This window comes from Ekhidna sp. (genome assembly GCF_965228795.1).
GTDB lineage: Bacteria > Bacteroidota > Bacteroidia > Cytophagales > Cyclobacteriaceae > Ekhidna.
This window is the reverse complement of sequence record NZ_OZ245839.1, coordinates 3227561-3342903: the sequence shown is the minus strand read 5'-3', so window position 1 is coordinate 3342903 and position 115343 is coordinate 3227561. Positions and strand designations below refer to the sequence as shown.

83 protein-coding genes (1 of these 83 cut by a window edge) are annotated in these 115343 nt (G+C 40.8%); 52 read left to right on the top strand and 31 right to left on the bottom strand.

Annotated elements, in window-relative coordinates:
- The first annotated feature begins 19 nt into the window (after positions 1-19).
- The 10 genes from ACQK2H_RS14945 (at position 20) to ACQK2H_RS14900 (ending at position 10435) form a co-directional block, all read left to right on the top strand.
- Positions 20-1408: an anthranilate synthase component I family protein gene (locus ACQK2H_RS14945; protein ID WP_425392179.1), complete on the top strand. Its 1389-nt coding sequence runs from the start codon at positions 20-22 to the stop codon at positions 1406-1408.
- Positions 1405-1974, top strand: a complete 570-nt coding sequence (locus ACQK2H_RS14940; RefSeq protein ID WP_425392178.1) for an anthranilate synthase component II — start codon at positions 1405-1407, stop codon at positions 1972-1974. Before ACQK2H_RS14945 ends, ACQK2H_RS14940 begins: the two co-directional genes overlap by 4 nt.
- Positions 1971-2963: an anthranilate phosphoribosyltransferase gene (trpD, locus tag ACQK2H_RS14935; RefSeq protein ID WP_425392177.1), complete on the top strand. Its 993-nt coding sequence runs from the start codon at positions 1971-1973 to the stop codon at positions 2961-2963. The genes ACQK2H_RS14940 and trpD overlap by 4 nt, the downstream gene beginning before the upstream one ends.
- The gene (gene trpC / locus ACQK2H_RS14930; RefSeq protein ID WP_425392176.1) at positions 2963-3790 is read left to right on the top strand and encodes an indole-3-glycerol phosphate synthase TrpC; all 828 of its coding nucleotides are present in this window, start codon (positions 2963-2965) and stop codon (positions 3788-3790) included. Before trpD ends, trpC begins: the two co-directional genes overlap by 1 nt.
- A gap of 20 nt (positions 3791-3810) precedes the next feature.
- Positions 3811-4839, top strand: a complete 1029-nt coding sequence (locus ACQK2H_RS14925) for a DUF559 domain-containing protein (RefSeq protein ID WP_425392175.1) — start codon at positions 3811-3813, stop codon at positions 4837-4839.
- A complete protein-coding gene (gene trpB, locus ACQK2H_RS14920) occupies positions 4836-6020 on the top strand; it encodes a tryptophan synthase subunit beta (RefSeq protein ID WP_425392174.1) in 1185 nt (394 codons plus the stop codon). Before ACQK2H_RS14925 ends, trpB begins: the two co-directional genes overlap by 4 nt.
- Positions 6021-6806: a tryptophan synthase subunit alpha gene (gene trpA / locus ACQK2H_RS14915; protein ID WP_425392173.1), complete on the top strand. Its 786-nt coding sequence runs from the start codon at positions 6021-6023 to the stop codon at positions 6804-6806.
- Positions 6803-7810, top strand: coding sequence for a 3-deoxy-7-phosphoheptulonate synthase (aroF, locus tag ACQK2H_RS14910; RefSeq protein WP_425392172.1), 1008 nt, complete (start codon positions 6803-6805; stop codon positions 7808-7810). Before trpA ends, aroF begins: the two co-directional genes overlap by 4 nt.
- Before the next feature lies 1 nt (position 7811).
- Positions 7812-8537 (top strand): phenylalanine 4-monooxygenase, encoded by a 726-nt coding sequence (locus ACQK2H_RS14905; protein ID WP_425392171.1) that lies wholly within the window; start codon positions 7812-7814, stop codon positions 8535-8537.
- Between the two features lie 416 nt (positions 8538-8953).
- Positions 8954-10435 carry a dihydrolipoyl dehydrogenase family protein gene (locus ACQK2H_RS14900; protein ID WP_425392170.1) on the top strand — a complete coding sequence of 494 codons (1482 nt, stop codon included), beginning with the start codon at positions 8954-8956 and terminating at the stop codon, positions 10433-10435.
- Between the two features lie 53 nt (positions 10436-10488).
- Here ACQK2H_RS14900 and ACQK2H_RS14895 read toward each other — a convergent pair whose 3' ends face one another.
- Positions 10489-11841 (bottom strand): SPFH domain-containing protein, encoded by a 1353-nt coding sequence (locus tag ACQK2H_RS14895; protein ID WP_425392169.1) that lies wholly within the window; start codon positions 11839-11841, stop codon positions 10489-10491.
- 397 nt (positions 11842-12238) lie between these two features.
- Here ACQK2H_RS14895 and ACQK2H_RS14890 point away from each other — a divergent pair, with 397 nt between their 5' ends.
- From ACQK2H_RS14890 to ACQK2H_RS14880, 3 genes are all read left to right on the top strand, one after another.
- Entirely contained in the window at positions 12239-17578 is a 5340-nt protein-coding gene (locus ACQK2H_RS14890) for a T9SS type A sorting domain-containing protein (protein WP_425392168.1), read from the top strand.
- 143 nt (positions 17579-17721) lie between these two features.
- Complete coding sequence (locus ACQK2H_RS14885) at positions 17722-19155, top strand: NADP-dependent isocitrate dehydrogenase (protein ID WP_425392167.1); 1434 nt, start codon at positions 17722-17724, stop codon at positions 19153-19155.
- A 77-nt stretch (positions 19156-19232) separates the two neighbouring features.
- Complete coding sequence (locus ACQK2H_RS14880; RefSeq protein ID WP_425392166.1) at positions 19233-20060, top strand: ion transporter; 828 nt, start codon at positions 19233-19235, stop codon at positions 20058-20060.
- A 91-nt stretch (positions 20061-20151) separates the two neighbouring features.
- On the opposite strand, the gene ACQK2H_RS14875 is transcribed toward ACQK2H_RS14880, so the two are convergent.
- Together ACQK2H_RS14875 and ACQK2H_RS14870 are read right to left on the bottom strand one after the other, a co-directional pair.
- Positions 20152-20751 carry a hypothetical protein gene (locus tag ACQK2H_RS14875; RefSeq protein WP_425392165.1) on the bottom strand — a complete coding sequence of 200 codons (600 nt, stop codon included), beginning with the start codon at positions 20749-20751 and terminating at the stop codon, positions 20152-20154.
- The gene (locus ACQK2H_RS14870; protein WP_425392164.1) at positions 20739-21086 is read right to left on the bottom strand and encodes a PadR family transcriptional regulator; all 348 of its coding nucleotides are present in this window, start codon (positions 21084-21086) and stop codon (positions 20739-20741) included. The genes ACQK2H_RS14875 and ACQK2H_RS14870 overlap by 13 nt, the downstream gene beginning before the upstream one ends.
- A gap of 257 nt (positions 21087-21343) precedes the next feature.
- Between ACQK2H_RS14870 and mdh the strand changes: the two genes are divergently transcribed.
- Both mdh and ppk1 read left to right on the top strand, forming a co-directional pair.
- Positions 21344-22282, top strand: a complete 939-nt coding sequence (gene mdh / locus ACQK2H_RS14865) for a malate dehydrogenase (protein WP_425392163.1) — start codon at positions 21344-21346, stop codon at positions 22280-22282.
- A 71-nt stretch (positions 22283-22353) separates the two neighbouring features.
- A complete protein-coding gene (gene ppk1 / locus ACQK2H_RS14860) occupies positions 22354-24453 on the top strand; it encodes a polyphosphate kinase 1 (protein ID WP_425392162.1) in 2100 nt (699 codons plus the stop codon).
- A 31-nt stretch (positions 24454-24484) separates the two neighbouring features.
- On the opposite strand, the gene ACQK2H_RS14855 is transcribed toward ppk1, so the two are convergent.
- The 5 genes from ACQK2H_RS14855 to ACQK2H_RS14835 form a co-directional block, all read right to left on the bottom strand.
- The gene (locus ACQK2H_RS14855; protein WP_425392161.1) at positions 24485-25591 is read right to left on the bottom strand and encodes an alkene reductase; all 1107 of its coding nucleotides are present in this window, start codon (positions 25589-25591) and stop codon (positions 24485-24487) included.
- 62 nt (positions 25592-25653) lie between these two features.
- Entirely contained in the window at positions 25654-26052 is a 399-nt protein-coding gene (locus ACQK2H_RS14850; protein ID WP_425392160.1) for a hypothetical protein, read from the bottom strand.
- On the bottom strand, positions 26052-26381 hold the full coding sequence (locus ACQK2H_RS14845; RefSeq protein WP_425392159.1) for a PadR family transcriptional regulator: 330 nt from the start codon (positions 26379-26381) through the stop codon (positions 26052-26054). The genes ACQK2H_RS14850 and ACQK2H_RS14845 overlap by 1 nt, the downstream gene beginning before the upstream one ends.
- Positions 26382-26384: 3 nt before the next feature.
- Complete coding sequence (locus tag ACQK2H_RS14840; protein ID WP_425392158.1) at positions 26385-29009, bottom strand: FtsX-like permease family protein; 2625 nt, start codon at positions 29007-29009, stop codon at positions 26385-26387.
- Between the two features lie 161 nt (positions 29010-29170).
- Positions 29171-29329, bottom strand: coding sequence for a DUF1328 domain-containing protein (locus tag ACQK2H_RS14835; protein WP_425392157.1), 159 nt, complete (start codon positions 29327-29329; stop codon positions 29171-29173).
- Here ACQK2H_RS14835 and ACQK2H_RS14830 point away from each other — a divergent pair.
- Both ACQK2H_RS14830 and ACQK2H_RS14825 read left to right on the top strand, forming a co-directional pair.
- Positions 29328-29978, top strand: a complete 651-nt coding sequence (locus ACQK2H_RS14830) for a hypothetical protein (protein ID WP_425392156.1) — start codon at positions 29328-29330, stop codon at positions 29976-29978. The two genes, ACQK2H_RS14835 and ACQK2H_RS14830, sit on opposite strands and share 2 nt — an antisense overlap.
- 28 nt (positions 29979-30006) lie before the next feature.
- On the top strand, positions 30007-30459 hold the full coding sequence (locus ACQK2H_RS14825; protein WP_425392155.1) for a hypothetical protein: 453 nt from the start codon (positions 30007-30009) through the stop codon (positions 30457-30459).
- 48 nt (positions 30460-30507) lie between these two features.
- On the opposite strand, the gene ACQK2H_RS14820 is transcribed toward ACQK2H_RS14825, so the two are convergent.
- Positions 30508-31344, bottom strand: coding sequence for a M57 family metalloprotease (locus ACQK2H_RS14820; protein WP_425392154.1), 837 nt, complete (start codon positions 31342-31344; stop codon positions 30508-30510).
- Between the two features lie 249 nt (positions 31345-31593).
- Between ACQK2H_RS14820 and ACQK2H_RS14815 the strand changes: the two genes are divergently transcribed.
- From ACQK2H_RS14815 to ACQK2H_RS14800, 4 genes are all read left to right on the top strand, one after another.
- On the top strand, positions 31594-34365 hold the full coding sequence (locus ACQK2H_RS14815; RefSeq protein ID WP_425392153.1) for a S8 family peptidase: 2772 nt from the start codon (positions 31594-31596) through the stop codon (positions 34363-34365).
- Between the two features lie 158 nt (positions 34366-34523).
- Positions 34524-35156, top strand: a complete 633-nt coding sequence (locus ACQK2H_RS14810) for an RNA polymerase sigma factor (RefSeq protein WP_425392152.1) — start codon at positions 34524-34526, stop codon at positions 35154-35156.
- Positions 35146-35934 (top strand): anti-sigma factor family protein, encoded by a 789-nt coding sequence (locus ACQK2H_RS14805; protein WP_425392151.1) that lies wholly within the window; start codon positions 35146-35148, stop codon positions 35932-35934. The genes ACQK2H_RS14810 and ACQK2H_RS14805 overlap by 11 nt, the downstream gene beginning before the upstream one ends.
- A 34-nt stretch (positions 35935-35968) precedes the next feature.
- Complete coding sequence (locus tag ACQK2H_RS14800) at positions 35969-37117, top strand: hypothetical protein (RefSeq protein WP_425392150.1); 1149 nt, start codon at positions 35969-35971, stop codon at positions 37115-37117.
- A 66-nt stretch (positions 37118-37183) separates the two neighbouring features.
- Here ACQK2H_RS14800 and ACQK2H_RS14795 read toward each other — a convergent pair whose 3' ends face one another.
- Complete coding sequence (locus ACQK2H_RS14795; RefSeq protein WP_425392149.1) at positions 37184-37519, bottom strand: single-stranded DNA-binding protein; 336 nt, start codon at positions 37517-37519, stop codon at positions 37184-37186.
- A gap of 180 nt (positions 37520-37699) precedes the next feature.
- Between ACQK2H_RS14795 and ACQK2H_RS14790 the strand changes: the two genes are divergently transcribed.
- Complete coding sequence (locus ACQK2H_RS14790; RefSeq protein ID WP_425392148.1) at positions 37700-38056, top strand: hypothetical protein; 357 nt, start codon at positions 37700-37702, stop codon at positions 38054-38056.
- A gap of 69 nt (positions 38057-38125) precedes the next feature.
- Positions 38126-38365: a CDGSH iron-sulfur domain-containing protein gene (locus tag ACQK2H_RS14785; RefSeq protein WP_425392147.1), complete on the top strand. Its 240-nt coding sequence runs from the start codon at positions 38126-38128 to the stop codon at positions 38363-38365.
- A 3-nt stretch (positions 38366-38368) separates the two neighbouring features.
- Here the strand turns inward: ACQK2H_RS14785 and ACQK2H_RS14780 are convergent, their stop codons facing one another.
- The gene (locus ACQK2H_RS14780) at positions 38369-38782 is read right to left on the bottom strand and encodes a hypothetical protein (RefSeq protein ID WP_425392146.1); all 414 of its coding nucleotides are present in this window, start codon (positions 38780-38782) and stop codon (positions 38369-38371) included.
- A 298-nt stretch (positions 38783-39080) separates the two neighbouring features.
- On the opposite strand from ACQK2H_RS14780, the gene ACQK2H_RS14775 reads away from it, so the two are divergent.
- The 3 genes from ACQK2H_RS14775 (at position 39081) to ACQK2H_RS14765 (ending at position 44716) form a co-directional block, all read left to right on the top strand.
- A complete protein-coding gene (locus ACQK2H_RS14775) occupies positions 39081-42917 on the top strand; it encodes a S8 family serine peptidase (protein ID WP_425392145.1) in 3837 nt (1278 codons plus the stop codon).
- Positions 42918-43016: 99 nt separating this feature from the next.
- Positions 43017-44258, top strand: coding sequence for an amidohydrolase family protein (locus ACQK2H_RS14770; RefSeq protein WP_425392144.1), 1242 nt, complete (start codon positions 43017-43019; stop codon positions 44256-44258).
- A gap of 5 nt (positions 44259-44263) precedes the next feature.
- Entirely contained in the window at positions 44264-44716 is a 453-nt protein-coding gene (locus tag ACQK2H_RS14765; RefSeq protein ID WP_425392143.1) for a methyltransferase family protein, read from the top strand.
- On the opposite strand, the gene ACQK2H_RS14760 is transcribed toward ACQK2H_RS14765, so the two are convergent.
- From ACQK2H_RS14760 to ACQK2H_RS14725, 8 genes are all read right to left on the bottom strand, one after another.
- Positions 44717-45118: a RidA family protein gene (locus tag ACQK2H_RS14760; protein WP_425392142.1), complete on the bottom strand. Its 402-nt coding sequence runs from the start codon at positions 45116-45118 to the stop codon at positions 44717-44719. It abuts the gene before it with no gap.
- Positions 45119-45126: 8 nt separating this feature from the next.
- A complete protein-coding gene (locus tag ACQK2H_RS14755) occupies positions 45127-46578 on the bottom strand; it encodes an amidohydrolase family protein (RefSeq protein ID WP_425392141.1) in 1452 nt (483 codons plus the stop codon).
- A gap of 66 nt (positions 46579-46644) precedes the next feature.
- A complete protein-coding gene (locus tag ACQK2H_RS14750) occupies positions 46645-46968 on the bottom strand; it encodes a hypothetical protein (protein ID WP_425392140.1) in 324 nt (107 codons plus the stop codon).
- Positions 46969-47056: 88 nt separating this feature from the next.
- Positions 47057-48367: a T9SS type A sorting domain-containing protein gene (locus tag ACQK2H_RS14745; protein WP_425392139.1), complete on the bottom strand. Its 1311-nt coding sequence runs from the start codon at positions 48365-48367 to the stop codon at positions 47057-47059.
- 13 nt (positions 48368-48380) lie between these two features.
- Positions 48381-49685, bottom strand: coding sequence for a M20/M25/M40 family metallo-hydrolase (locus ACQK2H_RS14740; protein WP_425392138.1), 1305 nt, complete (start codon positions 49683-49685; stop codon positions 48381-48383).
- 92 nt (positions 49686-49777) lie between these two features.
- Positions 49778-53260, bottom strand: coding sequence for an amidohydrolase family protein (locus tag ACQK2H_RS14735; protein ID WP_425392137.1), 3483 nt, complete (start codon positions 53258-53260; stop codon positions 49778-49780).
- A gap of 138 nt (positions 53261-53398) precedes the next feature.
- Entirely contained in the window at positions 53399-54832 is a 1434-nt protein-coding gene (locus ACQK2H_RS14730; RefSeq protein ID WP_425392136.1) for an alpha-amylase, read from the bottom strand.
- Positions 54833-54992: 160 nt separating this feature from the next.
- Entirely contained in the window at positions 54993-57845 is a 2853-nt protein-coding gene (locus ACQK2H_RS14725) for a triple tyrosine motif-containing protein (protein ID WP_425392135.1), read from the bottom strand.
- Positions 57846-58078: 233 nt separating this feature from the next.
- Between ACQK2H_RS14725 and ACQK2H_RS14720 the strand changes: the two genes are divergently transcribed.
- The 12 genes from ACQK2H_RS14720 (at position 58079) to ACQK2H_RS14665 (ending at position 79014) form a co-directional block, all read left to right on the top strand.
- Positions 58079-59530, top strand: coding sequence for a PKD domain-containing protein (locus ACQK2H_RS14720; protein WP_425392134.1), 1452 nt, complete (start codon positions 58079-58081; stop codon positions 59528-59530).
- A 64-nt stretch (positions 59531-59594) separates the two neighbouring features.
- Positions 59595-60698, top strand: a complete 1104-nt coding sequence (locus tag ACQK2H_RS14715) for a glycoside hydrolase family 16 protein (protein WP_425392133.1) — start codon at positions 59595-59597, stop codon at positions 60696-60698.
- 50 nt (positions 60699-60748) lie between these two features.
- Positions 60749-63844 (top strand): SusC/RagA family TonB-linked outer membrane protein, encoded by a 3096-nt coding sequence (locus tag ACQK2H_RS14710; protein ID WP_425392132.1) that lies wholly within the window; start codon positions 60749-60751, stop codon positions 63842-63844.
- Between the two features lie 20 nt (positions 63845-63864).
- Complete coding sequence (locus tag ACQK2H_RS14705) at positions 63865-65445, top strand: RagB/SusD family nutrient uptake outer membrane protein (RefSeq protein ID WP_425392131.1); 1581 nt, start codon at positions 63865-63867, stop codon at positions 65443-65445.
- 65 nt (positions 65446-65510) lie between these two features.
- Entirely contained in the window at positions 65511-66941 is a 1431-nt protein-coding gene (locus tag ACQK2H_RS14700) for an MFS transporter (RefSeq protein WP_425392130.1), read from the top strand.
- Between the two features lie 5 nt (positions 66942-66946).
- The gene (locus ACQK2H_RS14695; protein ID WP_425392129.1) at positions 66947-68209 is read left to right on the top strand and encodes a glycosyl hydrolase family 17 protein; all 1263 of its coding nucleotides are present in this window, start codon (positions 66947-66949) and stop codon (positions 68207-68209) included.
- The gene (locus tag ACQK2H_RS14690) at positions 68196-69506 is read left to right on the top strand and encodes a glycoside hydrolase family 2 TIM barrel-domain containing protein (RefSeq protein WP_425392128.1); all 1311 of its coding nucleotides are present in this window, start codon (positions 68196-68198) and stop codon (positions 69504-69506) included. Before ACQK2H_RS14695 ends, ACQK2H_RS14690 begins: the two co-directional genes overlap by 14 nt.
- 16 nt (positions 69507-69522) lie before the next feature.
- A complete protein-coding gene (locus tag ACQK2H_RS14685) occupies positions 69523-70995 on the top strand; it encodes a glycoside hydrolase family 30 protein (RefSeq protein WP_425392127.1) in 1473 nt (490 codons plus the stop codon).
- 18 nt (positions 70996-71013) lie between these two features.
- Entirely contained in the window at positions 71014-74457 is a 3444-nt protein-coding gene (locus tag ACQK2H_RS14680; protein WP_425392126.1) for a hypothetical protein, read from the top strand.
- A 6-nt stretch (positions 74458-74463) separates the two neighbouring features.
- Positions 74464-75345 carry a glycosyl hydrolase family 17 protein gene (locus ACQK2H_RS14675; protein WP_425392125.1) on the top strand — a complete coding sequence of 294 codons (882 nt, stop codon included), beginning with the start codon at positions 74464-74466 and terminating at the stop codon, positions 75343-75345.
- A gap of 10 nt (positions 75346-75355) precedes the next feature.
- Positions 75356-77632, top strand: a complete 2277-nt coding sequence (gene bglX, locus ACQK2H_RS14670) for a beta-glucosidase BglX (RefSeq protein WP_425392124.1) — start codon at positions 75356-75358, stop codon at positions 77630-77632.
- A 2-nt stretch (positions 77633-77634) separates the two neighbouring features.
- On the top strand, positions 77635-79014 hold the full coding sequence (locus ACQK2H_RS14665) for a sugar porter family MFS transporter (RefSeq protein WP_425392123.1): 1380 nt from the start codon (positions 77635-77637) through the stop codon (positions 79012-79014).
- 27 nt (positions 79015-79041) lie between these two features.
- Here ACQK2H_RS14665 and ACQK2H_RS14660 read toward each other — a convergent pair whose 3' ends face one another.
- The gene (locus ACQK2H_RS14660; protein WP_425392122.1) at positions 79042-79839 is read right to left on the bottom strand and encodes an energy transducer TonB; all 798 of its coding nucleotides are present in this window, start codon (positions 79837-79839) and stop codon (positions 79042-79044) included.
- A gap of 135 nt (positions 79840-79974) precedes the next feature.
- On the opposite strand from ACQK2H_RS14660, the gene ACQK2H_RS14655 reads away from it, so the two are divergent.
- Positions 79975-80844 carry a winged helix-turn-helix domain-containing protein gene (locus ACQK2H_RS14655; RefSeq protein ID WP_425392121.1) on the top strand — a complete coding sequence of 290 codons (870 nt, stop codon included), beginning with the start codon at positions 79975-79977 and terminating at the stop codon, positions 80842-80844.
- Between the two features lie 42 nt (positions 80845-80886).
- Here ACQK2H_RS14655 and ACQK2H_RS14650 read toward each other — a convergent pair whose 3' ends face one another.
- From ACQK2H_RS14650 to ACQK2H_RS14625, 6 genes are all read right to left on the bottom strand, one after another.
- Positions 80887-82734 carry a glycoside hydrolase family 13 protein gene (locus ACQK2H_RS14650; protein WP_425392120.1) on the bottom strand — a complete coding sequence of 616 codons (1848 nt, stop codon included), beginning with the start codon at positions 82732-82734 and terminating at the stop codon, positions 80887-80889.
- A 4-nt stretch (positions 82735-82738) separates the two neighbouring features.
- The gene (locus ACQK2H_RS14645) at positions 82739-83653 is read right to left on the bottom strand and encodes an alpha/beta hydrolase (protein ID WP_425392119.1); all 915 of its coding nucleotides are present in this window, start codon (positions 83651-83653) and stop codon (positions 82739-82741) included.
- 169 nt (positions 83654-83822) lie between these two features.
- The gene (locus ACQK2H_RS14640; RefSeq protein ID WP_425392118.1) at positions 83823-85439 is read right to left on the bottom strand and encodes a RagB/SusD family nutrient uptake outer membrane protein; all 1617 of its coding nucleotides are present in this window, start codon (positions 85437-85439) and stop codon (positions 83823-83825) included.
- Between the two features lie 10 nt (positions 85440-85449).
- Entirely contained in the window at positions 85450-88485 is a 3036-nt protein-coding gene (locus ACQK2H_RS14635) for a SusC/RagA family TonB-linked outer membrane protein (protein WP_425392117.1), read from the bottom strand.
- 211 nt (positions 88486-88696) lie between these two features.
- Positions 88697-91411: an alpha-amylase family glycosyl hydrolase gene (locus ACQK2H_RS14630; protein WP_425392116.1), complete on the bottom strand. Its 2715-nt coding sequence runs from the start codon at positions 91409-91411 to the stop codon at positions 88697-88699.
- A 68-nt stretch (positions 91412-91479) separates the two neighbouring features.
- Positions 91480-93057 (bottom strand): hypothetical protein, encoded by a 1578-nt coding sequence (locus ACQK2H_RS14625; protein WP_425392115.1) that lies wholly within the window; start codon positions 93055-93057, stop codon positions 91480-91482.
- Positions 93058-93273: 216 nt separating this feature from the next.
- Between ACQK2H_RS14625 and ACQK2H_RS14620 the strand changes: the two genes are divergently transcribed.
- The 10 genes from ACQK2H_RS14620 (at position 93274) to ACQK2H_RS14575 (ending at position 106043) form a co-directional block, all read left to right on the top strand.
- Positions 93274-94296, top strand: coding sequence for a LacI family DNA-binding transcriptional regulator (locus ACQK2H_RS14620; protein ID WP_425392114.1), 1023 nt, complete (start codon positions 93274-93276; stop codon positions 94294-94296).
- Between the two features lie 133 nt (positions 94297-94429).
- Positions 94430-96844: a glycoside hydrolase family 31 protein gene (locus tag ACQK2H_RS14615; protein WP_425392113.1), complete on the top strand. Its 2415-nt coding sequence runs from the start codon at positions 94430-94432 to the stop codon at positions 96842-96844.
- A complete protein-coding gene (locus tag ACQK2H_RS14610; RefSeq protein WP_425392112.1) occupies positions 96822-99143 on the top strand; it encodes an alpha-amylase family glycosyl hydrolase in 2322 nt (773 codons plus the stop codon). Before ACQK2H_RS14615 ends, ACQK2H_RS14610 begins: the two co-directional genes overlap by 23 nt.
- A gap of 2 nt (positions 99144-99145) precedes the next feature.
- Positions 99146-100495, top strand: a complete 1350-nt coding sequence (locus ACQK2H_RS14605; RefSeq protein WP_425392111.1) for an alpha-amylase family glycosyl hydrolase — start codon at positions 99146-99148, stop codon at positions 100493-100495.
- Entirely contained in the window at positions 100488-102017 is a 1530-nt protein-coding gene (locus tag ACQK2H_RS14600; RefSeq protein ID WP_425392110.1) for an MFS transporter, read from the top strand. The genes ACQK2H_RS14605 and ACQK2H_RS14600 overlap by 8 nt, the downstream gene beginning before the upstream one ends.
- A 4-nt stretch (positions 102018-102021) precedes the next feature.
- Positions 102022-102972, top strand: coding sequence for an ROK family protein (locus ACQK2H_RS14595; protein ID WP_425392109.1), 951 nt, complete (start codon positions 102022-102024; stop codon positions 102970-102972).
- Positions 102973-103003: 31 nt separating this feature from the next.
- Positions 103004-103975: a 6-phosphofructokinase gene (pfkA, locus tag ACQK2H_RS14590; protein ID WP_425392108.1), complete on the top strand. Its 972-nt coding sequence runs from the start codon at positions 103004-103006 to the stop codon at positions 103973-103975.
- Between the two features lie 51 nt (positions 103976-104026).
- Positions 104027-104446 carry a DoxX family protein gene (locus ACQK2H_RS14585; protein ID WP_425392107.1) on the top strand — a complete coding sequence of 140 codons (420 nt, stop codon included), beginning with the start codon at positions 104027-104029 and terminating at the stop codon, positions 104444-104446.
- Positions 104446-105312 carry a bile acid:sodium symporter family protein gene (locus tag ACQK2H_RS14580; RefSeq protein WP_425392106.1) on the top strand — a complete coding sequence of 289 codons (867 nt, stop codon included), beginning with the start codon at positions 104446-104448 and terminating at the stop codon, positions 105310-105312. Before ACQK2H_RS14585 ends, ACQK2H_RS14580 begins: the two co-directional genes overlap by 1 nt.
- Positions 105313-105488: 176 nt before the next feature.
- Positions 105489-106043, top strand: coding sequence for a hypothetical protein (locus ACQK2H_RS14575; RefSeq protein WP_425392105.1), 555 nt, complete (start codon positions 105489-105491; stop codon positions 106041-106043).
- A 335-nt stretch (positions 106044-106378) separates the two neighbouring features.
- Here ACQK2H_RS14575 and ACQK2H_RS14570 read toward each other — a convergent pair whose 3' ends face one another.
- Positions 106379-106837 carry a winged helix-turn-helix transcriptional regulator gene (locus ACQK2H_RS14570; RefSeq protein ID WP_425392104.1) on the bottom strand — a complete coding sequence of 153 codons (459 nt, stop codon included), beginning with the start codon at positions 106835-106837 and terminating at the stop codon, positions 106379-106381.
- 107 nt (positions 106838-106944) lie between these two features.
- Here ACQK2H_RS14570 and ACQK2H_RS14565 point away from each other — a divergent pair, with 107 nt between their 5' ends.
- A complete protein-coding gene (locus ACQK2H_RS14565; RefSeq protein ID WP_425392103.1) occupies positions 106945-107838 on the top strand; it encodes a nuclear transport factor 2 family protein in 894 nt (297 codons plus the stop codon).
- 178 nt (positions 107839-108016) lie between these two features.
- Here the strand turns inward: ACQK2H_RS14565 and ACQK2H_RS14560 are convergent, their stop codons facing one another.
- From ACQK2H_RS14560 to ACQK2H_RS14545, 4 genes are all read right to left on the bottom strand, one after another.
- Positions 108017-109348: a hypothetical protein gene (locus ACQK2H_RS14560; protein WP_425392102.1), complete on the bottom strand. Its 1332-nt coding sequence runs from the start codon at positions 109346-109348 to the stop codon at positions 108017-108019.
- Between the two features lie 146 nt (positions 109349-109494).
- Positions 109495-110400: an AAA family ATPase gene (locus ACQK2H_RS14555; protein WP_425392101.1), complete on the bottom strand. Its 906-nt coding sequence runs from the start codon at positions 110398-110400 to the stop codon at positions 109495-109497.
- Positions 110401-110602: 202 nt separating this feature from the next.
- Complete coding sequence (locus ACQK2H_RS14550) at positions 110603-111241, bottom strand: transglutaminase-like domain-containing protein (RefSeq protein WP_425392100.1); 639 nt, start codon at positions 111239-111241, stop codon at positions 110603-110605.
- Between the two features lie 199 nt (positions 111242-111440).
- On the bottom strand, positions 111441-112601 hold the full coding sequence (locus ACQK2H_RS14545) for a methionine aminotransferase (protein WP_425392099.1): 1161 nt from the start codon (positions 112599-112601) through the stop codon (positions 111441-111443).
- Positions 112602-112792: 191 nt separating this feature from the next.
- On the opposite strand from ACQK2H_RS14545, the gene ACQK2H_RS14540 reads away from it, so the two are divergent.
- Positions 112793-113509 (top strand): hypothetical protein, encoded by a 717-nt coding sequence (locus ACQK2H_RS14540; RefSeq protein WP_425392098.1) that lies wholly within the window; start codon positions 112793-112795, stop codon positions 113507-113509.
- 33 nt (positions 113510-113542) lie between these two features.
- Positions 113543-115343 carry the 5' portion of a tail fiber domain-containing protein gene (locus ACQK2H_RS14535; RefSeq protein WP_425392097.1) on the top strand. Its footprint extends 332 nt past the window's final position, so only the first 1801 of its 2133 coding nucleotides appear in the window; its start codon is at positions 113543-113545; its stop codon lies beyond the right edge, outside the window.

Here is a 115343-nt window from a genome sequence, read left to right as displayed (position 1 = left end):
GGTTTTTTTGTTTCTAACCATGAGTAAAATAAGTATAAATACACGAGAACGGACGATTTTGGCCGATACCATAACACCAGTAAGCATCTACTTGAAGCTAAGGGATCGGTTTGCCAACTCTTTTCTTTTGGAAAGTTCGGATTACCACGGAGCAGAGAATAGCTTTTCTTATATCTGCTGCTCACCATTGGCGTATATCCGGGCAGAAGGAGATAAGATTAAACGAAAATTACCCGACCAAAAAGAGGAAACTCTACCTCTGGAAAATTTAAAAAAGGAAATTGAGGGTTTCGCCACCACTTTTGATGCTGTCCAGTCAAATGGTTATATAAAATCAGGGTTATTCGGATACTTTAATTATGATGCCAAGGCTGAATTTGGTGATCTGAATATCAAGCAAAAGGATGACAGCATTCCATTGGCTCAATATCACCTTTTTCAATTCATTATTGCGTTAGATCATTTCAAGAATGAATGCCATATCATCGAAGCTTATGTGGATCAACCGGATGATAGATTATATGAGGAAGTCATTTCGTTAATTCAACAGCGAAATATTCCTGGATATCCTTTCAAAACCACTGCTGAGAAAATATCAAATAAAACCGATGAGCAATATCTGGAGATGGTAAAGAAGGGAATCCATCACTGTCACATAGGTGATGTATTTCAAGTGGTATTGTCAAGGAATTTTCAGGTGCCGTTCCTTGGTGATGATTTTCAAGTGTATCGCGCCCTAAGATCGGTTAACCCTTCACCGTATTTGTTCTATTTTGATTACGGCAGTTTCCGATTATTCGGCTCATCCCCCGAAGCTCAGATCGTACTTAAAAATGGTAAAGCAGAAATTCATCCAATTGCCGGCACTTTCAGGCGCACAGGCAATGATAAGGCTGATTCCGAGTTAGCAGCGAAACTGATAGAAGATCCTAAAGAAGATTCGGAGCATGTGATGTTGGTTGATCTGGCGAGAAATGACCTTAGCAGAAGTTGCGATAATGTAGAAGTAGAGACTTACAAGGAAGTACAGTACTATTCCCACGTCATTCACCTCGTGTCAAAGGTGACAGGTGATATAAAAAGTGACGCATCATTCATGGATATCGTGGCAGAGACATTTCCCGCCGGTACACTTTCAGGTGCACCGAAAATTAGGGCGATGGAAATAATTGAGGAAAACGAACAAACACCTAGGGGATTTTATGGGGGTGCAGTAGGATTTATGGATTTTGAAGGAAACTTCAATCATGCCATCATGATCAGAAGCTTTATGAGTAAGAATAACACCCTGAAATTTCAGGCCGGAGCAGGAGTGGTAGCACAATCCAAACCTGAAAATGAGTTGCAGGAAGTATATAATAAAGTGAGTGCGTTGGAACATGCAATTAAACAGGCAGAGCAGTTATGAAAGTACTGATAATAGATAACTACGACTCATTCACTTACAATCTGGTGCATATCCTAAGAGAACTTGGAGTGGAGAAGTTCATGAAAATTGTTCGAAATGATCAACTTGAACTGAATGAAGTTGAAGCATTTGATCATATTTTACTATCTCCAGGACCAGGTGTACCCAAAGATGCCGGCCTCATGCCGAAAGTAATCGAAAGGTACGCTTCCTCTAAAAACATTCTGGGTGTGTGTTTGGGACATCAGGGGATAGGAGAAGCATTCGGAGCAAAGCTTTTTAACCTTCCTCAGGTATTTCATGGAATGGTTACTCCCGTGGAGCAGGTTGCCGATGATGCACTCTTTAAAGGATTGCCATCATCATTCAATGTGTGCAGGTATCATTCCTGGGTGATCCAAAAAGCCAGTCTTCCAGAATCATTAGAGGTAACAAGCGTAGCAGAAAATGGTAATATCATGTCTATCAGACATAAAGCATTTAATGTTCGAGGTGTACAGTTTCACCCGGAATCGATCATGACAGAGCATGGTAAACAGTTAATGAAAAACTGGTTAGAACTATGAAGGAAATACTAGACAGACTTATAAATAATCAAACACTCTCTCGTGAAGAGGCAAAAGTGGTCTTAACAGGATTGGCTACCGGTCAGTATAATAACAGTCAGGTGGCTGCTTTTCTTACGGTATATTTAATGAGGGCCATTCGTGTCCAGGAGTTAGAAGGCTTTAGAGATGCCATGCTGGAGCTATGCAATCCTGTGAATCTGGAAGGTTATGATGCCATCGATGTATGTGGAACAGGAGGTGACGGAAAGAACACATTCAATATCTCCACAATTTCCTCATTCATTGTAGCAGGGGCAGGAGTGAATGTGGCTAAACACGGAAACTATGGTGTTTCCTCAGTAAGTGGCTCATCAAATGTGCTGGAATATTTAGGCGCAAAGTTTTCGGGAGATGCGGATCGAATGAAGAAGTCTATGGATGCATCTGGTATTTGTTTCATGCATGCACCACTCTTTCATCCGGCAATGAAGAACGTAGCACCTATTCGAAAGGAATTGGGTGTGAAGACCTTTTTTAATATGCTGGGACCGATGGTGAATCCGGCATTCCCACCCAATCAACTGGTGGGTGTCTTTAGTTTAGAGCTGGCACGTTTGTATGGGTATCTCTATCAGAATACCAATAAGAACTTTTCGATTGTACACTCACTGGATGGGTATGACGAAATTTCGCTAACAAGCGACTTTAAATTGATCTCGAACAAAACCGAGGAACTTGTTTCACCCAATGATTTAGGATTTGAATTATTAGAGCAGAAAAAACTTCATGGAGGTGAAACGATCGAAGATGCTGCAGGTATTTTCAATAAGATTTTGAGTAACCAAGGGTCGGAAGCTCAAAATAATGCGGTGCTGGCTAATGCAGGTCTGGCTATTGCAACAGTAAAACAAACATCTTATACAAAAGGTATAGAAGAGGCGAAAGAATCACTTAAAAGCGGTAAAGCCTTGCAATCATTTAAGAACTTTTTAACCATCAATAGTTAATGGATATCCTTTCAGAAATTGTAGCAAACAAACGTAAAGAGGTTGCCTCCAATAAGGAACTTTACCCTACCAAGCTTCTTGAGCAGAGCATCTACTTTGAAGGTCAACCGGTTTCACTAAAGAAATACCTGCAACGTCCTGATAAATCAGGAATAATAGCTGAGATTAAACGTAAATCTCCATCCAAAGGAGTGATCAATAAACACGTCTCTGTTGAACGAACATCCATTGGATACATGCAAGCAGGAGCTTCCGGATTGTCTGTCCTGACTGATAACGTGTATTTTGGTGGATCTTCTGAAGACCTGAAGGTGGCCAGATCGTTCAATTTCTGCCCAATCCTTCGAAAGGATTTCATGATTGATGAATACCAGGTGGTAGAGGCTAAATCATTAGGTGCTGACGTGATCCTGTTAATAGCAGCTGTGTTGGATAAGCAGGAAATCGAGAAGCTGGGTTCGCTAGCTCAAAGTCTAGGTATGGAAGTGTTGCTAGAGGTACACAATGAAGAAGAGCTGAATGGCAGCATTACGGATAAAGTAGATTTAATCGGAGTGAATAACAGGGATTTAAAAACCTTCGAAACGAAGGTCCAGACCTCAAAAGATCTAGCCGAAAAAATCCCCACTGAGTTTATTAAAGTCTCAGAAAGCGGGCTATCAAAACCAGAAACGGTTTTGGAACTTAAAGAATATGGATTTGAAGGTTTTTTGATAGGGGAGACCTTCATGCAAACCGGGCGTCCTGAGAAAGCCGCAAAAGAATTTATTAAGCGTTTATATCAACTCAGCCCTAGCCCCTCTCTTATAAGAGAGGGGAATAATTGAGAATTCTAAACCTGATACTTATGAAATATTCACAGATATTGGATTACGCACGATCTCTACGGAAGAATCAAACTCCGGCTGAAAGAATATTTTGGGCCAATGTTAGAAATAGAAAGTTCAAAGGGTTAAAGTTTAATCGCCAGTTCATAATTGAACATACAGGAGGTGCATATTTCATAGCTGATTTTTTTTGTCATGAGCATAAGCTGATAGTGGAAATTGATGGTGGAATACACGTGCAACAAGTTGATTATGATAAAATAAGAGAGGATGTCTTATTAGATATGGGCTATGATATTATTCGATTTAAGAATGAAGAAATTTTGAATGATTGGATGAGTGTAGATGAAAAACTTGCTTTTAAACTCGCCCACAACCCCTCTCTTGAAAGAGAGGGGAAAGTTCCGATTCATCGGGACAGGGGAGAGTTAAAGAATCTAAAACTAAAAGTCTGTGGCATGCGAGACCCTGAAAATATTCAGGGGTTGGTCGATATTAAGCCGGACTTTATTGGATTTATTTTTTACCCTAAATCTCCAAGGTATGTCGATGAAATGGATGAAGATTTCATCATGCGGATACCTCTGAGTATTCATAAAGTGGGCGTATTTGTCAATGAGTCCATTGGTCGTATAGTCTCACAAGCCGACAAGTATGGATTGGAATATATTCAACTTCATGGAGATGAAGATTTAGACTTTGCCAAAAGCCTTAAGGCAAAAGGTCTGAAGATCATTAAGGTATTCAGAGTAATGGATACAATTCCAGTAGTAGCCAAACAATATCAAGGAATAGCAGATTATTTCCTTTTTGATACTGCTTCTAGCAACTACGGGGGATCGGGACGACATTTCGACTGGAATATCTTAAGAAACTACAACCTAAACATACCATTCCTTCTGAGCGGTGGCGTTCAGTTGGAAGATATTGAAAAGATCAAGGAGATGGAGATTGACCAGTTGGTAGGTATCGATGTGAACAGTCGATTTGAGACTGAACCTGCGATGAAAGATTTAGGAAAATTACGTGAGTTAAAGGCAGTGCTATGAGTAAGTACAATGTGAATGATAAAGGGTATTACGGAAAATTTGGTGGAGCTTACATCCCGGAAATGCTTCATCCTAACGTAGAGGAACTTCGAGAAAACTATTTGAGCATCATTCAATCAGAGGAGTTTAAGAATGAATTTGATCACCTGCTGCAAACGTATGTCGGCCGGCCTACTCCTTTGTATTTTGCTTCCAGGTTATCAGAAAAGTACAATACTAAAATTTATCTAAAGCGAGAAGACCTCTGCCATACAGGAGCACACAAGGTGAATAATACCATAGGTCAAATCATGCTTGCAAAGCGCCTGGGGAAATCAAAGATTATCGCGGAAACAGGAGCAGGTCAGCATGGAGTGGCGACAGCCACTGTTTGTGCTTTGATGGGCATGGAATGTGTGGTGTATATGGGTGAAATAGACATGGCCAGACAAAAACCCAACGTAGAGCGCATGAAGATACTAGGTGCTGAAGTTAAGCCTGCAACTTCAGGGAGCAAAACATTGAAGGATGCTACCAATGAGGCCATGCGTCACTGGATTAATAATCCAACAGACACGCATTATATCATAGGGTCTGTGGTAGGTCCACATCCATACCCGGATATGGTAGCCAGATTCCAATCTGTCATTAGCGAAGAAATGCGGCAGCAACTACAAGAAGTGGAAGGTAGCAATGCTCCGGATCATGTAATTGCCTGTGTGGGGGGTGGAAGCAATGCTGCGGGTGCCTTTTACCATTTTTTGGAAGATGAATCTGTTAATCTCATTGCAGCAGAGGCGGCCGGGCATGGTGTGATGTCAGGTAAGTCAGCAGCTACTACCGTCTTAGGAAAAGCAGGCGTACTTCATGGCAGCAAGACGATTTTAATGCAAACGGATGATGGTCAGGTAGTAGAGCCTTACAGTATCTCTGCTGGGCTGGATTATCCCGGGATTGGTCCCATACACGCACACTTGTTTGATGCAGGTAGAGCTGAATTCTTTGGAATAACCGATGAAGAAGCCATGATTGCCGGAGTAGAGTTAAGCAAGCTGGAAGGAATCATACCCGCTATCGAGACAGCACATGCGTTGGCTGTTTTTGGGAACAGACAGTTTGAAAAAGATGAGGTCGTAGTAGTGAATTTATCCGGTAGAGGGGACAAAGATCTGGAGACGTATATCAAATGGGGAAAATACTAAATGGAAGAGTTAGCAATAATGAACCGAATTGATCAGTCATTTAAAGAAAAGAAAGATATTCTAAATATCTACTTCACTGCCGGTTATCCTCACTTGGATGATACCGTAAGGATCGCTAAGGCACTTGAGGAGGCAGGTGCTGATATGTTAGAGATTGGCATGCCTTTCTCAGATCCGGTGGCAGATGGGCCTACCATTCAAGACAGCTCGCAAAAAGCGCTGGAAAATGGGATGACCATTGCGACACTTTTCGAGCAACTTAAAAACCTTAGGAATCATATATCAATTCCCGTGCTTTTGATGGGCTATGTAAATCCGATCCTCCAATTCGGGATTGAGCGATTCTGTGATCAATGTGCTGAAGTAGGAGTGGATGGGGTGATTATTCCGGACTTACCCATGCAGGAGTACCTGGATTTTTGTCAGGTGTACTTCAAAGAAAAGGACATTCACAATATTTTTCTGATAAGCCCTAATACCTCAGAAGATCGCATCCATCTCATCGATCAGGAATCAGGAGGATTCATTTATGTGGTTTCATCTTCCAGTATCACTGGGGCAAAAAAGGGGGTTCAAGAAGGTCAGTTGGATTACTACCAACGCATTCAATCAATGAATTTGAAAAACCCACAATTGATTGGTTTTGGGATATCAGATAAAGAAACATTTGATACGGCATGTACCTATGCAAATGGTGCAATCATTGGAAGCGCATTCATAAAGCAGCTAAACGAAGATTCGTCTGAAGAAGCAATAAAGAAATTTGTAAAAGGAATCAAAGGATGATCATACAATTAGAAAATGAAGTAAATGGTGAGGTTTTGCTCTCGGTAGAAAAAGAGCTTCAAACGTTGAAGTACAAAACGACTCACGTTAAAACGCAATACGGTAGCTACCTTATAGGAACAGGTAAAAAGCCTTTCGATATTCGAAAAATCGGACACCTTAAAGGCATCAAAGACATCCATGTAGTTTCTGATGATTATAAGCTGGTTTCTGCCAAATGGAAGGTAAATCCTACGGTAATAGATTTGGGTGATGATGTAAAAATTGGTGGCGGTCACTTTTCACTGATGGCAGGCCCTTGCAGCATTGAGGGAGAAGGGAATATCATGGAGACCATCAATTTCCTTAAGGCTAATAATATTAAGATCATGCGCGGTGGTGTCTATAAGCCTCGAAGTTCACCATACTCCTTTAGAGGATTGGGCATTCAGGGTTTAAAGCTATGGCACAAACTAGCCAGGGAAAATGGAATTAAGATTATATCTGAAGTGATGCAGGTTTCACAAATAGAAGCCATGTATGATTACGTAGATATGTTCCAGGTTGGAGCCAGAAATACACAAAATTTCAATCTCCTTGATGAATTAGGTAAGGTGGATAAGCCGGTGCTTTTAAAACGAGGTATATCAGGTACGATAGATGAATTATTGCAAAGTGCGGAGTACATCTTCTCCGGAGGTAATGAACGCTTGCTTTTATGCGAGCGAGGCATTCGAACATACGAAAAAGCTTCGAGAAACACCTTCGACATCAATGCTATTCCAATACTGAAAGAGAAATCTCACCTTCCGGTCATCGCAGATCCATCTCATGGAATAGGAATAAGAGATCATGTTGGTTCGGTAGCTATGGCAGCAACAGTTGCAGGAGCTGATGGAGTAATCTTTGAAACACATTGCAGACCAGAGGAGGCATTTTCTGATGGTCAGCAAACCCTGGATTATAATGAGGCAGCCAGGTTAATTAAGAAATTGAGAACATTAAATGATACAATAGCTTACTAGTATGAGGCAGATATACGAAAACTACACTGAAGAAGACTTTGAAGTCTGGAAGATCTTGTTTGATCGTCAAATGAAACAATTTCCAACTCATGCTTGCCAGGCGTATCGTGAAGGGTTGAAGATTGCTAATTTCGAAACAGGTCTTATACCTGACTTTAAAGAAACCAATAAGATCCTGCAAGAAACAACCGGCTGGCAACTGGCGGTTGTTCCCGGTATTGTGCCTGATTATACCTTTTTTGAGTTGATGGCCAATCGCCGTTTCCCGGCGACCACCTGGTTGAGAAAAATGAAAGAGCTTGATTATCTCGAAGAGCCGGATATGTTTCATGATGTTTTTGCACATGTCCCTTTGCTCACTAATCAGCACTTTGTGAATTTCCTGGAGGAGTTGAGTAAGATTGGACTGGAATATGTAGGTAACGATCATGCGATTCAGCTACTATCTCGCGTGTATTGGTTTACTGTAGAGTTTGGTTTGATTCAAGAACAAGAAGGACTCAGGATTTATGGTGCAGGTATTCTATCATCTGCTGGGGAGACTAAATTCTCATTGAGTGATGAACCACCAAAGCATGAGTTTAGCATTGAGCATATGCTAAATACGCCTTACCGAAAAGATGTATTTCAAACGGAGTATTTCATTACAGAATCGTATGAACAGCTATATAATTCCATCCCGGAGATTAAAAAGCTGCTTGCTGATAAGCTGGAGGCAGTAGCCTGATGAAATGTGGATAACTAGGTGGAAAAAGGGGGTAAAACTTGTTGAAAACTAAGCACTTACATTTTTTGGAGATGTAAAGTTATGGTCTACATTAGTATCATCAAACGAGGGATAGGAAACTGAAACGAAAGTTTCCAGTCGGACAAAGGGAAGTTGATTTTAAGTTTGGCTTGGATCAACGAAGTTTGAAAGACTGACTCAGAAAAGCGGTCGCAGAGGCAACTCTCGAAGGCGCATCTAAAACGGATTCCGAACAGTAGTTTGAAATATTGCAGTTGCTACGGCAGTTGCAGTATTGAAAGGGTGAAAATCGGTCACGATTCTTCACCCTTTTTGTTTTTATTCATACTCCGTATTTCTTCGGATTCATTAAATCATTCAAATCCTTATCTTTAGGGAAACAATCGCCTAGCCAAATGAAGAAATTTGACGTCTGTGTCATAGGTGGTGGGCCTGCAGGATACGCAGCAGCCATGAGAGCCATCGATTTCGGGAAACGTGTTGCATTAATAGAAAAAGATAAATTGGGGGGAGCCGGTATTCACCAGGGAGCACTTTGGAGTAAAACCTGGTGGGAGATATCGCGTGAAGCTCGAATGATCAATTTACACGGGAACACCCTTAATCTCAATAGTACCGAGTTTAGCTTTGAAAAGGTAAAGAGTGAAGTTGCTCAAGCTGTGGATCAGCGTGTTGGTTTGCTTACTCACCATATGGAAAACATCAACCTCGGACTCGGTGATGATCTTTTTGAATATATCCGTGGAGTGGCTAAGGTCACCGGTAAAAATACAGTATCAATAACGGGTAATGGGCAAAATCAAGATCTGGAAGCAGATTATATCATCCTTGCTACTGGCAGTGTGCCGAGAAAACTACCTCACCTTCCTATAGATGAAGAAACCGTATTCACATCTGACGGCTTAATTAATCTCAACCGATTCCCTAAATCAATTGTCATTGTTGGGGCAGGGGTCATCGGCTGTGAGTTTGCTACGATCTTTTCAAATTTTGGTCATACCAAAGTCCACTTGATTGATAAAGGGGATCGTATTTTACCTTTTGAGGATGAGGATGTAGTAAAAGTTATTGAAAAAAACCTTGAGGAAAAAGGAGTGCTTATTCATCGAAACTCAAAACTGATCGAAATGAAAATCGATGAGGATGAGGTGGTGTATATTCTTGAGTACAATGATGGAAGCAAAGAGAGCTTTCGGGTAGAAAAAGGATTGATATCCATAGGAAGGGTACCTCAGTATGATCAGTTAGTAGATGACAAAATAGGTGTAGAATTCGATAATCGAGGCATAAAGGATGATCTTACTCAAACCTCTGTATCTAATATTTATGCCGTCGGTGACATTACTGCAGATATTTCTTTGGTAAACGTGGGAGAGCTTGAGGGTAGGTATGCGGTAGAACGAATTTTCGGAAAGCCGGAACAGCCACTCATTTATAAGAATATATCAACCATTATGTTCCTGGATCCGGAAATTGCCGGAGTAGGGATGAATGAAATTCAGGCAAAAGATGCCGGTCTGGAGTATAAGATGGTGAGCTTGAATTATGACACCATTCCGAGAGCAACTGCTATGCGAAATACTGAAGGTTTTATTAAGGTCTTGGTGACTAATGATGATGATATGAATATCCTTGGGATGCGGGTAGTAGGTGAGCATGCTTCCAGCGCCATACAAGCTGTTGCGCTTTTGATTTCACAAGACAGGAGTATTAAGGAGTTGGCCGAGCTTATACACCCCCATCCATCTATTATTGAAGGAATTCAAGAGTGTGGTAGATTATTGATGGGTAAGCCATTATTTAAACCACGGGTACTTCGCAGTTCTATCAGGTGCCAGGTATGGGATGGTAAAGGATATCAGGATTTAGTAAAGTGACGGTCTTAATAGGTTGAAATAAAGAAAAGGGACTCAAATGAGTCCCTTTTTGTTTAGTTAGAGAAATTTCCCGTTGTTGTAAGCTGTTTAGCCATTGCCGCACCGATTAAGGATTCTAGCGGTGTTCCTCCTTGCTCTTCACCTCCGATAATCATTGTTTGAGGAAATGTAAGCTTACTCAACTCTGCTGCTACACCCACTGCAGTTTTATATTCCCATTCTGCTCTTTCCTGTGGTGTAAGTCCAGCTGTAACAAGCTTTGCATTTTCATAAGCTTTAGCATCTGCAGAAACCTTTTTTTGCTGTGCTTTGAGCCTCTCAGTTTCAAGTGCGATTGCTGCAAGCTCCTTATTGGTTCGCTCTTGCTTCAACTTTGTTTCGATAGCAATAAGCTGCTTTACCTGTTCTTTCTCCTGATTCACACGTTCGGCTGCTTTGTCTCGCTCACCCTCAGCTATGATTCGTGTTTGAGCTGCCTTTGCAGTCTCCACTTTTTGTTGCTCTATCTGGCGTTTTGCAGATTCATCGCGTTGTGCTTCCAGTCGTTGCTTAAATATCGGCTCCAGGATCACATCGTCTACAATAACCTGAGACACGATAATATTATTCTCAGTCAGTTCGTGAGGTATCCGTTTTGGAAGACCATTTTCAAGTACTAACTCCACAGTATAGCGTGTGCGGATCTCTTTAATTGCCCTGGCGGTCTCCGTTTTTTGGATTTCTGCAAATACCGTGTCTTTATGTTCGATTTTAATCACGGCATAAGCTCCGTCCTTCAATTGCTCATCAAGTGTTTGTCGGAAACTCTGAGCTTCTCCTGAGATATAATCCTGAGCAGCGAACATGTATCCGGTATTATTCGTTTGTTCCCGAATCGTCGGAATTAATGTATTTTGAACAAGATTATCCATCGTACGATATTTTATGGCCAGGGTGATGAAGTCTTCCTCGTTGGTAGGCAACTGGAATCTTCCGGAGATTTTCACCTCTGCGGTTACCTGATCAATGAATCGGATTGGGATAGGATCCATTAAGCCTTCAATGTCTTTAATTTCATCTCCGTCTTCCACAACCTTCACATCAATGTATTTTTGCCATGGAACCACTTTGGCAAATCCTCGCCATTTAATTCCCTGATTCATGACAACATCACTGTGTCCGGTTGGATAAACCAAAAAGTATTGATAGCCTGGTTCTGCCCAAAAGAAGAGGTAGGGAAGCATGGCTACCATAAAACCAACTCCTGCTATAAATAATGAGATTTTCTTTGTAAACATTAAAAAGAAGGGAGGTGCCTTTCTTCTAATCAATACACCATCTTCAATGATGTCTTGCTCACTAAGCTGTGGGCGGAAATACAACATAAATAGTCCAAAAAGGATGATAAGAATACCAAGTAAGATCATAGGTTTTCAAATTTTAAAGTGAAACATTTATTTTAAAAACGTGTAGTTGCATTTGCAAATACACAATATATTTTACGTATATATTTTAACTATAGTTACATAAATCAGAAAAATATTTTAATTTATCCAATTAAATAAGTATATAAAATGGTATATAATTAATAATTCAATTTATAATTTCTATTATTTACATATTGTTAATATATCTGATTGTCAGGTAATTAGATATGTGTGAAATATTCATCAAGTGAACACTTCGTATAGTTGCCTTAACAAATACATAAGATTCATTTATTTAAGAAATTTTCTACGCTATGTTATCTCATTATTATAAAGTCTTGGCATTTAGCATTTCTTTCTGTTTTTCAGTAGCTTAACTGGACTAAACCACCCAGTTATGAATACAACCACACACGCTCACCAAGGTGTGTTGTCTTCTTTTGTGACCAATAGAAGCTGCATACTTATTCTCTCACTCCTCTTGGCATTTAATTGTTTTTCTCAAGTAGTAATTAATGAAGTAGTCACCGATCCACAGCAGGATTGGAGTGATGGTAATTTTTCTGATTCTGCACCCGGAGGCAGTGCGGGATCTGATGATGAATGGATTGAGCTTTATATTACTGCTAATGGACTAAACCTGACCAATTGGACAATTACTGTTGATGATGGAACTCCATTTTCTGGAAATCTAACCGAAACTGGAGCTTTTGATGTTGTGAACTACATTGGAAGTGGAACAATAGATAATACTCAAATCGGTGACTATATTATCTTAGGTAACCCTGATGGAAGCGAAGAAATCAACAATGATGGCTTAACAATAACACTTGAGGATGACGCGATGACTCCAAATGTCATCGATCAGGTTATAATAGATGGAAGTTCTGGAACCATGTTTACAGGCAATGCTACAGGAGTAACTGATGAGTCAGTATGTCGAATACCAAATGGTCTGGATACTGGTGATGACGCTGCTGATTTTGTTTTGACACGTGCAACACTTGGTACATCGAATTCACCCTCTGGTATTGTACTAATTAATGAGGTAGTAACATTTCCTCGGCAGGATTGGAGTGGAGGTGGGTTTACTTCAACTCCAGGGATGGGAACTGTTACTCAGGGAACCGATGAATGGATTGAACTTTACATTGGTACCTCAGGATTGAATTTAACAAGATGGACGATTAGTGCGGATGATGGAACACCATTTAGTGGTGATCTCACTGAAGATGGAGCATTTCAAACGGTTCATTATGTAGGGTCAGGAAGTTTCGTGAACACTCAGGTTGGAGATTATCTGGTGTTAGGAAATCCCACTGGAACAGCAGCGATGAATGATGATATCTATATTGAACTCTTTCATCCAGATGGGACACTGGTCGATGATGTGGAAATTGGGAGTGATCCAGAGACGGATGGTACTACTGATGGGGCACCTGATGGGTCTTTGAGTGGTGGAAATTCTTCAGGGGTTGCAGATGAAGCAATTGCAAGAATAGCTAATGCAACCGATACGGATGATGACGTAGCAGACTTTCATCAAACTTCAGCAACTATCGGATCTGAAAACGGCATTATGAACGTATTCGTAGATGATGATGCTACTGATGATAATGGACTTGGTACCGTAGGTGATCCACTGCAAACTATTCAAGCGGGTGTCAATTTAGCCTTATCAGGTGGGACAGTCACGGTAGCAGATGGTTCGTATTCAGAATCAATCACAATCTCAAAGTCTTTGACATTAAATGGTGCAAATCAGGGCATAGCAGCTTCCGGAACAAGAGGTTCGGAATCAATGATTGATGTGGTTGGTGCAGGAATCATCGCTACGGCAAATAATATCACTATTGATGGCTTCCAGCTAGGGACAAATGCAGCTGACTCAGACATAACCAATGGGATCGTAGTAACCGGGGATGATATTTCAGTAATTAACAATATTGTCTATGCAAATAGCCTGGGAATATCTGCCGGAGGGACATCATCAGGTACATTGGATGTTTCAGATAACATGGTTAGCATGATCGCTATTGAAGACGCAACCAACCCCACCAACGGAAGTGTTGGAATCTATTTGAATAATGTATCTGGGACTGCTGACACCAATATTATGGATAATGATGTAGCTAATGCAGCAGTTGGAATCACCGCATATGCACTTACTTCATCCACTGAGGCAGTAATTGACGGAGGTAGTATAACGGGATGTACCACTGGTATTTTGCCTACCAATGCAGACGGTTCCGGAGGATTTAGTCCAAATACGGTGACCTTACAAAATATCACCATGTCTGCATTTGCAACAGATGCGGATGTGGGAGGGACTGAAACAGGCGTTTATGCTTTTGTCACGGGGAGCGCTACAGCATCCGATGACTTGATAATCACCATGGACAACCTGGATATTTCAGGGACTGGTAATACAGCATCTAATTATTCAGGGATAGTTATTGGTGATTTTCCTTCTTCTACGGATGGGATAAGTATTGATGCTACTATCAATAACTGCAATATCCATGACAATGAAAATCGAGGAATCTATACAAGAGGGGCAGATGCCACTACCTCTATTACTCAATCGACCATAACAGGTAATGGGTTTAATCCTACAGCATCCGGCGGAAATCCGGGATTTAGTGTGATCGCTAGAGATGGGTCTGTAACTACAGTTTCAAACTGTGTCATCACCAATCCGGCTTCTCTAACAGGAGCTGAAGATATTCCTGGTAATTACTATACTGCTGGTTTGCATATATCAACAGGGGGTAGTCTAACTGTCTCTGACTGCAGTCTGGACAATAATGGTAATGGAACCATCGCTGAAACGTCTGGAATAAACTTGTCCGGCAATTACTTTGGCACAACAGATGAAGCCACCATTTTAGCCAGAGTTGGTGCATCCAATGATTTTAATCCATGGCTCATGTCAAGCACAGATACGGATGGTGGAACTCCCGGCTTTCAGGGGGATTTCAGTAGTCTGATGGTTGGTTTGTCAGGATCACAAACAGGTTCATCAGGGAGAATAGAAGAAGGTATCAGTTTAGTGGATGCTGGAGGGACTCTTGCTGTCAACCCAGGTACTTATGCAGAAAGTCTGACAATTAGTAAATCATTAACCCTAAATGGAGCTAACCAGGGACTAGCCGGAAATGATGGAGGCAGGAGTGCAGAATCAATTTTAAATCCATCTTCCAGTGCTGTGGGCATTACCATAGGCACATCTGATATCACTATAGATGGCTTTCAATTTGGGATAGATAATACCACATCAAACAACACCACCGCAATTTCTAATACCGGTTTTAGTGGTTTTACTGCAGCTAATAATCGAATCCATGCAAACGCTACTGGCATTCTTATAAATGGCATATCATCAGGTTCGGTGAATCTCTCCGATAATTACATTGAAATGCTTGGACTAGCAAATCCTTTAGCTACCACATCACCTAGTATCGGTGCAGCAGTTGTTAATATTTCAGGAACAGCAGATGTTGATTTGATTGATAATGATATACTCACTGCAACGTATGGGGTGGCTACTTTTGGGTTAACCTCAAGTACCACCTCTCAAATAACAGGTGGTTCATTTACAGGGTGTACCATTGGTATTAGCTCAAGTAATTTTGATGGTTCTGCATCCTTTAGCGCCTCTACTCTGGGTATTACTGATGTAACTATGTCCGGCTTTTCAGGGCCAGATGGAGGATTAACGGGAGCTTCTGATATACCACAAGCCGGCGTTTATGCATTTACTACTCAGGCTGCCCCATCAACAGATCACGATTTGACTGTTACTGTGGATAATGCCGATATATCGGGTGTGGGTAATGGAGCTACAGACTACTCCGGAATTCTGGCAGCAGATTTTTTTGATACAGATCCTGACCTGGAAGTTTCAGATGATAAAGGAGTTACTTTGACTGTGACCAACTCGAACATCCACGATAATTTAAATAGGGGGGTCCACTCGCGAGGTGCTGATGCAAATGTAACTGTCAATACCTCTACAATCTCCAATAACACGAATGCCGGAGGTGTGGTATTTGCTAAAGGGACATTGAACATCAATAATTCCTTTATTGTACTACCTGCTACTGGTGCCACTTCAGGGCTGCTCGCTCAGACGGATGGAACCATTACGGCTAGCAGTTCCAGCCTTGATTTAAATGGAAATGTTAATGGGTCTACACTACTGGCTAATATTCAGGACCCCTCCGGTGATGAAACAATCAACCTGTCTGCATGCTGGCTTTCATCTACAGACGAATCAACCATTCTATCGGTTATTGATGAGTCAGATACCGATTTTTCTCCATGGTTAGGCTCTGACACGGATACAGACGGAGCTACTGGGTTTCAGCCGGATTTAGGGGATTTGCATGTCGGAACTTCCGGGTCTCAGTCTGCTGATTTTATATCAGAAGCGCATGACCTATTAGCTGATGGAGGTACTATCACAATCAATGCTGATGACTACAATGAAACATTAACAGTAACGAAAAATGTTTCCATTGATGCCGGATCAGGAACTACCATTGACGATATAGAACTAAATGGAGGTGACCTTACTGTCCTAAACAATACCTTCATTATCAATAATTCATTGACCATGACAAGTGGAGTCTTTGATATCGATCAGGATGATGGAGATAAATCGGACGATCCTGTATTTGTATTGCCAGGTACAGTAACCGGTTCCTCTTATGGAGCTGATACTCATTTTGAAGGCAAAATTGAAACCTCTATAACAGGAACAACATCATTTACTTTTGAAGTAGGAGATGAAGGAGCCTACAGGCCAGTAATATTAACCCCAACAAACACCACTACTTTTCAGGTTGCACACGTTTCAGGTTCTACACCTTCAGGTGCAGGTGTTAACGATCCGGATATAACGAACCTGATTGGCGACTCAAGTACTGATCCAGTAGGCACAATTCAAAGTGTGATGAATTTTAGGTATTGGGATATTAATACCGGTGGTACTCCCGGTTTAACTGAAGTAGCCATGCAAATCACAGCTGCTGACAATGCAACAGACCCATCATTTTTAGGTGCAACAAAGTTTGATGGTGCTAATTGGACTGAAATCGAACGCATTGGAGGAACAGGAACAGGCCCCTTTGTTGTGACAGGTAGAACAAGCACATTTAGCCAGTTCTCTGTCTACTCCACTAGTTCCAGCGCCAATCCTTTACCTGTCGAACTAATAGCGTTTAAAGGAATAAAAAGTGGAAATGACGTGCAGTTGAGTTGGATAACACTAACGGAAATCAATTCAGATTTCTTTCAGGTGGAACGAATGCATCTTGATGAGCAAGTATTTAGGTCGGTAGGGAAAGTAAATGCGGCAGGAAACACAAATGAACAAAGAGCATATCATTTTACAGACAGAGGAATAGGTAATCAGTCGTATTACTATCGATTAAAAATGGTTGATTTTGATAATACATTCGAATATTCAAATACGATTCTGGTTACTCCGGACTTTCAGGAAGATCAACTTCTATTATTCCCCACCCCAACCAAAACGCATTTACAAATCAAGGGTATTGATCCACTCTTAGTTGATAGAATTCTCATTTTTGACCTTTCTGGGAAATTAAAATTGACTAGTAATGAATACATCCATGCAATCGATGTATCAAGTATAGCGCAGGGGCATTATGCGGTTCGGATTGAGTTAAAAAGTGGCTATACATACGAAGGAAAGCTGATTAAGGAATGATTGAGTTATAATCAAACTTGAATCAAACGCCTCCTAGAAAATGAATGCATAAATATTAGTTATTTAAATCATAAAAAACATAAATAAAAATTTATAAACTCTTCTTCGTTCATTTGCGTGTGTAAAACGAAATAAACAACATTATGCAAAAAGTAACTTTCGCTAAAGGAGATGGGATCGGTCCTGAAATTATGGATGCGACCATGAAAATCCTAAAAGCTGCAAACGCAAGAATTGAGTGGGAGGAAATACAAGTTGGTGAGCAGGTTTACCTATCAGGAAATACCAGTGGAATTGATAAGTCAGCCTGGGAGAGCATCCGCAAGAATAAAATATTTTTAAAAGCGCCGATCACAACTCCACAGGGCGGAGGTTATAAGAGTTTAAATGTGACGATGAGAAAGTCACTTGGTCTGTATGCGAATGTTCGGCCGTGCAATAGCTTCCATCCGTTTGTTCGCACCAAACACCCCGAAATGGATGTGGTAGTCATCCGTGAAAATGAAGAAGACCTTTACGCAGGTATCGAACATCAGCAAACCGATGAGGTGGTACAATGCCTTAAACTAATCACACGTCCAGGATGCGAGAAGATTATTCGCTATGCTTTTGAATATGCAAAGCTTTATAAGCGAAAGAAAGTTAGCTGCTTCACTAAAGACAACATCATGAAGCATACAGATGGCCTTTTCCATCGAATATTTAAAGAAATCGCTTCTGAATATCCAGATATAGCGTCTGACAATTGGATCATAGACATAGGAGCCGCACGATTGGCAGATACACCGGAGATGTTTGATGTTGTGGTAATGCCTAACCTGTATGGTGATGTTGTTTCAGATATTACTGCACAGATTTCAGGTTCTGTAGGGTTGGCCGGTTCATCCAATATTGGTGCTAGCTGTGCAATGTTTGAAGCCATTCATGGATCCGCACCGGATATTGCGGGTAAAAATATCGCAAACCCTTCAGGTTTACTTAGAGGCGCAGTTATGATGTTAAATCATATTGGACAACAGGATGTTGCAGAAAAAATCACAAATGCATGGGCATGTACCATCGAAGAAGGTATCCATACAGCTGACATATACAAAGAGGAAATTAGCAAGCAACTGGTAGGAACGGTTGAATTTGCCGATGCTGTGATTGAAAGACTTGGTAAGCTACCGGAGCATATTAAAGCTGCTTCATTTGCAAAAGATGTCAAGTTGAACCTTCCAACTTATAAGCGTAGACCTAAAGCAGAAAAAGTACTTAAGGGAGTGGATGTGTTTGTAGATTGGGACGGTGGAAGAGTGGATGATTTGGCAATGAAGCTTAAGAGTCTTGAAAGCGATATCAAGTTGAGTATGATCACAAATCGTGGCGTGAAAGTATGGCCGGAGGGATTTGAAGAGACTTTTTGTACAGATCACTGGAGGTGCCGATTTGAAGTAGAAAATGGTCATCCAGCTCACAAATTAAGTATTCCGCAAGCCTTAGCTAAGGCCCTTGAGGTAGGAATTGATGTAATCAAAACAGAGAATTTATACGAATTTGATGGAGTACGAGGGTACTCACTTGGACAAGGACAGTAAATAGTAGTCAATAGTAGTAGTAGAGTAGGGGGTGTCCGAGAGGGCACTTCCTTTCTTTCAATTTGCAACACTTACTCATGCATTTTCTTACATTATCTTATACAGGCACGTTACGAGATCGGCTTAAGCTATTTTTCGAATCCCGTCAGTTTCACTCCATTATTACTGCGATCATAATTGTCAACTCTTTACTCATTGGGCTGGAAACCTCCAATGTGGTAATGTTTAATTATGGATACCTAATTGATCTTTTTGATTTGGTGATTTTGGTATTGTTTAGTCTGGAGATCATGCTCAAGATCTTTGTCTATAAAACCGGTTTTTTTAAAGACGGATGGAATCTTTTCGATTTTTTGGTAATAGCTGTATCACTCGTCCCGGCAGCTGGGTCATTTTCCATATTCCGTGCCTTAAGAATTGTCAGAACCTTAAGATTGCTAAAAAGCATTCCCAAACTACGATTGATCATTGAGTCGCTTGTCAAATCACTGCCAAGTATTGGGTGGATTGTTGTTTTATTATCAATCGTTTTTTATGTCTATTCAGTTATAGGAGTAAATCTTTTTGGTGAAATGTACCCGAGGTATTTCGGAGATATGGGCAGGGCTTTTTATACCCTTTTTCAGATCATGACCCTGGAGAGCTGGTCTTCAGCTATTGCACGACCGATCATGGATGGCGTGCCATTTACAGGTATTTATTTTATCACATTCATTCTAATAGCTACATACACCACACTTAACATTTTCATCGCTATTGTAGTCAATACAATGAATGAAGTGTCTCTTGAAAACCTGCAAGAGGAGGAGCAGCATATTAAGGATTTTGTTTCAGAAGAAAACCGGAAACTTCAAAAACAACTACATGCTATTCAGAGGAAATTGGATGAAATGAGTAGGAGTTGATGTCTAAGTATTGATGTGGTTCACAACTGTTTATTTTCATTAAAAAACCCGTCTTTTTGAGACGGGTTCATAAGGGATTGAAATTTGATGATCAGATAGTAACATTATTTCTCGAGGAGTAAATACTGTCAAGGACGAAATACCCGAAAAATATAATCCCTCCGGTAATTATAAGTGCAGGTCCGAAAGGCCATGCAGTGAAATGAAAAGCAATTCCTGCTAAGAAAAATCCTGTTCCAATGAATCCCAAGATTGTTTTTAATCTCGACTCTTTCGATTTGGTGTACGAGAATCGGTCAATGATAATCATTGTACCAAATCCGAAAATACCAACAAAGGCACCAACAAATATCAGTAGCGGTCCTCCTTTTAAACCGGTATATTCAAGAACGATGGCTGCTAAAATGATCAGAAGTGAAATTACTCCTGTAATTAACGTGCGTTTTTTCATGACAATTTTATTTTGAGTTAAAAATTCTGTTTCGAGAGCTATCTCTTTTAGTTGCTGCGTGTTGATTGATTCGAGCACTTCTTTCTCAGCCTCATCAAATGTGGTATCATCATCCAGTTTTTCTTCTATCATGCAACAGATGTGATCCAAAAGATCGATGGATAGGGATGGGTTAGCTAATTCAGCTTCTCTGATTTTATCCTCAACCTTCCTTAACTGATCTTTCTCTAATGCATGCATTGTACAGAAGTTTTTGGGTTCATAAATGCACTTAGCGTTTCCATAAAGTCAAAGAGTTCATTTCGCTTGACCTTTGAGCTATTCTTCCCGCTTTCTGTAAGAGCGTAATACTTTCTCGTACGATTGCCTACCGTATCAAAGGTGACAGTGACAAGCTTATCTTTTTCCAGTTTATGTAGGATAGGGTATAAGGCACCCTCAGTTAGAACGATCTTGTCTTTGGTTCTTTCTTTCACAACTTTACTTAATTCATATCCATACATCTTATCGTTTTCACTCAATAATTGCAGGATGATCGTTTTAAGTGTTCCTCGAATTAATTCATTAGAATACATACCTAAGATATTTATGTATATAACAATGTTAGGTATATTATCTTTGAAAATCAAAAATTCATATTAAAAAGTTGATAGACATTAAATCAAATGGAGGTTCATATCGATGAATGACGCTGTAGATTTTTTCTGCAAGATTGGTACGCATTAACTGAGTTTAAACCTGATAAACAATCGTTTTAAACCCGTATTTCTCCCCCTTAATCACTACTTTTGCGCTTGAATTTTTCAATGAAACTTTAAAAAATAAATACATCATGAAGGTAACCGTAGTAGGCGCTGGAGCAGTAGGTGCAAGCTGTGCCGAATACATCGCAATCAAAGATTTTGCATCAGAAGTAGTATTGATCGATATCAAAGAAGGGTTTGCTGAAGGAAAAGCCATGGACTTGATGCAAACGGCATCTCTGAACAGCTTCGATACCAAAATAACTGGTTCTACAAACGATTATTCAAAAACTGCCGACAGTGATGTAGCGGTTATCACTTCAGGTATTCCGCGTAAGCCGGGAATGACCAGAGAAGAACTAATTTCAACCAATGCCGGAATTGTAAAGTCAGTAGCAGAGAACTTGATCAAGCATTCTCCAAATGTTATCATCATTGTGGTTTCCAATCCGATGGATACCATGACCTACCTTTCTCACAAAGCACTGGACCTTCCGAAACACCGAATTATCGGTATGGGGGGTGCGCTTGATTCTGCTCGGTTCAAGTACAGACTTGCAGAAGCATTGGATTGCCCTGCATCTGATGTAGATGGAATGGTGATCGGTGGTCACAGCGATACTGGCATGATTCCATTGACCAGATTGGCTACAAGAAACAGTGTGCCGGTTTCTAAGTTTTTGAATGATGATAAGCTGAACTACGTGTTGGAAGAAACGAAAGTAGGTGGAGCAACTTTGACTAAGCTGCTAGGAACTTCTGCATGGTACGCTCCTGGGGCAGCTGTTTCAGCTATGGTTCAGGCAATCGCTTGCGATACCAAGAAAATGTTCCCTTGCTCATGCATGCTGGAAGGTGAGTACGGCCTGGAAGATATTTGCATTGGCGTTCCTGCTATCATTGGAGCAAATGGAGTTGAAAAGATCGTTGATATCGATCTTGATGATGCTGAGCAAGCTAAACTTCAGGAAAGTGCAGATGCAGTAAGAAAAACCAATGGAGTGCTTACTGAGATGAACATCATCTAAAAATATTTCGAAACCTTAATGTAAGCCTGTTTCACGTCTGGTGGGACAGGCTTATTTTTGTTAAATACCTCATGGAAACTGCTCAAACACTCATAAGAAAAAGCGATCTAATCAGTCGTGACCTTAGCTGGCTACAATTCAATCATCGTGTATTGGATCAGGCCAGAAAGGAGAAGCGAAACTTATTTGAGAAATTGAAGTTTCTGGCGATCACTTCCAGTAATGCGGATGAGTTCTTCATGATTCGTGTAGGAAGTCTTTACAACTACCTGGATTATGGAAACGACCGGGTGGATTATTCAGGTCTACAGGCCATACCGTTTAAAAATGAATTATTGTCGGGTCTCAAAGATTTTGGGAAACAACAAAATCAGCTTTTTCTTGATCTAAAGCCTTCATTCAAGCAACATAATTTTGAAATAAAGGATTATCATGAATTAACTGAGAAGCAAAGGAAATCAGCCAGTAGGTATTTTGAGAAGACCATCTTCCCAATGCTTACGCCGATGGTGTTTGACCCATACCATTCATTTCCGATTTTGGTGAATAACATCCTGATTTTTGGAGTGGTCACTAAAGCGTTGAAGTCTCGGGAGAAGAAGAAGATGTCTTTCATTCAGTTACCCCAGAACCTTCCTCGTTTTTTTGAAGTAAATGAGAAAGACAAAGTCATCTTTGTGCCGATTGAAAAGATCGTAGAGCAGCACCTGGATCACATTTTCAAAAATGTGGATATCATTTCCAGCTCGCTTTTTCGAGTAACCAGGAATGGTGACTTCACACTTGAGGAATCAGAGGACATTGAAGCCAATTTCCTTGAGGAGATGAAGAAGAAGCTGAAAACGCGTAAAACCGGTCGTGTGGTTAGAATGGAGGTAGAAGAGGAGGCAGACCCGTGGCTAATTAAGCAGCTCAAAAAGCGATATGAGATAGGTAGTGAGAATATTAAGGTTACACCAGAGGGTTCTTTGATTGACTTTACTTGCCTCTGGCAAATTGTTAATCACGAAGATTTTAGCTCTTTCTTGCCTGTAAGACCAAAGCCCGTTCCACCGGTAAGTATGTCAGATCTGGAACATCAGGACATGTTCAAAATCTTAAAGGATCGGGACATACTTTTGCACCATCCCTACAACACCATTGAGCCCTTGCTTGATTTATTGGAGCAAGCAGCTGAGGATCCACATGTGTTGTCAATAAAGCTTACGATTTATCGGTTAGCGAAGAATAGTAGAGTGGTGGATGCACTATTGCAGGCTGCTGAAAACGGTAAGCACGTTTCAGTTCTGTTTGAAGTGAAGGCACGATTTGATGAGGAGAATAACATGAAGCAAGCGCTTAAGCTGCAAAAAGCCGGTTGCTTTGTAATCTATGGTGTAGGCTCCCTTAAGACACATACCAAGCTATTGCTTATTGTCAGAAAAGAAAAAGAGAAAGTGAATCGCTTCGTTCACATGAGTAGTGGTAACTACAATGAAGTGACTTCTAAATTATATACAGATATCAGCCTTTTAACCTCTGATGAATCGTATGCGAATGATGTACAGGAATTCTTCAATGTAATAACCGGACATAGCATGCCGGAGGAGTACGATAACCTCATCACTGCACCAACACACATGCGTCAGGGTTTAATTGCATTAATCAACAAGGAACGTGAAAATGCAGTTGAGGGAAAGCCGAGCGGCATTGTGATCAAGCTAAATTCACTGCAGGACAAAGATGTCATCCAATCACTTTATGAGGCTTCCAAAGCTGGTGTTCGTATCAAGCTAATCGTGAGGGGAATCTGTAGCTTGAGACCCGGTCGTGAGGGGCTAAGTGAAAATATTTCAGTCAGATCCATCGTAGGAGAGTACCTGGAGCACTCCCGGATTTTCTACTTTCATAATGATGGCGATCCAAAGGTGTATTGTGGAAGTGCGGATATGATGGTACGATCGTTTGACCGTAGGTTAGAGTCCTTATTTATTATATCTGATCCGCTTTTGAAGCAACAGGCGATCAATATTCTAGCTTATAATCTTAAAGACAATGTAAATACATATGAGATGAAGGAAGATGGAACCTATTTTCACTTAGAACCCAATGGAAAACCTCCATTTGATATTCATCAGGAATTTTACAAGGTCAAGCGTGAGACGATAATGAAAGCTAAGCTTTTGGAATAAAAAAGCCCGCTTTTCAGCGGGCCTCACACCACTAACCAACACTACTACTCGTTTCTAATTCCGGATAATCGGTATACCCCTTTTCACCCGGTGTATAGAAAGTATCAAAATCAGGATCATTCAATTCCGCATTTTGCTTCATTCGTTCTACTAAATCCGGATTAGCCAGGAATGGCCTTCCAAATGCTACTAAGTGACCCAATCCATCTTCCAGATCGCTCGCTGCAGTATTTCGATCATATCCTCCGGAAATGATAACAGTACCTTCAAATCGATCTCTAATCCCTTCTTTTAGCTCTTTTGGTACTACAGGTGTTCCCATGGAAGAATGATCCACCAAATGGATATAGACCAAACCAAGTTCTTTAAGTTTTTTAGCCAGAAAATAGTAGGTTTCCTCTTGTCCATCGAATGGATTAATGTCATTGAATGCACCACCCGGTGATAGTCTGATTCCTACTTTATCTGCACCAATTGCGTTGACTGTTTTGGCGGCAACTTCCAAAGCAAACTTTGAACGACCTTCTACGGCTCCACCATACTCATCCGTTCTTCTGTTACTTCCCGGATTAATGAATTGCTCTATTAAGTAACCATTTGCCCCATGAAGCTCTACCCCATCAAAGCCAGCTTCGATGGCATTTTTAGCTGCTTGCACGTATTCTTCAATCGCCTGATCAATGTCTTTCTTTGTCATTTCCTTTGCTACAGGAATTTTCTGACTTCCTTCCTGATCTGTATACATCTCCGTTGATGCAGGAGCTATAGGGGAAGGTGCAACCACTTCAGCTCCTTCAGGTAGATTCAAAGGGTGGGCAATCCGACCAGTATGCATCAGCTGAATAAATATTTTTCCGCCCTTATCATGCACAGCTTTAGTAACTGGTTTCCACGCCTCTATTTGATCTTGATTATAGATTCCGGGAATTCGTGGATAGCCTGCACCATTTGGTGATGGTGCGGTTCCTTCCGTGATGATTAACCCTGCACCAGCTCGCTGTTCATAATATTTCGCCATGATGGAAGTAGGTACATGATTTTGATCTGCTCTACTTCTGGTCATTGGTGCCATTATCACTTTATTCTTAAGCTCAAGACCACCAAGTTGGTATGTTTCAAATAGGATTGACTTATTCATAATTATTAACGTATTTACATTTAATGTATATACATATAATAAGTAATGAAAGTTCTAATTGATTATGAAATATTGGAAATCTTCTGAGCATCAATCATCCGACGAATGAATTTTTCATTTCCTGGATCATTGAACTTTATAAATTGGTCTGAACTCTCAAGTTTCAAATATTCATTGAAATCAATGGTCAACGCTTCGTAAGGCATGATCCAGGAATAGACCTGTAGTTTATGCCGAAAATGAAGAATAATCCCTTTTGGTCTTAACTCAATACTAGCAGTTGATATATAGTGATCAGCATTTAAATACTTTTTGTAATCTTCACTAATTGCATGAATGGTCATCCGTCTGGAGCCTATACCCCCCATTTTCCAGCGTTCCTTCCATGAGTATGGCAAGCCAACTGCTTTATTAATTTTTCTTGTAGTTTCTTTATCCGGATATGAAGTGTCGAAAATCATCAGGTATTGAACGCAATAGAAGGAATTTCATTCCAGATTGCATTTCGCTGTTTTTTCACTTGTTCTAACACTTTTTGACCTGACTTTGTTACTCGGAAAAGATGTTTTCTGCGGCCACCACGCTCGGGTGTAGCTCCATCATATCTTGAATCTACATATCCTTTGGATTGTAACCGAGCCAACGCAGCATGTACCGTGCTAATAGTAATTGAGCGATTGCATCGCTTTTTTATTTCTTTTTGAATTGCTACACCATAAGCTTCATCGTATAGTACTGCTACGGTTAGCATGATCAATTCTTCCAGTTCGCCCAGGTTCGTTCCTTTCATAGGTTATTCATTACTTAAAGTTTTAGATGGATTGGTATTAGCCGTTTTGAGAGACAGTCCACTTATAATCAGTCCGCTGATAATAAAAGTAAACCCGCCCGCCAAAATAAATGCAAAAGCATCGACTGTGATGCCATACTCGAAATTTTCAAGCCACTCTGAAACCAGGTAATAAGAGATAGGAGCAGCTATAACAAAGCTGATTAATATTATTCCGGAGAATTGTGAGTTTACCAATTTTATCAGTGACCCTACGGATGCACCTAGTACTTTTCTTATACTTAGTTCTTTTTTTCGTTGCTGAAGCGCCAGAGAGGTAAGACCAAAAAGTCCCAGTCCGCACAAGATGATGCTTATAACAGCATAAATGGAAGCCATTTTCAACAGCTTGGTTTCTTTTAGGTATAAATCATTGTACCATGAGTCTAGAAAATAAAAGCTGAGTGGAGTTCGGTCGGCAAGTTTGTCCCAGCTAGTTTGAATGTGATTAATGGTGTTCATTACATCACCATCTCCAATTTTGATGGATGTATTTTGATGGGAAACAGGGTTAAAGAAAAGTATCATCGGTTCTATTTTACTAGTGGCCAATGAAAAAATATGAAAGTCTTTAACCACTCCAATAATTGGAAATGGATGACCTTCTGGGGTCATTCTGATGTGTTTTCCGATTGGGTCATTCCAGCCCATAAATTCAACCATTGCTTCATTTACTATTATGTTCATGGAGTCGGCCATTGATCCTTTTCGAAATGTTCTGCCAAATTTTGTTTCTATTTCATAAGTCTCAAAAAACTCTTGGTCTACTTCATAAATGCGGGTTCCAAGCTCATCAGTATATCCTTCCGGTATAACCGTAGTAGAATAGCTACCGGCACCAATAGCAGACCTGGAAGTTGATACTTGCAGTATGTTGGGATGTTTCCTTAACTCCTCTTCAAAAACAGCTCCCTTATCACTCATCTCATTATTCAATTCAACCACCAAAACTTTTTCTTTGGTAAATCCAAGCGGTCTGTTTTTGAGGTAATGATTCTGCTTCATTACGACAATAGTGCATATCAATAAAAAAATGGATATCATGTATTGAACCGCTAGTAAAGATTTTCTAAACCATCCTATTGAGCCCATTTGAGCTGATTTTTGAAGAATTGAAGATATTGGTGGAGCCGAAAGGACAGTTGAAGGGTAAAGCCCTACTATTAGGCTAACTCCTAATATAAATGCGATAAGACTGATTAGCGTAAGTGGTTGAAAAATGATTTCGACGTTTAATGATTTGCCTGTCAGTTCATTGAGGAATGGTAGAAGAAGAGCCAAAATTATTATGCTGATCACACTGGCAAAAAGAGTAGTGATTAGTGTTTCGGAAATAAATCGAGCGACAAGCTGAGGCCTGGACGAGCCCATCACTTTTCTAATTCCAACTTCTGTTTGAGTCTGAGTGGCTCTGGAAAGCATCATGTTAATGTAATTGACACTTGCGATGACTAAAATGAGTATGGCTGATAGCCCAAGCGTTAGAATGAATGTGTAGTTTCCTCTTTTTGTTTTTGCTGAGCCCGCCGGTCGTATTTCCTTGTTGGTCAAGTACATTTCATCCAATGGCATGAACTTAAGAAAATAGTGATCTGCTCGCTCAGCGAAGTGACGCCTCATCATTTCTGGAAGTTTGTCTGCCAGAAGTTCCGGGTTAGTTTCAGGAGCTATCTTCACAAAAGTTGAAATGCCTTGAGCAAGCCAGTTATTCATCCAATTGAAGCTAAGTGGTCCTACCGCAGGAATGGTGGTTTTCCATGATATCACTGCATGATATTGAAGCGATGAACGTCTTGGAGGGGCTTTGAAAATACCTGTAACAGTGTAGGGTAAATCGCCTAAACCAATCAATTTTTTTCCAATTGGACTAGAATCTCCAAAAAGTGACTTTGCCAGAGGTTCACTAAGTGCTATTGATGATGGAGCTCTTAAGATTTCATTTGGATCTCCCTGGACAATTTCAATGTCGAAAAACTTGAAGAAATTAGAATCTGCGAAAAAGAGATATGGTGTTGCAATGTTGGTTTTTTCATAACTCAATACCTCTTCATTCCACCAAGGAAGAACCCTCACATAATTTGTAATTTCAGGATACTCATCATACATGGTGGGTCCCATCATCCCAGAAGTTTCATAGGTAAAGTGATCAACACCTTCAGATACATTGATGTGATGCTTGTATAGTCTGTATATAGATTTATTCTCTTTAATATGATCATCAAACTTTGATTCATCATGGATAAAGATCATCGCATAGAGACTACATGTAATTGCAAGCACTAGTCCAAGCAAGTTGATAAATAATGGTGCCTTTTGCCTTTTTAAGGATCGAAAGGAGGTAAGTAGGTAATTAGTCCAAATAGCTTTCATATTGGATACTCTTTTTGATCGTTTTTTAAATCCCATCCTGAAAAAGCCGAGCGCTTGTAGTAAATAGATTATTCTGGCTTTTGCTGGACCTTTTTGTTCTACATTTTCAAAAAAGAGTTCCTCTAAATCTCCTGAAATACCCTCGAAAAGATATGGTTCACAGTATCGTTCAACGAGTCTTTGAATCCATCCTGGTGGCTTTACTTTTCTATGCTTCATTGAAGGCACTACTTCCGTTAATTTGCAAGGTTACTAAATCTTTCGTGTTTGTAGAAATTGATAATTGAAATACGTTAACGAGACACTTAAAAAATATGTTTCTTATATGTAGAAAATGAATTAAAAAAAAGAACCCAGCCACTGTGACTGAGTCCCAATATCTATGAGAAGAGGTCTGTGACTAATGAAAGAATCAATAAGATCACGAAAATAAGGAACAGGAATCGAGCGATTCCGGCGGCTCCTCTTGAAATTTTAGTGAACCCAAAAAGTCCGGCTACTAATGCAACGATAAGAAATATTACTGTCCATGTAAGCATGTCAATTTATTGTTTAGGTGTAAATGCCTTCATTAGTACCGAAAACTATGCCGATTACCGATTTGGAGATGTTGTAAAACATTTCATTGATTATTTGTCTCAAGCTGATTATAAAATTCCCAATTTGAGAATTCTCACGGTAATTAACCTGCTATTATTTGTTGTAGACAGCCTTTTATTTATTGGTACAATTTTTCTATCTGTTACATCAATGAACATTAAAAACTATATGACTATGAAAACTATTATTCAATACTCTAAAATCACATTAAAATCATTGTCAATTCTAGCATTGATTTTCATGTTTGCTTGTAGCTCCGGTGAAAGCAAGGACAGTAATTTCGAAGAACAGAGAGAAGAGGTAGTCGAGGACCTTGAGAAAATGAAATCAAGCGTTAATGATGCCATTGACGACATTGAAGATAAGCTAAATATTAATGAAGGTCCGGTAGAGCGTACTCTTGAAGAAGCAAAGGCTGATCTTGAAATGAGAAGAGAAAAGCTGGAGGATGCGATTAAGCAAACCAAAAACGCAACAAAGGAGAACTGGAATAATGTGAAGACTGAAGTAAACGACGCTATGTCTGAGGTTAAAGAAGGATACCAAAAGATAAAGAATGATGTAGAGAAATTATTTACGGAATCATAATCGTCCGATAGCGGTTATGTTTGTTGATATGGCAGTTTCAAAATCAGAAGTACACAAAACATGCAAAGATTACCTCGAGAAGAAAATTGAGGATTTGCAAGCAGAATTAGACGCGGTAAGGGAATCGGCAATTGCTGAAACCAAAAGTAGCATGGGAGATAAGTATGAGACTGGGCGAGAGATGATGATGCAAGAGCGGAATCGTCTGGGTAAACAGCTGGACTTACTGACTGATCAACGCATGACATTGGATGCTATTGATGCTGAGAAGCATTGTAGTGAAGTAGCGCATGGGTGCTTGGTTTTTACGGATAAGTCGGTGTTCTTTCTTGGTGCGGCGCTTGGCCAAATCCAGGTAGGAGAGAAGCAGGTTTTTGTTATTTCAGGAAACGCGCCAATCAGCAAAGAAATGGAAGGGAAGAAAGAGGGAGACTCTTTCACTTTTAATGGTGTAATTCACTCCATAGAAAAAATTGAATAAAAAAAGCCGACTCGTTCGAGTCGGCTTTTCTTTGGTGAGGGCCTTTTTTTAGTAAAGGTACTCTAGTGCAGTAATGTCATAGCTTCCGAATTCTCCGTCCTCATTTGCGCTGAAGCAAGCTAGCATAATTGAATTCATGTCTGCTCCTGTAGGAGTTCCAGGAATGTGGATTGCTCCAACACCAGCGCTTCCTTCGTTTCCTCCGGATCCGCAAGAAATTGATCTGTTGAAGTAGTCAGTGTGACGGAATCCAACAGAGTGACCAATTTCATGAGTGATTACGTGCTCAACTACATTGGTTCCGTAATTACTAGTTCCAGACTGAATTTGAACCCACTTGTAAGGCTTGCCACCAGAAGGGAATCCGGCAGAACCTCCACCACCACCACTTACTCTGTAAACAACTATGTCTTTATTACCATAGTTTGTTCCGTAAGAAAGGTTGAAGTTCAGACCGATGTTTAGTCTGTTGTAATTGTTCACAGCCCACTGAAGTGCAGTTCTCATTGTGTTGTCCAGCGCATAAGAACCACCAGTGTAACCGATGATGTCAATGTTGTAATTGCTGGAAGAAACCAATGCACTTGTTCTGTACTGCTCTAGTTGTCCAAAAAAGTCACTGTTTACCATTTCCTGAAGTTGCTCTACAGGCACGAACATATCTTGCTCTAGCAAGTATCCCCTGGTGACTTCACCAGTTAGTTCGTTTTTCTTGTTGATAAGTTCAATGTCACTTACATCGAATCCTATATCAGTAAACTGTGCAAGGACTTCATCTGAAATTTCATTAGCCAAAGGGGCTTCTTCTTCAGATGAACAAGAGGTGAAACCAACTGCCAGGAACATGATTAACACACTCCATAGCGATAAATTTAATCTTCTCATAATAATATTAGGTTAAACATTTTAATGCCAATATAAAAACTATGTTTTAATTTTTAAAAGTAATATTCTATTTTTTTATCAACATTATCACTTGATAAAACAAATATTATTTTGAATAACAAGTTGAAAGTCCAATATTCAATTAAAAAAATTACATTATTGCCAATGTATAACTGAATAAGTTTATTAATCGACGAATATTATTTGCTAGTCGATAATATCTGGTGTTTTATCTAATTTGGCAAACCTATGAGAGGTGTTTTTATAAGCGTATTCCTAATTATTTGGTTTAGTAATATTTCTGCACAAAATCTTAATGGGTGGGATAAGGTTATTCAAAATCAGATGGATGATACAGCCGAACTCAGCGAAGGTTTTTATTTGATTGAGGGGGATGTAAATGAGATAAAGCGAAACCATCGAAACATTCAGATTTTTAAATCCTTTGATGCTCAACATCATGTCGTTCGAATTACAAACTTTTCCAAAACAAGTAGTAAGGTATGGTCACTAAGTGATGTCTGGAAATTAGATGTTGATGAAGCGTCATCCACAAGGTTTTTAGTAGTGGCAGATGGTGAAACAAATACATTGTTTGACTCTTTTGATGTTATTGCTGCTTATCCTTCAAGCAACACCTACTTAATTACAGGGACACTAAGGGATATTAAGGAAAAGCTATTGCCGCGACTTGAAGTATTGCACGTTACAGATAAGACGGTAACGCCAGAATTGGAAAGCAGGGTGATTGATTTGAATCTGAATCCTAATCGGGTCAATAAAATTCATCACTTTTTTCCGGAGCTTGATGGATCATCAGAATTGGTCTCACTAAAAGAAAATAGATTTCAGGAAGATGATATTGACCTAATCAACCGATCTCAGTTCTATGGCTTGGAAAGTGAGTTTATTGACAACCATGCCACCGAAATGGCCACCATTGTTGCTGGTGCCGGCAATTCATTTATTACAGGACGTGGTGTTGCAAATAATGCAACCATTACATCTTCTGATTTTGCGGATGTGATGCCCGATGCTGATCAAACCTATATGGATTTAGGAATTAATGTGCAGAATCATTCCTATGGGATTGAAAGAGTCAATGAATATGGCGTACAGGCACGAGCATATGACTTAAGTGCTTTTAATAATAAATATCTGCTGCATGTCTTTTCAAGTGGGAACGCCGGATTAGAGGTTGCCTCCGATGGGAAATATCAGGGAATAGAAGGGTATGCCAACTTAACCGGGAATATTAAGATGGCAAAAAACACGCTTGTGGTAGGTTCAGTTGATACAGTGGGCAACATGCCTGCATTTGTTTCAAAAGGACCAGCCTACGATGGTAGAGTAAAACCTGATGTGGTGTCATACAGTGTTGTTGGGAGTTCTAATTCTGCTGCACTTGTTTCCGGTATTACTGTATTGTTACAACAGCAATACCGATTGGATAATGGTGGTCAGGATATGCCATCTGCATTGGTAAAAGCATTATTAATAAATGGGGCTGATGATGTTGGTCCTGAAGGAGTAGATTTTTTGACAGGTTATGGTAGTGTGAATGCATGGAATAGTTTGCAATCTCTAAAAAACGCACAATACACCTCAGGGTCTATTTCAAATGGTGATACGGATACATTCGTTATCAATATCCCAGAGGATGCCAAAAACCTAAAGGTCACATTAGCTTGGGTTGACCCGGCAGCAAATATCGGTGATTTTAAAGCGTTAGTGAACGATCTTGATATGAGATTGGATGATGGTACAACTAAAACTTTGCCATGGATTTTAGATCCTAGTCCTAATATATCCTCCTTATCTAGTCAAGCGATACGTGGAATAGATACCTTAAATAATGTAGAGCAGGTCACCATTGATGATCCTGCAATTACCTATACTATTGAAATTGAAGCTTCATCAATCATGTCAAATCAGGAATATTTTCTGGTCTGGCAATATGATATCAATAATCAGTTCGAATGGGATTATCCAACGGGTAGTGATAACATGCCTTATAATGGAGAGACAGGTTCTTATTTTAGATGGTCGACTACCATAGAAGGAACGGGGGAGTTAAGCTATACAACTGATGGAATTAACTGGACAGAACTTGCAGATGACATTGATCTTACAAAAGGATACTGGAGGTGGAATAGCCCACCTGAAATTAATGATGCAGTTAAAGCCCGAATGGTCGTAGGTGAGGAAACGTATGAGACAGATACATTCACTGTTTCAGTCCCATTCAAGGCATTTGTGGGGTTTAACTGCGCGGATTCGTTAATGCTTAGGTGGAATCCTTCAGAAAATGCTACCAATTATATTGTTTCTTTTCTTGGAGATAAAAACCTGGAGGAGCTAACCAGTACCACAGATACTTTATTAATTGTGTCTCAAGCATCACTTCTGAGAGATACTCGTATTTCTATTCAGCCGGTTTTGGATGGGGGCAAACAGCTTTTACGAACACCAACTTTTGATTTTACACGACAAGGGGTCGAGTGTTATGTTATGTCTTTTTTTCAAACGGTTGCCTTAGACACAGGCATATTTCTGAATTTATCTTTAGGAACAACATACGGAGTAAAAGAAGTAGCTCTGGAACGTTTTAATTCAAGCGGCTATACATTGCTTGAAACTATAACAGACCTTACCGATGAGGTTAAATACCTTGATGACGAGCCCGTTCAGGGATATAATGAACATCGGGCCATCATTCGATTTATAAATGGAGAAGAATTGGTGTTGAATTCCGGTTCTCTATTTTACTTAACAGAAATTCCGTTAAGAATTTTCCCAAATCCAGTTCAGGAAGGAGAGCCACTGTTTATTATAACTAAGCCCTTCGAAGACCGAACACCACTCCTTGAAATTATTGATAGTCATGGCGCTCTTGTTCATAAACAAGAGGTATTTGGTTCGCAGGGTGTTATCCCTACAGGAGGCATTCAGCCAGGAATCTATTACTATCGGTTAAAAGCAGATGGTAAAGAATATACCGGAAGAATTCTTGTGCGTTAGATTTAAACGGATCACTTAATTTTAAGTGTTTGATTATCAATTAGTTTGGATGAAACTTATTTTTTTTAATGCTTTCCAAAACTTTTTTTGGGGTAGCTTCATCTTAAAGGAAACCAAGCCAAGATGAAGAAAACCTATCCACAAAATAGCTGGTACCAATGCAAGTCAATCAGGTAGCTTATAATATGATAAATGCAGATGATCTGATTGAGCGCGCCAGGGCCGGGGATGAGCATTCATTCAATCAGCTTGTTGGATTATGGTATAAGCGTATATATAACTATGCTTATAAGCAGTGTTCGGTGGAAGAGATTGCTTCGGATATTACTCAAAGGACATTTATTGCAGTTTTTAGGAATCTCAAGAAGCTCAAAGATGTCGGAAGCTTTAAGCCGTGGATATACAGAATTGCAACAAACTACTGCCACGAAGAGGGACGGAAAATGTCTAGAGCAAGAACAGTTCCTTTCACTATGTCAACAAGTGAAGATGGTCACACTTCGATAAAAGAAGAAGGGTATGCAGAAGGAAGGTTCTTTAACCCGGAGCAACACTATCGTCAGAAAGAGTTGGAGGTGGTGCTGCTTCAATGTTTAGAGCAACTCACTAAAGATCAGCGTACTGTCATCATTATGAAAGAATATGAAGGTATGAAGTTCAGGGAAATAGCCGAGGTGCTGGATACTTCTGAGAATACTGTAAAGACGTGGCTGTATCGAGGATTGAAGCAATTGAAGAGTCATTTAGAAGAAAATAGAATTACAAAAGAAACACTAGGTTATGAGCAATAAACCGGAAGAATCAAAACTGATAGCTTACTTATATGGCGAGCTAAATGAAGTAGAAAGAAGGGAGGTTGAGGATTATCTTTCAGGTAATAAAGATGCTCAATCTGAACTGCATGAATTGAGGTCCACACTTGGTATCATAAGAAATCTTGAAGATAAAGAAGTCGAGGTTCCCGCTTTCACCTTTCAAAATGCTAAGAATGTAATTGCTGTAGGTCATGAGGGTAAGTGGTGGAGAATACCTTTATCCATAGCGGCAAGTATTGCTTTGATAATGACCGCTGCATACTTCACAGATTTCAGATTCTCTTCCGGAGAAAGTGGTATCCAGATAGCGTTTGGTAAGATTGAAGAAGCTAAGGATGAAAGGTTTACAAAATCCGAAGTGGATCAAATGATCACTATAGCTCTAGAAAATAATAATCAACTAATTAATCAAAAATTAGAACAAACTAAGAGTGATTTAATAGCAGAGGCAGGCACCTATGAACCTGCTGTTGATCAAAGACTACTAAATGATTACATCGATCGATTGCGAAGGTATAATGCAGAAACAATTGGTGGGCTTTTGGAAGAATCCGAAACTGAACAGCGAAGGTATACCGATCAGGTAATTCAGGACCTTGCCATTTTTATGGATCTTCAGAGGCAAGATGATATGGAAATCATTCAGGCAAGAATTGAAAATCTTTCTGAAGATACTGAAAGATTTAACAGACAAACGGGTCAGATCCTGACCAGTCTGTTATCAGATGAAACTCAAAATGACAATCAGTATTAAAATAAAAAGGACTATAATGAATATTAAGATGAATATGATAAACAGAGTTATGATGCTTTGCTGCTTTATTGCAGTGACATTTCTGAGCAGCGCCCAAGAGATTGATGTAGAACGAATGACAAGGGACCTCAAGATTGCGGAAGATATACTCGGTACCCTGTCCGAGCAAGATAGCCGGGTGTTTTACCACGATAATATTGAAAGCAATTATGTGCCTGATTATGGTGTAGTTTTTACCATTCCAATGAAGCCATTTGTGTTTAAATCCACAGGAAGTGGGAGAGTCGCTTATTCAACAAGTGGCAGTGGCGTAACCATTATTGATTCACGAGTAAGAAGGGACGATAGAGAGCGCAGGGATAAAGAAGATGGTGCCAGTGTGACTGTAGATGTGGTGCCTGATGATGAGGAGGATGTGAATGTCGATAAGTCCAAAATAATGGAGGAGATGGAAGCAGAGACTCGTGAACAGATCACAACCTTCCTGGCCGATTATGCCGATTTGATTGGACAATTGAAGCCAAGTGATCGGATCGTGGTGCAAACCAAGAATAGGAATGACGTTTACATTTTTAAATCAAGTGGCAGCAATAAGACCTCAGGCGGCATGTCAGCTCAGGTATTAAAAAGTGATATTTCAGCCTATAAGCAAGGAAAAATCAACAGAGACTCCTTTATCGGCAAAATCGAATTTTCCGACGGAGGCGAAGAAGTGGCCAAAGATGTTGAGCTTTTTGCCACCATATTTTCAAGGCTTTACGAACCGGATCTTTCTTCTACCTACTATCTATCGTCTCGTCGTATTGCATATAATAGATTGAAGAATATGGGAGTTACTTTCAGTCTGAAATTTTACTCTTCTACTAGTGATGGAGGCATTCACACAATACGAACTACGGGCGAGACAGGACTGACTCAGGAAGAAAGAGACGAAAAAGTCAATGCGATGTATCCGGAGTTTGAGAAATCTTTTAAAGAAAACCTCCTGGACTATGGACGCACCATCAGGAGTCTTGACTCTGATGAGATGTTGATTTTTAAAGTAAGATTAACAGAATGCAGAGGGTGTGAGATGCCGAAAGAAATAAAGGTTTCAGTTAAGATGAAAACATTGGAAGATTTTGATAAAGGTTCATTGTCAAGGAGCAAGGCCCTTGATCAAATCAAAATCACAAAGAGTTAAAATTTGATTTAAAAAAGCAAAGCCCGGTCATTTCGATGATCGGGCTTTTGTTTGTGATGGTTTTTCTTAATCTTTTTTACCCATCATTAGGAGCTCATTCATGTTGATCTCTGTGATGTATTTTTTAATACCATCTTTTTCATATGAGCGATTGATAAGCTTACCCTCAAGTGCAATCTCACTTCCTTTGTTGAGGTAGTTTTCAACCACGTCAGCTTTTTTACCCCATACCACTATGTTGTGCCACTGTGTGTCGGTTACCTTCTCGCCCTTGTTATTGTAATACGTTTCGTTGGTTGCAAGGGAGAAGGTTGCCATCTTTTTTCCGCTTTCAAAAGTTCTTACTTCTGGTTCGTTACCTAATCTACCAATTAGTTGTACGCTGTTTTTTAAACTTGTCATGATAATAAAATTTTAAATTGTTAATGATTCACCTGTTGGTAGATGAATTTGTCGTTTGACGATGGCAAAGGTTGGATAGGGGTGTATTTCGATTCGGTTTTTAAATATTTGTAGTCATTTATTATCCGTTTGTAGTCGTTTGTAATTGGATTTATTGCTGTAAATCAATACTTTAGAAATATGGAAAATAGAGAATGTCCCGAATGCGGAAGACCTGTTCACGGTCGGATTGATAAAAAATTTTGCTCGGATGCATGTAGGAATGCCTATAATAATAAGGCAAATTCAGCGGTGACTAACTACATGCGAAATGTGAATAATGTTCTGGCTAAAAACCGGAGAATCTTATCGGAATTGAACCCGGATGGTAAGAAGAAAACACATAGGGATAAGTTGTTAAAAAAGGGGTTTGACTTTGATTTTTATACCAACAGCTATACCACTAAGGCAGGAGATACTTATAGGTTTTGCTATGAGCAGGGTTACCTGCTGCTGGATGAGGGGTTCGTATTACTTGTGGAAAGAAGAGAAGAATAAATCCACTGTACAAATGAACAAAATCGGTACGTTCTTTCTTATATATAAGAACCAACCAAAAGAACCTATATGTCTCAATCAGTAATCGCCGCTAAGGAACCAATGGCTTTTGATGTAGAGGAAGGTAAGACCTATGCGTGGTGCGCATGTGGTAAGTCTTCCAATCAGCCGCTATGTGATGGCTCCCATGCAGGCACCTCACTCTCACCAAAAGTATTTAAAGCAGAAGAATCCAAGACGCTATACCTCTGCATGTGCAAGCAGACGAGTAATCCGGCACTTTGTGATGGTAGTCATAAATCGCTGTGATACTTACCAAGTTGCATGATCAATATTAGCGTCAATGACAGTCGTGGAATCCTGTACGATTTCAAAAGGGTTGCAGTAGCACTGATCGGGACACTGAATCACATCACAAATTACACGTTCTTCATCGCGCAGGAATAAGCTGTAGGTTCCCGGATCGAGCTTGATTTTATATTCACCCAGCTCATTCGATTTGACACTATCTATAATCAATGCATTTTCAAACTTCTCACTTAAAGAGGTTATATATATAGTTGTGGAATGAGGTTTTGGCTCACAGGGTGGAGTACCCGGTGATGGCATACAGTTTCCTTCATAAATACCAATAAACCCTTTTAATAAACCCTTCCCATCAGGCGTGTTTTGAGCAGCGCATGAGTAGGAAATAAGAAGTAGCAAAAGCAGGGTTTTGTATGTCATTTTTATCATTGGATTCCGCTGATTATTTTTCAATTTATAGAAATTCATCTACACTATTCGTTCATTCGTCGACAGAACGAAACATTTATTATCATTTGATAATCCATTTTAATCTTATGTATGTACAACTATTTTTTAGATATGTAATAAAAATATAATTTTAAAATATATAATTCTATAAAATTGTAAAATACAGAATATAATACCGATTCTATATTTTAAGGACAAAGCTTGTTGGAAGTCCGGGAAAAATCCCGTTATATTCGTCGGATTAATTAGTAACCTAGATCGTTTTATTATGAGAAGAAACAAGCGACAGGTTAAGGCATTGTTGCTAGCCTTTACCTTGTCCACTACTATGTCTTTTGCCCAGACACTACAGCAGCGGCAAGAGATCAGCAACAAGTATGACCTAACCAAACTTTCACAACTCAAACAAGATTTCCGAGCTAAAGAGGAGCAGCGCAAAGCGCAAGCTATCAACATGGCTTCTTTGAGAGGCTGGGAGATTTTAAAGCCTAATTCTGATGGATCCGTTGATGAATTAGTAGCTGTATCGGCAGACGGTAACCCTATTTATTACTCTATCTATAATGAAGATGCTGCACGCTCTACAAGAGCCGACCATCTGAATATCGGTGGGTCCCTTGGGTTGAGTCTGGATGGTCAAAACATGACAGCCCATGTATGGGATGGCGGACCAACACGTAATACACACCAGGAATTTGATGGTCCGGGTGGTAACAATCGAGTGACTACCAATGATGGTGTTACAGGTTTGAATGGAAATAGCTTCCACGCTCAGCACGTAACCGGAACAATTGTAGCTTCGGGAGTACAGCCAGCTGCAAAGGGTATGGCTCCTCAGGCGAGAGCATTAACCCATGATTGGAACAATGACCTTTCGGAGGCTACATCTGAAGCCGCAAGCGGAATGCTTCTTTCTAACCATTCCTATGGTTACAGAGCAAGTCTTGTACCTGATTGGTATTTTGGAGCATATCTTGATGAGTCCAGAGACTGGGACAACCTGATGTACAATTCGCCTTACTACCTAATGGTGGTAGCAGCTGGTAACGATGGTAACGACAATTCTTCAAACGGCAACCCGCTAGCGGGTCAATCTTCGTTTGATAAGCTTACCGGCCATTCAACTGCTAAAAACAACATGGTGGTTGCCAATGGACAGGATGCCAATGTAAACAATGATGGTTCTTTCAATTCTGTTGTGATCAATAGCAGTAGTAGTGAAGGACCTACCGACGATTACCGTATTAAACCGGATATAACCGGAAATGGAACAGGCGTGTATTCTACGTATGACAATAGTGATGTAGCGTACAATTCTATTTCAGGTACGTCTATGGCGTCTCCTAACGTAACTGGTACGCTTTTGCTTTTACAGCAACATTACAACAATCTTAATGGTTCTTTCATGAGAGCTGCTACGCTTAAAGGCTTAGCCCTACACACAGCTGATGATGCCGGTATTTCTGGTCCTGACGTTGTTTATGGCTGGGGACTTTTAAATGCTAAAGCTGCTGCAGAGGCCATTTCTGATAATGGAAGCGGAGCAATCATTGATGAGCTTTCGCTCTCTAATGGCGGTTCTTATACTTTGAATGTAGATTCTGATGGAAGCAGCCCGCTGATTGCATCCATTTCATGGACAGACCCAGCAGGAACAGCTAATACTGGAACTGCAAACCAAACTACTCCGGTATTGGTAAATGACCTTGATATCCGCGTGACTAAAGGTGGTACCACTTATAACCCTTACAGACTTACCGGAATAAATTCAAATGGAACCGGAGACAATAATGTAGATCCTTATGAGCGAGTAGATGTATCAGGGGCTTCCGGGTCTTATACAATTACTGTTACGCACAAAGGGTCTCTTTCAGGTGGAAGCCAAAACTTTTCACTTGTAGTTACAGGTGTAACAGGTACTCCTCCTGTTTGTAATGCAACTACTCCTACTGGTTTAACTCCTTCCGGAGTTGGTCAGACTTCAGCTAACTTAAGCTGGAACTCCGTGGCTGGTGCATCATATGATGTGCGATACAGACCTATCGGAGGAAGCTGGACAACTGTAAGTGTTGGTGGTACGTCTACTACATTAACAGGTCTATCATCTGATACGAATTATGAGGCTCAGGTTAGAAGTGAGTGTCCTGACAACTCTACTTCATCATACTCAAGCTCAGTAAACTTTACTACAAGTTCAAGCAACTGTACAGGTGGAGTTTCATCTTATCCTTACAGTGAAAGCTTTGAGAATACATTAGGAGCATGGAGTCAGTCTAGTGCTGATGATATAAACTGGACAGTAGATGCCAATGGAACACCTTCCAGCGGAACGGGTCCTTCTAGTGCTACGGATGGTTCTTACTATATCTACATGGAAGTTTCCGGAAACGGAACTGGTTATCCTAATAAGCGTGCGATCTTAAACTCACCTTGTTTTGATCTGACCGGTGAATCCGGAGCGAACATCACATTTGATTACCACATGACAGGTAATGCTGTTGGCACAATTGACCTTGAAGCAAGTGCTGATAATGGTGCTAGCTGGAGCTCAATCTGGTCTAGATCAGGTGATCAGGGAAGTGCATGGAATGCAGCTGATGTAGACCTTGGAGCTTATGCAGGTGGTACTGTTCTATTGAGATTCAATGGTGTTTCCGGGTCATCGTGGCAGGGAGATATTGCCATTGATAATTTAGAAATCACTGGTGGATCCGGAGCAGATACGCAAGCACCTACTGCTCCTACAGGACTGGCAGCTTCTAACGTAACGCAGACATCTTTAACACTAAGCTGGAATGCTTCTTCTGATAATGTGGGAGTAACCGGCTATGATGTATACCAAGGATCGTCTAACATCGGAACTGTAACTGCAACTTCTGCTAATGTTACCGGGCTTTCAGCAGGCACTTCATATACATTCACTGTGCGAGCAAAAGATGCTGCCGGAAATGTATCCGCTGCTAGCAACGCTGTAAATGTTACTACACAAAGTGCAGGAATGAGTTGTCCGGTTACGGAAACACTTCCATATTCAGAAGGATTTGAGAGTAATGATGGATGGACTCAGGTTACTGGTGATGATGGAAACTGGGTAAGAGATGCTAATGGAACCCCTTCATCAGGAACAGGACCAAGCTCAGCTGTGGAAGGCTCTTACTATATGTTCCTTGAAGCTTCAACAAATGGAAGTCCTGGTCAAATAGGAAGTAATGCTACTGCAATCCTTGAAAGTAACTGCTTTGATCTTTCAGGTGAAAGTGCAGCTACGTTCTCATTCCAGTATCATATGAATGGAAACAATATTGGGTCACTAACTGCACAGGCGTCTACTGATGGCACTAGCTGGTCTAATATCTGGACGATTTCTGGATCACAAGGAAACTCTTGGCAGTCTGCCAATATTGATCTGGCAGCATACCTTGGTGGATCAGTTAAACTTAGAATGGTAGGAACCACTGGTAATGGATGGTCAAGTGATATCGCTATTGATGATCTTTCTGTAACAGCAGGAAGCACCGGTGGCAACACAGATGTTACATTGACTATCGTGCTAGATAACTACCCTGAGGAAACAAGCTGGTCTATCAGAGATGGTGGTACTGTAATCGCTTCAGGTGGTACTTATGGATCTCAGCCTGATGGGTCAACCGTTCAGGAAGTTATTTCCCTGGCTGCCGGCTGCTATGATTTTGTAATCAATGATTCTTACGGTGACGGTATCTGCTGTTCATACGGAAGTGGATCTTATAGCTTAACTGATGGAAGTACTACACTTGCTTCTGGTGGAGCATTTGGATCTAGTGAGACTACTAACTTCTGTGTGGGTGGAGCTACATCCTCTTATGCGGTTCAGTCCTCTTTCTCAGAAGGCGAAGCAGTTAGCGTAAGCATGTATCCTAACTACAGAGTGTCTGATAAACTGACCATTGCTTCTACAAGAGATGAGACTTCTTATGCAATCACTAACCTAAACGGACAGGTGATTAGAAGAGGTGAAATCACTGGTGATAAAGTAGATGTTAGCGATCTGAACTCAGGAATGTATATGATCAATCTTGTTGATGCGGGTGGTAAAACCATCATCAAGAAATTTGTAAAAGAATAACTTAAACCTAACCTAATCGAAAGCCCTGTCTGCCATGCGGATGGGGCTTTTTGTTTGTGGTAAGCACTAATAGGACGTATCTTGAAAAAAAATTGAGTCATGCGATCAATACTATACCTCACGCTAGTGCTAGCTGTTGTAATTAGCAGTGCTCAGCGAATTAAAATTACCGCTGAACGACTGTTTGATGGAAAGGCAATGAAATCCGATTGGGGTGTGATTGTCGAGCAAAATGTGATTGTAGAAATAGGTCCCGCAGATAAATTAGGAGCGGCTGATCAAGCGTTCAATTATCCGGATGGAACCATCATGCCGGGCATGATTGAGGGGCATTCGCATGTATTGCTTTATCCTTATAATCAAATGGACTGGAATGATCAGGTACTGAAAGAATCGAGGAGTTTACGTGCGATCAGAGGCGGTCAAGCCGCAACTAAAAACCTCTACGCAGGATTTACAAGCATCAGAGATTTGGGTTCCGAGGGTGCAGGATATGCAGATGTAGCCATTAAGCAAAGCATTGAATTGGGCATTATTGAAGGTCCTAGAATGCTAGTAGCAGGCAGAGCCATTGTAGCAACCGGAAGTTACGGGCCTAAAGGATTTCATCCTGATTTTGATGTTCCATTGGGAGCAGAGCCTGCCGATGGTCAAAACCTGATCACGGTCACCAGAGATCAGATAGGGAAGGGGGTAGATTTCATCAAAGTATATGCTGACTATCGATGGGGGCCGAATGAAGAAGCCATGCCGACCTTTTCATTGGAAGAGCTCAAAATGATTGTAGAAACTGCAGCAAGCAGCGGCAGGGTGGTAGTTGCTCACGCAGCAACTGAAGAAGGAATGCGAAGAGCAACCTTAGCCGGCGTACAAACCATCGAGCATGGAACAGGTGCTACAGATGAGGTACTTCAGTTGATGAAAGAAAACAATGTGGCTTTATGCCCTACACTTGCTGCTACCCATGCGGTGACCCAATACTTTGACGGGTGGGATACTAGGGACCCGGAACCTGATCGATTAATACAGAAACGGAAAATGTTTGAACGAGCATTGAAGAGTGGGGTAACCATCGTGGCTGGTGGCGATGTGGGTGTGTTTCCACATGGTGAGAACGTTCGTGAACTCGAACTCATGGTTGATTATGGCATGGAAGAGATGGAAGTGCTACAATCTGTGACGTCCGTCAATGCAAATGTATTTGGCTTAGAAAAATTGGGTGAGTTGAAGAAAGATTACCTGGCTGATATTATTGTAGTCAATGGTGATCCATCCAAAACGATCTCAAACCTTTACAATATTCAGCTTGTGATGAAAGACGGCAAGCTTTATAAAAATTGATTTACATGAAACTTAAGATACCTCCTGTTGTCATTTTCTTTTTAGCTATTGGAATCATTTTTGGAGCTCATTATCTGTGGCCAGAATATTCCTATCAGTTTAGCTATCAAACCCTTGTGTCCAGACTATTTCTAGCGGTGGGAGTCCTTGTTGCATTTTCGGGAATCATCACTTTTCGGATGAAGGGAACAACGGTCGATCCACTGCATCCTGACAAAGCAAGCGCCTTGGTTACTTCAGGCGTTTATCGATATACAAGAAACCCCATGTATTTAGGGATGGCTCTTGTTGTTTTAGGTGGGATTATAAGAATTGGAAATCCGATAGGTGTTTTAGGAGTCATCTTCTTCATTTGGTACATTGATCGCTTTCAGATCCGCCCCGAGGAAGAGTCACTTACCAAGTTATTCGGTGAAGAATATCTGCGGTTTTGTGGGCAGGTGAGGAGGTGGATATAACTAAATAACCGCCTGAGCCTCTATTTCAATCATAAATTCTTTATTAGCCAATCCCTGAACATTCAACCACGTGCTTGCAGGAGGATTTTCAGTTCCGAAATATTCTTTGAGAATGTTACTAATGATCGGACTCTCCTTTTCCTGATAGTTGACAATGTATATTCTCAGCATCGTAACATTTTCAAGGGTTCCGCCAGCTGCTTCGATTGCTGTTTGTAAATTTTTGATCGATTGACGTGTTTGAGATTCCAGATCGTTCTTACCTACTATATTCCCATCTTCATCCCACGCTACTTGTCCGGATAGAAACACAAATTTCCCAGGACGAGCAACCACTATTTGAGAAAATCCAAAGTCGCGTGTATCAACCAGTGAATCTGGATTTAGGCATTCTTTTTTCATGTCAGGTCTTATTCTAAACTTAGTTGATTTAGTTTCTCATTCAAGTCGCTTCTATCAAGATAATTCCCTTGCTTTATCACAGCATGGATCTGACGCGTGTTGTTAATGTCTTCCAGTGGATTTGCATCTAGAATGACCAGGTCAGCCCACATGTTTTCTTTGATTGATCCAAGCACATCTTCCATATTGAAATACTTTGCCGGATTTATTGTTGCAGTTTTGATTGCGTCTAAGGGTGAAAGACCTGCTTGCACCAATACATTCAATTCTTCATGCAAACTCAATCCGGGAGTCAAAAACAAGATTGGACAGTCTGTACCAGCCATGATGGTAATACTTGATTCGTGAACCTTCCCTGCCATATTAATCATCCAGACAGTGTAGGTACTTCTGAAATCAGAAATTGGCATTTCAAGAATTCTTTCGATGCTTTCGTTCCAATTCTGTTCAATGTGATCCGGTAGATATTCAAAACTCTTTTGCCACGAACTGTCTGCAAAATACCTTCTGGTCATAGCGGTATTCAATGTCAGGGTAGGGATTTGCCACGTTTCGTTTTTAGCCAGTACTTCTAATACTTTATTCGCTTGATTTTCGTCGTAATTTTCTATGGCTACCTGGCGCTGAGCCTGATGAATCCGAGATCGCAGTATTCCCCCAGGATCATTTTTTCCTTCGGCTAGTAATCTTTTACGCTGTTGCAATAATTCTTCAGCGTTGGATGCGCAAGATAACTCCAGGTTACGCATGTGCTCCATGCTATTCAGTCCGGCATTTGACGCACTGATTACATCCATGCTCAAGGGTACATGACCGGTTACTTTTAACCCCTTTTCTCTACCGAGACTAGTTACTGTTGCAAATTGCTCTGGAGTAAGCATCTCATAGGCCTTAAGTAAGTCTACTCCCATGCTGTCCATTTCATTGACTTTTTTCCTTACATCTTCAACTGTATTAAGACCAACAGAAAGTGGCGGTCTGCTCGGATCACTGCCATCGTACACATTGGGAATACCATCCAGCAGGGGCCCGGCAATCATTACTCGTGGAGTGGTGGTGGGGTTAGCCATTGATTTTTGTTTCCATTGATTGACAAATGCGATTTCCCCACCGGTATCTCTAACGCTGGTTATCCCATGGGTCAGAAATAAGTCAAACATATCAGGGGCAAGTTCTTCGATGAAGGAGAAATGAACATGCGCATCCCACAATCCGGGTATCATGTATTTTCCTGTACCGTCTATGATACTGTTTTCATCCGATAGATTGAGTGAGTTGGTTGGTGAGATTTTGAAGATTTTACCGTTCTTCAGGATGACTGTTTGATTCTCTTTAGCTCCATCCACAGGATCGATAGTAGTGATGTTTTCAATGCATAGTGCGTCATAGTACCGCACAGTGGATTGACACGATGTAATGAGGATAATGGCTAAATAGAATAGAGGGGTAATTCTGTTCATGGTGTAGATTAGGTTTATCTGTTATTCAGACAAACAAGATAATAAATAACTTAGCCATCACAGCTTCTAATACCTTGGAGCATCCATTGATAGTTCTTTTCTAAGCTCAGGGAACTTCTTAAAAAAGTCTTTGGCTTGTTGATCCGTTTTGAAAGTAGTCTGAAACTCACCTTGACTATGTACTAAATGCAGTCTCATGAAAATGGATTTCAAACTTCTCACCTGAACTTTGAGTAGTACTTCTTCATAGGTGAAGTTGTTGTTGTACATCTCATGCATTTCATGTCTTTCTGGTAGCGGTAGTTCATGCTCATCCAGCAATTCTTTTACCCGCTCTGCCCACGGTCTGTAAGAAACCCCTCCTTGTCTGTTTGAATTGATGTACTTCACATGGCGAAGATAGGGTAATACTAAAAATATTAGTAAATATGTCTCATTAAGTTATCAACATCTAGACAGAAGAATTAGCTGCTATTTTTCAATTTTTCAGAAAGCTAATTTGTATGACGTTATTTTTTTCATCAGTCAGCAAAAGGTGATAAATGCCTGTGGGCAGGTGCCTGACTTTAATGTCAATTTTCTTATCAAATTTTCCTTGTTGATGCGCTACTATCTTCCCGGTTAAGTCAACTATTTGAACCGAATGAAATGTAGCAGTTGATTTTCCGAAAGCGATGTTTAAGACGTCATCAACAGGATTAGGGAATACCTGAATATGTGTCTGATTTTGATGAGTACCTAATGGTCCACAAGTTGGGAAAGTGCCATCTTCTTCATGAAAAATGCCTTTATCTACATACCAGTCATGCCATGTTCCACCTTTGCCGGACAGCCAGTCATTCAGATTAAAATAGCTAGAGCCATTGGCAGTACCTTTTACTGCATACACTTTAAGCGCTGAGCCATTTTTGTTCCAATCAAGTGGTGTGGAGGATTTAATTACTTCGGGTGAAGGGTTTTCAAGCCGACAATTAACCTGAATGAAATAGGCAATATCATCGTGATCCGGGTCACCAAAAACGCTTGCAATACCTTCGGTATTGATACATACGGCTGTATGCTCTTCACAGGCAATTCCTTTCGCATCCACTCCGTAATCCTCAATCATACGAGCCATGAAGACTACATGTCGTCCTTTCCTAATTGGGTTGTCGTAATGGGTGTCGGTCACGACATCTTGTAGGTAATCCAGATTGATGAAAGCAGTTGAATCCACTGTAACAAATTCATTATATGGATCTGCAAGAGCGAGGGGAGAGGTAATGGTCCCCTTTTCAGCAGAGAAGTAATGACCTCCTAGAATGGCCATGCCGGCACTAGTACCGCCAATAACAATATTTCGGTTTGTAATAGCGATATTGATTAAACTATCGATCTTAGTGTCTCTCCAATAGGAGACGTATTTCCACTGATCACCGCCCGCAAACCAGATAGCTTCTGCTTGTTCGATACGATCATGGATATAAGTTTCGTTATTGGCTGCAGCTTCGTGAAATACGATTGTTTCAACTGAATTTACCTCCATGCCAAGTTCCGAAAAAAGATAATTGTTGTAACCATCACTTCCGGAAGCTCTTAAAACCAGAATGTCTCCACCACTAGCACGCTTCAAAAACCATTTCATGGCTTCATCATTTTCAGATGCACCCCCCATCAAGCATATACCACCAAGTGGAGAGGTAACACGATCTTCCACATTTCCAGTGAAATAGGATGTGTACGATTGAGCCAGAACATGAATGTGTACAAAGCAAATCAGGATGAGGATGGATATGCTATTTCGAAGCATGCTTAAGCTTTTTCTAATCTCTGGTTAATCGATAAATCAAAAGTGCTGCTCGTTGAGTGAGCTCTTCAACCGTCCTTAAGTCTAAATACTCTTCTGGAGTATGTGCACCACGCCCCATCGTACCTAATCCATCGATTCCACTGACGAATTCAGCTACAAATGAAATGTCTGCTGCGCCTCTTCTTCCGGGATCCCATGCTTCCACAGGCCCATGACCCATATCCTGACTTACTTCGCTCAATACTTCGAGAACTTCTTTATTGCCTTCAGTTGGTGGCATGGCAGGGTAGCTATCGATGAAGGATATTTCTGCACTGGTTTGTGGTAGGTTGTTCGCTACTATATCACGCATTTTAGCACGTGCATTTTCTTTTTGCTCTTCGGTGATGAATCGTAAGCCACCGGTGACGATTACTTCCTGGGCAACCACATTGGATTTACCAAAAGCAGTTCCTCTTTCAAGGAGCTTATCAAAGTCAACTTTGGTGCCTCCCAATATAACACCCGGATTGAAGGTTAAGTATTCTTCTCCTTTAACATCTGTGTAGAATTGATGTAGGATTCGTGACGTTTCAAAGATTGCTCCTGCACCCACACGTTCGTTGAAGATACCTGATGAATGGGCACGTTTTCCTTTCACTTTTAACTCCCAACCGCTGGAACCTCTTCGAGCGACTGTAGCATAATTAAATCCGGTGGATGTCTCGAATCCCAAGGCAATATCACTTCGCTGAGCAGCTTCACGAATGTGTTTTCTGCTTTCGCTGATAGGCTTACCTGAAGCTTCCTCGTCACCATGTAATGCTACAATGATCTGGCGGTCATTCAACGCTCCGGCCTCATGCAGTGCTTTTAGGGCATAAAGTATAATCACATTACCACCTTTCATATCATTGGCACCAGGCCCCCAGGCAATGCTGTCTCCTTGCTCTTTCCAAGTTTGGAAGGGACTGTCCTTTGGAAATACCGTATCGAGATGACCTATCAAAAGCAATCGCTTGCCTTTTGATCCTTTATTTTCTACGAAGAGGTGGCCGGCTCTATTCACTTCTTCGGGCATATCGTACCAGGTGGGAGTCATGCCTATTTCTTCAAATTTCTCTTCAAAAGGAACAGCGGCGGCTCTTACCCCTTCAAAGTTCATAGTGCCACTATTGATGTTTACATTTTCTTCCAGGAATTGCATGGCTTCTTCATGATTATCCGAAACGATTTTCATGATCTTTTTTTCTGTTTTGCTAAGCTGGGCGGTGCTTATAAAACAAATACTAAATAACAAGACTGTTAATGTGGAAATGAATAGTGATCGATTCTTCATGTTTATTAGGTTTTGGGTTTCATTAAAAATAACAAACCCGAACCAACTGGTCCGGGCTTGATTCTTACTATTTAAGAATAAAAGTTTTAAGATTACTTCTCCCCCGGTAAGCTCATACCATCAGGTCCTTCTTTCACCCAATAGAAATTAGGTGCCTTTTTCTGTCTTGGATACACCTCGTCAAGCGTGTTTCCATCGTATAAGCGCCCATTCTTCATTACATGCGTAATGGTGTTTGAGTTGCGAATGTTGTCTAATGGATTTTTATCCATAATTACCAGATCCGCAAGCTTACCTGCTTCAATGGATCCTAAATCCTGACTAAGCCCAATAGCTTTTGCACCCAGAATGGTTGCTACTTTTAATGCATCAAGCTCTGGCATACCTCCAGACTGGGTAGCCCAAAGTTCCCAGTGATAGCCAAGTCCCTGAAGCTGACCGTGGGATCCAACACCTGCGATACCACCAGCTTTCACCAGGTCACCAACGAACTCACTATGGCGTGGGAAAATATGCTCCTCCTCAATGAACCATGCTCGTCTTCGTCGGGACTTACCGTCCAACTCACGCTTCGGTGTGAAGAAGTTGATCTTTGCGTCTCCCTGAACATCCTCAGTTGAGTAGTAAAATTCTTCTGCCCAAGGTCCACCATAGGATACCAAAAGGGTAGGAGTGTAGGCCATTTGAGCTTCAGCGGTCAATGAAAGTACGTCGTTGTAGATCGGGTAGATTGGGAACGAGTGCTCATGCCCCGGATATCCATCAATCAACTGTGTCATATTTAGCTTCATATCTAGTGCTCCTTCTGTGGTCGGCATTAGCTTTTGCTCTTTGGCCGCCTGGATGATCCACTGTCTGTGCTGCCTGTTACCAGTGATGTACATCTTTATTGTTTTGGTATTGAAGTATTCAGAATATTGCTTCAATACATTCTGAGCATGTTCTAAGCTTTTGATTTTGTAATACCAGAAGCCCACACCCGGACCGGTAGAGTATACTCTTGGTCCAAGGATATCACCAGTCTCCACCATATCTGAGTAGGTAAGTACATCAGTTGTTGCTGTTTGTGGATCACGCGTCGTTGTAACACCATACGCAAGGTTTGCTGCATACACCCACACCTGATTTTTATGGAGTCCCCAATTTGGCCACATATGCGCATGAGTATCTACAAATCCAGGAGTGATGGTTTTGCCACTCATATCCATTACCTGAGCATTACCTGAATCAATAGTGCCAGAGGCTCCCACAGCTTTTATTCGAGCATCTTCAATTAAGATGTCTCCATTTTCGATGACCTCATCGCCATTCATCGTGATGATACGAGCTCCTTTGAGTAAAACAGTACCATTAGGAATATCCTTCTTCAATTCGACTTTGATTCGAATTTCGTTTGGCTTGTATCCTTCGTCTTCTTCCTCTTCTTCCTCTTCAGCATCACCGTCGGTTGCTTCCTTATCGTCTTCTTCTTCACCGTCATCATCTTCGTCTTCCTCATCATCTTCACCTTCATCCTCTCCACCATCATTGCCTTCTTCTTCTTTTTCTTCCTCCTCTTTCTTCTTTTCCTCTTCTTCTTTTTTCTTTTTCTCCTCCAATTCTTTTGCTACTCGCTTAGCTTCTTCCAGATCATAAGCGAAATAGGCATTGCCTAAGGTGAAATTCACTGTATTACCATCCTTATTCCAATGTGCGAACTCACCGCCGAATGTGGTAAGCTTCCAGCTTGGGAAGGCTGCATTGTCCGGATTGGAAACAGATATTTTCACCGTCTCAGCGCCAACAGGAGGTACAGTCACCACATACACATTGTTATTAATTTTAGCCAACGCTTTATCACCACGAGGTGCCATGAGTACGTACTCCGCATTGCTTGGCTTTCGTTGCGGCTCAGTTGGGCCTCCATTCATCAGCATGCTGTGGTCGTGATCATGATCATGAATGAGAGCGGGATAGGTCATGATACCCGATACTTTCAAGTGTTCTTTTTCATCGGTACCATCCCAACGCATGGAGATCAAACCTTTGCCTCCATGATACATGTACACACGATCGTCTTTTTCAACAAAATGCGGAAGGTCTCTGCCGCTCGCTGCTTTGATTTTATTCACATTTCCACCATCAGCACTAATCCATCCAATGTTTTCCTGCGCTCGGAAAGCGAAAGGACCAATGGCATCTTCGTATGCTTTTGCGGTTCCATAAAGGAATGCGATTCTGTTTGTTTTCTTATCCCATGCCATGCTGGTGTAAACCCCTCCTTGATTGGTAAGCTTCGTTTGTCTCCCTCCGGAAGCTCTTACTTTGTATATGTGTCCTTCGTTTCCTTCCCATGAAGAGAAAGCGATCATGCTTCCATCCGGAGACCATGCAGGCATGGCTTCTGTAAAGTCATTATTGGTGACACGTTTAGGAGTACCGTTCGGGTAATCCATCACATATAATCGATTAAGCACAGTAAAAGCAATCTTGGATCCATCCGGAGATCGTTTGGCATCTCTAATCTGATTAGCGATCATTTTGGTACTATCATAGATCGGATAATCAAACTGAACCATAGGTCCGAAATCCAATTCCTCATCTACCTCAAATGGAATTTCTGTTGCATCACCACCATTGATTGGTATTCTCCAGATTTTCCCTCCATAGGAAGCAATCACGGATTGACTGTCCGGAGTGAATGACATGGCAGGGTATACACCTAGTCTTGCTCTTGATTCCTGATCATCTCTTCTTACCGGATAGGCCAACCAGCTTTCTTCACCGGTTTGCAAGTTTCTTTTTCTAAGTCCGGTTTCAGTATTGTATCTAGACGCATAGACTAACCACTTGCCATCAGGCGAAAGAGTAGGCGCAAATGCGGATCCGTACTGATTGGTTTGTGTCGCAATCTCACCAGTCTCACGATCGTACGTGGCAATTTGGTATTGTGGCATTTGTGCATTGTAGTTCCATGCGCCATTTCTGCGTGAGAACCATAAGTATCTATCATCTGTACCAAATGCAGGTTCGATGGTTTGTAATCCATCCGGTTTTTTGATCAACTGGATGCCGCCACCACCGTCTTTATGGTACATGTGCATTTTAAGTGTTCGGATGCCTTTTGCAGCAAAAATGTAGTTGCCATCATTGGACCATTCTGCTGCCTGGTAGTATTTGTCACTGTCTTTGGTGATTTGATTAGGCTCTGCTTCCTCGTCTGTCAGATCAAGGGTCCAGATATTTTCAGATCCACTTCTATCAGAAGCAAATACAATCGAATTACCGTCCGGGCTGTAGCGTGGGTGATCATCAAAGGCCATTCCTTCAGTGATACGAGTTGCTTTTCCTCCAGTGATTGGAAGGGTATACAGGTCTCCCATCATATCGAAAATGATTTCCTGACCATTCGGATGCACATCAAGTGAAATCCAGGTTCCTTCTGTTGTTTTGAGCTGGATAGACCTTTCCGGTTCCAGGGGAAGTTCTTTTGTGGCTTTCTTTTCTTTGGTTGTATCCGATTCGGATGCTTTTTCATCCTGTGCGAATGCAATCATGCTGAAAAGTGTCAGCATAGTGGTTAGATAAATTCTCATGTCTTGATTGTTAGTATTACAATCCACAAGATATTTTAAAATTTGATCGTTTAAATGAAAAGTTACATGAGTGGGCTTTATAAAAGTAAAGCCGAACCCCAAAGAGTCCGGCTATAGAGGAGATTAAAACTTATTCTTTTAAATATTTGGAGACCAAATACTATAGCTGTTTGGCGGACATTGGATCTGAACCCAACCGCCACCTTGTGTGGTAGGGTACCAGGAAGAATGCCCAGTGAAATCTTTGATTTGAGTATTATTCCAATTGGTTGGAACCCATCTCGTCTTCCATGAACTGGAATTGTTGATGTAAACAATCAGACCAGGATTACCATTATAGCCGTTTCTTCTTGCTACATACTCGTCATTGTCTACATGAAGAATACTGGTAGTACCTGTTGCCTTATTGTTGTGAATCCAAATCAGGTTATTTAGCCTTTCCTTATCCAACCACTCTTCATAATCTCTATAGAAAATCGTTGGATAGCCTTCATGAGTAAGGATGTAAGCATATGCCAACATCTTATTCCAAATTTCATCTGTATCGTGGTTGGTCACAAATGTGACAGCCTTGTATGGGTTGCGTTTCCACATCATGTCATCATTCAGGATGTTTAGGTTGTTCCCGTCAAACGCATCATTCATTTTATAGTAGCAGGCAAAATCAAACACGCTACTGTTAGCAGCATTGGCCCAGGATTCCAGCCAGTTTACGTCAGAATCCCAAAGCTCTCCCACAGAAAAGCCGCCTACTGCATTGTTCCAAGCCGCTACAACCCATGGATCGAATCCTTTAACATAGTCGAATCTCCAACCGTCAAAACCCATGGTATTTTTATAATACTTGGCTACACCATCTGATCGATTCCACAGCCAGTCTTGTACATATGGAACATCGTGGCATAGATCGGGGAATCCTCCAAAGTATCCTGCATCTCCACCATGTACCCAGTTTGGATGAAAATCATGTTGTGAGCGCAAGAATTTACCAGACGCCACTCCTGTGAAGTCAGTCCAGGTATTTGTGCCAGTGTATTGATTTGCTTCTAGCTGTCCACCACTGTTGTGATTCAGGACGATATCGGCATACACCTCCATGTTTTCTGCATGAGCTTTATTTATCAGCGATTGAAGTTCGGTTTTAGATCCGAAACGTGTCTCGACAGTACCATTCTGATTATAATTCCCAAAATCAAAATAGTCAGTAGGATCATATCCCATGGAGTAGGCACCATTTTGGGCTTTTGAAACAGGAGGGAGCCATACGGATTGAATACCGGCACTTGACCAGGAATCAAGCTTACCTTCAACTGTTTCCCACCAGGTGCCGCCTGCTGGTACATCCCAATAAAACCCCTGCATCATGACACCTCCTCCAGGACCTGAGGTAAACCTGCCTTGTTTATTCTGATCCATTCCGGTATCAAAAGGTTTGCCGTCATGTTCTGTTACATGAATGATTGATGCGTTTTCCTGAGCCTTGTCCAACTCAGTTACTGCGTGATCTTCATCGCAGCTAAATAGGAACAACATAAGTCCCGTTCCCAATAGGACTTTGGTGAGTCTTCTCATAATACTATTAAATTGTTTACAGTATTAAGATACGAAGAGGTGTGTATGTTTTTGTGAAAAAGACAATGTAAATGTCTGTGAATCAGCGATTTTTACATTTCATCTAATACGAAAACGTTTGCGTGTTGTGAGATTTTCAATGGGAAAATGGAATGGCGACTTAGAAATTATCTAGATATGCCACAAGATTGGTTTCTCGGGTTATCCCAAGTTTTTTTCTTAGTCTATACCTTGCCAGTTCTACGCCGCGAATGGTGATATTCATTAGGTTGGCAATGTCTTTCGTGCTCATGTTCATTTTCAAGTAAGCACATAGCTTAGTTTCCTGTGGGGTAAGGTTTACTTCTTCTTTGATTTTGTGTAAAAAGTTACCATGCACCTGGTCAAAGTGATGAGCGAATGTTTCCCATGCCTCATCTTCGTCAATGTTGCGATCGATGGATTTGACTATCTTATTTAAGGAATCTTTATTGTCTTTGTCATTTAATGCATCCTTTAACTTTTTTTGGAGTGACATTACAAATTCATTCTTACTGAGGAGGTGCATGGTCACAGAGGCAAGCTGACTGTTTTTATGGTCGATTTCTTTCTTTAAACTCTCATTCTTAAGTGCCTGAATTTGCTGATTGGTTTTTTCTGAGAACTCAGAAATTTCCCGCTCTTTGGATCGTATTACCTCTTCTTTGCTTTTATTGATATAATGCTTCTCAACTTTGTGCTTGCGCTCACGGACTAGCAGAACTGAACTAAAAATGAAAATTATAATTGATGCGTAAGCTGCATAGGCTATGTTGGTTTCATACCATTCAGGCTCTATTGTGAAGGTATATTCGCTTATGGAGCTTTCTGTACCGTAGATGTTTAGCGATTTCACTTCAAAGGTGTAATTGTCTGCAGGAAGGTTGGTGTATTCTTTCCAGTTCACCTCAGTCCATTCAGACCAGTTTTCATCATATGGATGCAGTCGATAGGCATATCTGACTTTGTTAATGCCGTCGAAATACGGTGCTGAATATTCAAAACGAATACGTTTTGGTTGATTAATCTGACTGGAACTGAAAAATGGCCCAGATATTATTGATGTTTCATCTGACTCATCTGTTATCGATACTTTTTTTAGATACGTATTGAATGCTTCCTTTATAGAAATATTGTGTCTTGGGTTGTATCGAATGAATCCTTCTTTAGCACCTATAAGCAAGTCTCCATTGCTTGCTAGGTTGATGTTTTCAAGATCATCACTAATAAATTCATTGATCTTTTTGAAAGGTTGCTCTTCAGCTTCGTAAACCCCAATAGCCTGCTTATTTAAAACACCCAATTGACCTCCTGCTATGTAAAATATCTGGTTATTATTTATCTGTTTGATTTTGCTCACATGTCTGTTTTCAAACCATTTATTTAAAAATGGATGTGGTTCAAAAAGGTCAGTTTCTTTGTTATATCGATAAATACCAGTCTCAGCGGTAAAGATTAACTCATCATCGATTTTATAAGCGCTTATTAGGATATCCGAAGGGAAGCCTTCATCTTCTCCGTAGTGTTCTATTTGAAATATGGTGTCAGATTTAAGATGAATTTTAAATACGCCTTTGTATCCATGAGTCATCCATAATGTGCTGTCATTAATAAATTCGAAAACCCGGGAAGATTCATTTAAATTGGTGAGCGCTTTTTTTTCTGTTATAATGTTGCCTCTTTTATCAAAAAGGTGAAAGCCTTCATAGGTGCCTCCAATTAGTTTATCCTCAGCGAGTTTAGTAAAAGCCCAAACCCCAGTTCCTTGAAAGAAAGGTATAAATCCATCTGAATTAAGACGAAATGCTCCTTCATGATGGCTCAGGATTATATTATTGTCAATTGCCTGTACATTATTAACTAGCCCGTTACTTCCTGAAATCAGTTTGTAACCGGCGGATTCATCTACTTTTGCTATTGTTCCGCTAGATTCAAAGAGACCACTACTTGTTCCCAGAAAATTTCTACCACCAACAAATGTGGCAGCATAGCCGGTTCCTTCCAGCCCTATATCCTCATTTATTAATGAAAAAGGAGACCCTAACTCAACCACACAGACCCCATTATTCAAACCAACCCAGAGGTTGTTGAAGTTATCCTCATAGAGCGCTATCACTGTTCGGTGGTTGAGTCCTTTGTTTTTGGTGAGGTGAAGAAGTGCATCCAGATTTTCATTCACTATCAGCAGGCCGTTGTTTTGTGTGCCTATTACAATATTGCCATTTCTAAGTTTCAGTACTTTATTTATTTTCGATTCCCGCAAAAACTGATCAAATCGAGGTTTTAATAGCGTCAATGTATTATTGTCATAAGAAAGAATTTCTCCATCATAGGTAAAGAGTAGATGCATTTTATGACTACTGGCAATTCCTCTATAATTATAGCCTTCACTATTTTTTAATAATTTGAATGAGTCATTGACTAGCCTAAATAGCCCATTAGTTGAGCCAACAAATAATGAAGTATCTAAAATTGTGAGAAATTCAGCTAATTGGGTTCCCGGAATAGGTTTGATAAGATCTTTTGTCAATTCTGCAATCGTACCATCTATATTGGCATAGACTTTATTATTGAATTCAACGATATCCCAAACCTCATCCTTGGTGACAGAGTCTGGAATTTGCGTCACTAAATTATGATAGCGTAATCCTGTTTGAGTTCTTTCAAAGAATCCTAACTGTTTTTGCCCTCCAACATAAATTTTATTGGTTGATTGCTCAATTAAAACGGATCTTGTTTTGGTGGCTCCAATGATAGGATAATTATTCCATGAGGCTCCATCAAACTCTAGCAAGCCATAGTTGTTAGCTATATAGACATAGCCTGAAGTATCCTGATCTATGTCCCAATTTTGAATACCACCATCATAATCAGAGGGAGTATAGGTGGTGATTAGTGGGAGAGATAGTAGTTGAAGGTCGGGGTTATTGGGCTCTTGAGCATAAGAAGATATTACGTTCAAGAATGTAAAAAACAATAGATTAATCAATCTCATCGTAGAGTTGCTTATTTTCTATTAAGAAATTTTTGAGAAAGTAAAAATACTGTTAATTAATTCAAAATACAGAATTTAAGTGTAATTGATGTAGTGTAAAATAATGATTGATGAGTTTTTGATGTAGTGTATTATTGGGTTTAGACCATGTTTGATCTATACATTCACTTCTCAAATCAGCACAAAATAAAGACGAGATCGCTGATTGAATCAAAATTTAAATATTAGCCAAAATGAAAAACTCTAAAATTTTTAAAAGTCTGTTTACCTGGACAGCCTTAGGTTGCATGGTAGCGTTGACGTCATGTTTTGATGAGGATGACGTACCAGCAATAGAAGATCCTATTGCTAGCTTTCAATTTGAAGTAAGTGAAGAAAACTTTGATGAGGTCTCTTTCACTAACTTTTCAGTAAATGCCGATTCATATTCATGGACATTCGGTGATGGTGCAACAAGCACTGAAGAAAACCCAACTCATACTTATAGCGAAACAGGAACATTTACTGTAACGTTGGTTGCTTCAAATGAAGCTGGAGCAACTTCAGAATTTTCTGATGATGTAACTATAACTGATCCATTAGAAGCGCAAAGAGCTTTAATAGGATCTGATGGTAAAACATGGTTATTACTTGGTGATAATTCAACTGGAATTAATCCAATTCAGGTAGGTCCTCAGGATAGGTCTCAGGTTTGGTTTGCAATTGCAGATTTATGTGTAAGAGAATGTATTTTCGATGATACCTGGACATTCAATACAGATGGTACTTACACATTCGATAACAACGGTGATTTCTGGGGAGAAGAAGGAGTATGGGCAGAAGGTATTGCAGGAACATGCTTTGATGCTACAAATTCAGCAAACTTTGTAGGTCTTGATGGTCAAGATCTTTCAGGATGGAATTCTGGAACACATGAATTTGTATACGATCCTTCATCAGAAACTTTAACAATTAATGGAGGTTTTATTGGCTTAACAAAAGCAGGAACAGATGCTGAAATAACTGAGCCTGCTGCTAGCGTTACTTATTCAGTAGTGAAGCTTGTAGACGTTGAGAACGGAGTTGATACACTTGTTCTTGAAACAAACCTTGCCGAGGCAAATGGCTACTGGGGATTTACTTTAGTGAGCTATGATAATGAAGCTGATAAGGTGGTAGTTGGAGAATGCGAGGAAACTGAAAAAACGATAATTGACGTAGTAGATATCGATTTTGAGGCAAGTGCCCCAGATTTTGGAGCCTTTGGTGGTAATGATGATGCTGGCGGAGGAATGGTAGTTGAGCGAATTGCAAACCCTGATGCGTCCGGAATCAATACAAGTGACTTTGTGGGGTCTGTTGCAGAGCCTGAAGGTTCTAGATTCTATTCTGGTATCTCCACAACCCTGGATGGATATATTGATTTCAGTACAAAGCAGACATTTAAAGTGAAGGTATGGTCTCCGGTAGCAGGTGCAACTATTAAGTTCAAGCTTGAGGATAGCACAGATCCTAATATTAATAAGGAGATTGATGCAACTATAACGAATGCAGATACTTGGGAAGAGCTTACTTATACTTTCGAAGCTGCAGACTCAGAGAAATTTGATGTTGTTGTTCTATTCTTTGATTTTGATCCAAATGGTGATCAGTCAAATAAAGCAGATGCAAGAACTCACTATTTCGATGATATAATACTTGAGTAATATTTTAGGTTAATTAAGTCGCGGCTTGAGAGATTAAGTCGCGACTTTTTAAAACTCCACCGAAATGAACAACAAGATTGCCCTATTATTTTTCCTTTTGTTTACAATCACAATCTCTTGTGATGAATCCACTCCATCTGTCTCTACTGATGACCCCTCTAACCTTGAGGTAGAGATTACACTTTCAGATGATTCGAGAGAAGTTTCAATTTTAGCGACTGCTTTAAATACGGTTGAATATCAATTCGATCTTGGAGATGGAAGTGATGTTATTATCAACACAACAGGGCAGGTAGATTACACCTACGAAGATGATGGAACTTATTCTGTTGAGGTTAAAGCATTAGGTGTTTCAGGTAGATTTCTAAGAGAGACAAAATCAGTTTCTATTGAATTGGATAATAGCCTGGGATCAATAGATGATACCGGCTATACAACACCTACTTCATATGAAGGATTGACAATGATCTGGAATGATGAATTTGAAGGATCTACGCTAAATACATCCGATTGGAATTATGAAATCGGGACAGGAAGCAATGGATGGGGAAATAATGAATTGCAATATTATCGGGAAGATAATACCACTTTGACTGAGGGGTATCTTGTAATCGAAGCACGTCGAGAGTCTTTCAGTGGTAGTCAATATACTTCATCTCGGTTGACCACTGAGAATAAAGTCGAATTTCAATATGGTAGAATAGATATACGAGCTAAGCTTCCTAAAGGGCAGGGATTATGGCCTGCATTGTGGATGCTTGGAGCAAATTTCAGACAAGTAGGGTGGCCCTCATGTGGTGAGATTGATATCATGGAAATGATAGGTGGTGAAAATAACGAAGATGTTGTTCATGGCACTGCGCATTGGGATAACAATGGAACTAAAGCTGATTTTGGTGGGAGCACTCGATTATCAGATGGCATTTTTAACGATGAATTTCATGTATTTACCATTATTTGGGATGAAACTCAGATACGATGGTTTTTAGATGACCGTCAGTATCACTCAATGAGCATCACACCCGCAGAGCTTTCAGAGTTTAGGGCCGAGTTTTTTCTCATATTCAATGTGGCTGTTGGAGGTAATTGGCCGGGGAGCCCTAATTCATCAACTGTATTTCCTCAACGAATGATCGTAGACTATGTTCGGGTGTTTCAAAACGACTGAAGTCGGTAACAATCACTGAAAAAAATTAAAGCATTTAAAACCTTTCCAAAATGACCCAAAGTTTAAAGACATTTCTAACAATCGGGCTGGTGTTCTTGCTCACTTTAGCAGCACAGGCCCAAGTGACGGTATCAGGGACTGTATCGGATACCAACGGCGAAACTTTGCCGGGAGTTACTGTTTTAGAAGTTGGAACTTCTAATGGAGTAAGTACAAATATTGATGGTAGCTATACATTACGGGTATCGTCAAAAGAATCGGTTCTTTCATTCACCTATATTGGTTTTGAAGGACAGGAAATTTTAGTTGGTGATCGCACAGTTATAGATGTAACACTATCCGAAGATTTTGGTGAGTTGGAAGAGGTTGTAGTTATTGGATATGGTACTAGAAAAAAGAAAGTATTAACAGGAGCTGTAAGCAGTGTAACTTCAGAGGAGCTTAATAAGCAGCCGGTAGCACGTATTGATCAAGCCATTCAGGGTAGGGTCGCTGGTGTACAAATATTAAACCAGTCAGGACAGCCCGGAGAAGCACCACAGATTCGAATTAGAGGGATTGGAACAAATGGGGATAATAGTCCACTAATTCTTGTTGACGGGATAGCTGTTGCGAGTATTGATAACCTCAATGCAGGAGATATTCAATCAGTGGAAGTCCTGAAAGATGCTGCCTCTTCATCAATCTACGGAGCACGAGCAGCTAATGGAGTGATCTTAATAACCACAAAATCTGGTTCTGCAGGGGAATCTTCAATTACCTATTCCGGATATGTTGGGGTACAAAACGTGGTTAAGACGGTAGATGTGTTGAACGCATCTCAGTACCAACAATTGATGGCTGATGGGGGAGCTTCAAATCTAAATGGAGATCCTTTTGATGAAAATGAAATACCCCAAAATAATACCAACTGGCAGAATGAACTATACAGTGAAAATGTCCCAATTGAATCACATGAAATATCAATGTCGGGTGGTACTGAAAAGTCAACTTTTAGTGCAAGTATTTCATATTTTAATCAAGAAGGGATCATTGGTGGAGATAAGTCCAAGCTGGAACGATACATAGGAAGAATCAAAGGCTCTTCCAAAATAAATGACTACCTAAAAGTAGGATCTAGTGTGAACTATACCCATTTGAAAGCGCGAGGAGTAACCAGCAATGGTTCATTCAACAGTGAGCTGGGTAGTGCACTAAATATTGATCCACTAACAGCTGTTTATGAAACAGATTCAGATGTTTTAAATGATCCTACCAGGTTTTACCTCAACAACCCAGTTGTAACAGATCCAAATGGAAATGTGTATGCGATCTCTAACAATGTAGGACAAGAGGTAGTCAACCCGTTAGCACAATTAGAAATTCAAAATGGTGCATTTAGTAAAGATCAGATACTTGGGAGGTTTTATGCAGAAGCATATCCAACGGAAGGGTTAACATTCAAAACAGATGCGGGTATTGACTTAAGTTTCCTTGAAAACAACAATTACAATGAGGCATACTTCCTGTCTGCAACAAACAATCGGGAGTTTACAGGACTGTTTAAAAGCTTTGCTAGAAATGTAACGCTGCAGTGGGAGAATACATTAATGTATGAAAAAGAGGTTGGTGATCATAGATTCAATGGACTTATTGGAACCACAGCTGTAGAAAGAAAATTTGAAGATTTATTTGGAACCGTTCAAGGAGCACCTGTTGAGGATCCAAACCTTAGATATTTAGGTCTTGGGGTTGATTCAACTATGGTAACAGGCAGTGGCGCTTTTAATAGCTCTTTGCTGTCGTATTTTGGACGAATTTTGTACGACTATAAAGATCGTATTTCTTTCTCTGCTACCTACAGAAGAGATGGATCATCAAATTTTGGATCTAACAATCAATTTGGAAATTTTATGTCATTCGGTGCAAGCTGGGTGATTAATGAAGAACCATTCTTCCCGGATATAAGGAACTTAAGCTTTTTGAAAGTAAGAGCTTCCTGGGGGCAAAATGGAAACGACCGAATTCCGGGATTCGCATTCGAATCGCCGGTAGATTTTAATATCGCTTACAATTTACAAGGTGCACCATATCAGGGAGCAACTCCTGCATTTTTTGCAAACCAGGATATTCGATGGGAGTCTTCCAATCAGTTAGATATAGCCATTGAAACCGGATTATTTGATAACCGACTGACCGCTACACTTGATTACTACAAGCGAGTTACTGAAGGTCTATTGCAGTTCGAGCGATTACCGGGTACACTAGGAATTCCAGGTACCTTTAATAATGTTGGAGAAATGCAAAATGAGGGGTTCGAAATTGAGTTAGGATGGAGAAATACTACAGGAGATTTCAGCTATTCAATTTCAGCCAATGCCACTTACAATAAGAATACGATGACTAAGATAGCAGATGAGTCTGGATTTATTCCAGGTGCTTCCTGGGCACTTGCCGGGGAAGTTACAAGAATCATTGAAGGCCAGCCTGTAACTAGTTTCTTTGGATACAAAGCCTATGGCATTTTTAGATCACAATCAGAGGTATTCTCCTATATTGGCAGTGATGGAACCCCGATTCAGCCAAATGCTCAACCGGGAGATATCCGATTTGTGGATGTCAATGGAGATGGTCAGATTACCGATGATGATCGGACAGTGATCGGTAGTCCACTACCTGACTGGGTTTTGGGATCCAATTTATCGGCTTCTTACAAGAATTTTGACTTCAGTGCTTTATTTTCTGGTTCATTTGGATTGGAGGTCTTCAATGGAATGGGCCGTCCGGATATTCCGACTTCTAATCGTCAAGTGGCCATATTGGATCGATGGACATTAGAGAATCCTACCGGAAGCTATCCGAGGTTCGCTGTGAATGATCCAAACAGAAATTATACCCGGGTTTCAGATATGATTAATATCAGGAATGGGTCATTTGTTAGAGTCAGAAATATTCAGGTCGGATATACCTTCTCACCTGATTTAGTTAACAGAGTTGGCGCAACCAATTGGAGAGTATATTTCTCTGTAGAAAACCTTCACACATTTACTGGTTATGAAGGTTCTGATCCTGAGGTAGGCGGTCCTACCGTAGTTGATACAGGTATTGATAGGGGGATATACCCTCAGCCACGAACCTTTAGAGTTGGAACCAGTATTTCATTTTAAGAATCTTAATCAAAGAAATTATGAATATCCTCAAAGTTTTTTCAGGTAAAATGTTAGCTCCAATGCTGCTAGCATTCATCGCCGCTGGATGTAGCAGCGATATTTTGGACGTGGAACCACAAGGTTCAGTATTCGCAAGTAATTACTTTGTAACAGCAGACAGAGTGGAAGAGTCGTTGATCTCAACTTACGATGTATTGGGACATCAGAAAGGAAGAGATTTAGCATGGTCTCCTTACCTGGTTATTTCAGAAGTATTATCTGATGATGCTTATGCCGGGGGACAGGACGCAGGAGATGGAGCAGATGAAGATGAATTCAATCGATTCCAAATTGGAACAGCTAATGAAATTGTTCATTCCATTTGGACGAGAAATTATACAGGAATTTATCGGGCTAATTTCACCATAGAAAAGGCTCAAGAGTTAGATAATGTAACAGATGAGCAAAGGAGCCAATTAATTGCTGAAGCTCGATTTTTAAGAGCGTATTTCAATTTTGAATTAGTGCGTTTCTTTGAAAATATTGTACTATTAGATTTCACACCAACTAGTGCAGATGATGTGAAAATTCCTCAGTCGCCACCGGCAGATGTATATAATTTCATTGCTGCGGATCTTGTTTATGCTATCAATAATCTTCCTGAATCATTTCCATCAGGAGAAATTGGACGTGCTACCCGATGGGCTGCAAAAGCATTGCTTGGAAGGGTGCATTTGTTTGAGCAAGGCGTATACGGAAATGGAATGAGTGCCGATGGTACAACTATCGATGATGCCTATGTATTGGCTCAGTTAGAAGATGTAATCAATAGTAGTGGACATGATTTAGAGCCTAATTTTGACGATCTATTTCTCTCATCTACAGAGTTTGGAATAGAGAGTGTGTTTGAAATTTCGTACGCAGGTCTTCCGGTCGGTGGTGATTGGGGTTCAGAGCAGTACGTAGAAGGGAATTTGGCTGCCCAAATGATGGGACCAAGAATTTCTAATTCTTCCGTTTACTACAGAGGTTGGGCTTTCGCAATTCCAACTTTTAAACTATTTGCCGATATGGCAGGAGACCCAAGACTTTCTGCCACCATCTTCCAGGAATCTGATCTATTGAGCGAGACTGGCACCACCCTAAATACAGGAGCGTATCAGCATACCGGGTATTACAATGCCAAATACACCACGCGATTAAGTGACAGAGGAACAGTAGGTACTCCCGAACTTCATAATATGAGCAATTATCGGGCAATCAGATTTGCAGATGTATTGTTGATGGCGGCTGAACTTGGAAATAATGTTTCTTATATCAACAGAGTAAGGCAGAGAGTAGGATTAACGGATCTTCCCACATACTCAGATGAGGCCTTGTTTAACGAAAGAAGGATGGAGCTAGCTGGTGAAGGTATCAGATATTGGGATCTGCTTCGAAGAGGACAATCGGTAGCTGCGCAGGAACTTACACTTTCCGGAGTTATCGGCCCGAATTATACCGGCCCAAATGAAGTCTACGATCATTCGTTTAATTCAGCGACCAGAGGCTTCATTCCAATACCGCAAACAGAAATTGATCTTTCTAACGGTGTTTTAGTACAGAACGACGGTTACTAAGCGTAATCGGAAATAGCAATTTATTTATACGAACTCAACAAGAGGATTCATTTAATAAAACCATTGTGAGCGAAATAGCAATTAAAGATATTGTACCCTTCGGGCAAAAGATGGCCTACGGAACAGGAAACCTGGTGCTTAACCTATTGCCTGCGGCACTCAATATCTTTATGTTTTTTTTGGTTACGGCCTTTGGAATGGATCCATTGATGGCTGGTTTGTTAGGTGGTCTTCCTCGATTATTTGATGCCGTTACCGACCCTATTATGGGCTTCATTTCTGATAATACGAAATCAAAATGGGGCAGAAGAAGACCATATATCGTCATTGGGGCAATTTTGAGTGGTGTGATTTTCGCTTTGCTTTGGCAATTAAATGCTGGTAACTCTCAGGACTATAATTTCTGGTACTTCTTGATTTTTTCATTGATTTTCACACTTGGAAACACCATGTATGCCACACCGTTTGTTGGCTTAGGTTATGAGATGACCACCGATTATAATGAGCGTACACGCCTGATGGCCTTTGCTCAAACGATGGGACAAATCGCGTGGATGGTTGTGCCTTGGTTTTGGGTGTTGGTTGCAGACCCTGATCTTTTCGCAACCCAGGATGAAGGTGTAAGGAAAATGGCAATCATCGTTGGTGGTGCCTGCATTTTGCTTGGCATTCTACCAGGCCTGTTTTGTAAAGGTCTTGACGCAAGTGAGATGAAGAACCGGGCAGAACTGAATTTTGCCAACATTTTCAAGAATTTAGCTAAGCTCTGGAAAAGCATCAAAGAGATATCGAATAATGGACCATTTTTAAGACTATGTGGAGCCACTTTTTTGGTATTTAATGGTTTTCAACTCATAGCAGGATTTGCCTACTTCATTATAGTCTTCCATATGTTTAATGGTGATTATGGACTTACAGGTACATGGCCAGCCTGGTTTGCAACTATGAGTGCAGTTGCTACTGCTTTTCTGGTGATTCCGATCATTTCTTATATGTCTGATAAGTTCGGAAAACGAAATGCATTCATCATTGCCACACTCATTTCAATAGTTGGCTATACCCTCAAATGGTGGGGGTTTGATCCGACCAATCCTTGGCTCATTTTTATGCCTATCCCTTTGATGTCCTTTGGTATTGGAGGATTATTTACGCTCATGATGAGTATGACCGCAGATGTGTGTGACTTAGATGAATTGAGAAATGGAATGCCTCGCAAAGAAGGGACGTTTGGTGCCATTTATTGGCTGATGGTCAAAGTGGGACAGGCACTCGCCTTGATCCTGGCAGGACTAGTACTTAAAATCGTAGGATTTGAGTCCGGTGCGGCTACTCAGACAGCTGATGCCATGACCAATTTAAGAATCGCAGACATAATCATTCCCGCCTCTACAGCTGCGCTTGCTATATGGGTGATGTGGGGGTATGATCTCACGGAAGATCGCGTGGAGGAAATCAAATCACAATTGATAGCAAGAAGAGGTGATATACATGAATAATGCGAATGAATGGAATCATCAACTATATCAAAGTTTGGATCGCAGTATGTGTAATTATTGGTTGCTCAAAACAGGAGACAATGAATGTGAATAAATCAGCAGCAGAAATATTAGGAAATCCGGATTATCAAGCCATGTGTTTTGGGGGATTTCGAGAATTGACCCGGGATTCAGTGCCTTCGGTTGCTGACCTGAAGGAAGACCTGGATATACTCTCAGCAATGGGAGTGAAGATACTACGTACATATAATACCACGGGAGATGAGCAGGTTGCTAATCTGTTACAGGCTATCAGGGAGAAGAAAAATGAAGATGCTGATTTTGAGATGTATGTGATGCTTGGCGCATGGGTGGCATGCGATATCGTTGACGACACAGCTGTTCATAATCAAGGAAACCTTAAGTGGATTAAGTCAGAGATTGATGAAGCAATAAGGCTAACCAATGAATATCCTGATATTGTGAAAATCATTGCAGTTGGAAACGAGGCAATGGTGCATTGGCAAGGCTATCATGTAGCACCCAATGTTATTCTCAGATGGGTGAACCTGCTTCAGGAATTAAAGAAAGAGGGCAAGCTGCCAAAAGATCTTTGGATTACCAGCTCAGATAATTTCGCCTCATGGGGTGGAGGTGATCCAATCTATCACAAAAGAAATCTTGAAAAGCTTATTAAAGCTGTTGATTTCATCGCCATGCATACTTATCCATTTCACGATACGCATTACAACCCACACTTTTGGTTACAGCCTGAAACAGATACACTTTCAGATGTTGAAAAAAGCAAAATTGCTATGCAACGTTCTGTTGACTATGCGATGAGCCAATACGAGCTAGTAAGAAATTATGTAACCAACATTGGATTTCCGGATAAACCCATCCATATCACCGAAACGGGCTGGTCAAGTAAAACTAATGATTGGTACGGCCCTAAGGGCTCAAAGGCTGCAGATGAATACAAACAAAAGCTATACTACGAAGGCATTCTAAAAAGGTGCGAAGAGCAAAACATCACCTGCTTTTATTTTGAAATTTTTGATGAGTCATGGAAAGATGATAGAAACCCCATGGGGTCTGAAAATCATTTTGGATTGATAACACTCAAGGGCAAGGCTAAATATGCCTTGTGGGATTTGGTTGATCAGGGTGCCTTCGATGGCATTACAAGAAATGGATATCCAGTCACTAAATCCTTCAATGGAGACAAGGAAGCTTTAATGAAAACGGTGTTACCACCCCAGACTTTAGAGATAATTGAAAGCGAGTAATATGCGAGTGAGCAAACATATCGTTCCATTTTTTTTACTATTCATGATGATTGCTTGCAATCAAAATACGAATGATGATTTGGTAAATGCAGGTCCTGTGAAAGTAGAGATAAAAAAAGAAAATGATGGGTATGTGTTATATCGTGGTGGTCAACCTTATGAGTTTAATGGTGCTGGGCTAAGTGGGGATATCGCATCACTTGCTGCTCATGGAGGCACATCCATCAGAACATGGGCGGAAGATGCAGAGATCCTTGATCTGGCGCATCAATATGGCATGACGGTATTTATGTGTTTTTGGATTCACCCCGAGCGTCAAGGGATGGATTATTCGGACAAATCTGCTTTAAACGAGCAGTTTGATCGTGTTAAAAAATTTGTTTTAGAGAATAAAGATCACCCGGCATTATTGGCCTGGTGCATAGGAAATGAGCTCAATCTGAATTACACAGACCCGAGTGTTTATGATGAGGTTGAACGTATTTCAAAATGGATTCAAGAGGTGGATCCCAATCATCCTACTACCACCACAATATCGTCTGTAAACCCTGAAGTGGTAAAACACATCAAGGAAAGAGCCTCAAGTTTGGACTTTTTAAGTGTTCAGGTGTATGGAGATTTATTCGTTTTACAAGACTTGATCAAAGAGTCCAATTGGACTAAACCCTATATGGTTACGGAATGGGGTGCAATCGGACATTGGGAAATGCCATCGACTACCTGGGGAGCGCCTATTGAGCAGAACAGTACACAAAAAGCGGCGAATTACCTGAAAGGATATCGTCAGTCAATTGAACCATTCGGTGACCAGTGCATTGGCAACTATGTTTTTCTCTGGGGCCAAAAACAAGAAAGAACTCCTACCTGGTACGGTCTATTTTTAGAAGAGGGTGAAGAAACAGAGGCAATTGACGTCATGCACTACATATGGAATGCAGAATGGCCGAAAAACAGAACTCCTCAATTGGAATCAGTACTGCTCGATGGTAAAAAATCCAATGAAGATATATATCTGGTAGCAGGCCAAGATTATATAGCTAGTGTAACTACCAAAGATCTAGATAACGATTCATTGACATACAAGTGGGTGATTATGAAAGAGAGTACTGAGACTAAAGAAGGAGGAGATCATGAAGAAGTTCCTGAAAAACTAGGTGTGATTGAAAGTGCTAAGGAGTCCTCCGTGGAGATTAAAGCCCCACTGGAGAAGGGACCCTACCGACTCTTTGCTTATGTGTATGATGGCAATGGACATGCTGCACATGCCAATATTCCTTTTTATGTAACGGAAGAGTAAGATGAATACTAATATTTTGAAATTCACAATCCTATTTGTAGCACTATTTATAGGATGCATGGACGATGAAAAAGATATGAAAATTGAGGTATTTGAAACGTCTGCTAGTGGAAATAAGCATACGAAGTTGGAACAGTATGAGGCTGTGAATCCAAGTTCAAGCATTGTGATAAATCCTGAAGAATCGTTTCAAGTGATTACCGGAATTGGTGGATCCTTCACAGAGTCTTCCGCTTACCTTTTGAATCAATTAAGTCAGGAAAACAGACAAAAAATATTAGATGCCTATTTCGGAGATGAAGGGGCAAAGTATTCGCTTACACGAACTCATATCAATTCATGTGATTTTTCTTTAAGCAATTATGCCTATGTGGAAGAGGGAGATACTTCATTAAGGACGTTTTCCATAGATGAGGATCGCGATGATATCATTCCGATGATAAAAGATGCTCAGTCCATTTCTACAGATGGATTCAAGATCATTTCATCACCGTGGACCGCACCCCCCTGGATGAAAGACAACAACAGTTGGGTGGGTGGTAAGCTACTGGAAGAGCACTATCCAACCTGGGCCAGTTATTTTTCAATGTACATTGAAGCTTATAATGAAGAAGGCATTGATATCTGGGGTGTCACATTCGAGAATGAGCCACTTGGAAATGGTAGCAATTGGGAAAGTATGCATTATACACCTGAAGAAATGGTGGATTTCGTACAGAATCATCTTGGACCTCAGCTGGAAAAAGATGGTCATGAAACAAAAATATTCGGGTACGACCAAAATAGAGGAGAAGAACTCATCGACTGGGCTGAAAAAATGTATGAAAATGAGGCTTCTTCCAGATACTTTGATGGCACAGCAGTTCATTGGTATGCAAGTACCTTCAAATGGTACGGTGAAACACTCCAAAAAGTGCATCAAATGGCACCTGATAAGTACTTAATAGAGACTGAGGGATGTGTGGATGCAGAAGTGCCAAAGTGGAAAGATGACGACTGGTACTGGTCTAAGGAAGCTACCGATTGGGGCTGGGATTGGGCTCCTGAAGATCAAAAGGAGGATCACCCCAAATACGTTCCGGTTTATCGCTATGCCAGAGATATGATTGGTTGCTTCAATAATTGGGTTGATGGTTGGATTGATTGGAATATGGTTCTGAATCGGCAGGGAGGACCAAACTGGTTCAAGAACTGGTGTGTTGCACCTGTCATTGTTGATCCTGATCAGGATGAAATTTATTTCACGCCGCTTTACTATGTGATGAAACATTTTAGCAGGCACATAAGACCAGGTGCAAAGAGAATCGGCTTAGAGATTACAGATGATGAACTGATGGCAACAGCCGTGAAAAATCCTGACGGATCTATAGCAGTGGTAATTCTTAACATGAGTGAATCGGAAAAAGGATTTACCATCTTTTTGAATGATGAATCAACAAGTATCAATATTCAGGATAAGGCTTTACAAACAATTTTAATTAACAAATAGAAATCCTAATATCAGCTAATGGAACAACCCTCAGTTTTTATAAAAGAATTGGCATTTGCTAAATCAACCTCAGATATAGTTGGTGAATTTGTGCGTATTGGAGAATCGGAGTTTTATAAAATAGAGAATTATGATCAGATGAGACCATTTTTTCTGAGCCTGGTTAGCCATTCAGATCACTGGCTATTTATATCCACTACAGGTGGACTGACTGCAGGTAGAAAGAACTCGGAATCTGCACTTTTCCCTTACTACACTGATGACCGTATTCGTGATGCTTTTGAAGCGACAGGGAGCAAAACAATTTTAAGGGTTGAAAGACATGACAAACAGCTACTATGGGAGCCTTTCTCAAATAGATATGAAGGCGTATACAATAAACAACGTAATCTTTATAAAAACAGAACTGGTAGTAAACTCATTTTTGAGGAAGTAAACAAAGACTTACAATTAACCTTTCAGTACTCCTGGTCTTTCTCTGAAAAGTTTGGATTTGTTAAAAAGTCAAAGCTAATAAACTGGAGCTATGAAGAGCAGGTAGTGGAGGTCTTAGATGGTATTCAAAATATCCTTCCCTACGGAGTGAGTTCAGCTCTACAGGCCAGTGCAAGTAACCTGGTCAATGCGTATAAAAAGAATGAACTACATGAAGAAACTGGTCTGGGGTTGTTCATGCTGAGCGCCATCATTGTAGATAAAGCAGAGCCAAGTGAAGCCCTAAAAACAACCACTGTCTGGAGTACCGGACTTTCAAGAGACCGTGTGCTATTGTCCAGTTTACAATTGGATAAGTTTAGAAGAGGAGAGGAGCTGACAAATGAAGTGGATGTACGTGCCGAAAGAGGTGCATACTTTATTAATACGTCCGTTTCACTAAATCCCAATTCCGACCATAGTTGGATGATCATAGCCGAGGTAAATCAGGATCATTCGGATGTTTTCCGACTCATACATCAGCTAGGTGATGAAAAGAGTATGTCTGAAGCAGTAGTTGCGGATCGTAAGCGAAACAGAGCCAAGCTGCTGCAACTAGTAGGCAAAGCGGATGGGCTTCAGTTGACCAATGATACACTTAGCGTGGCTCGTCATTATTCCAATGTCCTTTTTAACATTATGCGAGGAGGGATTTTTGATGAAGACTATAATGTTGAGAAGAGTGATTTTAATCGGTTTGTTAAAATCGTCAATAAGAAGGTCTTTCATTCAAATAAAGGTTTTCTAGAAGCGCTATCACCTGTCTTCAACTATCATCATTTGCTGCTTGAGGCAGAAAAATCAGGAGATAGCGATCTTTTAAGAATTTGCAAAGAGTACTTACCACTTACATTCAGTCGCAGGCATGGAGACCCGAGTCGACCGTGGAACAAATTTACTATTGCTACTAAAGATGAAGACGGAAATAAATTAAGGGAGTATGAAGGCAACTGGCGCGATATTTTTCAAAACTGGGAGGCTTTAGCCGTTTCATTTCCAGGCTACACCTTGTCCATGATCACCAAGTTTGTCAACGCCTCAACAATTGATGGGTACAACCCTTATCGAATAACTAAGGAGGGAATAGATTGGGAGACAATTGAACCTGATAATCCATGGTCATATATTGGCTATTGGGGAGATCATCAGATTATTTATTTACAAAAGCTCCTTGAAATTGCCATTTCTCATCAATCGGAAGATTTAGTTAGACTATTATCAAATAAGCAGTTTGTTTACGCGGATGTGCCTTATCGAATCAAAGGGTTCGATGATATTGTAAGTGACCCTCAAAATACCATCGACTATGATCACGAGGCTGAGGCAAAATCTGAAGAGAGAGTTGAAGAAATTGGATCCGATGGTAAACTGGTTCATAGAAACGATGAGCTTCTCAAGGCCAACTTGACTGAAAAGCTACTTGTCACATTTCTCACAAAGATGTCCAACTATGTTCCGGAAGGAGGGATATGGCTCAATACACAAAGACCAGAGTGGAATGATGCTAATAATGCCCTAGTAGGTAATGGTGTCAGCATGGTTACTCTATGCTACATGCGGCGCTTTGCGTCTGCTATGATCAATCTTTATGTGGGCGAAGGAAAATTCGAAGTGAATCAATCCATTTATGATTTTTTCAGTGGGATTAATGAAGCATTGGTAGCGAACAAGCATTTGTTAGATCAATCCATTTCCAATGAAGATCGAATGCAGATGATTGATAAACTCGGAAGACTTGGAGAGGCATACCGAAAAAGTGCATACAATGGCTTGGCTAAGCAGTCTGTTACATTGTCTGCGAATGAGATTCGGTCCTTCTTTCAAATCACTGTAGCTCATATAGATCATTCCATAAGGGCCAATAAGCGGGAGGATGGACTGTATCATGCATACAACTTACTCACGATAAAAGAAGGCCAAGCGTCTATCGATTATCTATATGAGATGTTGGAAGGTCAGGTGGCCGTATTATCAGCCGGGCTACTGGATCATCGTGAAGCACTGGAAGTATTAGATGCGCTAAAAGCAAGTGATATTTTCAGGGAAGATCAATACAGTTATATGCTGTATCCAAATAGGACACTTCCTAAGTTTTTAGAGAAAAATATCGTTCCTGATGATTTCATAAAGTCATCAAAACTTGCTCAACAACTTCTTGAAGAGGGTGATAGATCCATTATTTTTTCCGATGTTAAAGGCAATTATCATTTCAACGGGTCATTTAATAATGCAAACAGCCTCAAGGAAGCATTAAATAAGTTAAAGAAGACCAGGTATCAAGAGCTTGTAGAGGAAGAGTACGAACAGTTTCTTGAAGTATTTGAAAAAGTATTTAATCATAAGGCATTTACCGGACGATCGGGTACATTCTATGGATACGAAGGACTTGGAAGTATCTATTGGCACATGGTATCTAAGCTTCTATTGGCCGTTCAGGAGAACATAAACTGGTACTGGAATAAACATAAAGATACTGCTGAAATGGGCCGAATGATCGACCATTACTATGAGATCAGAGCTGGTATTGGTATAAATAAAGATCCGGAATTGTATGGTTCGATTCCGACAGATCCGTATTCACATACTCCTGGAGGGAGGGGAGCACAGCAGCCGGGTATGACCGGTCAGGTGAAAGAAGATGTCTTGAATAGATGGGCAGAGCTGGGTGTGTCTGTCGTGAATTCAAGGATCCATTTTGAACCTAGATTTTTAAGTCAGGAAGAATACCTGTCTGAGCAATCAACCTTTGAGTATTTCGATCTGAAAGGTGAAAAGCAGTCAATAAACCTGGAAGCGGGCCAATTGGCCTTTACATATTGCCAGGTGCTTATTGTTTATGAAAAAGGGGATGCTCCAGAGATGATTGTGACGGCATCAAATGGTGATATTGAACGCATTGAAGGAAGTATGCTCAATGAAACACTCTCAAAAGAGCTTTTTGATCGCACTGGATCGATAAATAAAATCAACGTGACTATTTCAAAATAATTCTATATGGCTGCACGCTACGAAATACTATCACTTGCAGGGCAAGACCTCTCCGGCAAATCGAAAGAGGAGCTTTCTGAATTGTACAATGAACTGTTAAATGAAGGAATGCATGGACTTTGTTTTAGTCCATATCAAGAGGGTCAAGCTCCTGGTGATCAGCTTACTGCTGAACAAATTAAAAGACGAATAGACATCATTAAACCTCATACTCAATGGATCAGATCTTTTTCATGCACCGAAGGAAACGAATTGATTCCTGTTATAGCTAAAGCTAATGGATTGAAGACTCTGGTAGGTGCCTGGTTGGGGACAGATGATGAGATCAACCAAAAAGAGATAGCCGGAGTGATAGAGGTCGCTAAAGCCGGACATGCAGATATTGTCGCCGTTGGTAATGAGGTCTTATATAGAAAGGATTTAACGGAAGATGAATTGCTTGCCTTTATCTATCAAGTAAAAGAAGCACTTCCTGGCATCCCTGTTGGGTATGTAGATGCTTACTACGAGTTTGGTTTTAAGCCACGAATTACTGAGGCATGTGATGTGATTTTAGCTAATTGCTATCCATATTGGGAAGGTTGTGCATTGGAGTATTCACTTCTCTACATGAAGGATATGTTTCGAAGAGCCATGATGGCAGGAGAAGGAAAGAGGGTCATCATTACAGAGACCGGATGGCCGGATCAGGGGCAAGTATTCCATGGGGCTATTCCATCACATGAGAACGCGATGAAATACTTCATCAACACACAGTTGTGGTCCAAACAAGAAGACATTGAAATTTTCTATTTCTCATCTTTTGATGAATCCTGGAAAACAGGAGACGAAGGAGATGTCGGAGCATTCTGGGGTATATGGGATAAGCACGAACAACCAAAATTTTAACCAGTATACCATGAAAAAGTCACTACAACTACAGATTATAAACATGGTGCTCTTTGCATCCTTTGTAATGAGTGCCTGTTCAGAGCGAAAGCCAACAAGTAATTCAAATGATATAGAATCAAAGGTTGATAGTGTACTGGCATTGATGACACTAGATGAAAAAATCGGCCAGACGATTATGTACAATGGCACCTGGGAGTTTACCGGACCTGTGTCAGGGAATAATCAATGGAAAGCTGAAAAAATCATGAATGGCCAGGTAGGAGCAATGTTGAACGTGCTTACTGCTGAAGAAACTAGAAGAACACAAGCATTAGCTGTTGAAAATAGCAGATTGGGGATTCCCATGTTATTCGCTTACGATGTGATTCATGGATATAAGACCATGTTTCCGGTACCACTTGCTCAGGCAGCATCCTGGGATCCGGAAGTGGCACGATTAGGGTCAGATGTAGCTGCAAGGGAAGCCTCTGCAGCAGGACTGCATTGGACCTTTGCTCCGATGATTGACATTAGCAGGGATGCACGATGGGGAAGAATCATGGAGAGCCCTGGTGAAGATCCCTATCTTGGATCAGAGATGGCAAAAGCCTGGGTTGAAGGATACCAGGGAGATGACTTATCAGATCCTAAGACGATCGTTGCATGTGCCAAGCATTTTGCAGGTTACGGATTTGCTGAAGCTGGGAGGGATTACAACACCGTGGAGGTTTCTATGCAGACCCTTTACAATGTGATTCTACCACCTTTTAAAGCTGCCAGTGATGCAGGCGTAGCAACCTTTATGAATGGTTTTAATGATCTGAATGGTATTCCAGCCACAGGAAATGAATTTCTTCAACGTGATATCCTAAAGGGCCGATGGAATTACGACGGGATGATGGTTTCAGACTGGGGCTCTATCCCGGAGATGATTTTTCATGGATATGCAAAAGATACGGCTCAGGCAGCAGCTATGGCCATGAATGCAGGGAGTGATATGGATATGGAGGGTCGTGTGTATGAAAAAGGATTGAAAGAGAAAATTGAACAGGGAGAGGTAAGCGTGGATCTTCTGGATGATGCAGTCAGAAGAATACTAAGATTAAAGTTTAAGCTGGGTCTTTTTGATGATCCATATCGGTACTCTGATGTTCAGCGTGAAAAGGAAGAGCTGCTTTCTGCTGAGAACTTGGCAGCTGCCAGAGACGCTGCTCGTAAGTCAATCGTCCTTTTAAAAAATGAATCAGATATTCTTCCAATCTCTAAAGGGGTATCTTCGATAGCTGTAATCGGTCAGCTTGCCGCTGATAGGGATATTCCATTAGGAAGCTGGAGGGCACAGGCCGTTCCAAACTCTGCCGTCTCACTACTTGAAGGCATTAAAGGTGCAGTGTCAGAAAAAACAAGTGTTGAATTTGCAAAAGGATATACACTCACCGTTGGAAATAGAAGCTTTGGGAAAGAGCTAACAATTGTTGATGAAGATAAAAGTGGATTTGCAGAAGCCATCAATCTTGCCAAAAGCAGTGAGGTAGTAGTGATTGCCCTTGGAGAGGATTGCTACCAGTCAGGAGAAGGCAGAAGCCAAATGGATGTGGGATTGAAAGGCAGTCAGATAGATTTATTTAATGAACTTAAGAAAGTGAATGATAACATCGTGGTTGTATTGATGACCGGTCGTCCGGTCGCTATTCCGGAAATTGAAGCGGATGCCAGTGCCATTCTTGAAACATGGTTTGCAGGGTCTGAATCCGGTAATGCTATCGCTGATATATTGTTTGGAGACTACAATCCATCAGGTAAACTGCCGGTCTCGTTTCCGTACCATACTGGACAAGAGCCACTCTATTACAGTCAGAAAAGCACCGGCCGTCCAATTAATCGAGCAGAAAATGTTTTTTGGACGCATTACACAGATGGACCGAATGATGCATTGTTTCCATTTGGATACGGTCTAAGCTATACGACGTTTAATTACGAAAACTTCAACGTATCAAAAGAGGAAGAATCGATCGGCATTTCTGTAGATGTGACCAATAGTGGAGATATGGATGGTGAAGAAGTTGTTCAACTATACATACAAGATGTAGCTGCATCACTGGTTAGACCAATCAAAGAATTGAAAGGTTTTGAAAAAGTATGGTTCGCTGCAGGAGAAACCAAGACAGTTGAATTCACGCTATCAAAAGATGACCTATCATTTTACAATGAAATGGGAGAACTCATATTTGAACTAGGCGAGTTCCGTATTTCAGTGGGTTCAAATTCCAGAGACCTGACCACCCAATCAATCACAATCAACTAACTATGAAAAAGCACAACCTACTTCTCATTACTGTGGTTTCTTCTCTTGGAGGGTTACTGTTTGGGTACGATACCGGAGTAATCAACGGTACCCAGTTTTACTTCAGTAAATACTTTGAGTTAGATGCTGTGATGAAAGGATGGGTTGTGAGTAGTGCTTTGGTGGGTTGTTTTGTTGGAGCCCTATTCTCAGGATTGATTAGCAAAGCCTATGGACGAAAAAACTCGTTGATTTTATCCGCCGTTCTGTTTACCATCTCAGCCTGGGGATCCGGGTTGCCTTCATTTTTGCCTCAATCAATTTCATTGCTGGTCTTTTTTAGGATAATTGGTGGACTGGGAATTGGAATTGCTTCCATGAATGCACCTACTTACATCGCGGAGCTTTCCCCTGCTGCCATTAGAGGCAAAATGGTGACTTACTATCAGCTTGCCATTGTGGTAGGGTTTTTCGTGGTGTTTCTGTCTACTTATGCTATAGGTAATTCCGGAAATCTTGAATACAACCTGAATCAAGGTTGGCGATTGATGTTCTGGTCAGAACTACTGCCATGCTTGATATTCCTTTTTTTATTATTTGTAGTGCCAAAGAGTCCGCGATGGTTGATTCTTAAGGGGAGAGATGACGAGGCAAAACGTATCCTTGCTCAACTGCATGGAGAATCAATGGCCGAGAAAGAGTTTAGTGAAATATGTCTCTCAATAGATAAAACAAATAAGCCTAGTATCTCAGAGCTGTTTAAGAAGAGCATTTTTCCAATTGTATTGATTGGTACTGCATTATCTGCCCTACAGCAGCTTACAGGAATCAATGCGGTGCTATACTATGGAGCGGACATCTTCGAAAAGGCACTAGGATTTGGACAGGAAGATGTTTTAAAACAGCAGCTATTGCTTGCCGGAGTAAACCTTCTTTGTACCTTCATTGCCATGGGATCGGTGGATAAATTTGGCAGAAAACCACTTATTTACTTGGGGTGTTTTGGTATGACAGTAGGATTTCTAATGCTTGGAATTACACTGATGAATGATCAAGTAGGAGTACTTTCATTAATCGGCATTCTGGTTTTCATTGGTTCTTTTGCTCTATCCATGGGCCCGGTGGTATGGGTTTTACTTTCGGAGATGTTCCCCAATAATATCAGAAGTTTGGCCATGTCGGTAGCAGTGGCCGCCCAGTGGGGAATGAACTACGTGGTTTCACAGTCTTTTCCTGTAATCGTCGAGAGTGAAGCGAATCAGGGTCCTTTCTGGAATCAGTCATTACCCTATTTCATCTTCATAGGGTTCATTCTGGTCACAGTAGTGCTTACCTATAAATACATTCCAGAGACCAAAGGAAAGTCCTTGGAAGAGGTGGAAGATTTTTGGGTAAGGAAATAACTATCCCAATGTGAGAGGGAGGAGATGCTAGCACCCAATCATCCCAAAGGAAAACATCAATGTTTGTGCTACTTTTTTTCCATCACCATTTTCAGCAGGCGTCCAGTCACCCGGAATGCTATCAAACAGATCAATCATGTGCTTATCTATGAAAGGATATCCTGAAGTCTCTGTGAGCTTGACATCCGTTAGATTTCCATCTGAATTGATCGTAAACATGAGCTTACCTGCACCTATCTGATCACCTTCTATGGTGGTAATGATTAATGCACTTTCTTCTTTTAAGTAGTTAATCAATTCCTCTTTTCCACCAGTATATGCTGCTTCTTTTTCAGGAACCACAGTGATGAAATAATTGAGTTGCTGCTGATTTATAGCACTTGGAAGCGGCATTGATTCACCATAGCTGGCAATAAGCTGTATATCATCCGAGTATTGGGCAGTTTTTAGCAGATCAATTTGTTCTTCTGTTAAGGTGAGATTGTTACTTGTCTTAATCAACTCAGTACCATTAGCGATCAGTTTGACGTCTAATTTTTGAATGGGGTAAGGTGCCCAGTTGGCTTCTTTCGGAATGATGTCATTGATTGATGATGCTGTACTTAAATCTTCTTTAGAGATAGTAGCCCAATACCGTGATCCAATATCATAAGAAAAATTTGGTGGAGTAGATGATCGGATTTTTCTGGCCACTTCCTCAGTTTCTTCAATGGTCGAAGATTCAATTTCATCTTTCGCGTCATAGTTTGGCTTGCTAATGATCCCAATAGCCATCAATCCAAGTGTTCCCAAAATCATAGAGCTAATTACGATACTCTTTTTCATGCTTTTTATCATTTAATTCATACTGATGATCAATGTTACGTTTATTAACTGTTTACATGCATTAATGAAATGTAAAATGATGTAAATCTTCTGTAAAACAGTTTTGGCTGCATCAGATATAAATAGTTTTGTACCATGCGCTTCAGATTTATTTTTTGTGTGGGTATCTACCTCTCTTCCTTTGTGTTAATTGGTCAAGGTGTATTTGCTGAAAAACACATTGAAGTATCTCTTCGGATGGTTGGACACAAAGTACTACTGAATGCAGGTGACAGCACTTCACGCGTCATGCCTATTGTCAAATACGGAAATCAGTACCGAATTGAATTTGAATCCGAGTTTGGATTTATTCCGGAAGATTTGGTTAGTACTATCAGTGATGTCATGCTCCAATCGAATATAGATGATCGTTACATTGTGGAAGTAGAAGAATGCACTTTCAAACAGATAGTATACAGCTTTGAAAAGAGTAAACGTGCTTCGCATAATGATCTGGTGGCGTGTAGTGTTAGATATATGCAACGAGGCTGCTACAGCTTGGTCTTTACATTTTTAGATCGTTCAGAATCACCTACCAAACTCACAAGTGAAGTCGAATCAAAAGCGGATAATGATTTATTGCTCCCTGTTAGTATTGGAGTAATTATCCTATTTGGAATAGGAATTATTGGATTTGTGAATCTAAAGAAATCATCTAAAGCGGATCATCTCATTGAGTTAGGAAAATACCGATTTGATTTAAGGAATGCAGTCTTGATTTTGAAGGAACAAAAAACAGAATTAACCGGTAAGGAAGCAGATCTGCTTCAACTGTTATACTCATCAGTGAATGCGCCAGTAAAGCGAGAGACGATTCTTAATCAGGTGTGGGGAGATGAAGGAAACTATATCGGAAGAACCCTGGATGTGTACATCTCTAAGCTTCGCAATAAACTTCAAGCGGATCCCACTATTAAAATTGTGAATATCCGAGGGGTAGGGTATAAGTTGGTGATTGATAGTTGAGTTGAATCAATTTCCGCTACTGTTTTACCAAGTATTAACAAGCTACCTCTTCAATTCAAAAATAGCGGTCTGCTTTGGACCAACTTTAAAGTTGGAAGTCACATCGATTGTTGAATTATCCAGCACATTTACTCCTTTAGAATAGCCATCTAAGATTTCAGCAAAACGATCCCGATTCATTTCCACTTCATTTTCATTTCGATTCATCACTACCATAACGGCTTCATCTTCGGTATGACGGAAATACACATACGTATTGTTCTCCGGAATGAAATGAGTCAATTTACCATTGTGAATGACCGCCGAAGATTTTCTCCAATTGGTGAGTCGTTTCACATATTCAAATGCTTCGTTTTCTTGTCTAGTCCTTCCTTCTTGTGTAAATACTGATCGCTTATCCTCCGGCCAGCCACCAATCATATCGGCACGTTTTCTTCCGTCTCCGTTTACAGGATCATTGGCCAGCATCAACTCTATGCCATAATAGACTTGCGGGATACCACGGATTGTCATCAGGTAGGCATATCCCATTTTAAAAAGATCAGGATCTTCGCCCATTTTAGTGAAAAATCTCTCCGTATCATGGTTGTCGATGAAAACCACATTTTTCATCGGACCTGAATACAACCGATCCTGAGAAATCGCATAATAAAGCTTAGACAAGCCATTCTTCCATCCAAAATCTTCAGTTAACGCCTGATCCAGAGCAAACATGATTTGAAAATCAGTCACACTTGGTAACTTCGAATCATAACCATCATTTTCTCCTTCCTTATCTTCTTGCCAGTATGCTTCATGACCGACCTTTTCTACCCAGGCTTCACCTACAATGTTGAAGTTGGGGTAGGAGGTCATTACCTCTGATACCCAATCCGCCAGGTAGTCCTTATAGGGATACACATACGTATCCATTCGAATGCCATCCACGCCGGAATATTCAATCCACCAGATAGAGTTTTGAATGAGGTATTTAGCAAGGATGGGGTTACGTTGATTGAGGTCTGGCATTTCGGCTACAAACCAGCCTTTCTGCAGCTTGTCCAAATCGTATTGGGAAGCATAGGGATCAGACTGTACTTCACCTCTGAAATTAGTGGTGCCATATTCTTCTCTATCATGAAACCAGTCATCAGATGGTAGATCCTTCATCCACCAATGTTGATCGCCCACATGGTTGTGGATCATGTCCATGATCACTTTCATGTCCATGCTGTGACACTTTTCTACAAAAGACTTAAACTCCTCATTCGATCCAAACCGACGATCCACTTTGTACAAGTCTGTAGCAGCATAGCCATGATAAGCCCCATAAGATGGCATCATGTCATTTTCGAAAGTAGGAGTGAGCCAAACAGCCGTCATTCCCAGGTCTTTGATATAGTCAAGATTATCTGAAACCCCTTTGATATCTCCGCCATGTCTGCCATTTGGATTGCTTCGATCTGCTGCCTCCAGCATGCCTTTCACGGTATCATTCGATGGATCACCGTTAGCGAATCTATCAGGCATTAAAAGGTAGATGACGTCACTGGCATCAAACCCAAGATTTCTGTTTGTATCATTGGTTCTAGCCTTTAATTCATAAGTGATTTGTTTTCTCGTTTTCTTTCCTTCTTTGAGTTCGATTTGAAAGGAGCCTGGCGCTACACTCTCATCTATCGTAAGGTTTAATACCAGGTAGTTTGTATTGGGTAGTTTACTCACCGATTTAAGCACTACGCCTTCATAATCAATGACGGGATCGTGGGCCCCAATATTTTCACCATGAAGCATGATTTGGAGTTCTTTGGTAGGCATCTCTGTCCACCAGAAGGGAGGATCGATGTGTTCAATCTCTTGAGAGAATAGGTGAAATGAAATGAAAAGTAGAATGAAGGAAAGCTTTTTCATGATCTTATTCTTTCGATAGTAAAAATATTAAGGGGACATGCAGTCGATTCTTCCAGGCATTTTCATCATGTGCATCGCCTTCGAATTTCATTGTTTTAAAGGTATTGGAATCATACCCTGCTTGCAATATTATAGAGTCAGCGACTGGTTGCAATGATGCGTACAAGGCATCTAAAGTCGCTGTTCCATAATCAAAGTATAATTTATGCTTCCTAGGATCCGGTAAGTTTTCTTTTAGATAGGTGAAGAAGGCATCCGGGATGGGATTGTTTTCAATCGTAAAAACACCCGGCCAGTGGGTGCTTAGACATGCCGCACCTCCAAATACCTGAGGATATTCGCAAATCGCATACATGGAAATGAGACCACCCATGCTGGATCCGGCGATAAATGTATTCGACCGATCCGGTAACGTTCGATAGGTCGAGTCAACAAATGGTTTAAGTTCTTCGGTAATAAACTTCAAATAGTTGTCAGACTGGACGTCTGTTGCAAACAGAAGTATTCCATCCCCACGATCCAGTTGATAAAGTGAATCCTGAATATGTTTGGGAAGACTTTCAAATGGTTTTTGTGGGAAGTATTCAGGGTGTCTCAGCAACGTTCCTCCGTTGGGTATAGCTACGATAATGGCCTCTCTGATCTTGTTTTCTTTTGACAGCTTAGCCATTGTTTCATCTACGCCCCATTCCTGGCCGTTCCAGGTAGAGGTAGAATCAAATAACATTTGACCGTCATGCATATACAGGACCGGATAGTGCTTTTCTGAATTGAAATAACTCTCAGGAATAAGCACTTGTATTTCACGGTCTTCAACTAGATCACTCTTGAAATGATGTGCTTTGAGTGTCGCCTCATTTTCGTTGTTGCAAGAGATGAGTGTGCTGATAAGAGATATGATGATTAAGAACTTATGCATAAATAAAAAAGCTGTCTCAAAAGGTCTTATTAATTTTAGAATGTCATTCTGACGAAAGGAAGAATCTTCTTATAACTTGTGCTGGCAGGCTTTAAGAACAAGAGATCCTTCATAAATTCAGGATGACAGACCTTTTGGGACAGCTTTTTTTTGTAATTCAAATAATTAATTAATATCCGTCATTTTGAACCAGTTTTGGATTGGCAATCAGGTCTGAAGAAGGAATAGGAAAAATGTCTAAATGTGCCGGAGTAGTAGTTCCGTCCTGTACCCCGCCTTTCCATGGCCAGATGTATGAGCCTCCTGAAAACCTTCCAAAACGTATAAGATCTGTCCTTCTGGTCGCCTCCAGGTATAGCTCTCTTGCTCGTTCGTCAAGAACCCAATCAAGGTCTACATCACCCAAAGCAACATTCCCACTGTTATCACCATATGCACGTGTCCTAAGTTCATTTAAATAGCCAAGCGTTGTTGCACTAATTGATCCACCACTTCTCAGCTCTGCTTCTGCAAGCATCAGGTATGCTTCTGCTAGCCTAAATACAGGATAGTCAGTACTTACCTGATCTACACCCGGTGCTCGCTGACCGGTAGAAGCTTCAATATTGTTGTACTTTGGTACAGCCCATCCGTCAGTAAACTCCCCAACGTCATCTATTTCCAGTGATTGACCTTCGGTGAAGAAAATTGCTCTACCATCCGGACTATCACCATCTGGATCTGTAGCTGCACCCGGGAATAAATTAACTAATGAGCTGGTAGTTCTATAACCAGCCCATCCACTTGGCACTCCATAGTCAGCAACTGCTTCATTAGGGAAGGGGGTATCATTTTTCTCATCGTCAGACATGGCGCCACCAATCGCACCTCTTATAATTGTAGTAGTGCCACCCCAGGTTTGAGATACAAGTCCATCATGCACTATAGGCCAGATGATTTCTTCTGTTCTCAGGTGATTGTCACCCATGAAAAGTTCCTGATAATTTGGCGTCAATGAATAAGCACCCGAGTTAATTACTTTATTGACCTCTGTGATACAATCAGCATACCTGTTGTTTCCGGTATATACCTCTGCATTTAAATACAGCTTTGCTTTTAGCATCCAGGCAGCTGCTTGATCAATTCTTCCATATTGATGATTGGCCTGACCGGCAGGTAATAGCGTATTTTCAATGTCATTCAGTTCTGATTCAATGAAATCAAATGTTACTTGAGGATCTACCTGAGTAGGCAATGCAGATGTAATGGATGTAATTAACGCAACGTTCCTAAAATGATCCAATGCATGCCAATAGGAGAAGGCTCTAATGAATCGTGCCTCTGCAATGTACTCATCGATGGTATCAATTTCTTCCTGAGACAATCCTGACGGAAGATCCTGGGCTGTTCTGATAAAATCGTTGGCCAGTGAAATAGTAAAGAATATTCGGTAGTAGAGCACGCGTACAAATTGATTATCTGCACCCCATGCATGATTATGCAAGTCTCTGATACCTGAATCATTCCAGGCTATGATTGCCTCATCTGTAGTAAGTTCTTGGGCTTTCCACCAGACCCTCAAATAACTGGAAAAACCTTCGTCATTGATGATTGTGAGGTCAGGCTGACCTGCAGCCCCTTGCTGTCCGGTTAGTGAGAGCGATGCATATACTTTAGCTATGTAAGACTTATATCCATCAAAGTCATCAAATGCAACAGATTCTACTAACCCATTCTTTGGCTCTAAATCCAAATCTGTACAGGCAGCTATGGAAATAATCAGTATTAATGATAGTATCTTTTTCATGTTGTTCTAATTAAAATATAAGATTTAATCCAACTATGACTGTTGTTGATCTTGGATATAAATTGTTATCAATTCCTCCTATCCCAGCTTCAGGATCTACACCGGAATATCCTGTTATCGTCATCAAATTAGTGGCTGTTAAATATGCACGTGCATTTACGTTCTTAATCTGATCGATTCTATAACCGACGGTTACGTTATCGAGTTTAAGGAACGAGGCATTTTCAACATAAATATCAGAAAGAAGTTGCCTTTCAGTGAAATCATTTTCATATGCTGAAATATGGATATTGTTTGGAGCAAACGGATTATCTGCACCTTGATAAGATCCATACTGAGAGAAAACATTATTGTAAGTGTAGTTTCCAATCTGTCCTCTGAAGGTAAATGCGACATCAAATTTCTTGTAAGAAAGATTACCAGTTAAACCCATAATTAAATCTGGTGCTGGGTTTTTATATGGTCTCAGATCATCTTCGTTAATTACACCATCTTCGTTTTGATCTACATACATATCAAGATCGTTCCTTAGGCCATCGCCATTTACGTCTTCACCATCTGGAATCGGTTTTCCATTAGCACCCGTTTTATGCTCATATACAAAAAATGAATTTGCAGGATATCCAACTCTAAGAATTTGTATTGATTGACCTACATCTCCCGAGATACCTCCGGTTGTATATCCCTGGAAGTCAGGGAGATTGGAGTTATCTAATTTTAGAATTTCGTTTTTGTTATGGGAGATATTAAATCCTAAATCTAGTTTTAGATCAGGCTTATCAATCACCACAGAGTTCACCATCAATTCAATTCCTTTATTCTCCATCTCTCCGATGTTTGTTACCGCACGGTCACCGGTTAATGTTCCGATTGGGAAAGCGATGTTAAAAAGCAGGTCGGTAGTGAGCTTTCGGTAGATGTCAATGGATCCATAGATTCGACCTTCTAAAAATCCATAATCAATACCGAAGTTTAGTGACTTAGTCTCTTCCCACTTAATATCAGGATCCACTGCATTAGGGCGGAATGTGTTGATTGTGTCTTGTCCGAAAATATATGAAACCCGATCATCACCTGGCTGGTATAAGTTGACGTATAAGTAGTCTCCAATCTCCTCGTTACCTGTTACACCATAGCTCATTCTCACTTTAAGGTTTGACATAACATTTTCAAGTCCTTCAGCAAACGGCTCGTCAATTACCCTCCAAGCAAGAGCGACTGAAGGGAACAATCCCCATCGATTCCTATCTCCAAATCGAGTACTGCCATCTCTTCTAATTGTCGCAGTGATCAAGTACTTATCCTGGATGGACAAGTTCGCTCTTCCCCAAAATGAAATCAATCGATTTTCGAGTTCGAAAATCAAAGGCTCGTCCAGGTATTGTCTGATTTCGTTAAGCTTACCGCCGCTAATGAAGTCTGTAGGGCTTGAGATGTCCAACAGATTCAATGATACAGTATCTCTTTTGAATAATGATCTATCTACATTTCTGCTAAAATCCTGGTATGAATAACCGGCGATCATGTCCAATTTACCAAACGATAGCTCGGTGTTGTAATTCAGATAAGTTTCAAGAAGATTGCTCGTTCTTGAGTCTTCAAATGAGGTGAATGAACCATTTTCTACACCTGCTTTTGAATTGATAAGCCGTGTTACCTGGCTTTTGCCTTTTGAGTTATCATAAGCATAATTCACCTTTACTGAAAGGCCCTCTAAAGGGAGTTTATAGTTTAGGTTTGCACCTATCAGGTTTCTTGTTGTTCTACCGATATTAAATGTCTGCGCTAGTTGCGCAACAGGGTTGCCCGGAGCAAGTGGGCTAGACCATTCGAAGAATCCTCCAGTTGCGGTATCCTGAGCAAAAACCGCCTGCGTCGGATCGAATACGAGAGCAGACCCCACCACATTGGGAGCAAAACGGTTGCTAATAACACTATGCTTGGTATTGATTCCGATTTTTAAGTCATCGTTCAGAAGCTTTTGTGTGAAATTGACGTTTCCTGAAATACGCTCTATGTTGTCGGTTTTTAGCAGACCATCAATGTTTTGATAGTTCAAAGAAACCCTTCCATTGTTGGATTTACCTCCAAAAGAAACACCTAGGTTGTGATTTGTACCTTGAGCTACTTGAGTTACTTCATCAAACCAATCAGTATTGGAAGTCCCTAAATCCTCTAAATTTCTTGGTCCTTTTCTTTCGACTGTAAATGCAAACTCTTGCGCATTCAGCATATCTACTCCTCGGCCATTAAATCCCATTGTGTACGATCCGTCATAAGTAAATTCAGGCTTACCCGCCTTCCCGGCTTTTGTAGTAATGATTACAACACCGTTTGCTCCTCTTGACCCATAGATGGCTGCTGATGATGCATCTTTTAGTACGGTGATATCGGCAATATCTGCCGGGTTAATAAAGTTAAGTGGGTTTCTTACCCCTGCCACACCATCATTTTCCAACGGCACTCCATCTACAACGTAAAGTGGTTCATTACCGGCTGTTAGAGAAGTACCTCCCCGTATTCTGATTGAAATGCCGGAACCCGGCGCTCCATCATTTGAAACAACCTGAACACCGGCAACTTTACCTGCAATAAGACTGGAAGGAGAGGTCAATACCCCTGTATTAAAGTCTTTTTCACTGATCTTATTTACTACTCCGGTTACATCACCTTTTTCAACCTGACCATATCCCACTACCACAATTTCAGATAGTTCCTGAATATCAGTCCTTAAACTCACATCAATTACAGATCGACCACCGACAGTTTGCTCTATTGGCTGATATCCGATGTAGGAAAAAACAAGGACAGCATTGCCAGGAACCTCCAATGTATACTTACCATCAATATCAGTTGCTGTTCCCGATGTTGTGCCTTTTACCTGAACGGTTACTCCTGGGAGTGTAGTCCCATCTTGCGAATCAACCACTGTGCCGCTTACTGTTTTCGTTTGTCCGTGCACAAGAAATGAGCTGGCAGAAACCATTAGGACAAGCAGACACTTAATCGTGTGTTGCAGTCCGCTAACTTTACTTATAACATTCATTGATTTACTTTAGAATTTGATGGATGAATCACTCCTTAATTCGTCCGAAATAAATAATTAATCCACATTCAATTTTACCAATTTCGAAACGTAAAACCATGATTTTCAGGGCTTTTTAGTGGTTTTTTCTACGCAAACGTTTGCGAATTATGAAGCTTTTAAAAGACTGGAATTTGCCATTCAAAGGCTCGCAAACGTTTACGTCAAGCTTCTATTGAATCAAAATTTTGATTTCCATCAATTTACTGTTTCCGACTATTCGCAAGTAGTAAATACCCGGCTTAATCGTTTGGACATCAATTGAGTGATTAGCTTGAACCTCACCTGTCTGAACTTTTCTTCCAAGTAGGTCTATGATTTCATAATTACTGGATTGAAAAGCAGGGGCTACCCGAATAAATTCTGATGCTGGATTTGGATATGCCACAAGGGTTTCTGAATTCGAATGAGTATTTAAAGTGATTTGTTCGTCCTCGATGTAGTTATCTATCAATTCAGAAGTATAGATGTGCCACTCTCCACCCCCTAAAATAATTTCCGCATTGACCTCAGTTACTTCAATTGGCTCGCCGGTAAAGTAGTTGTACCAGGTTCCTGTTTTTGTGAATTTATGATTGGTTTCCTGAGCCTCATCGTCAAAGTTTCCAATCACGTAAATCTCTACATCCGGATGATTGATGTTGATTGTTTTTACAAATCCGGCAGGACTCCATTCAAAATAGTCCTTATTGATATAATTGGTTTGCGTTCTCAAATGAATGAGTGACTTGTAAAGCTTGAATAACTTTTGTCGGTTAATGTCTTCGAGATATTCCCATCGGGTGGGTTTGATGCCAAGGCGATCATTGTTCAACTCTTCATCATATCCAAACTCTCCAAATTGCCAGATCATTTTTGGACCGGGTACTGTAAGGAAAAAAGCAGCTGCCAATTTTGCACGCTCAATGGACTGATTTAAATCTTTGTTTTTTAGCACTTCCCACATCAATCGTTCTTCATCATGGCTTTCCATGTAGGAAATCAAGTGAGGTTCATTCCAGCCTCTGTTTTCATGATATGCGCTCCCAATGGAAGATGAATTTCCCCTTGCGGCATTGATATATGCTCCATTCATGTTGCCCCAAAGCATCATGCCATAGTCTGCCAGTTCTTCTTCTTCCCGGTTGTCAGCAAAATGCTCTAATATGATATATGCATTTGGATCCTGATCCCAAATAACATCTGCAATTCGTTTCCAAATAGCCACTCTGGAGGCATCATAGTTGCCCCAAAGCCCGACGTTACCTAATGAATTTCTTTGAGTAAAACCCTTAGAGAGGTCAAATCGATATCCGTCAATGTTATATTCTTCCAGCCAATAAGTGACTACTCTGTCAGTATAATCTTTCGTATACTGACTTTCATGATTCATGTCATAGCCGACATTGAAATCATGTTTAGGCGTTACATTGAACCAAGGGTTGTCTGCGGTTGGATTACCGTAAAGATCTTGATTGTATAATCTTACAAGGGAGTTTCGTCCAAAATGGTGGTTCAAAACAATATCCAGGATGACAGCCATTCCTCGCTTATGTGCTTCATCAATAAGCGTTTTGAGGTCAAGCTCTGTTCCGTAGTACTTATCTACAGCAAACATGAAAGCCGGGTTATAACCCCAGCTTAGATTGCCTTCAAATTCCTGAATGGGCATCAATTCAATGGCATTGATACCTAAATCCTCCAGATAATCCAATCGTTGAGTAACAGCTTCGTATGTTCTTTCTTCAGTGAAGTCGCGTATTAGCAATTCATAAATGACCAAATCTTCCTTTGCAGGCCTTGTAAATGGAGACCATGAAAAGTCTGAAGCATCCGTTTGAAGATAAGAAGCTGCCTCCGAAGTTTCATCGCTAGGGTAGGGAAGTAGTCCGGGATATCTATTTTCTTCTATGATCTCTCCATCATCAAACTGAGAAGAGATTTTTTCTGCATAAGGATCCGCAATGCGAATGGCTCCATCTACCAGGTATTGAAATCGGTATTCCTGACCGGCTGTTAATTTATTTAGAGTGATCCAAAACTGCTCACCATCTTTATTCATCAGGTAATCATTGTCAATGGTCCAGTCATTAAAATCACCAATAACAAAGACATGTTCTTTTTCGGGAGCTGTTAGTACAAGAGTAGCACTTGTCGGATCTGAACTGTAATTGATGCCATCTTTTACATCTGATGGTAGTGTTGTTACCGGAGATGTAGGCGTTTGGGTGTATGCATAGGTAGTCGATACGGTTTCTGTTCCGTTAGTAGCTTCAGCTTTGATCGTATGCACATTTCCATCATCAATGATTGTATGAGTTGTATTTAGTTCCAGTACGTCAGTGCCTGTAGCAATGGAGTTATTATCAACAAAAACCGCTATACTGGCAGATTCAGATACTCGTACATTTATATCTATGGAGGTGGCTTCTGAGTAAAAACCATATTTCCCTTGTGGATTATCCATTATGATGGTGAATCCATCGCTGATGGTAGCAATAAAATCTGAAGTTTGTCCATTGCTCCAGTCATTGCCCTTTAAGAGTATGCCAAGGCTCTCAATATTTTCTTTGGAGGTGTTTAAAAAATCTGTGGGTGTAAGTGTGATGGAGTAGTATACTTCACCATTGTTGCCTGTTGAACGTGTAAATTTTGCCGGATCGGTAGCGCTACTATTTGAATTTGCCGGGTTGATATTCGAAGGAGCATCAATTCCTTTACCGGGCACCCACATCCAGATCCATGCCTCTTCCAGGCTTTGAAGTGCCGTTCCTGTTACTTCATAAGTAATTGTGATTTCCTCATCAGCCGCAAAAAAATCCGGTTCAATTACGGGATTAATTGCTACTTGTCCGAGTAGACTAAATGTTACTAAAAGGGAATAAAGAATGGTGAGTATTAGTTTCATGGTATTGTGTTTAGCAAAAAAAAGCTGCCCTGAATTTGGGCAGCTTTAATCGATTTATATAAGAAGTATTAATTAGCAGTTGCTGATGCATTGTAAGTAACCCCACCATCAGAAGTACTGATAGTAACTGAATAGTCTCCTGCATCACTCATGTTAAAAGTGCTATTGTTAAATTCTAAAGCAGTTGTTCCATCAAGCGATCCACCAAGGTTGTAATCAAAGCTTTGGTTTACAAAGATTTTCCAACCAGCTGTTGTGTATGCTCCTGAAGCTAGTGTGGCAGACGCAAGATCATCATTGTAAGTCATTGCGATACCATTTCCTGCATCCCAGTTGCCTACAGGGCTTCCCTCTCCAATTACCTGGAATTCAGCGTCATCAATTGTCAGGTTCCAGGTATCACCGTTATCATCTGTAGTGATCACGATGTAGTAGAAACCGGAAGCTCCATCTGCTACGAACCAGCTACCATCTCCGTTAGAATCAGCATTGTCGGTGATATTACCAGAGTTGTCTGTGTATTCAATAGCATTTGGGATCAATTTAGTAGCCCAGGTTTCGTCAGTTCTGAATTTGAACTCATTATCAGCTGTGCCACCTGCGATTGGGAATACCCCTCTCCACGTGTGAGTTGTGCCGCTTTGTCCAGTATAGATTAGGTCTTTATCATCTTCCCATCCAGCAGTGGCCTCAGTTCCCTGTGTTCCAGAACCAATAATACCCCAAGTGTAGTTTTCAGGATCAAATGCACACTCAGGAGCATCACCTGTTTTTTCCAGAGACATTTCCACTACACCAGAATCATCGATAGAAACAGTGATGTCATAAATACCATTTTCAATAGAATTATCAGAAAGGCCAATATTGGATCCACCTTCCACTAATGCGTCAGGAGTTCCTCCAAGGTTAGTAAGGGCAACATACCCGTTAGCATCATCAAAGCTTGACTTGTCTGTTCTTCTGTCAATCTTCCAGCTATCATTATATCTGAATTTGAACTCAGCATCTTTAAGGATTATACCCTCTCCTTCATATGTAGAACCTTCTGCAGAAGTAGATACAGCAGCATCTAAATCTACGTCAGCGTTAAACCCATCACTAGTACATGCGTCAGAGAATACTGCTCCTCCGATCACACCCCATGAATCAATCTTCACTAAAAGAGCTTCGTCAGTTTGTGCATCAAAAATCACATTGTATACTCCTGTTTCGCTAACACTAAAAGTAGAAGCATCTCCTGAAAGATCTACCACAGTGTATGCACCGTTGTAGTCATCCGTATTATCAGCTTCATCATCATTGTAAGTAGAAGTAGCTCCACCATAAACATCAGTTGCTTGTTGGTCTGCCACATCGATAAAAATGTAGCTACCAGCTTCTAGATAAGCGTAAGCACTAAAATGACCTGAACGCTCCTTAGTTGCGAATCCATCATCTTCTACCATCGTTGCGTTTAACTTATTTCCAGATACAGCCGTTGTGTCACCGTTTGCCACTCCCGCAATGTAAAGACCATCGGCTACTGTGAACGATCCTTCATCGCCTCCACCAATGTCAATTCCACCATCATCATCGCTACATGATGAGATGAAAATTAGGCCCCCTAAAACCATCAATAAACTCAGGGATTTTAATGCATTTTTCATCTTAATTTGTCGTTAAATTTTAAGTTAATTTTTACGAGTTTTTATGCTAAAAAATTGACTATTTCTTAACACTCACTTTCCGAATTTTATGAATTCAGAAATTACAGACAACACTTTTACAAAGTTTTTACGGACTTTTTTTTCTGCAAACGTTTGCGTTTCAGACTTTTACAAAACCTCTGAACAAGAATTGCATCATTTAGCTATATTTCTTCCATGAAAAGGCAGACAACAACCATCAAAGACATAGCACGTGAACTAGGTATATCACCATCAACGGTATCGCGTGCTTTGAAGGATCATTTTGAGATCAGTGAAGAAACCAAGAAAGCCGTTAGGCGTGTTGCTGAAGAATTGAACTATCAACCAAACTCGTTAGCACTGAGTTTGAGATATAGTAAATCCAATACCATCGGCGTGATTGTGCCGGAGATCGTGCACTTCTTTTTTTCCACAGTAATTAGCGGTATTGAAGACATTGCACAGAGCAAGGGATATAATGTAATCATCACACAATCCAATGAGTCTGTAGCTCGGGAGATGATGAATATTCAGACACTCTTTAATAATCGAGTGGATGGTGTGTTGGTATCCCTGTCCAAAGAGTCTTTTGATTATTCACATTTCGAAGTGATGATGCAAAAAGGTTTGCCAATTGTATTTTTCGATCGGGTGGCTGATACATTGAAAACGAGTAAGGTCACAGTAGACGATTTTCAAGGGGGGTACCAGGCAACAGAACATTTAATCAAACAAGGCTATAAGAAAATTGCTCATTTAGCAGGTCCTCAGAATTTAGACATTACCAATGAAAGGTTAAATGGCTACAAACAAGCCCATATTGATGGAGGACTGAAAATAGATGAAGAGTTGATCGTGTATAATCAAGCTTCTAATGAGAGCGATGCGTATGCTGCTACATATGAGCTTTTAAAGAAGAACAAGCCGGATGCACTTTTTGCATCGAATGACCTGGCTGCTATGGGAGCCATAAAAGCCGCACAGAAATATGGTAAGAATGTGCCTCAGGATTTTGGGGTGGTCGGTTTTAGTAATTGGCAGTTTACTGCATTGACTAATCCTTCTATTTCTACCATTGAGCAACCGGGTTTTGAAATGGGGCAACATGCAGCGGAATTGCTCATCAAACAAATCGAATCCGAAGAGGAGGAAATTGCATACGAGTCGATGAAGCTTGGAACCACCTTATTAGCCAGAGATTCATCAAAAAAAGTATAGACATTTACAAAATCTTCATTATCAGCACCTTTCGCAACCGTTTGCGTTATTTTTTTTGAAATAAAGGTGCGTTTCGCTCTAATAATATTCATTAATTTGAGCTCATCACATGACCTAAAGATGGGTAAAGTATATGTTGGATATTGCTAGAAGAGAGCGTAATAACCGGATAAAACAAGGGGGCGATTTCAAGTCATTTAGTACAAATGAACATGGGCTGGAAATTGTGACTGAACACTTTAGTTATCAGTTGTCCTTCTTTAATAATAAGACTATTAGAGTTCATCAGACTTCAAGTTTTGAGGATGTCAATCCATACTCGGTAGTTCAAAATCCTCAAAACGTATCTTTTGAGGTAGAGGATAATGAAGGATCACTTGTCATCACCTCACCTGAAATGGATATCGTTGTGAATAAGTCACCGATTCTATTCACGTTCTTAAACAAGGAAGGAAAGGTTATCAATCAAGATGAGCCCGGTCTTGGCATCCAGTCTCAGGGTGACCAAAAAACCGTTTACAAAAAGCTCCAAAACAACGAGCGATTCGTTGGTTTAGGTGAGAAGACAGGACCATTGGATCGCAGTGGAAAAGGCTATCAAAACTGGAATACCGATCATTTTGCGTATGATATAGAAGCCGATCCACTATATGCGTCTATCCCGTTTTATATAGGCATTCATAATGGACTTAGCTATGGAATCTTCGTAGATAATTCTTATAAAAGTCATTTCAATTTTGGTGCATCGAATAATCGATTCTCAAGTTTTTCTGTAGATGCCGGCGACATGGATTATTATTTCTTTGCCGGTTCTGTTTCAGAGATTATTGAATCATACACTTGGCTTACAGGTAGGATGTCTTTGCCACCAATGTGGAGTATTGGCTATCAGCAGTGCCGGTACAGCTATTACCCTGACACAGAGGTTTTGGATGTTGCGAAGAAGTTCAGAGAAAAAGATATTCCTGCAGATGTGATGGTTCTTGATATCCATTACATGGATGAATACAAGATTTTTAGTTGGGATAAGCAGCGATTCCCTCATCCGGATCAAATGATAGCACAGCTCAAAGAAATGGGTTTTGAGGTAGTTGTTATTTGTGATCCGGGAATAAAAACAGAAGACAATTACGGTCCCTATGAGTCAGGGAAAAAGAAAGATGTATTCCTGAAGTATCCTGATGGAAAGTACTACGAAGGAGAGGTGTGGCCCGGTTGGTGTCACTTCCCTGATTTCACAAAGGCTGATACTCGAAAGTGGTGGCAGGAAATGATGAAATCCTACACCGATATCGGCATAAAAGGATTTTGGAATGACATGAATGAAATTGCCACTTGGGGTCAGATGCTACCGGAAAACATCGAGTTTGAGTTTGAAGGAGAAGGAGCAACAACACGTAAAGGACGCAACATTTACGGAATGCAAATGTCCCGCAGTGCATTTGAGGGGGCGAATGAAAATCTGGATGGTAAAAGACCATTTATTTTAACCAGGGCCGGTTTTGCAGGTGTTCAGCGATACAGTGCACTGTGGACCGGTGATAATGTGGCCAATGATGAGCACATGTTGCTTGGGGTTCGGATGGTTAACAGTCTGGGCTTATCGGGTGTGCCTTTTAGTGGCTATGACGTGGGTGGATTTGCCGGTAATGGTCAGAGTAACCTCTTCGCCAGATGGATTCAAATTGGAGCGTTTTCACCATTCTTCAGAGGTCACTCGATGATCAATTCGCATGATTCTGAGCCTTGGTCATATGGTGAGGAAGTAGAGGAGATCTCAAACAATTATATTCGATTAAGATACAAGCTACTACCATATATCTACCATGCATTTGTGCAGGCCTCTGAAAAAGGAACGCCGATCACACGGAGCTTGTGTATAGATTATTCGAATGATGAAAAGATCTATGAGGGCGATTTCGAAAATCAATACCTATTTGGAGATAGCATTTTAGTAGCACCTATAGCAAGCGATCAGCGATTCGGGAAAGTGTATTTACCGGAAGGAGACTGGTATGAATTCTTTACCGACGAGTCTTTGCAAGGAGGAACTGAAATGATTCGAGAGTACGCGCTGGAGCATTTGCCGCTGTTTATCAAAGCATCTTCAATTATCCCGGTTTATGGAGATGCCAACCAAAATTCAAAAAATGTTGGTGAATGCCTTGAGTTGCATATCTATAATGGAAAAGAAGCTTGTGTGACCGAATACTATGAGGATGATGGGGTTTCCTACGAAAACAGAGAGGGTCAATTTCATAGAAGGAGCATCACATTCGATCCAAAAGCAAAGTGTATTTCAGTTGGTGAAGCATCTGGTAAGTACAAATCAACGATCAAAAGAATGAAGCTGATCCTTCATGGCTTTAATCAAGATGAATTGAGTAGCTGGAGTAAAGGAGAGCTTAAAAAAGGATGCAATGCGTACGTGCAGCCAATCTCAAACTTTGACCCTTTCGAAAAAGAACGTCGCGATAAATTAAAATCTGAAAATGTCCTTTCACTTGAAATAGCATACTCAAATGATGAAATGGTTTTTAATTGGTAGTGTAATAACTCTCTTTGGTTGTACTCCTGAAAAGAAAGTAGAGACCCTGGAAGAGCCACTCATCGTTGGTTTAGCCACTCCGATACAACTGGATCTTCAAATGACTAAGGTGGTCTTGGAAGATTATGTGCTAGACCCTACACGATTGGACTCAGTGACTACCGATGGCCCGTTTAATCTTGAAATTGATAATTCTGTACTAACCATTACCGGAAGACCTAAAAAGGCCCTCTACAACCTGACATTCTGGTCAAAAGGAGTAGGGGAAAGCATTCTGTTAAAACGCACCAAAAAAACATTGTATTCTTTTCTATACCAGCCTTCAGGAGGTGAGAAAAAAGTAAAAATCAAAGGTGAGTTTAATGCATGGAACCCTAATAACACCGTGCTTGATAAAACAGGAAACTCCTTTTCTACATACGTAATGTTATCTCCGGGGACTTACCAGTATCTGTATGTGGTAGACGGAAAAGAAATGCTGGATGCGCAAAACCCGGATTCCATATCCAATGGCATGGGAGGGTGGAATTCTGTAATTCGAATAGCAGGTCCAGATCCCGATGAGATTCCAACCATTTCAACAGATCGATTCACCACTAATTCCATCTTTTTTAAGACAAATAATCCGGTTACAGACATCTATGCGTACTGGGAAAACACGTTGATACCCGATGAATTTGTCCGATTTAATGACAATGAATTTCTTGTTGTTTTACCGGATAATGCGAAGAGCGTTAAACGATCTAAGCTTAGACTTTGGGCGTATAATGAGGAAGGAGTGAGTAACGATGTGCTTGTGCCGCTCGACTTTGGTAAGGTAGTAACTTCACCGGATCAGCTGGATCGAAATGACTATGAAGCAATGGTCATGTACTTCCTCATGGTTGATCGGTTTAATAATGGGAATCCTGCTAACGATAAACCACTTAATATTCCGGAAGTACATCCAAAAGCAGACTATTTTGGAGGAGATCTGGCCGGAATCACCCAAAAAATCCAGGATGGCTATTTTAAGGATTTAGGTACGAATACAATCTGGTTATCTCCAATCACTCAAAATCCGGAAGGAGCATTTGGCAAGTACCCTGAACCTGAGACCAGTTTTTCAGCCTATCACGGCTACTGGCCGATATCCAATGTACGAGTAGACTATCGTTTTGGCACAAGTGACGAGTTTCAGTCACTGGTAAACACCGCGCATGAAGCTAACATGAACGTACTCCTCGATTATGTGGCCAACCATGTGCATGAGCAGCATCCGATTTATCAGGAAAACCCGGACTGGGCGACTAATCTTTACCTGCCGGATGGATCATTAAATACAGAACGATGGGACGATCACCGGTTGACCACCTGGTTCGACACGTTTATGCCTACGCTGGATCTTTCCAGAATGGAAACGGTCGACCCGATGACCGATTCAGCGATTTTCTGGCTCAAGGAATATGGAATCGACGGATTCAGGCATGATGCCACCAAACACATTCCTGAGATTTTCTGGAGAGTGCTGACTAAAAAGATCAAACAGCAGGTGGTCGCTGAGACCGGCCAGCCGGTTTTTCAAATTGGAGAAACGTATGGTAGCCATGAACTAATAAAAAGCTACATTTCCACAGGTATGCTGGATGCCCAGTTTGACTTCAATATGTATGATCGGGCGGTTTCCGCTTTTGCAGGAGCAGGCTCTTTGCAGGATCTGTCTAACTCTCTAAGAGAAAGCATCAAATACTACGGCGATCATAACCTGATGGGATACATCACCGGCAATCAAGATCGTCCACGCTTCATTTCATATGCGGATGGTTCATTGGAATTTGGTGAGGATACCAAGTATGCAGGCTGGAACCGTGAAATAACCATGCAGGATACGCTGGCCTACGGAAAACTTTCTGCATTGACAGCATACATGATGAGCATACCGGGGATTCCATGTATTTACTACGGAGATGAATACGGCTCGGTGGGAGGTAACGATCCGGACAACAGGCGTCAGATGCAGTTTGATAATCTGGATAAACATCAGCTGGCAACACGGAACAGAGCGAAGAAAATGATCGCGATTAGAAAGAATAACCTGGCATTGCTTTATGGAGATACAGAGATTGTGGAAGCAGGAGCTGACTATCTGGTTCTGTCCAGGAAGTATTTTGATAATCAGGTTATATCTGTATTCAACACAAGCGATCGACTCCTTGAAATTGAAGTGCCAATGAATGGAAGAACCAATTTCTTCGGCACACTAGACGGAGAAATGCTAAGTCTACCTCCGAACTCATTTGAAATGATTACTTATAACTAATTATGAAGATCATAACCAACCTAACTTTTTTGTTATTACTCATCGGATCCTGCTCACAACCCAAAAGTAAGGAGAAGCAAGCGGAGGCCACTAAAGGCTTTCCTGAGCAAGCCAAAGACATGGTGATCTATGAGGTGAACGTACGTCAGTATACGCCTGAAGGTACATTTAATGCGTTTGCTGCGCACCTTCCACGGCTGGAAGAATTAGGTGTTGACATTCTTTGGATCATGCCGATACAGCCAATCGGTGAGAAACACAGAAAAGGAGGATTGGGGAGCTACTACTCCATTCAGGATTATACAGCAGTAAATCCGGAGTTTGGCACCATGGAAGACTTTAAAAAGATTGTCGATGAAGCTCATGAAAGGGGTATGCTGGTCATTCTTGACTGGGTAGCCAATCATACAGCATTTGATCATGCCTGGACGGAGATAGAGGGGTATCACAATACGGATTCATTGGGTAATGTGACCTGGCCGGAAGGGACAGACTGGACAGATGTAGCTGATCTGAATTATGAGAATATGGACATGCAAGACGACATGATCGGAGCACTTCGGTTTTGGGTCAAAGAAGCCGATATCGATGGGTATAGATGTGATGTGGCCGGTTTTGTCCCAATGGAATTTTGGAATAGAGCCAAGGATTCTCTGGATGTAGACAAAGACCTCTTCATGCTTGCAGAATGGGATGAACCAAAAATGCATGAAGATGCATTCCACATGACTTACGGATGGGGCCTTCATCATTACATGAATGAAGTAGCGAAAGGAGAGAAGAATGCAGATTCGCTAGTTTTATTTATCAAAAAAGACCTTGAGCGGTACCCCTCAAATGCTATTCGAATGAACTTTACCACCAACCATGATGAAAACTCTTGGAACGGGACTGTGTTTGAACGATTCGGCGATGGGCATAAAGCGTTTGCTGTTTTTGCTTTTACTGTGCAGGGTATGCCATTGATCTACAGCGGCCAGGAAGCCGGGCTGGATGAGCGATTGGCATTTTTTGAAAAGGACACGATTGAATGGGATGATATGAAATATCAGGATTTCTATGCATCTCTTATTGACTTGAAGAAGAGTAACCCTGCACTCTACAATGGCGAATATGGTGGCCAACCTGAGTTTGTTGATGTTGGAAACCCAATGGTGATTGCCTACACACGAGAAAAAGAGGGTAATCGTGTGGATGTGATTATCAATTTGTCAGATGATGTTCAGTCGGTAGCTATCCCTGAGTCATGGAATTTTTCAGATGTTTTCAGCGGAGCACAGGTAAGTGCATCAATCACGGAATTACAGCCCTATCAGTATTTTGTAGGATCTAAAACAGCAGGAAATGAGTGATATTTCATTGAACTCCGATAAGCCGAAACTCAGCTTCTGGCAGATCTGGAATATGAGCTTTGGATTCCTGGGTATCCAGTTTGGCTTTGCATTGCAGAATGCTAACACCAGCAGAATCTTTGAAACGCTTGGAGCTGACACAAAAAACCTGGCTTTTTACTGGCTGGCTGCACCTGTTACAGGGCTCATTGTCCAGCCGATCATCGGGTATCTGAGTGATAGAACCTGGCATCCACGATGGGGGAGAAGACGACCATTTTTTGCAATAGGTGCTATTTTGGCCACCATTGCACTCTTTGTGATGCCAAACTCTCCAACGCTTTGGATCGCGATTGGAATGCTTTGGATCATGGATGGTTCCATCAATATCAGCATGGAACCTTTCAGGGCTTTTGTTGGGGACATGCTTCCTCCTGAGCAACGAACGAAAGGATTTGCAATGCAAAGCTTCTTCATTGGTGTAGGAGCAGTTGTAGCTTCAGCACTTCCCTGGATTTTTACCAATTTGATTGGAGTAAGCAATACTGCTCCTGAAGGGCAGATTCCTGATTCAGTTAAATGGTCTTTTTACGTTGGTGGTATCGCTTTTTTGGTTGCGGTCATGTGGACGGTATTTACAACCAAAGAATATCCTCCATCTGAAGAAGACATTAAAGAATCAAAAACTCCGGGCCCATTAAATATCAAGTTTAGTCCCAGGCAATACATGGCCAGAGGTCTGGCACTTCTGTTTGTTGGAGCAGCTCTTGCTTCCTGGTTTACCATCCAGGCATTTGACCCACAGCTTTATGTGCTTTGTGGTATTTTCGGGTTGTTCGGACTCTCTTATGTGATTGGTGCCATTTTTATGGGACGAAATAAGTATCATAATGGATTTGTCCAGATCGTTCGTGATTTTCAAAACATGCCTAAAACCATGGTTCAACTGGCATATGTACAGTTTTTCTCATGGTTTGCACTTTTTGCCATGTGGATTTACAGTACGTCCGCGGTAACCTCACATATTTACAAAGCAACCGATACAACCTCTGTAGCTTATAATGACGGGGCAGACTGGGTATCGCTTTTATTCGCAGGATACAACGGTATAGCAGCATTAGCTGCACTCGCATTGCCCTTGCTAGCCAAAGTGGTTAGTCGAAAGGTTACTCACATGATTGCACTGATATGTGGCGGTGTGGGATTGATTTCATTTTACTTCATTCAGGACCCAATGTGGCTAGTCCTATCGATGGTTGGGGTAGGTATCGCCTGGGCGAGTATTCTGTCTATTCCTTATGCCATGCTATCCGGATCACTCCCTCCAAAAAAGATGGGCTATTACATGGGGATATTCAACTTCTTTATTGTAATACCTCAGATAGTAGCCGCAAGTATCCTGGGATTCCTTGTAGCTACATTTTTCGATAGCGAATTTATTTATGCAATTATATTGGGAGGGGCTTCCATGATCATCGCTGGTTTACTATGTTTAAAAGTAGATGACCAAGATGAAGTAGTCATGAAAGAAGGAGAAGCATAATCGAATGGAAAGAAAATTAGCTATAGGTGTAGACATTGGAGGTACTAATTCCAAGTTTGGAATTGCAGATCGTGATGGGAATATCATTACCCAATCACGGATTAAAACGCAGCAATTCAGTGACTATATTTCCTTTATTGCATCTTTAAAAAAAGAGATTGAAAAACTTCACTCCCTGGATGAAGTGATTGGTATAGGGGTAGGAGCTCCTAATGCGAATTATTATGAAGGTACTATAGTAGACCCACCCAACCTACCCTGGAAAGGTGTTTCAAAGTTTGCTGAAGAAGTAGAAAAAGTATTTGGTCTGAAATGTGTGCTGACGAACGATGCAAACGCTGCAGCACTAGGCGAGATGGTATATGGGAAGGCCAAAAGCATGAAGGATTTCGTGGTTCTTACTGTTGGAACAGGTCTAGGCAGTGGGATTGTAATCAATGGCGAACTGGTGTATGGTAAACACGGATTTGCAGGTGAACTGGGGCACACCCTGGTGAATGCAAATGGCAGACATTGTGGATGTGGTAAAAGAGGGTGTCTGGAAACCTATGTAAGCGCTACAGGTATTCGAAGAACGGTCTATAAGCTATTGGCTGATTATACGGATCCAAGCTTATTGCGGTCCATCAGCTTTGATGATTTAAGCACCAAAACCATCACTGAGGCCGCTGCAAAAGGAGATAAGATTGCCATCGAAGCATTTAAATACACTGGAAGAGTTTTAGGAATGAAATTATCGGACTTTGTAGTGCATACCGATCCTGAAGCCATATTTTTGTTGGGAGGATTGTCTAAAGCAGGCGATCACATCTTTACCCCGGCCCAGGAGAATATGGAGAAATACCTTATGCCACTTTTTCTGGACAAAAAGATACAATTGCAACCCTCAGGTCTGAAAGACGATGATGCACCTATTTTAGGGGCATCCAGTCTCGTTTGGAAATATTTAGCCTAACAAGCACTATAGATTTTAAGTTAAACTAAGAATGAAAAATATTGGAGTTTTTACTTCCGGAGGAGATGCACCAGGTATGAATGCCTGTGTCAGAGCTGTAGTTCGTTCAGGTTTAAGCCTGGGACTAAACGTATATGGTATTCGATATGGATACAATGGGATTATCAATGGTGATATGTACCTGATGAAATCGTATTCTGTAAGTAATATCCTGCAGAAGGGTGGAACCATTTTGAAGTCTGCCAGGAGCGACGATTTTCGTACAAAGGAAGGCAGGAAGAAGGCGTATGAACAACTGAAAGCGAAAGGCATAGAAGGACTTGTAGCAATTGGTGGTGACGGTACCTTTACCGGAGCGAATATCTTTTATGAAGAATACGGAATACCTACTGTAGGAGCACCTGGAACCATAGATAATGATCTCTTTGGTTCAGATTATACAATCGGATTTGATACCGCGGTAAATACGGCGCTTGAAGCCATTGATAAAATTCGTGATACAGCCAACTCACATGATCGAGTGTTTTTCATCGAGGTGATGGGAAGGCACTCAGGATACATTGCTATCCATTGCGGAATAGGTGGTGGAGCAGAGTTGGTGATGGTTCCTGAAACTTCTACAACTATCCAGGACGTAATAGATACCTTAAATCAAGGTAGAGATAAAGAAAAGACCTCTGCAATTGTGATCGTAGCAGAAGGTGATGAACAAGGAAACGCCCATGAGATAGCCAATAAAGTCATGAAAAAGCTTCCTAAATTGGATATTCGGGTATCCACATTAGGGCACTTGCAGCGTGGAGGTTCTCCTACTTCACTGGATCGAATTTTAGCCTCCAGACTTGGACTTGCAGCAGTAGAAGGCCTTATCGATGGGAAATCAAATGTAATGGCGGGGATTATTGATGATAAGGTCGTCTATACAAGTTTTAAGCTGGCAATAAGTAAAACCAAGCCCATCAATAGTGAGTTAATGCGCTTGGTTGAAGTAATGAATAATTAATTAGCTATTTAGCCTGCAGAAATCATTAAATTGGCTTAAAAAATCAGCCAAATGCAAACGATCCTCTTAACCGCACCCGTACTTTGTCTCGCATTTTTGACCATATTGTTTTTGCAATCCGGTCTCGATAAAGTTTTTAACTACAGGGGAAATAAAGAATGGCTTTCCGGTCACTTTGAGAATAGTCCTTTAGAGAAAATGGTAGCAATCATGGTTCCTGTAATCACCATTTTGGAGGTGTTTTCAGGTGTTTTTTGTGGTCTTGGTATCATTCAGATCATTTTTGATGGTAGTACGCAACTAGGCTTGATTGGTGCTCAATTATCTACGGTATCTATTCTTGCATTATTTTTCGGTCAGCGCATTGCACAGGATTATGCAGGTGCTGCTACACTCACCACCTACTTTATCATCTGCATCATAACCATCTACTTACTTGAGGAGCAAAACGGGTTTTCAGGGTTGTTTTAATGGATCGATTCATTGAGGCTTTAGTTCCGATCTCTGTGGCTATTATTATGTGGGGGATAGGCATTAACCTAACCTTCAGCGATTTTAAAAGAGTATTTGTTGAGCCTAAAGCAATTCTGACTGGATTAACACTGCAGCTATTTATGTTACCAGCAGTTGGATTTCTGATTGCCTGGATGTCTAATCTGAATCCAGCCTATCAGGTTGGGATTGTTCTGATAGCCGCCTGCCCCGGAGGAACAGCTTCAAATCTGGTAACTCATATGCTGAAGGGGAGGGTAGCACTTTCGATATCGTTGACTGCTTTCAATAGTTTCTTGATCCTATTTACCATTCCTATTATCATCAGTGGAAGTATTGAGTTCTTCATGAGCAGTAGCCAAAGGGTGTCGCTTTCATTTTGGCTGACCTTTCGGAATATAGGGGTGACGGTAATTATCCCGGTGTTAGCAGGTTTATTGGTAAGAAACTATGCACCTGGATTTACTTATAGGCTCAAGCCGTATTTACGGTATGCTCTCCCAACAATACTGTTGGTTGTATTTCTGGTTGTTGGTATTCATTCATTGGATGGGGAGAGCTCACAGTCTCTAAGTGATAAGCTGGCAATAGCCATTCCGTTACTGATCCTCAACCTTTCTATGATCTTTTTTGGTTTCCTGATCCCAGGATTTTTACGTATCAATCACGACGGAAAATACACCATTGCGATCGAAATGGGATTGCAGAACAGCGCCTTAGCGATCTTTATAGGTTCTCAAATCATCCAAAACCCGGATGTGGTAATCGTGGCACTTATCTACAGCAGCTTTTCGTTTTTCACTACTCTGGGAGTGGGGTATAGGCTGGCAAGGAGAGGTGAATAATAGTAGAAAGTTATTTCAAGTCGTAAGTTGAATTCAAAGTAATTCCCATTAGGAAATTTTCAAACTTTCCTAAAGCTCGGAATCCGATACTGAATTACATTATGAAAAACACCACATATAATTCAAATAAATATTTAAATATTTATATTTTTATGGAGTTCTAGTATAAATCATTTATGAAAAATTCACTCCGACCCTTCTCATATTCCATTTGTTTTGTATTAATGGCATTCATCAGTGTCAGTTGCAAGGACGATGGAGATACGATCAATGTCCTAACCTCAGAAGATAGTATTGAAATGGCATTGGACAGTATCGCGAATACTTTAACGGGCTCATACCCTGTTCAATTGAAAAGAACACCAATCAATCCGTCGCTTAATACCTTAGGAGATGAGATTTACACGTATGATTTAACGATCGATTACTTGCTTGGAAACAAGATTCGATTGACAAGTGGTTATGATGATATAGGGGATGATTTTAATGAACACGAACTGGGCGTAAGTGTGGCAGCAGTAGTGGGCAATACGGCTTTTTTAAAGGTAGATCCGGTATGGAATTACCTCCAGCCTATTGATCGCACCTATGAGGCCATTGGCACAGGTTCATTCTCCTACCTTGATCAGTCCTATGATGGCGTTTTTGATTTGACGGACAATAGGTTTGAGCTAAAATTTGAAGGGACCATTTCCACAGCCACCCGGTTATATATTATAACTTCTAATTGAAATAATTTCTTAAAGAGAGTTCGAAAAAAGGAGAGTGGCAGTCATAAGACTTAACATACCAGAACGCTATTCCGGCCCTGCCTGCGGCAGACAGGCTTGTGCCGGAACCTTCAAGTATTGTTGAAACGACTTTTTGGAAAGTTTCAAACTTTCCAAAAGATTTAAAGTGTGGGATGAATGGGCTTCTCTCGCTGGTGCGAGCTTATAGCTCGTACCTCATTGTTCTAATAAAATCAATCTCTAATCCACCTTTCCCACCAGCATAGTCAAGCGCGAGCATATCCTTTCAAATTGATTCTAAAGTATAAAGTATAAAGTTTTGCATTGAAGTTTAATCAATGCTCAGTTTGCTCATTGAGCTTATCGTTTGTGGCATCCAGTTTTTGCTGATAAGATTCGATTAATGCTTTCGCAAAAGCCTCTTTATCATTTCGCAATAAATCAATTCCGTCTCCCTTTAATAGACTTGGATGTACTTCCCGAAGGTTGTTGTCACTCCACAACGCCAATTCTACCAATATAGGAGTCAATTCTAACCCCTTGGATGTAAGTCTGTATATGTTCGTCTTTTTATTAGTAGGGAGTTTGATTTTGTCAATGATTCCAAGCTTTTCAAGGAGTTTGAGTTTCATTGAAAGAATATTAGTTGCAATTGCTTCTTCACTCTCAACAAATTCTTTGAAAGTTTCTTTTCCATCTACAAGTATTTGCTTCACAATGACAAGCATCCACCTGTCACCTAAAATATCAATGGCAGAGGTAAAAGGGCAATTGCATCTGAATTTATAGTCCATTTTTTAGCTCGTTAAAAATTACTTTCAAAATAAAAGTAATTAATACTTGTAATTTGAAAGTAATAATATAATATTGCTTGTAATTTACAAGTAATAAATAAGAAATCATGAAAAAAATGTTCGTACTGAATCTCCTCCTAGGTATAATGGCTTCCTGTACTGCACAGACAAGTTCAAATCAGGTAGAAGAAATCAAAAAATCACAATCAAATAATCAAACGATGAATAAAAAAGAAATAGTTGGAACTTTCTTGGGTGCTGTGTTACAAAATGATCCTGTAACGATGCGGGAATTAGCCAATGCTGATTACATTCAGCACAATCCATTTATCCCAACAGGATTGGAACCATTCATTCAAATGCTGCCAATTCTGAAAGAGAATGGCACTACTGCTGAAAATATTCGGATGTTTCAGGATGGTAATTTTGTGTTTATGCATAACATATGGCGAAATGCTAAACCATTTGGTGCGGAAGAAATGGTATCATTTGATATTATTCGATTAGATGATAATGGCAAAGTTGCTGAGCATTGGGATGCGATGACCCCATTAGTAAAAGAGACTGCCAGTGGTAGGACACAAACAGATGGACCAGTTGCAGCTACAGAATTGGATAAAACTGAATCAAATAAAGCACTCGCAAAATCGATGGTGGAAGATATTTTGATGGGTAAAAATCCCGGAAAGATTGCCGATTACATAAGTTCGGAAAAGTATCATCAACATAATCCCGGTATCAAGGATGGCTTATCGGGTATTATAGGAGCTGTTGAATACCTCACAACTCAGAACAACATGTTCAGATATACTAAAATTCATAAAGTATTGGGTGAGGGTAATTTTGTCCTTACAGTAAGTGAGGGAGAATGGAATGGTACTACCAACGTTTTTTACGATTTACTTCGTTTTGAAGATGGTAAGGCAGTGGAACATTGGGATGTTATTCAAGAGATTCCTACTGAGGGCTTAGCTAATGATAATGGTATGTTTGGATTTTAATTCGAGCCACTCAATATCTAATGAAATCCAGAGGCTTGAAACGGCTTCTGGATTTTCCATGAAATTGGATGTAGCTTAATGTAACACACACAAACTCCTGCAATTCGCAGATTCATGAGCGTTCATTTGATTACTGTTCAAATACACCGTTTCCTAGAAAAAAGGCCACTTGGAGAAATTACCCCTCCGTACTCTTCGAATTCATCTCGCGTACTGCTCGCTCTATGCCATGTGGGGTAAGCGGGAACATTGGAACGAGCTCCTTCATCACCTGAATGGTGTAGGTGCCGGGCCAGTATTTTAAAGGCTCAGGATTTAGCCAAACCGATTTTTTAAACTTCTTAGTTATGGCTTGAATGTTGTGAATGCTCAAGGAACTAAGCTCATAGGGTGCCATCGCAGAATCGCCAATGAAAAACACCCGGTAGTCCTTGTTGTACTTCAGTAGCTTCTCTACAGAAATATAAGTTGACCTACGCTCGTCGATCCACACCCGATCATAGATGGTGTTGTGGAAATAGAAGACCTCCAGATCGTGTGCAAAGCGGGTTTTCATCTTCCTGAATAGCTGCTGTACGGTTCGCACATAAGGTGCCATAGAGTACCCACCATTATCGATCAGTACGATGATCTTAAGTTCTTCATTTTTTTCACTGGTTAGTTCCGGAATAAAGAGTCCCCCTCGTTTCAGTCCGGATTTGATTGTGTTGGGCACATCCAGTTTTTCTATGGCACTTTCTTCTACGACTCCTTTAATGGAAGCCAGAGCCGCATCTACATTGTTATCATTCAGGATCGCATCGCGATCGATCGGGAAGTAGTTTTTATCGCCCATGACCTTTCGAGCCATACGTCCGCCACCTTGACCGCCGACCCGGATTCCATTTTTAGCTGCACCACCATGCCCATAAGGAGAGATGCCTCCGGTTCCAATCCAGTGGCTGCCGCCGCTGTGCTTGGTTCGCTGCTGATCTTTGACTTTCTCCATTCGTTCCAATAGCTCCTCCAGGGATAGATCAGAGTAGTCAGCCATTTTATCCAACATTCGCTCTGCAGGTTCATCATCTATTTCCTGTGGGTCTTCATCCTCCAAATCGGGGTTGTCCTTGTCCCAGAGTTCCTTTCCATTGATCACCTCTTTGATGTCGTAGGAGGTGAGGTGCACTTGGTCAAGGAAGGAGTTCACCAGTTCCTCTTCTGTCAGGTCAATGTCTTTATCTGCCTCATCGATGTATTGAGTCTTCCATTTCTGAAAGGTCTCCGATCGCAGGATGGCATCCTCCAGCGTTTGGCCGGGAGCGATGGGGACATGGAGGAAATATTCGTAATACGCTTTGGTAAACGGTCCAATATCAGCCGGCTCTTTTACCACAATGCCTTTCAGTACGTTATGCAGATCGCCCAGGGTTTTTACCAGTCCCTTCTGCATCGCCTTTCTCAAGGTGAGCAATGTGCGCACATCGGCCTGAAGTCCGTGTTGTCGAAATGCATGTGGTAGTGAGCTTAGCATATCAGTTCAATAAATCCCCTCCTGGGAGGGGTTGGGGTGGGTTTAAGGTAAATTCTTTATTTGAAACAATATTCAAAAATGACCATTTCCTTTACCCACCTCTATCTCCTCCCAAGAGGAGAATAATGGTGTCATTTTTGAATATATTAATTCCACGAAGGACCGCCAAAGTTGTTGTCTGCCCCAATCATCCGATTCACACGTTCCATATCTGTTTGCGTTTTGATGAGGGCACCAATTCCCTCTAACCCTTCAATTTTTTTGACGGCCTCCTTCGGCGCAACATCACTCATGTATTTCAGCCAATTCAGGATTTCCCGAGTCGTCGGAGAGCGTTCTAATCCAAGTCTTCTCAGATGATAGAATACATCTAAAGCGACCTTCACCACTTGTTCATCTAGTCCGGGATGGTGTTTCCCCACAATCTTTTCCATCACTTCCTTGTCCGGAAAATCGATGTAGTGGTAAATACATCTTCCTTTAAAGGCAGTTGGCAGCTCTTGCTCCCGATTTGAGGTGATCACAATGGCTGGCATGTCTTCCTCAGACACCTCAATCACCTCTCCGGATTCCGGCATGATGAATTTCCGGTGACTCAGGGCATAAAGCAAGTCATTGGGAAACTCTCGTGGCGCTTTGTCAATCTCATCAATTAAAAGGACAGAATTAGGCTTGCTGTAGGCAATAGCAGCAGGTCCTTTTACTACATAGTCTCCCAGATTTTCCGGATTTCGGTCGCTGGTCATGCGTGCCTCCAGACCTTTCTCTTCTCGCTGAGCATTCAGTATCTCGATTTGAGAATCTCTCAGATACTTCACATGATCAAAGCGGGCAACAAACTGCTCTACGTTGCTTTTGGAACCAACAGGATATACTTCAATATCCAAACCTCTATCTTTTGCATAGTGGATCGGTAGTTCGGTTTTTCCGGTACCAGGTTCTCCTTCTATGAGCAAGGGCATCCCTAATGTTCGGGCCATGTGGAATGCCTGAGCCAACTCCGGGTCACATAAATACTTGTCTGATCCTTTCCAATGTGTGGTTTCTGCCATGTTTATTTTTTAATACCTCTAATCAACTATTAGATCCTTCACTTCGTTCAGGATGACACGATAGTTATAACACACCAATTTAAAATTTATCTGTTGTGCTGAATTTATTTCAGCATCTTTATCAAACAGACCCTGAAACAAGTTCAGGATGACTATCATAATAATATTCAGTGCTGTCATGCTGAGGAACGAAGCATCTTTTCTAAATTTTAAGATCACCTGCCTCATTCAAAAGACTTTCCAGTTTTGGATAGTTCTCTTTCATGTTTTGCTCTATAAAATCCAGTGGAACATCCGAGAACGATCCGTAATCATCCAGATACTCCATGAACTCCTGACCGTCATTTCCATATTCCTGGAAGATGGAGTCATTCGTGCCATCAAATTCCAATGGAGCCACCCCAGTCTTATCGCATAGTTCTTTGTTGAAAGCAGGTGTGGCCTTCACCCACTTCCCATTTAAATAAACATCTACCATTCCATGAGGAGTGAGCTCATTGGTGCCAAACCTCTCTGTGAGTCGCTCTACTGCAATATGGTTTTTAACTTTCGCCAGATGCAGTTTTGTCGGAATACCCAATGCTCTTAGTCCTGAAATGTACAGGATCGACTTATCGATGCAATGACCATAATCTTTTTGTGCAATGTTGCTGGATTTCAGCGCTTCTTTCCGGAAACTAATATCATAGGGGTTATAGCGCCATCCATCCCTGACTTTCAGGTACAGTTGTTTTGCTTTTTCATGTTCCGATAATGAATCATCCTTAAACTCATCTACGAGCTCCTGAATACTTGGATTCTCATAATCAAAGAAGTATGTGCTTTCTAAATTTTCAGTCATTAATTCTTTAAAGTAATATTACTGGCAATCATAAAAGGATTTTTTGAGTTCGGAGAAAATTCATATTTCTACCCTTTTATTCCCTAAAGGGCATTTTTCATTATTCCCTTTAGGGTTTGGGGTAATTGATGGCTAGATAGAAAATCCTTTTATGATTATTTCTAAATTCTCAATCATTCTGAACTTGTTTCAGAATCTATCAACCCTTCAATTTCAATAATCGTTCTGCAGCCGCTTGAATGGTATCCTCCTTTTTAGCAAAGCAGAGTCTAATCACTTTGTCATTAGGAGGATTGGTATAAAAGGGCGACATGGGGATCGCCGCTACACCTATTTCAGAAGTCAGGTATTTGGCAAATGCCAAATCGTCCATATCACTCACTTCGGAATAGTCGTATGCCTGAAAATAGGTACCTTTTGCCACTTTAGGTGTGAGTGGTACATCCTTAAACAGCTCATTCATTTTGTCGCGCTTCTCCTGAAAGAATGCGGCTAGGTATTCATAATTTTCCGGATCATCCAGATAGTCAGCAATTCCAAACTGAACAAAGGAGTTTGTGCAAAACACGTTCCATTGATGAACGCTTTTATATTCTTTAATCAGGTACTCCGGACCCACAATATATCCCAGTTTCCATCCGGTAGCATGCAGCGTTTTCCCAAAAGAAAAGACAGCCATCGACTGTTCGAAAAGTCTTGGAAACCGCATAATACTTTGATGATCTTCATCATCGTAGGTCAGATGCTCATACACTTCATCACTAAGCACAATAATGTTATTATCCTTCACAATTGCTTCCAAAGCTTCCATGTCTTGCTTCGAAAGTATCGTTCCACTTGGATTATGAGGGGTGTTTATGATGATCATGCGTGTCTTGTCGTTCACCATGTCTCTGACTTTATTCCAGTCAATCCCGTAATCCGGATACGTCATGTTATAGGGTTTTACAACACCCCCTGCCAGCTGAATTTGTGGTTTATAGCAGTCATAAGCCGGTTCAAAAATGATCACTTCATCACCCGGATTTACAAAAGCCATAATTGCTGTGTACAACGCCTGGGTAGCTCCAGCTGTTACGCAGATTTGTGTGCTGGGATCAATGGGCATATCGTAGACATGCTCCATTTTCTTACTCAAAGTCTCATTTAGTTTGGGTAAGCCAGCCAAAGGAACGTATTGATTTTTTCCTTCTTTCAGGTGTTTAGCAACTAAATCCTTAAGCTTCTCATCGCATTCAAAATCGGGGAATCCCTGACCCAGATTGATGGCCTTATGCTCAGTGGCCAGTTTGGACATGATGGTAAAGATGTTTGTGCCTCCTGACAGAAGTTTGGGTGTAATTTGTATTCTATTGGGCATCCTTCAAATTTAGTGGAGATTTTACTTGACCGCTATTTTCATGGAAATCTCTTTTTAAAAGGATATTTTACTCATTAGGCTTAGGTTATAATGTTTTGATCGATAAAGGTATATTTAGCTATAATTATTTCGATTAACTTTATAAATTGAAAATACTGTTTGTATTTTACCTACATGCCTAATTCGTCACCATGATCACTGTATTACGATTTCTTTGCCTATTTGGCATCCTTCCGCTTTTCGCCCAGACCATCACTACATCTAATTTTGAGATAAACGATCAGCAGGTTCAATTTGATTTTACCATTGAGCAAAAGCACTCCGAACGTGAGCGCTACCAACTGAAAATTTATCATTCAGCGAATAATTACACAGAAGCCATACCCTATCAGTTGAATGAACTGGTTCCAAACAAATCGTACACGGCTTCTTTTGATGGAGGTAATCAAATTGGTTCGTTTGATGGTCAGTTGATGTTTCGGTTTGAGATAGAAGCAACCCGCTTTCCGGTAGAGCTAAGCGATGCACCAAAAAGCTTGAAGATTGGTAAGAATACGAATATCTCCTGGTTTGATTACCATGAGGAGGGCCCGTACGACGTAAAGTTGTATCAGGGGCAAATCGAAAAAACTACGTTAGCCGAAGGATTAGAATCCACAAGCTATTCCGGGAAAATTCCCAAATCTTTAGAAAAAGGCAATTACTCGATTCAGGTGATCCCGAGGGGAAGATCAGAACTCATTTCCGATAAAATACCGGTTTTATTGAAGAAGGGATTAAACCCATTACTGATTGGTGGTGGAGTTTTACTTACAGGAGGAATAGTAGGACTAGCCGCCAGTGGTGGTGGAGGTGAAGGAGGTTCTGAAGTATTTGCCGATCCACCCAATCCACCAGATGGGAATTGATAAATGAATTAAGAAATTTTGAAATATAAAATCATGAAAAAAATAGCTTCAATTGTTTTGATTTTTTACGCTGCATGTGGGTTGGCGCAGGTGCCTGAAACCATGCATTTTCAAGGATTTTTGGCTGATCCGGGAACAGGTAATGCTATTGCAGATGGTAACTACTCGTTGACCTTTACCATATTTGACGCTGCTACAGCTGGTTCTTCACTTTGGACAGAAACCCATACCACGGTATCGGTGGCTGATGGATACTTTTCGGCGATCCTTGGTTCGGAAGGGACCCCACTCACGATTGCTTTTGATGCGCAGTATTATTTAGAAGTAGAAGTAGGAGGAGAAACGCTTAGCCCACGTTATACGCTGGCATCTTCAGCTTATGCTTTAAATGCGAGAAGGTTGATGAGTACTGATGATAATGTTTTCATCGGTGTTGATGCAGGACTAAATACGACAGGTATTAAAAACACATTCGTGGGAGCGAGAGCCGGTCAAGCTCACACGACAGGTATCCATAATGTGTTTGTTGGAACCGATGCTGGGTTAAATGCAACCGCTGGTAATAGTAACACCTTTATTGGGACAGGCACTGGTTTAAATCAAGTTGACGCAGCTAATAATGTGTTTATTGGAATAGATGCGGGTAATAGAAATGTTTCCGGTTCGTCTAATGTTTATTTAGGCCAACAAGCTGGAAACTTCTCAACCGGAAGTTCGAATGTATTCATTGGAGCAAATGCAGGGGTATTTGATTTAGGCTTAGAAACAGGTGAAACTGGAAACAATAAACTATACATTGAAAATAGTGTCAACTCATCACCACTGATATACGGAGAATTTGATAATGATATTGTTGGAATAAATGGTAAACTAGGATTGGGAACCACCTCACCCACGGCAGAACTTGACATAGTGGGTACTGATGTAGGTGGGGGCATCCAAGGGAGGAGCCAGAATCTGGACGCGACCGGATGGTCTTCCTATACCCTTCGAAATGATTTGGGCAATGCGTACAGTATTTCGATGGGGGGTAGTGCAGCCACTGTTGCTCCAGGCAAGTTTTATATATTCAACGGTTATACTTCTAGTTCGTCTTTGGCTATTGACGAGAGTGGGAATGTAGGGATAGGGACAGAAAGTCCTAGTACACTATTGCATATTAACCAAACCAATAGCTCAATAGAATTAGGCGACATAAATCCTGAAGGACTTGGTACTACAACAGGTACTTTAATCCACAAATCAGATAATTCAAGTTTCCCAAAACTTAATTTGCGAAGAACTACAGGAACATTGGCTTCTCGAACCAATCTAGCAGTTGGCGATGCTTTAGGACATTTACAATTCACAGGCTATACCGAAAGTAGTTCAAATTATAGAGTTTCAGCGTTGATTGCAGGAGAGAGAGCATTTGGGAGCGATTCTCATGCTGGTAGGTTACGGTTTGCAACAAGAGCTGACGGAAGTGGTTTCGTTACAACCAGAATGTTGATTGACGATAATGGTGATATAGCGATTGGTGTTGCTACCCCATCATACAGGTTACACGTTGAGAAGGATAATCCAGGAGGTTTTGTATCCGGCTTCTACAACTTAGACGATGCAGGATCGGCTGGTGGTATTCTTATTGGTTTACAAACTGCTAACCCATCAACTTCTGAAGATTATATAAGGTTTGTCAATGGTTCAGGCAGTGAAATGGGTGTAATTTCTGGTGACGGGTCAAGTGGCGTAAGTTTCAGCAGCACATCAGACAGGCGTCTAAAAAAAGATATAAAGGATTTGGATAATAGTCTTGAAATAATTGAACGCATAAAAGCAAGAACATTTATTT

Excerpts from the sequence above, each read along its gene's own strand:
- ACQK2H_RS14945 (WP_425392179.1), top strand. The coding sequence starts at position 20 with ATGAGTAAAATAAGTATAAATACACGAGAACGGACGATTTTGGCCGAT.
- ACQK2H_RS14940 (WP_425392178.1), top strand. The coding sequence starts at position 1,405 with ATGAAAGTACTGATAATAGATAACTACGACTCATTCACTTACAATCTG.
- trpD (WP_425392177.1), top strand. The coding sequence starts at position 1,971 with ATGAAGGAAATACTAGACAGACTTATAAATAATCAAACACTCTCTCGT.
- trpC (WP_425392176.1), top strand. The coding sequence starts at position 2,963 with ATGGATATCCTTTCAGAAATTGTAGCAAACAAACGTAAAGAGGTTGCC.
- ACQK2H_RS14925 (WP_425392175.1), top strand. The coding sequence starts at position 3,811 with ATGAAATATTCACAGATATTGGATTACGCACGATCTCTACGGAAGAAT.
- trpB (WP_425392174.1), top strand. The coding sequence starts at position 4,836 with ATGAGTAAGTACAATGTGAATGATAAAGGGTATTACGGAAAATTTGGT.
- trpA (WP_425392173.1), top strand. The coding sequence starts at position 6,021 with ATGGAAGAGTTAGCAATAATGAACCGAATTGATCAGTCATTTAAAGAA.
- aroF (WP_425392172.1), top strand. The coding sequence starts at position 6,803 with ATGATCATACAATTAGAAAATGAAGTAAATGGTGAGGTTTTGCTCTCG.
- ACQK2H_RS14905 (WP_425392171.1), top strand. The coding sequence starts at position 7,812 with ATGAGGCAGATATACGAAAACTACACTGAAGAAGACTTTGAAGTCTGG.
- ACQK2H_RS14900 (WP_425392170.1), top strand. The coding sequence starts at position 8,954 with ATGAAGAAATTTGACGTCTGTGTCATAGGTGGTGGGCCTGCAGGATAC.
- ACQK2H_RS14895 (WP_425392169.1), bottom strand. The coding sequence starts at position 11,841 with ATGATCTTACTTGGTATTCTTATCATCCTTTTTGGACTATTTATGTTG.
- ACQK2H_RS14890 (WP_425392168.1), top strand. The coding sequence starts at position 12,239 with ATGAATACAACCACACACGCTCACCAAGGTGTGTTGTCTTCTTTTGTG.
- ACQK2H_RS14885 (WP_425392167.1), top strand. The coding sequence starts at position 17,722 with ATGCAAAAAGTAACTTTCGCTAAAGGAGATGGGATCGGTCCTGAAATT.
- ACQK2H_RS14880 (WP_425392166.1), top strand. The coding sequence starts at position 19,233 with ATGCATTTTCTTACATTATCTTATACAGGCACGTTACGAGATCGGCTT.
- ACQK2H_RS14875 (WP_425392165.1), bottom strand. The coding sequence starts at position 20,751 with ATGCATGCATTAGAGAAAGATCAGTTAAGGAAGGTTGAGGATAAAATC.
- ACQK2H_RS14870 (WP_425392164.1), bottom strand. The coding sequence starts at position 21,086 with ATGTATTCTAATGAATTAATTCGAGGAACACTTAAAACGATCATCCTG.
- mdh (WP_425392163.1), top strand. The coding sequence starts at position 21,344 with ATGAAGGTAACCGTAGTAGGCGCTGGAGCAGTAGGTGCAAGCTGTGCC.
- ppk1 (WP_425392162.1), top strand. The coding sequence starts at position 22,354 with ATGGAAACTGCTCAAACACTCATAAGAAAAAGCGATCTAATCAGTCGT.
- ACQK2H_RS14855 (WP_425392161.1), bottom strand. The coding sequence starts at position 25,591 with ATGAATAAGTCAATCCTATTTGAAACATACCAACTTGGTGGTCTTGAG.
- ACQK2H_RS14850 (WP_425392160.1), bottom strand. The coding sequence starts at position 26,052 with ATGATTTTCGACACTTCATATCCGGATAAAGAAACTACAAGAAAAATT.
- ACQK2H_RS14845 (WP_425392159.1), bottom strand. The coding sequence starts at position 26,381 with ATGAAAGGAACGAACCTGGGCGAACTGGAAGAATTGATCATGCTAACC.
- ACQK2H_RS14840 (WP_425392158.1), bottom strand. The coding sequence starts at position 29,009 with ATGAAGCATAGAAAAGTAAAGCCACCAGGATGGATTCAAAGACTCGTT.
- ACQK2H_RS14830 (WP_425392156.1), top strand. The coding sequence starts at position 29,328 with ATGTCAATTTATTGTTTAGGTGTAAATGCCTTCATTAGTACCGAAAAC.
- ACQK2H_RS14835 (WP_425392157.1), bottom strand. The coding sequence starts at position 29,329 with ATGCTTACATGGACAGTAATATTTCTTATCGTTGCATTAGTAGCCGGA.
- ACQK2H_RS14825 (WP_425392155.1), top strand. The coding sequence starts at position 30,007 with ATGGCAGTTTCAAAATCAGAAGTACACAAAACATGCAAAGATTACCTC.
- ACQK2H_RS14820 (WP_425392154.1), bottom strand. The coding sequence starts at position 31,344 with ATGAGAAGATTAAATTTATCGCTATGGAGTGTGTTAATCATGTTCCTG.
- ACQK2H_RS14815 (WP_425392153.1), top strand. The coding sequence starts at position 31,594 with ATGAGAGGTGTTTTTATAAGCGTATTCCTAATTATTTGGTTTAGTAAT.
- ACQK2H_RS14810 (WP_425392152.1), top strand. The coding sequence starts at position 34,524 with ATGCAAGTCAATCAGGTAGCTTATAATATGATAAATGCAGATGATCTG.
- ACQK2H_RS14805 (WP_425392151.1), top strand. The coding sequence starts at position 35,146 with ATGAGCAATAAACCGGAAGAATCAAAACTGATAGCTTACTTATATGGC.
- ACQK2H_RS14800 (WP_425392150.1), top strand. The coding sequence starts at position 35,969 with ATGATAAACAGAGTTATGATGCTTTGCTGCTTTATTGCAGTGACATTT.
- ACQK2H_RS14795 (WP_425392149.1), bottom strand. The coding sequence starts at position 37,519 with ATGACAAGTTTAAAAAACAGCGTACAACTAATTGGTAGATTAGGTAAC.
- ACQK2H_RS14790 (WP_425392148.1), top strand. The coding sequence starts at position 37,700 with ATGGAAAATAGAGAATGTCCCGAATGCGGAAGACCTGTTCACGGTCGG.
- ACQK2H_RS14785 (WP_425392147.1), top strand. The coding sequence starts at position 38,126 with ATGTCTCAATCAGTAATCGCCGCTAAGGAACCAATGGCTTTTGATGTA.
- ACQK2H_RS14780 (WP_425392146.1), bottom strand. The coding sequence starts at position 38,782 with ATGACATACAAAACCCTGCTTTTGCTACTTCTTATTTCCTACTCATGC.
- ACQK2H_RS14775 (WP_425392145.1), top strand. The coding sequence starts at position 39,081 with ATGAGAAGAAACAAGCGACAGGTTAAGGCATTGTTGCTAGCCTTTACC.
- ACQK2H_RS14770 (WP_425392144.1), top strand. The coding sequence starts at position 43,017 with ATGCGATCAATACTATACCTCACGCTAGTGCTAGCTGTTGTAATTAGC.
- ACQK2H_RS14765 (WP_425392143.1), top strand. The coding sequence starts at position 44,264 with ATGAAACTTAAGATACCTCCTGTTGTCATTTTCTTTTTAGCTATTGGA.
- ACQK2H_RS14760 (WP_425392142.1), bottom strand. The coding sequence starts at position 45,118 with ATGAAAAAAGAATGCCTAAATCCAGATTCACTGGTTGATACACGCGAC.
- ACQK2H_RS14755 (WP_425392141.1), bottom strand. The coding sequence starts at position 46,578 with ATGAACAGAATTACCCCTCTATTCTATTTAGCCATTATCCTCATTACA.
- ACQK2H_RS14745 (WP_425392139.1), bottom strand. The coding sequence starts at position 48,367 with ATGCTTCGAAATAGCATATCCATCCTCATCCTGATTTGCTTTGTACAC.
- ACQK2H_RS14740 (WP_425392138.1), bottom strand. The coding sequence starts at position 49,685 with ATGAAGAATCGATCACTATTCATTTCCACATTAACAGTCTTGTTATTT.
- ACQK2H_RS14735 (WP_425392137.1), bottom strand. The coding sequence starts at position 53,260 with ATGAGAATTTATCTAACCACTATGCTGACACTTTTCAGCATGATTGCA.
- ACQK2H_RS14730 (WP_425392136.1), bottom strand. The coding sequence starts at position 54,832 with ATGAGAAGACTCACCAAAGTCCTATTGGGAACGGGACTTATGTTGTTC.
- ACQK2H_RS14725 (WP_425392135.1), bottom strand. The coding sequence starts at position 57,845 with ATGAGATTGATTAATCTATTGTTTTTTACATTCTTGAACGTAATATCT.
- ACQK2H_RS14720 (WP_425392134.1), top strand. The coding sequence starts at position 58,079 with ATGAAAAACTCTAAAATTTTTAAAAGTCTGTTTACCTGGACAGCCTTA.
- ACQK2H_RS14715 (WP_425392133.1), top strand. The coding sequence starts at position 59,595 with ATGAACAACAAGATTGCCCTATTATTTTTCCTTTTGTTTACAATCACA.
- ACQK2H_RS14710 (WP_425392132.1), top strand. The coding sequence starts at position 60,749 with ATGACCCAAAGTTTAAAGACATTTCTAACAATCGGGCTGGTGTTCTTG.
- ACQK2H_RS14705 (WP_425392131.1), top strand. The coding sequence starts at position 63,865 with ATGAATATCCTCAAAGTTTTTTCAGGTAAAATGTTAGCTCCAATGCTG.
- ACQK2H_RS14695 (WP_425392129.1), top strand. The coding sequence starts at position 66,947 with ATGAATGGAATCATCAACTATATCAAAGTTTGGATCGCAGTATGTGTA.
- ACQK2H_RS14680 (WP_425392126.1), top strand. The coding sequence starts at position 71,014 with ATGGAACAACCCTCAGTTTTTATAAAAGAATTGGCATTTGCTAAATCA.
- ACQK2H_RS14675 (WP_425392125.1), top strand. The coding sequence starts at position 74,464 with ATGGCTGCACGCTACGAAATACTATCACTTGCAGGGCAAGACCTCTCC.
- bglX (WP_425392124.1), top strand. The coding sequence starts at position 75,356 with ATGAAAAAGTCACTACAACTACAGATTATAAACATGGTGCTCTTTGCA.
- ACQK2H_RS14665 (WP_425392123.1), top strand. The coding sequence starts at position 77,635 with ATGAAAAAGCACAACCTACTTCTCATTACTGTGGTTTCTTCTCTTGGA.
- ACQK2H_RS14660 (WP_425392122.1), bottom strand. The coding sequence starts at position 79,839 with ATGAAAAAGAGTATCGTAATTAGCTCTATGATTTTGGGAACACTTGGA.
- ACQK2H_RS14655 (WP_425392121.1), top strand. The coding sequence starts at position 79,975 with ATGCGCTTCAGATTTATTTTTTGTGTGGGTATCTACCTCTCTTCCTTT.
- ACQK2H_RS14650 (WP_425392120.1), bottom strand. The coding sequence starts at position 82,734 with ATGAAAAAGCTTTCCTTCATTCTACTTTTCATTTCATTTCACCTATTC.
- ACQK2H_RS14645 (WP_425392119.1), bottom strand. The coding sequence starts at position 83,653 with ATGCATAAGTTCTTAATCATCATATCTCTTATCAGCACACTCATCTCT.
- ACQK2H_RS14640 (WP_425392118.1), bottom strand. The coding sequence starts at position 85,439 with ATGAAAAAGATACTATCATTAATACTGATTATTTCCATAGCTGCCTGT.
- ACQK2H_RS14635 (WP_425392117.1), bottom strand. The coding sequence starts at position 88,485 with ATGAATGTTATAAGTAAAGTTAGCGGACTGCAACACACGATTAAGTGT.
- ACQK2H_RS14630 (WP_425392116.1), bottom strand. The coding sequence starts at position 91,411 with ATGAAACTAATACTCACCATTCTTTATTCCCTTTTAGTAACATTTAGT.
- ACQK2H_RS14625 (WP_425392115.1), bottom strand. The coding sequence starts at position 93,057 with ATGAAAAATGCATTAAAATCCCTGAGTTTATTGATGGTTTTAGGGGGC.
- ACQK2H_RS14620 (WP_425392114.1), top strand. The coding sequence starts at position 93,274 with ATGAAAAGGCAGACAACAACCATCAAAGACATAGCACGTGAACTAGGT.
- ACQK2H_RS14615 (WP_425392113.1), top strand. The coding sequence starts at position 94,430 with ATGTTGGATATTGCTAGAAGAGAGCGTAATAACCGGATAAAACAAGGG.
- ACQK2H_RS14610 (WP_425392112.1), top strand. The coding sequence starts at position 96,822 with ATGAAATGGTTTTTAATTGGTAGTGTAATAACTCTCTTTGGTTGTACT.
- ACQK2H_RS14605 (WP_425392111.1), top strand. The coding sequence starts at position 99,146 with ATGAAGATCATAACCAACCTAACTTTTTTGTTATTACTCATCGGATCC.
- ACQK2H_RS14600 (WP_425392110.1), top strand. The coding sequence starts at position 100,488 with ATGAGTGATATTTCATTGAACTCCGATAAGCCGAAACTCAGCTTCTGG.
- ACQK2H_RS14595 (WP_425392109.1), top strand. The coding sequence starts at position 102,022 with ATGGAAAGAAAATTAGCTATAGGTGTAGACATTGGAGGTACTAATTCC.
- pfkA (WP_425392108.1), top strand. The coding sequence starts at position 103,004 with ATGAAAAATATTGGAGTTTTTACTTCCGGAGGAGATGCACCAGGTATG.
- ACQK2H_RS14585 (WP_425392107.1), top strand. The coding sequence starts at position 104,027 with ATGCAAACGATCCTCTTAACCGCACCCGTACTTTGTCTCGCATTTTTG.
- ACQK2H_RS14580 (WP_425392106.1), top strand. The coding sequence starts at position 104,446 with ATGGATCGATTCATTGAGGCTTTAGTTCCGATCTCTGTGGCTATTATT.
- ACQK2H_RS14575 (WP_425392105.1), top strand. The coding sequence starts at position 105,489 with ATGAAAAATTCACTCCGACCCTTCTCATATTCCATTTGTTTTGTATTA.
- ACQK2H_RS14570 (WP_425392104.1), bottom strand. The coding sequence starts at position 106,837 with ATGGACTATAAATTCAGATGCAATTGCCCTTTTACCTCTGCCATTGAT.
- ACQK2H_RS14565 (WP_425392103.1), top strand. The coding sequence starts at position 106,945 with ATGAAAAAAATGTTCGTACTGAATCTCCTCCTAGGTATAATGGCTTCC.
- ACQK2H_RS14560 (WP_425392102.1), bottom strand. The coding sequence starts at position 109,348 with ATGCTAAGCTCACTACCACATGCATTTCGACAACACGGACTTCAGGCC.
- ACQK2H_RS14555 (WP_425392101.1), bottom strand. The coding sequence starts at position 110,400 with ATGGCAGAAACCACACATTGGAAAGGATCAGACAAGTATTTATGTGAC.
- ACQK2H_RS14550 (WP_425392100.1), bottom strand. The coding sequence starts at position 111,241 with ATGACTGAAAATTTAGAAAGCACATACTTCTTTGATTATGAGAATCCA.
- ACQK2H_RS14545 (WP_425392099.1), bottom strand. The coding sequence starts at position 112,601 with ATGCCCAATAGAATACAAATTACACCCAAACTTCTGTCAGGAGGCACA.
- ACQK2H_RS14540 (WP_425392098.1), top strand. The coding sequence starts at position 112,793 with ATGATCACTGTATTACGATTTCTTTGCCTATTTGGCATCCTTCCGCTT.